General features: G+C 57.9%; 105 protein-coding genes, 1 tRNA gene and 4 pseudogenes (2 of these 110 running past the window's edge). 55 read left to right on the forward strand and 55 right to left on the reverse strand.

Annotated elements, in window-relative coordinates:
• Positions 1-379 carry the 3' end of a winged helix-turn-helix domain-containing protein gene (locus ACR0LZ_RS14180; protein ID WP_480750492.1) on the forward strand. The gene continues 1,253 nt to the left of window position 1, outside the view, so the window shows 379 of its 1,632 coding nt (coding positions 1,254-1,632); its start codon lies beyond the left edge, outside the window; the stop codon is at positions 377-379.
• A gap of 130 nt (positions 380-509) precedes the next feature.
• Here the strand turns inward: ACR0LZ_RS14180 and ACR0LZ_RS14185 are convergent, their stop codons facing one another.
• Positions 510-1,253 carry a methyltransferase domain-containing protein gene (locus ACR0LZ_RS14185; RefSeq protein ID WP_480750493.1) on the reverse strand — a complete coding sequence of 248 codons (744 nt, stop codon included), beginning with the start codon at positions 1,251-1,253 and terminating at the stop codon, positions 510-512.
• A gap of 350 nt (positions 1,254-1,603) precedes the next feature.
• Complete coding sequence (locus tag ACR0LZ_RS14190) at positions 1,604-3,373, reverse strand: adenylate/guanylate cyclase domain-containing protein (protein ID WP_480750494.1); 1,770 nt, start codon at positions 3,371-3,373, stop codon at positions 1,604-1,606.
• Positions 3,374-3,595: 222 nt separating this feature from the next.
• Between ACR0LZ_RS14190 and ACR0LZ_RS14195 the strand changes: the two genes are divergently transcribed.
• Positions 3,596-4,459 (forward strand): proline iminopeptidase-family hydrolase, encoded by an 864-nt coding sequence (locus ACR0LZ_RS14195; protein WP_480750495.1) that lies wholly within the window; start codon positions 3,596-3,598, stop codon positions 4,457-4,459.
• Between the two features lie 202 nt (positions 4,460-4,661).
• Here ACR0LZ_RS14195 and tyrS read toward each other — a convergent pair whose 3' ends face one another.
• Positions 4,662-5,915: a tyrosine--tRNA ligase gene (tyrS, locus tag ACR0LZ_RS14200; protein ID WP_480750496.1), complete on the reverse strand. Its 1,254-nt coding sequence runs from the start codon at positions 5,913-5,915 to the stop codon at positions 4,662-4,664.
• Positions 5,916-6,034: 119 nt separating this feature from the next.
• On the opposite strand from tyrS, the gene ACR0LZ_RS14205 reads away from it, so the two are divergent.
• Entirely contained in the window at positions 6,035-7,144 is a 1,110-nt protein-coding gene (locus ACR0LZ_RS14205) for an anhydro-N-acetylmuramic acid kinase (RefSeq protein ID WP_480750497.1), read from the forward strand.
• On the opposite strand, the gene ACR0LZ_RS14210 is transcribed toward ACR0LZ_RS14205, so the two are convergent.
• Together ACR0LZ_RS14210 and ACR0LZ_RS14215 are read right to left on the reverse strand one after the other, a co-directional pair.
• On the reverse strand, positions 7,125-8,015 hold the full coding sequence (locus ACR0LZ_RS14210) for a fatty acid desaturase (RefSeq protein ID WP_480750498.1): 891 nt from the start codon (positions 8,013-8,015) through the stop codon (positions 7,125-7,127). The genes ACR0LZ_RS14205 and ACR0LZ_RS14210 overlap by 20 nt on opposite strands.
• 146 nt (positions 8,016-8,161) lie before the next feature.
• Complete coding sequence (locus ACR0LZ_RS14215) at positions 8,162-8,581, reverse strand: cupin domain-containing protein (protein ID WP_480750499.1); 420 nt, start codon at positions 8,579-8,581, stop codon at positions 8,162-8,164.
• A gap of 87 nt (positions 8,582-8,668) precedes the next feature.
• Here ACR0LZ_RS14215 and ACR0LZ_RS14220 point away from each other — a divergent pair, with 87 nt between their 5' ends.
• Positions 8,669-10,087 (forward strand): protein adenylyltransferase SelO, encoded by a 1,419-nt coding sequence (locus ACR0LZ_RS14220; RefSeq protein WP_480750500.1) that lies wholly within the window; start codon positions 8,669-8,671, stop codon positions 10,085-10,087.
• Positions 10,088-10,157: 70 nt separating this feature from the next.
• Positions 10,158-10,874, forward strand: a complete 717-nt coding sequence (locus tag ACR0LZ_RS14225; RefSeq protein WP_480750594.1) for an endonuclease/exonuclease/phosphatase family protein — start codon at positions 10,158-10,160, stop codon at positions 10,872-10,874.
• 145 nt (positions 10,875-11,019) lie between these two features.
• Here the strand turns inward: ACR0LZ_RS14225 and ACR0LZ_RS14230 are convergent, their stop codons facing one another.
• Positions 11,020-11,493 (reverse strand): nucleoside deaminase, encoded by a 474-nt coding sequence (locus ACR0LZ_RS14230; RefSeq protein ID WP_480750501.1) that lies wholly within the window; start codon positions 11,491-11,493, stop codon positions 11,020-11,022.
• A 354-nt stretch (positions 11,494-11,847) separates the two neighbouring features.
• On the opposite strand from ACR0LZ_RS14230, the gene ACR0LZ_RS14235 reads away from it, so the two are divergent.
• From ACR0LZ_RS14235 to ACR0LZ_RS14260, 6 genes are all read left to right on the forward strand, one after another.
• On the forward strand, positions 11,848-12,261 hold the full coding sequence (locus tag ACR0LZ_RS14235; RefSeq protein ID WP_480750502.1) for a Fur family transcriptional regulator: 414 nt from the start codon (positions 11,848-11,850) through the stop codon (positions 12,259-12,261).
• A gap of 213 nt (positions 12,262-12,474) precedes the next feature.
• Entirely contained in the window at positions 12,475-13,359 is an 885-nt protein-coding gene (locus tag ACR0LZ_RS14240) for a DMT family transporter (protein WP_480750503.1), read from the forward strand.
• A gap of 173 nt (positions 13,360-13,532) precedes the next feature.
• Positions 13,533-14,807 (forward strand): phosphopyruvate hydratase, encoded by a 1,275-nt coding sequence (eno, locus tag ACR0LZ_RS14245; protein WP_480750504.1) that lies wholly within the window; start codon positions 13,533-13,535, stop codon positions 14,805-14,807.
• An 84-nt stretch (positions 14,808-14,891) separates the two neighbouring features.
• A complete protein-coding gene (locus tag ACR0LZ_RS14250) occupies positions 14,892-15,578 on the forward strand; it encodes a haloacid dehalogenase type II (RefSeq protein WP_480750505.1) in 687 nt (228 codons plus the stop codon).
• Positions 15,571-16,089 (forward strand): GNAT family N-acetyltransferase, encoded by a 519-nt coding sequence (locus tag ACR0LZ_RS14255; protein WP_480750506.1) that lies wholly within the window; start codon positions 15,571-15,573, stop codon positions 16,087-16,089. The genes ACR0LZ_RS14250 and ACR0LZ_RS14255 overlap by 8 nt, the downstream gene beginning before the upstream one ends.
• 312 nt (positions 16,090-16,401) lie before the next feature.
• Positions 16,402-16,557 (forward strand): hypothetical protein, encoded by a 156-nt coding sequence (locus ACR0LZ_RS14260; RefSeq protein ID WP_480750507.1) that lies wholly within the window; start codon positions 16,402-16,404, stop codon positions 16,555-16,557.
• A gap of 11 nt (positions 16,558-16,568) precedes the next feature.
• On the opposite strand, the gene ACR0LZ_RS14265 is transcribed toward ACR0LZ_RS14260, so the two are convergent.
• The 3 genes from ACR0LZ_RS14265 to mazG all read right to left on the reverse strand — a co-directional run bounded on the left by ACR0LZ_RS14265 (position 16,569) and on the right by mazG (position 18,886).
• Positions 16,569-17,018 (reverse strand): GNAT family N-acetyltransferase, encoded by a 450-nt coding sequence (locus ACR0LZ_RS14265; RefSeq protein WP_480750508.1) that lies wholly within the window; start codon positions 17,016-17,018, stop codon positions 16,569-16,571.
• On the reverse strand, positions 17,015-17,956 hold the full coding sequence (locus ACR0LZ_RS14270) for a nucleoside hydrolase (protein ID WP_480750509.1): 942 nt from the start codon (positions 17,954-17,956) through the stop codon (positions 17,015-17,017). Before ACR0LZ_RS14270 ends, ACR0LZ_RS14265 begins: the two co-directional genes overlap by 4 nt.
• A gap of 63 nt (positions 17,957-18,019) precedes the next feature.
• Positions 18,020-18,886: a nucleoside triphosphate pyrophosphohydrolase gene (mazG, locus tag ACR0LZ_RS14275; RefSeq protein WP_480750510.1), complete on the reverse strand. Its 867-nt coding sequence runs from the start codon at positions 18,884-18,886 to the stop codon at positions 18,020-18,022.
• A gap of 66 nt (positions 18,887-18,952) precedes the next feature.
• Between mazG and ACR0LZ_RS14280 the strand changes: the two genes are divergently transcribed.
• From ACR0LZ_RS14280 to ACR0LZ_RS14295, 4 genes are read left to right on the forward strand one after another with little or no spacing between them, the layout of a single operon-like run.
• A complete protein-coding gene (locus tag ACR0LZ_RS14280; RefSeq protein ID WP_480750511.1) occupies positions 18,953-20,116 on the forward strand; it encodes a M20 aminoacylase family protein in 1,164 nt (387 codons plus the stop codon).
• Between the two features lie 52 nt (positions 20,117-20,168).
• Positions 20,169-21,131, forward strand: a complete 963-nt coding sequence (gene speB, locus ACR0LZ_RS14285) for an agmatinase (RefSeq protein WP_480750512.1) — start codon at positions 20,169-20,171, stop codon at positions 21,129-21,131.
• Positions 21,128-22,075 carry an agmatinase gene (gene speB, locus ACR0LZ_RS14290; protein ID WP_480750513.1) on the forward strand — a complete coding sequence of 316 codons (948 nt, stop codon included), beginning with the start codon at positions 21,128-21,130 and terminating at the stop codon, positions 22,073-22,075. The genes speB (ACR0LZ_RS14285) and speB (ACR0LZ_RS14290) overlap by 4 nt, the downstream gene beginning before the upstream one ends.
• Before the next feature lie 14 nt (positions 22,076-22,089).
• On the forward strand, positions 22,090-22,491 hold the full coding sequence (locus tag ACR0LZ_RS14295; protein WP_480750514.1) for a DUF1499 domain-containing protein: 402 nt from the start codon (positions 22,090-22,092) through the stop codon (positions 22,489-22,491).
• Here ACR0LZ_RS14295 and ACR0LZ_RS14300 read toward each other — a convergent pair.
• A complete protein-coding gene (locus tag ACR0LZ_RS14300; RefSeq protein ID WP_480750515.1) occupies positions 22,432-22,719 on the reverse strand; it encodes a hypothetical protein in 288 nt (95 codons plus the stop codon). The two genes, ACR0LZ_RS14295 and ACR0LZ_RS14300, sit on opposite strands and share 60 nt — an antisense overlap.
• A 62-nt stretch (positions 22,720-22,781) precedes the next feature.
• Between ACR0LZ_RS14300 and prfA the strand changes: the two genes are divergently transcribed.
• The 4 genes from prfA (at position 22,782) to ACR0LZ_RS14320 (ending at position 27,298) form a co-directional block, all read left to right on the forward strand.
• Positions 22,782-23,837, forward strand: coding sequence for a peptide chain release factor 1 (gene prfA, locus ACR0LZ_RS14305; protein ID WP_480750595.1), 1,056 nt, complete (start codon positions 22,782-22,784; stop codon positions 23,835-23,837).
• Between the two features lie 26 nt (positions 23,838-23,863).
• Positions 23,864-24,679 (forward strand): peptide chain release factor N(5)-glutamine methyltransferase, encoded by an 816-nt coding sequence (gene prmC / locus ACR0LZ_RS14310; RefSeq protein WP_480750596.1) that lies wholly within the window; start codon positions 23,864-23,866, stop codon positions 24,677-24,679.
• A gap of 240 nt (positions 24,680-24,919) precedes the next feature.
• Positions 24,920-25,531, forward strand: coding sequence for a DUF4167 domain-containing protein (locus ACR0LZ_RS14315; RefSeq protein ID WP_480750597.1), 612 nt, complete (start codon positions 24,920-24,922; stop codon positions 25,529-25,531).
• A 189-nt stretch (positions 25,532-25,720) separates the two neighbouring features.
• Positions 25,721-27,298 carry a trimethylamine methyltransferase family protein gene (locus ACR0LZ_RS14320; protein ID WP_480750516.1) on the forward strand — a complete coding sequence of 526 codons (1,578 nt, stop codon included), beginning with the start codon at positions 25,721-25,723 and terminating at the stop codon, positions 27,296-27,298.
• Between the two features lie 2 nt (positions 27,299-27,300).
• Here the strand turns inward: ACR0LZ_RS14320 and rsmA are convergent, their stop codons facing one another.
• From rsmA to lptG, 5 genes are all read right to left on the reverse strand, one after another.
• The gene (rsmA, locus tag ACR0LZ_RS14325) at positions 27,301-28,140 is read right to left on the reverse strand and encodes a 16S rRNA (adenine(1518)-N(6)/adenine(1519)-N(6))-dimethyltransferase RsmA (protein ID WP_480750517.1); all 840 of its coding nucleotides are present in this window, start codon (positions 28,138-28,140) and stop codon (positions 27,301-27,303) included.
• Between the two features lie 84 nt (positions 28,141-28,224).
• Positions 28,225-29,190 carry a 4-hydroxythreonine-4-phosphate dehydrogenase PdxA gene (gene pdxA / locus ACR0LZ_RS14330; RefSeq protein ID WP_480750518.1) on the reverse strand — a complete coding sequence of 322 codons (966 nt, stop codon included), beginning with the start codon at positions 29,188-29,190 and terminating at the stop codon, positions 28,225-28,227.
• Entirely contained in the window at positions 29,187-30,401 is a 1,215-nt protein-coding gene (locus ACR0LZ_RS14335) for a peptidylprolyl isomerase (RefSeq protein ID WP_480750519.1), read from the reverse strand. The genes pdxA and ACR0LZ_RS14335 overlap by 4 nt, the downstream gene beginning before the upstream one ends.
• Before the next feature lie 26 nt (positions 30,402-30,427).
• A complete protein-coding gene (locus ACR0LZ_RS14340; RefSeq protein ID WP_480750520.1) occupies positions 30,428-32,593 on the reverse strand; it encodes an LPS-assembly protein LptD in 2,166 nt (721 codons plus the stop codon).
• A complete protein-coding gene (gene lptG, locus ACR0LZ_RS14345) occupies positions 32,593-33,693 on the reverse strand; it encodes an LPS export ABC transporter permease LptG (RefSeq protein WP_480750521.1) in 1,101 nt (366 codons plus the stop codon). Before lptG ends, ACR0LZ_RS14340 begins: the two co-directional genes overlap by 1 nt.
• Before the next feature lie 225 nt (positions 33,694-33,918).
• On the opposite strand from lptG, the gene ACR0LZ_RS14350 reads away from it, so the two are divergent.
• The 4 genes from ACR0LZ_RS14350 to ACR0LZ_RS14365 all read left to right on the forward strand — a co-directional run bounded on the left by ACR0LZ_RS14350 (position 33,919) and on the right by ACR0LZ_RS14365 (position 37,444).
• Positions 33,919-35,397, forward strand: a complete 1,479-nt coding sequence (locus ACR0LZ_RS14350; RefSeq protein WP_480750522.1) for a leucyl aminopeptidase — start codon at positions 33,919-33,921, stop codon at positions 35,395-35,397.
• A gap of 2 nt (positions 35,398-35,399) precedes the next feature.
• Complete coding sequence (locus ACR0LZ_RS14355) at positions 35,400-35,858, forward strand: DNA polymerase III subunit chi (RefSeq protein ID WP_480750523.1); 459 nt, start codon at positions 35,400-35,402, stop codon at positions 35,856-35,858.
• 50 nt (positions 35,859-35,908) lie between these two features.
• Entirely contained in the window at positions 35,909-36,697 is a 789-nt protein-coding gene (gene budA / locus ACR0LZ_RS14360) for an acetolactate decarboxylase (RefSeq protein WP_480750524.1), read from the forward strand.
• A 117-nt stretch (positions 36,698-36,814) separates the two neighbouring features.
• Positions 36,815-37,444 (forward strand): hypothetical protein, encoded by a 630-nt coding sequence (locus ACR0LZ_RS14365; protein WP_480750525.1) that lies wholly within the window; start codon positions 36,815-36,817, stop codon positions 37,442-37,444.
• A 337-nt stretch (positions 37,445-37,781) separates the two neighbouring features.
• Here ACR0LZ_RS14365 and ACR0LZ_RS14370 read toward each other — a convergent pair whose 3' ends face one another.
• Genes ACR0LZ_RS14370 through ACR0LZ_RS14385 form a run of 4 tightly spaced genes read right to left on the reverse strand, consistent with a single transcriptional unit; the run spans position 37,782 to position 41,263 of the window.
• Positions 37,782-38,363 (reverse strand): retropepsin-like aspartic protease family protein, encoded by a 582-nt coding sequence (locus ACR0LZ_RS14370; RefSeq protein ID WP_480750526.1) that lies wholly within the window; start codon positions 38,361-38,363, stop codon positions 37,782-37,784.
• Between the two features lie 37 nt (positions 38,364-38,400).
• On the reverse strand, positions 38,401-39,021 hold the full coding sequence (locus ACR0LZ_RS14375; protein WP_480750527.1) for a MarC family protein: 621 nt from the start codon (positions 39,019-39,021) through the stop codon (positions 38,401-38,403).
• Positions 39,018-39,410: an ACT domain-containing protein gene (locus tag ACR0LZ_RS14380; RefSeq protein ID WP_480750528.1), complete on the reverse strand. Its 393-nt coding sequence runs from the start codon at positions 39,408-39,410 to the stop codon at positions 39,018-39,020. Before ACR0LZ_RS14380 ends, ACR0LZ_RS14375 begins: the two co-directional genes overlap by 4 nt.
• On the reverse strand, positions 39,407-41,263 hold the full coding sequence (locus ACR0LZ_RS14385; protein WP_480750529.1) for an ABC-F family ATP-binding cassette domain-containing protein: 1,857 nt from the start codon (positions 41,261-41,263) through the stop codon (positions 39,407-39,409). The genes ACR0LZ_RS14380 and ACR0LZ_RS14385 overlap by 4 nt, the downstream gene beginning before the upstream one ends.
• Positions 41,264-41,369: 106 nt before the next feature.
• Between ACR0LZ_RS14385 and ACR0LZ_RS14390 the strand changes: the two are divergent.
• A pseudogene (locus ACR0LZ_RS14390) lies at positions 41,370-42,785 on the forward strand (multidrug effflux MFS transporter).
• Between the two features lie 276 nt (positions 42,786-43,061).
• Positions 43,062-43,484 (forward strand): nucleoside-diphosphate kinase, encoded by a 423-nt coding sequence (gene ndk / locus ACR0LZ_RS14395; protein ID WP_068334875.1) that lies wholly within the window; start codon positions 43,062-43,064, stop codon positions 43,482-43,484.
• A 74-nt stretch (positions 43,485-43,558) separates the two neighbouring features.
• Here ndk and ACR0LZ_RS14400 read toward each other — a convergent pair.
• Positions 43,559-43,900 (reverse strand): annotated as a pseudogene (locus ACR0LZ_RS14400) (TfoX/Sxy family protein); the annotation flags it as partial.
• A 121-nt stretch (positions 43,901-44,021) separates the two neighbouring features.
• Here ACR0LZ_RS14400 and ACR0LZ_RS14405 point away from each other — a divergent pair.
• Positions 44,022-45,248, forward strand: coding sequence for a cytochrome P450 (locus ACR0LZ_RS14405; RefSeq protein WP_480750530.1), 1,227 nt, complete (start codon positions 44,022-44,024; stop codon positions 45,246-45,248).
• Positions 45,249-45,252: 4 nt separating this feature from the next.
• On the opposite strand, the gene ACR0LZ_RS14410 is transcribed toward ACR0LZ_RS14405, so the two are convergent.
• Complete coding sequence (locus tag ACR0LZ_RS14410) at positions 45,253-45,834, reverse strand: carboxymuconolactone decarboxylase family protein (RefSeq protein WP_480750531.1); 582 nt, start codon at positions 45,832-45,834, stop codon at positions 45,253-45,255.
• Between the two features lie 148 nt (positions 45,835-45,982).
• On the opposite strand from ACR0LZ_RS14410, the gene ACR0LZ_RS14415 reads away from it, so the two are divergent.
• Positions 45,983-47,089 (forward strand): hypothetical protein, encoded by a 1,107-nt coding sequence (locus ACR0LZ_RS14415; RefSeq protein WP_480750532.1) that lies wholly within the window; start codon positions 45,983-45,985, stop codon positions 47,087-47,089.
• Between the two features lie 9 nt (positions 47,090-47,098).
• On the opposite strand, the gene ACR0LZ_RS14420 is transcribed toward ACR0LZ_RS14415, so the two are convergent.
• From ACR0LZ_RS14420 to ACR0LZ_RS14430, 3 genes are read right to left on the reverse strand one after another with little or no spacing between them, the layout of a single operon-like run.
• On the reverse strand, positions 47,099-47,443 hold the full coding sequence (locus ACR0LZ_RS14420; protein ID WP_480750533.1) for a carboxymuconolactone decarboxylase family protein: 345 nt from the start codon (positions 47,441-47,443) through the stop codon (positions 47,099-47,101).
• Between the two features lie 10 nt (positions 47,444-47,453).
• Positions 47,454-48,215, reverse strand: coding sequence for an amino acid ABC transporter permease (locus tag ACR0LZ_RS14425; protein WP_480750534.1), 762 nt, complete (start codon positions 48,213-48,215; stop codon positions 47,454-47,456).
• Positions 48,216-48,229: 14 nt separating this feature from the next.
• On the reverse strand, positions 48,230-48,970 hold the full coding sequence (locus ACR0LZ_RS14430; protein WP_480750535.1) for an amino acid ABC transporter ATP-binding protein: 741 nt from the start codon (positions 48,968-48,970) through the stop codon (positions 48,230-48,232).
• A gap of 128 nt (positions 48,971-49,098) precedes the next feature.
• Between ACR0LZ_RS14430 and ACR0LZ_RS14435 the strand changes: the two genes are divergently transcribed.
• The gene (locus ACR0LZ_RS14435) at positions 49,099-49,869 is read left to right on the forward strand and encodes a transporter substrate-binding domain-containing protein (protein WP_480750536.1); all 771 of its coding nucleotides are present in this window, start codon (positions 49,099-49,101) and stop codon (positions 49,867-49,869) included.
• 59 nt (positions 49,870-49,928) lie between these two features.
• On the opposite strand, the gene ACR0LZ_RS14440 is transcribed toward ACR0LZ_RS14435, so the two are convergent.
• The gene (locus ACR0LZ_RS14440; protein WP_480750537.1) at positions 49,929-50,537 is read right to left on the reverse strand and encodes a helix-turn-helix domain-containing protein; all 609 of its coding nucleotides are present in this window, start codon (positions 50,535-50,537) and stop codon (positions 49,929-49,931) included.
• A 53-nt stretch (positions 50,538-50,590) separates the two neighbouring features.
• Here ACR0LZ_RS14440 and ACR0LZ_RS14445 point away from each other — a divergent pair, with 53 nt between their 5' ends.
• A complete protein-coding gene (locus ACR0LZ_RS14445) occupies positions 50,591-51,358 on the forward strand; it encodes a creatininase family protein (protein ID WP_480750538.1) in 768 nt (255 codons plus the stop codon).
• On the opposite strand, the gene ACR0LZ_RS14450 is transcribed toward ACR0LZ_RS14445, so the two are convergent.
• The 10 genes from ACR0LZ_RS14450 to ACR0LZ_RS14495 all read right to left on the reverse strand — a co-directional run bounded on the left by ACR0LZ_RS14450 (position 51,297) and on the right by ACR0LZ_RS14495 (position 64,476).
• Positions 51,297-52,694 (reverse strand): ATP-binding protein, encoded by a 1,398-nt coding sequence (locus ACR0LZ_RS14450; RefSeq protein WP_480750539.1) that lies wholly within the window; start codon positions 52,692-52,694, stop codon positions 51,297-51,299. The genes ACR0LZ_RS14445 and ACR0LZ_RS14450 overlap by 62 nt on opposite strands.
• Positions 52,687-53,367, reverse strand: coding sequence for a response regulator transcription factor (locus ACR0LZ_RS14455; protein ID WP_480750540.1), 681 nt, complete (start codon positions 53,365-53,367; stop codon positions 52,687-52,689). The genes ACR0LZ_RS14450 and ACR0LZ_RS14455 overlap by 8 nt, the downstream gene beginning before the upstream one ends.
• 163 nt (positions 53,368-53,530) lie before the next feature.
• Positions 53,531-54,964 carry a Do family serine endopeptidase gene (locus ACR0LZ_RS14460; protein ID WP_480750541.1) on the reverse strand — a complete coding sequence of 478 codons (1,434 nt, stop codon included), beginning with the start codon at positions 54,962-54,964 and terminating at the stop codon, positions 53,531-53,533.
• Between the two features lie 766 nt (positions 54,965-55,730).
• Positions 55,731-56,339, reverse strand: coding sequence for a nucleotidyltransferase family protein (locus tag ACR0LZ_RS14465; protein WP_480750542.1), 609 nt, complete (start codon positions 56,337-56,339; stop codon positions 55,731-55,733).
• Between the two features lie 31 nt (positions 56,340-56,370).
• Positions 56,371-58,788 (reverse strand): GcvT family protein, encoded by a 2,418-nt coding sequence (locus ACR0LZ_RS14470; RefSeq protein WP_480750543.1) that lies wholly within the window; start codon positions 58,786-58,788, stop codon positions 56,371-56,373.
• Positions 58,789-58,871: 83 nt separating this feature from the next.
• Entirely contained in the window at positions 58,872-60,503 is a 1,632-nt protein-coding gene (locus ACR0LZ_RS14475) for an MFS transporter (protein ID WP_480750544.1), read from the reverse strand.
• Positions 60,500-61,807 (reverse strand): HlyC/CorC family transporter, encoded by a 1,308-nt coding sequence (locus ACR0LZ_RS14480; protein ID WP_480750545.1) that lies wholly within the window; start codon positions 61,805-61,807, stop codon positions 60,500-60,502. The genes ACR0LZ_RS14475 and ACR0LZ_RS14480 overlap by 4 nt, the downstream gene beginning before the upstream one ends.
• 62 nt (positions 61,808-61,869) lie before the next feature.
• On the reverse strand, positions 61,870-62,814 hold the full coding sequence (locus ACR0LZ_RS14485; protein ID WP_480750546.1) for a site-specific tyrosine recombinase XerD: 945 nt from the start codon (positions 62,812-62,814) through the stop codon (positions 61,870-61,872).
• Positions 62,815-62,816: 2 nt separating this feature from the next.
• Positions 62,817-64,337 (reverse strand): hypothetical protein, encoded by a 1,521-nt coding sequence (locus tag ACR0LZ_RS14490; protein WP_480750547.1) that lies wholly within the window; start codon positions 64,335-64,337, stop codon positions 62,817-62,819.
• The gene (locus ACR0LZ_RS14495; RefSeq protein WP_480750548.1) at positions 64,327-64,476 is read right to left on the reverse strand and encodes a hypothetical protein; all 150 of its coding nucleotides are present in this window, start codon (positions 64,474-64,476) and stop codon (positions 64,327-64,329) included. Before ACR0LZ_RS14495 ends, ACR0LZ_RS14490 begins: the two co-directional genes overlap by 11 nt.
• Positions 64,477-64,555: 79 nt before the next feature.
• On the opposite strand from ACR0LZ_RS14495, the gene ACR0LZ_RS14500 reads away from it, so the two are divergent.
• Both ACR0LZ_RS14500 and aroB read left to right on the forward strand, forming a co-directional pair.
• Positions 64,556-65,143, forward strand: a complete 588-nt coding sequence (locus ACR0LZ_RS14500) for a shikimate kinase (protein ID WP_480750549.1) — start codon at positions 64,556-64,558, stop codon at positions 65,141-65,143.
• Positions 65,143-66,255 carry a 3-dehydroquinate synthase gene (gene aroB, locus ACR0LZ_RS14505; RefSeq protein WP_480750550.1) on the forward strand — a complete coding sequence of 371 codons (1,113 nt, stop codon included), beginning with the start codon at positions 65,143-65,145 and terminating at the stop codon, positions 66,253-66,255. The genes ACR0LZ_RS14500 and aroB overlap by 1 nt, the downstream gene beginning before the upstream one ends.
• Positions 66,256-66,259: 4 nt before the next feature.
• Here aroB and ACR0LZ_RS14510 read toward each other — a convergent pair whose 3' ends face one another.
• Positions 66,260-67,336 (reverse strand): site-2 protease family protein, encoded by a 1,077-nt coding sequence (locus tag ACR0LZ_RS14510; protein ID WP_480750551.1) that lies wholly within the window; start codon positions 67,334-67,336, stop codon positions 66,260-66,262.
• A gap of 15 nt (positions 67,337-67,351) precedes the next feature.
• A complete protein-coding gene (ssb, locus tag ACR0LZ_RS14515) occupies positions 67,352-67,852 on the reverse strand; it encodes a single-stranded DNA-binding protein (protein WP_480750552.1) in 501 nt (166 codons plus the stop codon).
• A gap of 190 nt (positions 67,853-68,042) precedes the next feature.
• Here ssb and ACR0LZ_RS14520 point away from each other — a divergent pair, with 190 nt between their 5' ends.
• The 3 genes from ACR0LZ_RS14520 (at position 68,043) to ACR0LZ_RS14530 (ending at position 70,796) form a co-directional block, all read left to right on the forward strand.
• Complete coding sequence (locus tag ACR0LZ_RS14520) at positions 68,043-68,621, forward strand: lytic transglycosylase domain-containing protein (protein WP_480750553.1); 579 nt, start codon at positions 68,043-68,045, stop codon at positions 68,619-68,621.
• Positions 68,622-68,719: 98 nt separating this feature from the next.
• Positions 68,720-69,682 carry a LuxR C-terminal-related transcriptional regulator gene (locus ACR0LZ_RS14525; protein WP_480750554.1) on the forward strand — a complete coding sequence of 321 codons (963 nt, stop codon included), beginning with the start codon at positions 68,720-68,722 and terminating at the stop codon, positions 69,680-69,682.
• Between the two features lie 127 nt (positions 69,683-69,809).
• Positions 69,810-70,796 (forward strand): MBL fold metallo-hydrolase, encoded by a 987-nt coding sequence (locus ACR0LZ_RS14530; RefSeq protein ID WP_480750555.1) that lies wholly within the window; start codon positions 69,810-69,812, stop codon positions 70,794-70,796.
• Between the two features lie 135 nt (positions 70,797-70,931).
• Here the strand turns inward: ACR0LZ_RS14530 and ACR0LZ_RS14535 are convergent, their stop codons facing one another.
• The 5 genes from ACR0LZ_RS14535 to miaA form a co-directional block, all read right to left on the reverse strand.
• On the reverse strand, positions 70,932-73,019 hold the full coding sequence (locus ACR0LZ_RS14535; RefSeq protein ID WP_480750556.1) for a dipeptide ABC transporter ATP-binding protein: 2,088 nt from the start codon (positions 73,017-73,019) through the stop codon (positions 70,932-70,934).
• A gap of 95 nt (positions 73,020-73,114) precedes the next feature.
• Complete coding sequence (locus ACR0LZ_RS14540) at positions 73,115-74,578, reverse strand: ABC transporter permease (protein WP_480750557.1); 1,464 nt, start codon at positions 74,576-74,578, stop codon at positions 73,115-73,117.
• 12 nt (positions 74,579-74,590) lie between these two features.
• Positions 74,591-75,637, reverse strand: a complete 1,047-nt coding sequence (locus ACR0LZ_RS14545; protein WP_480750558.1) for an ABC transporter permease — start codon at positions 75,635-75,637, stop codon at positions 74,591-74,593.
• Between the two features lie 141 nt (positions 75,638-75,778).
• Entirely contained in the window at positions 75,779-77,449 is a 1,671-nt protein-coding gene (locus ACR0LZ_RS14550; RefSeq protein WP_480750559.1) for an ABC transporter substrate-binding protein, read from the reverse strand.
• A 349-nt stretch (positions 77,450-77,798) separates the two neighbouring features.
• A complete protein-coding gene (gene miaA, locus ACR0LZ_RS14555; protein ID WP_480750560.1) occupies positions 77,799-78,692 on the reverse strand; it encodes a tRNA (adenosine(37)-N6)-dimethylallyltransferase MiaA in 894 nt (297 codons plus the stop codon).
• Between the two features lie 98 nt (positions 78,693-78,790).
• Here miaA and pyrH point away from each other — a divergent pair, with 98 nt between their 5' ends.
• The 11 genes and pseudogenes from pyrH (at position 78,791) to ACR0LZ_RS14610 (ending at position 89,175) form a co-directional block, all read left to right on the forward strand.
• Positions 78,791-79,540, forward strand: a complete 750-nt coding sequence (gene pyrH / locus ACR0LZ_RS14560; RefSeq protein WP_480750561.1) for a UMP kinase — start codon at positions 78,791-78,793, stop codon at positions 79,538-79,540.
• 69 nt (positions 79,541-79,609) lie between these two features.
• Positions 79,610-79,852: pseudogene (locus ACR0LZ_RS14565) on the forward strand (BCCT family transporter); the annotation flags it as partial.
• A 50-nt stretch (positions 79,853-79,902) separates the two neighbouring features.
• A pseudogene (locus ACR0LZ_RS14570) lies at positions 79,903-80,220 on the forward strand (BCCT family transporter).
• Positions 80,221-80,480: 260 nt separating this feature from the next.
• The gene (locus ACR0LZ_RS14575; RefSeq protein ID WP_480750562.1) at positions 80,481-81,707 is read left to right on the forward strand and encodes an aminotransferase class V-fold PLP-dependent enzyme; all 1,227 of its coding nucleotides are present in this window, start codon (positions 80,481-80,483) and stop codon (positions 81,705-81,707) included.
• A gap of 241 nt (positions 81,708-81,948) precedes the next feature.
• Complete coding sequence (locus tag ACR0LZ_RS14580) at positions 81,949-83,157, forward strand: class I SAM-dependent methyltransferase (RefSeq protein WP_480750563.1); 1,209 nt, start codon at positions 81,949-81,951, stop codon at positions 83,155-83,157.
• A 15-nt stretch (positions 83,158-83,172) separates the two neighbouring features.
• Positions 83,173-83,613 carry a TrgA family protein gene (locus ACR0LZ_RS14585; RefSeq protein ID WP_480750564.1) on the forward strand — a complete coding sequence of 147 codons (441 nt, stop codon included), beginning with the start codon at positions 83,173-83,175 and terminating at the stop codon, positions 83,611-83,613.
• 31 nt (positions 83,614-83,644) lie between these two features.
• The gene (locus tag ACR0LZ_RS14590) at positions 83,645-84,766 is read left to right on the forward strand and encodes an NUDIX domain-containing protein (protein WP_480750565.1); all 1,122 of its coding nucleotides are present in this window, start codon (positions 83,645-83,647) and stop codon (positions 84,764-84,766) included.
• 79 nt (positions 84,767-84,845) lie between these two features.
• Complete coding sequence (locus tag ACR0LZ_RS14595) at positions 84,846-85,880, forward strand: cysteine synthase A (protein WP_480750566.1); 1,035 nt, start codon at positions 84,846-84,848, stop codon at positions 85,878-85,880.
• Positions 85,880-88,318 carry a DUF3772 domain-containing protein gene (locus tag ACR0LZ_RS14600; RefSeq protein WP_480750567.1) on the forward strand — a complete coding sequence of 813 codons (2,439 nt, stop codon included), beginning with the start codon at positions 85,880-85,882 and terminating at the stop codon, positions 88,316-88,318. The genes ACR0LZ_RS14595 and ACR0LZ_RS14600 overlap by 1 nt, the downstream gene beginning before the upstream one ends.
• A complete protein-coding gene (locus tag ACR0LZ_RS14605; protein ID WP_480750568.1) occupies positions 88,308-89,030 on the forward strand; it encodes an alanyl-tRNA editing protein in 723 nt (240 codons plus the stop codon). The genes ACR0LZ_RS14600 and ACR0LZ_RS14605 overlap by 11 nt, the downstream gene beginning before the upstream one ends.
• A 55-nt stretch (positions 89,031-89,085) precedes the next feature.
• Positions 89,086-89,175, forward strand: a tRNA-Ser gene (locus tag ACR0LZ_RS14610).
• A gap of 364 nt (positions 89,176-89,539) precedes the next feature.
• On the opposite strand, the gene ACR0LZ_RS14615 is transcribed toward ACR0LZ_RS14610, so the two are convergent.
• The 6 genes from ACR0LZ_RS14615 to ACR0LZ_RS14640 form a co-directional block, all read right to left on the reverse strand.
• Entirely contained in the window at positions 89,540-91,222 is a 1,683-nt protein-coding gene (locus ACR0LZ_RS14615; protein WP_480750569.1) for a recombinase family protein, read from the reverse strand.
• A gap of 2 nt (positions 91,223-91,224) precedes the next feature.
• Positions 91,225-91,629 carry a DUF2924 domain-containing protein gene (locus ACR0LZ_RS14620; protein ID WP_480750570.1) on the reverse strand — a complete coding sequence of 135 codons (405 nt, stop codon included), beginning with the start codon at positions 91,627-91,629 and terminating at the stop codon, positions 91,225-91,227.
• Positions 91,626-91,871, reverse strand: a complete 246-nt coding sequence (locus ACR0LZ_RS14625) for a DUF3489 domain-containing protein (RefSeq protein ID WP_480750571.1) — start codon at positions 91,869-91,871, stop codon at positions 91,626-91,628. The genes ACR0LZ_RS14620 and ACR0LZ_RS14625 overlap by 4 nt, the downstream gene beginning before the upstream one ends.
• A gap of 130 nt (positions 91,872-92,001) precedes the next feature.
• Positions 92,002-92,493, reverse strand: coding sequence for a DUF5681 domain-containing protein (locus tag ACR0LZ_RS14630; protein WP_480750572.1), 492 nt, complete (start codon positions 92,491-92,493; stop codon positions 92,002-92,004).
• Positions 92,375-92,758, reverse strand: a complete 384-nt coding sequence (locus tag ACR0LZ_RS14635; protein ID WP_480750573.1) for a DUF5681 domain-containing protein — start codon at positions 92,756-92,758, stop codon at positions 92,375-92,377. The genes ACR0LZ_RS14630 and ACR0LZ_RS14635 overlap by 119 nt, the downstream gene beginning before the upstream one ends.
• Positions 92,755-94,131 carry a site-specific DNA-methyltransferase gene (locus tag ACR0LZ_RS14640; protein ID WP_480750574.1) on the reverse strand — a complete coding sequence of 459 codons (1,377 nt, stop codon included), beginning with the start codon at positions 94,129-94,131 and terminating at the stop codon, positions 92,755-92,757. The genes ACR0LZ_RS14635 and ACR0LZ_RS14640 overlap by 4 nt, the downstream gene beginning before the upstream one ends.
• A gap of 624 nt (positions 94,132-94,755) precedes the next feature.
• Here ACR0LZ_RS14640 and ACR0LZ_RS14645 point away from each other — a divergent pair.
• The 3 genes from ACR0LZ_RS14645 to ACR0LZ_RS14655 are packed head-to-tail and all read left to right on the forward strand — an operon-like array spanning position 94,756 to position 96,660.
• Positions 94,756-95,148, forward strand: coding sequence for a hypothetical protein (locus tag ACR0LZ_RS14645; RefSeq protein WP_480750575.1), 393 nt, complete (start codon positions 94,756-94,758; stop codon positions 95,146-95,148).
• 58 nt (positions 95,149-95,206) lie between these two features.
• Positions 95,207-96,166: an SMODS domain-containing nucleotidyltransferase gene (locus tag ACR0LZ_RS14650; protein ID WP_480750576.1), complete on the forward strand. Its 960-nt coding sequence runs from the start codon at positions 95,207-95,209 to the stop codon at positions 96,164-96,166.
• Positions 96,121-96,660 (forward strand): hypothetical protein, encoded by a 540-nt coding sequence (locus tag ACR0LZ_RS14655; protein WP_234162501.1) that lies wholly within the window; start codon positions 96,121-96,123, stop codon positions 96,658-96,660. Before ACR0LZ_RS14650 ends, ACR0LZ_RS14655 begins: the two co-directional genes overlap by 46 nt.
• 165 nt (positions 96,661-96,825) lie before the next feature.
• Here the strand turns inward: ACR0LZ_RS14655 and ACR0LZ_RS14660 are convergent, their stop codons facing one another.
• The 7 genes from ACR0LZ_RS14660 to ACR0LZ_RS14690 all read right to left on the reverse strand — a co-directional run bounded on the left by ACR0LZ_RS14660 (position 96,826) and on the right by ACR0LZ_RS14690 (position 107,485).
• Entirely contained in the window at positions 96,826-97,005 is a 180-nt protein-coding gene (locus ACR0LZ_RS14660) for a hypothetical protein (RefSeq protein WP_480750577.1), read from the reverse strand.
• A gap of 13 nt (positions 97,006-97,018) precedes the next feature.
• Entirely contained in the window at positions 97,019-97,951 is a 933-nt protein-coding gene (locus ACR0LZ_RS14665; protein WP_480750578.1) for a hypothetical protein, read from the reverse strand.
• Positions 97,951-99,837 (reverse strand): AAA family ATPase, encoded by a 1,887-nt coding sequence (locus ACR0LZ_RS14670; protein WP_480750579.1) that lies wholly within the window; start codon positions 99,835-99,837, stop codon positions 97,951-97,953. The genes ACR0LZ_RS14665 and ACR0LZ_RS14670 overlap by 1 nt, the downstream gene beginning before the upstream one ends.
• A 9-nt stretch (positions 99,838-99,846) precedes the next feature.
• A complete protein-coding gene (locus tag ACR0LZ_RS14675; RefSeq protein ID WP_480750580.1) occupies positions 99,847-100,998 on the reverse strand; it encodes a restriction endonuclease subunit S in 1,152 nt (383 codons plus the stop codon).
• The gene (locus ACR0LZ_RS14680; RefSeq protein WP_480750581.1) at positions 100,995-102,521 is read right to left on the reverse strand and encodes a type I restriction-modification system subunit M; all 1,527 of its coding nucleotides are present in this window, start codon (positions 102,519-102,521) and stop codon (positions 100,995-100,997) included. The genes ACR0LZ_RS14675 and ACR0LZ_RS14680 overlap by 4 nt, the downstream gene beginning before the upstream one ends.
• Positions 102,518-105,946: a DEAD/DEAH box helicase family protein gene (locus tag ACR0LZ_RS14685; RefSeq protein WP_480750582.1), complete on the reverse strand. Its 3,429-nt coding sequence runs from the start codon at positions 105,944-105,946 to the stop codon at positions 102,518-102,520. The genes ACR0LZ_RS14680 and ACR0LZ_RS14685 overlap by 4 nt, the downstream gene beginning before the upstream one ends.
• Before the next feature lie 78 nt (positions 105,947-106,024).
• A complete protein-coding gene (locus ACR0LZ_RS14690; RefSeq protein WP_480750583.1) occupies positions 106,025-107,485 on the reverse strand; it encodes an RNA repair transcriptional activator RtcR family protein in 1,461 nt (486 codons plus the stop codon).
• A 264-nt stretch (positions 107,486-107,749) separates the two neighbouring features.
• Between ACR0LZ_RS14690 and ACR0LZ_RS14695 the strand changes: the two genes are divergently transcribed.
• The 7 genes in view from ACR0LZ_RS14695 to ACR0LZ_RS14725 are tightly spaced (at most 38 nt apart) and all read left to right on the forward strand, a layout consistent with a single transcriptional unit that may run on beyond the window.
• Positions 107,750-108,028: a hypothetical protein gene (locus tag ACR0LZ_RS14695; RefSeq protein ID WP_480750584.1), complete on the forward strand. Its 279-nt coding sequence runs from the start codon at positions 107,750-107,752 to the stop codon at positions 108,026-108,028.
• Between the two features lie 38 nt (positions 108,029-108,066).
• The gene (locus ACR0LZ_RS14700; protein ID WP_480750585.1) at positions 108,067-108,423 is read left to right on the forward strand and encodes a hypothetical protein; all 357 of its coding nucleotides are present in this window, start codon (positions 108,067-108,069) and stop codon (positions 108,421-108,423) included.
• Complete coding sequence (locus ACR0LZ_RS14705) at positions 108,416-108,682, forward strand: helix-turn-helix domain-containing protein (RefSeq protein WP_480750586.1); 267 nt, start codon at positions 108,416-108,418, stop codon at positions 108,680-108,682. Before ACR0LZ_RS14700 ends, ACR0LZ_RS14705 begins: the two co-directional genes overlap by 8 nt.
• 38 nt (positions 108,683-108,720) lie before the next feature.
• Positions 108,721-108,888 carry an HNH endonuclease gene (locus ACR0LZ_RS14710; protein ID WP_480750598.1) on the forward strand — a complete coding sequence of 56 codons (168 nt, stop codon included), beginning with the start codon at positions 108,721-108,723 and terminating at the stop codon, positions 108,886-108,888.
• The gene (locus ACR0LZ_RS14715) at positions 108,875-110,539 is read left to right on the forward strand and encodes a DEAD/DEAH box helicase (RefSeq protein ID WP_480750587.1); all 1,665 of its coding nucleotides are present in this window, start codon (positions 108,875-108,877) and stop codon (positions 110,537-110,539) included. The genes ACR0LZ_RS14710 and ACR0LZ_RS14715 overlap by 14 nt, the downstream gene beginning before the upstream one ends.
• A 34-nt stretch (positions 110,540-110,573) precedes the next feature.
• Positions 110,574-111,503 carry a 3'-5' exonuclease gene (locus ACR0LZ_RS14720; RefSeq protein WP_480750588.1) on the forward strand — a complete coding sequence of 310 codons (930 nt, stop codon included), beginning with the start codon at positions 110,574-110,576 and terminating at the stop codon, positions 111,501-111,503.
• Positions 111,485-112,090, forward strand: the 5' portion of a protein-coding gene (locus ACR0LZ_RS14725) for a TM0106 family RecB-like putative nuclease (protein WP_480750589.1). It continues 2,865 nt past the right edge of the window; 606 of the gene's 3,471 nt are visible here — the first part of the coding sequence; its start codon is at positions 111,485-111,487; the stop codon falls past the right edge of the window. Before ACR0LZ_RS14720 ends, ACR0LZ_RS14725 begins: the two co-directional genes overlap by 19 nt.

Here is a 112,090-nt window from a genome sequence, read left to right on the forward strand (position 1 = left end):
ATGGCAACTGATCCTTGTCGGTGAATTTTCTCGGGGGCTTGAGCTGTTGCAGAGGGCCAAGAAGGTTAGCCCGATCCATCCGCCCTGGCTGCTTGCTACCGAGGCCTATGGCTACCAGATGGTTGGAGAGTTCGACAAAGCCGTCGAGCTGTTCCGGGAGGCGCTGGATCGGAGTGATTTTCCAGACTGGCACGCGAGGCTGGCGGCGGTTTATGTCGAATTGGATGACATGGAAAACGCGAGGCTGCATGGCAGGACATTTGTCGAAAAAAGCCCAGGCAGGACGGTTTCTGACCTGACGAAAATCCTGACGATTCAGGATGCCGAACGCACAGAACACTATTCCGATCTGCTGAGACGGGCAGGGGTTCCGGATTGACAGGGTCTGTTTGCGCGGAGAAGTGCTGGAAAATCGACGGAAACGTTGAGTTCGCAGCGCATAGGAGCATTGTTTTGTCTGTTGGAGAGCTTCGTCGTCTCCAGGTGCCTGGCAGCATCGTTGGTCGGACCTAACTCGGCTTGAATCCTGTCACAACGAATTGAGGGGACACCAACAGGTAGGTTCCTCTGTCGAGAGCTCTTTCGATCTGTTCGACAACTTGCTTGATTGAGCCGGCGTCCAGAATTCGGCTTTCCATTGCATATTTGGCCATGTTGTGAACCATACCCAACAGACGGCCATTTACGTCTGCGTTCGCGAAAACCGAAATCCTAATATCGTGAAACCCCGCCTCCGCAAATGTCCGGTACAGCTTTCTGCCCATGTCCGAATTCCGGCAGGCATAAGACGCAGACTTGACGAAGGCCCGCCACAGATCGTGCTCGACCGGCTCGGCGACCATCATGTACCAATCGCTGTCGATGGCGTGAGTCAGGCCGCCAGGTCTAAGTGCGCGACGAAACTCCCGCAGGGTTTCAACCGGTTCGTCAACATACATGAGAGTATTGCGGGCGGTTACCCGGTCCAGGGAATTGTCGGCAAGCGGAAGCGTGATCCCGTCGCTATGATGCGTGTGCAGGCGATCGGCGATACCAGCTTGGATGGCGTTTCGTCTAGCAATTTCAAGAAAGTCGGAGTTGATGTCTATGGCGTGGACCTGGCCCTCATCGCCCACCCGTCGGGCCAATTCTACGGCGATTTTGCCCGGGCCACATCCAAAGTCGGCTACGATTTGGCCTGTTGAAATACCTGCCGGCGCGTAGAGTGTTTCGGCTGCGTTGTCCCATTGGAAGCCGGATTTGTATGCCGACATCCGGTCCTGCTCAATGTGGCGCCAATGCGCTTTGTAGAAAGGCTCACTTGTCAATTTGCAGTTCCTGATTGCAGGACAAGACAATGCCTAGCACGATCAGAGAGCAATGTCTGTCTTGACGGCCAATCGAACACAGATCACAGCCCGTCTGGTACCCAGAATTTCGCTACAGCGTGGCGTTTTTCTCCCGACCTCTGTTTGATCGGCCGAAACCCTTTCTTGGGTCACGGGAACTGTGGCAATGAGATCGGTCAAACCTCTCGTGCCGGTAAGGTTGGCAAGGTCGGGAGGCGGCTTTGGAGCCGTGAGCGGGCGTTTCGTTTGTCGAAAACCGCAATTGCCGTACGAGGTTACCGAATTTCCAGCAAATCCGCCTTTGCCAAACCCTGCAAGACCATCTCTTCGTGGGACGAGTCAGATAAAGACAGTCGTGCCAGCCGGGTTTTGATGGAAAATGACGGGTCAATGGCCTGCAGTTCCTTCCAAATCGCACGCGCTTGGTCGAGTTCGCCAAGGTGCCCCAATGCGGAGGCCAACCAGGCGCGTCCGATATCGGTGTCTTTCACGAGGAAAACACGTTCTCGCAACAGCACCGCAGCGGTTTCGAAGTTGCCTTTCAGGAAATGCGCCATGGCCAGAAACTGCAGGTATTGATGGCGAAATGACGGATCAAGCCGGATAGCGCGCTCAAGATGGTCGATCGCGCCTTCTAGCTTGCCCTGAGCCAGCTCAATTTCGCCCCTAGTGAACCAGCCCAAAGAATAATCGGAGCTTTTCGACATCGCCTTGTCAAGCAGTTCACTCGCTAGGTCCAGCTTTCCCTGCCAGCGCGCGATGACCGCAAAAGCGTGATTGGTCCACAGCCCGTCTGGCCTGATTTTCAAACCTTGTTGGGCAAATACCTCGGCCCTACGCATCGCTTCTTCGGAAGAGGTGCCAGACCAGTGGTTATGGAAATCCAACACATGCATTATTGCGAGAATGGCATGTGCGTCTGCATAATCCGGATCACGGGAAATTGCCCGTTCGCCATAAAAGACCGCCTGCTTCCAGCCGTCAGCGTTCATACCGGGAAAGAACAGAAAACCGCGCATGCGCATGAAGTCTTCGTGGGCCTCTATGTTGGCCGTGCCGACATCTGTGATGTTGGCACGCTCGGTGGAGGTCAGCGAAACCTTCAACGCCTTAACGATTTCAAGCGTCACCTCGTCTTGTACCGCAAAAATGTCGGTCAGGTCCCGATCGTAGCGATCTGCCCAGACGTGACTTCCGTCTCTGGCATCAATCAGCTGCGCATTGATGCGGACACGTTGCCCGGCCTTCCTAACGCTGCCTTCCAGAACATGGGTAACACCCAGTTCCTGTCCAATGATGCGCAAATCAACGGGCTTTCCCTTGTAGGCAAAGCTAGAATTGCGTGCGATCACCGTCAAACCGGAGACCTTGGACAGATCGGTGATGATGTCTTCACTGATCCCGTCCGAAAAATACTCCTGTTCTGGGTCGCCGGACATGTTGTCCAGAGGCAAGACGGCGATGGAATGGGGTGCGTCGCGTGAGGATGAAGAATTGCGTTGCTTTGCAGGTTGTGCGTCAGTGGCATTCTGCGGATGCCAATGGAACACCCGCAGAGGACGGTCGATATTCTTTACTGAGACATTTCCGCCGTCCTGAAAGGCCATTCCCAGGCGGTCGCCGACGCTTTCCTGTACGACCGAGGAAATGCATATGCCCCCCGGTCGGGCCAGTTGTTCCAGCCTGCTGGCAACATTCACACCATCGCCGAAAATATCGTCGTCCTGAACGATTATGTCGCCCAGATTGATTCCGATCCTCAGGGTGATGCCCGAGGTGTCATCCAGACCTGCCATCGTTTCCTGAATGTCTTTGCCACATTGCACGGCATCCAGAACGCTCAGGAACTCCACGAGGGCGCCATCACCCATGAGTTTCACCACGCGTCCGTTGTTGCGGGACACAATCGGAGCGAAAACGATCTTCCGGTGCTGATTGAGTGCGCCCAGTGTTTTCGACTCGTCTTCGGCCATCAGCCGAGAATACCCGACTATGTCCGCGGCAAGGATGGCGGAAAGGCGACGAGGCTGCAAAACGTCGGTCATGACAAAGTCGTATGGCAGTTCTCCACCGCGGTCTAGCCGGGTCTTCTTTCAAACCCGCTTTTCCCGGTTGAAAAGCCAAGGCGTTGCCTTGTCTCTCGTGAACAGCGCTGGATTGAGCTCTGCCCTTTCGTCGTGTCGTTTCCCTGACAAGCATGTTTCGAGTAAAATGATGCCCCAAGGCTGTGGATACTAGCCGAGCATTCGACAAGGGGGAGAATTGCTGTGGAGCGCAGGATTGACCTGAATAATGGCCAAAAGGTCTGGACTAAGACGGTAGGCAGCGGCCCCGGCTTGCCGTTATTGCTGCTACATGGCGGGCCCGGGGCCGGGCATGACTATCTCGAACCGCTTGAGGCGCTTGGAGCTGACCGTCCGGTGATTTTCTACGATCAGCTTGGCTGTGGGAAATCGGACAAGCCGAACAACCCCGCGCTATGGACCATTGAACGCTTTTCGGATGAGGTTCAGGAAGTGCGCGATGCCCTTGACTTGGGGCGCTGCCATATACTTGGACAAAGCTGGGGCGGTTGGCTGGGCATTGAATACCTGCTGCGTCACCCGCCGGGTCTGGCCAGTATGGTCCTGGCGTCGACCTCGGCCTCGATTCCGCAGTTTTCGGCGGAATGTGACCGCCTGATTGCGGAACTGCCAGACAAGCACCGAAAGGCACTGCAATACCACGGGCCGCGCGGTGAGTTCGAACATGAGGCCTATGCCGCGGCCGAACAGGTGTTTTATGGCAACCATGTTTGCCGTTTGGAGGAGTGGCCGGACTGCCTTATGCGCTCGGTAGAGAACCTGCACCACAATCAGGTCTACGAGACAATCAACGGCCCGAACGAGTTCACCACCATCGGCAACCTGCGTTACTGGAACCGCATTCCGGATCTCGGTCAGATCAAAATCCCGTGCCTGATCACCTGTGGCCGCCATGACGAACTTGGTCCGAACTGTGCTGAAACCTTGCAAAAAGGCATTCCCAACGCTGAAATGGTGATCTTTGAAGCTTCGGCACATGTGGCGCACATCGAGGAAACGGAAGCCTACATCAGATGCGTGTCGGAGTTTCTGAAACAGCACGATTGATTTGCTGTTTCCCTTAAAAGGAGCGCATGAAAGCCAAAGCGACGATATGAAAAGCGAAGGACCGCGGTCACTGATAGCCATGGCTCGCGGAGAGTATTTTTAGTTTATTGAAGGCTATGCTCGGCCAATGGGCGCATTCCGCCGCTTGGACGCTGCTTTGAATTTTTTTCAAGCAGCGCCAAGCTTGATTCCTGCGGGTCTTCTATCCCAATTGCACCAGCGCATGGCGTTTCTTGCCTGCGCTCAACTTGATCGGCGAGGCTAGGGCGCCTGCGTCGATCATCAGGCCTGCGTCGGTCAGCGGCGTGTCATCGAGGCGGGCGCCGTTTTCGGCGATCAGGCGCTTGGCCTCTTTGCCCGATTTGGCGAGCCCCGATTTGACAATGATCTGCACGATGGACATTCCGTCACCCAACTCTTCGGCGCTGAGGGTGAGGGTTGGCAGGTCGTCGCCCACACCGCCCTTCTCGAACACCTCGCGCGCGGTCGCCTCGGCGGTTGCGGCGGCTTCAGCCCCGTGGCAGAGCGTAGTGACCTCGTTGGCGAGGATGATCTTGGCTTCGTTGATGTCCGAGCCTGCCAGCACACCCAAGCGGGCGCATTCCTCGACCGGCAGCTCGGTGTAAAGCTTGAGAAAGCGGCCTACGTCGGCATCGGTGGTGTTGCGCCAGAACTGCCAGAATTCGTAAGGCGAACGCATGTCGGCGTTGAGCCAGACTGCACCGTCCTGGGATTTGCCCATCTTCTTGCCGTCCGAGGTGGTTAGCAACGGCGAAGTGAGGCCATAGACCTCATGGTCGATCACCCGGCGGGTCAGGTCGATGCCGTTGACGATATTGCCCCACTGATCCGAACCGCCCATTTGCAGGATGCAGCCGTAACGGCGGTTCAACTCCATGAAGTCATAGGCCTGGAGGATCATGTAGTTGAATTCCAGGAAGCTGAGCGATTGTTCGCGGTCGAGGCGGGATTTCACGCTCTCGAAGCTAAGCATCCGGTTTACGCTGAAATGCCGCCCGATATCGCGCAGGAAATCGAGATAGTTCAGGTCGTCCAGCCACTCGGCATTGTTGAGCATCAGCGCGGCGTTTTCGGCGCCGCTGTCATAGTCGATATAGGCGGCAAAGACCTTGCGGATGCCAGCGATATTGCCGTCAATCTGGTCCGGCGTGAGTAGCGGGCGTTCATCGGCGCGAAAGGATGGGTCACCCACCTTGGTGGTGCCGCCGCCCATCAGTGTGATCGGCTTGTGCCCGGTCTTTTGCAGCCAGCGCAGCATCATGATCTGGATCAGGCTGCCCACGTGAAGCGACTTGGCGGTGGCGTCAAAGCCGATATAGCCCGGCTGGCATCCCTTGATCAGCGCCTCGTCGAGACCCTGGTAATCGGTGCAGTCGGCGAGAAAGCCGCGCTCCATCATCACCGCGATGAAATCCGATTTGGGATGGTAGGTCATGTCTTGCCTCGGGTTGGAATTGCGGGGCAACTTATAGAGAGCAATCCGGAAAGTGGAAACCGGTTTTCGGGGCAAAATGCGTGCGTATTCGGGGCGTCGTCAATCGAAAGGAAAAGGCCATGAGCAGGGCCATCAGCAAGACAGGGCCGGTGCGGGCGCTGGGGGCGATGTCGGGAACGTCGATGGACGGGATCGACGTGGCCGTGGTCGAAACCGACGGGCACCAGATCAAAGCGTTCGGGCGAAGCGGATACAGGGCCTATACCCCGGACGAACGCGTCGTTTTGCGCGCTGCGATGGGTCAGTGGAAGGGCGACGATGTCGAGGCGGCGGAAATGCTGGTGACTTTGCTGCATGCCGAGGCGTTGGCCGGGTTCGCAGATGTCGCTCTGGTGGGGTTTCACGGCCAGACACTGGTGCATGATCCGCAGGGTAAGGGCACCTTGCAGGTAGGTGACGGAGCTGCGCTGGCCGAAAGACTGGGAGTGCCGGTGGTGTGGGATTTCCGCTCGGACGATGTGGCGATGGGGGGCGAGGGCGCGCCGCTGGCGCCGTTCTTTCATTTCGCCTGCGCCAAATGGTTCGACGCTGGCCAGCCCTTGTGTTTTCTCAATCTCGGCGGGGTCGGCAACCTGACCTATGTGGACCCGTCCTTTGCCCGACCCGAGGAGAAGGGCGCGCTGTTGGCCTTTGATACCGGGCCCGCAAATGCGCCGGTTGATGACCTGATGCAGGCGCGATTCGGTCTGGCAATGGACCGCGATGGCGCGGTAGCGTGCAAAGGGACGGTCGAAGAAGGCATTCTGGAGCGGGCCCTGGCCGAGCCCTTCTTTGCCCGCATTCCACCCAAGTCGCTTGATCGCAACGATTTCGCTCGGATGGCGGCGCTGGTCGACCCCCTGGCCGACGCTGATGCGGTGGCAACACTGACGGCGTTGTGTGCGGCGAGCGTGGCGCAGGGGATCGACCATTGCCCGAAACCGCCGGCGCGCGTTCTGGTCACCGGCGGCGGGCGGCACAACCCGGTATTGATGCAGATGCTGCGAGTGTCGATAGATTGCCCGGTTGAACCGGTTGAGGCGGTTGGGCTGAATGGCGACATGCTCGAGGCGCAGGCTTTTGCCTATCTGGCGGTGCGTGTGGCGCGGGGGCTGCCGACCTCCTGTCCGGGCACGACCGGTGTCAAGGCGCTGGTGGGGGGCGGGATTGTCAGCGTTCCAGAGCACTGAGGTAGTCGGAAGTGAACTCTCCGTACCCGTGCGAGGTCGAAGTCAGATGTGTCCGCGTGAAGGTGTGAAAGGCGGGCAACTGGTGAAACGGCACATTCGGAAAGGCATGGTGCTCGGCATGATAGGGCATGTTCCAGGCCAGGAACCGAACGATCCGGTTGGTGAAAGTGGTGCGCGAGTTTTCCAGCATGTTGGAGACGGCCGGGCATAGCCCGTGTTCGGCCAGCAGGTAGGCGCGCAAAAACGGTTGACCCACCAGAACCGGCAGAACCCAGAGCCACAGGAGCACAGGAGAGGTCAGAAGGCTGAGCGCTGTCAGCGCATAGAGCACCAGTAGACCCTGCGCCTCGTGCCGCATTGCCGGGTGTCGGCGTTGCGGCAAATAGGGCGCGTCGATCCGGCCGATGGCGTTCTGCACCAGCACTTTGGCCATGCCCGTCCAATAAAACCAGCCGCTGAGATAGACGATTAGGCTGCCGCGGCTACGGGGCCGTGGTCTGCCAGCCAGTTCCGGATCCCGGTCGGGATCGTTGGTCCATTTATGATGGGCCAGATGAAAATAGCGAAACCAGGTGAAGGGCAAGGCGATGAGCAATCCCGCCGCATGCCCAACCGCCTCGTTCATCCAATCGGTGCGAAATGGCGTTTTGTGGGTGCATTCGTGGCTGAGCGTGAAGAGAAACACCAGCAACAGGCCCTGCGGAAGAATCAGCAACGGCCAAAGCGGAACCTGCAAGAATATACCTGCCGTCGTCACAGCCAGAGCCGTAAGATAGAGCGCCAGATGCCTCAACCCGGCCCGGTCCGAGCGTTGCTGCAGCGCCGCTTTGGTTTCGGCGGGAAGGGAAGAGATCAGTTCGCTATGGTCCATGGCTCATAGTCGCAATGCGGAGGGCTCGGTCAAGTACGTCATTTCGCCAAGGGCGCTGCCCCTCTTGCCCTTCGGGTAAAGAACCCCGGGGAGTTTGAGGGACTGCGTCCCTCATAAATATAAGAATAAAAGCGCGCCAAAGGCGCTCAATTTGACGGGATGTCGAAACCGGGTGCGGCGAGTTCGAAGCCGCTGAATTCAAAGCCGGGTGAAACGGTGCAACTGACCAGTGTGAAATCGCCAGTGCTGCGGGCTGCCTGCCAGTGGTTTTCGGGTACGATCAGTTGCGGTGCTCCGTTTGTCAGGTCAGGGGTCAGCAGGTGGTCGGTAGCGGGGCCTGTTTCGGTGGCGCTTACAGACAGGGTCAGCGGTGCACCCGCGTGGTAGAGCCAGATTTCCGTCGCGTCGACCTTGTGCCAGTGGCTGCGTTCGCCGACCTGGAGCAGAAAGTAGATGCAGGTGCCAGTTGCGCGGCCGGGATTTCCGGCGCGCCAGGTTTCGCGGAACCAGCCGCCCTCGGGATGGCGTTGCAGGTTCAGGCGGTCGATGATCTCGTGCGCGGTCATTGAGACTCCGTGGTATTTTGCGCGATTATGCCGGGGGTTGATCGCTGAGGCTATGGCAATTCCGTGCGCGAAGCATATGTTCGGGCCATGACCCTGACGATCCCCTTCGACAACACCTATGCCCGTTTGCCTGGCAGTTTTTATGCGCGGCTGGCGCCGCAACGGGTGCGCGCGCCACGGTTGATTGCTTTCAACGAAGATCTGGCGCGGATCATGGGCATTGTGCCTGGTGAGGTCGACGAAATGGCGCAGGCCTTTGCCGGCAACGTTCTGCCCGAAGGGGCAGAGCCGCTGGCGCAGCTCTATTCCGGGCATCAGTTCGGGCATTACAATCCGCAACTGGGCGACGGGCGCGCCTTGTTGCTGGGTGAGACGGTCGGAGCCGACGGGGTGCGCCGTGACATTCAGCTGAAGGGATCGGGCCGAACGCCGTTTTCGCGGCAGGGCGACGGGCGGGCGTGGCTGGGGCCGGTGCTGCGCGAATACGTAGTGTCCGAGGCGATGCACAACCTGGGCATTGCGACCACGCGGGCGTTGGCTGCGGTCGAGACCGGAGAGGTGGTGCTGCGCGAAGGGCCGATGCCCGGCGCAGTGTTGACGCGGGTGGCACGGAGCCACCTTCGCGTGGGGACGTTTCAGGTGTTTGCCGCGCGTGGCGATATCAACGGTTTGAGGCGGCTAACCGATTATACCATTGCACGGCATTACCCTCAGGTAGAGGGGCCGATGGGATTGCTGCGCGCTGTTCGGGACGCGCAGGCGCGGTTGATCGCACAATGGATGAGCGTAGGGTTCATTCACGGGGTGATGAACACCGATAATTGCTCGATCGCCGGGGAAACCATAGACTATGGTCCCTGCGCGTTCATGGACAGCTATCATCCCAACACGGTTTACAGTTCGATCGATCGGACAGGGCGCTATGCCTATGCCAATCAGCCCGATATCGCCGTATGGAACATGGCGCAACTTGCCACCGCGTTGATCCAGCAGATGGAGGACCGGGAGGTGGCGGTGGAGGAGGCGACGGAGATCGTCCACGATATGCCTGGGGCGATCGAGGGAAACTGGCTGCGGCTGTTCCGTGCCAAGGTTGGGCTTGCGACGGAAGAGGCAGGGGATATGGAACTGATCGGAGATCTGCTGACAAGGATGGCACAGAACCAGGCGGATTTCACAAATACATTTCGGGCGTTGGGGACTACTGTGGCGCGGGACCAGTTCGCCGATCCGACGGCCTATGACACCTGGATCAAGACATGGGGCGCGCGCGTAGAGAGAGAGGAAGGCGTGGCGAATCGGTTGGTGGAGGCCAATCCGGCCTTCATTCCGCGCAACCACCGGATCGAGCAGATGATCGAAGCGGCGGTGCGGGGTGATTGCGCGCCGTTCCATCGCCTGAACGATGTGTTATCGCGCCCTTATCAGGATCAGCCCGAGAACCGGGACCTCACCCGTCCGCCGACCGAGAGCGAAGTAGTGCATGCGACGTTCTGCGGAACCTGACATGCGGGGTGGGGTTGCGCATTGCGGTGACGGCGGCGATGCTCAGGGCATTCTGCCGGTCCGAGAGACAATGACCAAAACCGCGACCCTTCGCATTGCGAGTTACAACATCCAGAAATGTGTGGGCCTCGATCTGCGCCGCCAGCCGCAGCGCATCCTTAAGGTGCTGGACAGGCTGGGGGCCGATATCGTGGTGTTGCAGGAGGCCGACAAGCGCCTACCACCTCGTCCCGCCGCGTTGCCGCATTTCATGCTGGAAGAGGCCGGTTGGCAGGTAGCCGATCTGGGCGGCGCGGGCAGCCTGGGATGGCATGGAAATGCGGTGATCTGGCGCGGCGCGGGTATCACCGTGCATCGGACCGGCCATCACGATCTGCCGGGTCTGGAGCCGCGCGGCGCGGTGCGGGTGGAGTTCGAGACCTCGATTGGCCCTTTGAGGGTGCTTGGCATGCATCTGGGTCTGATGTCGCGATGGCGGCACCGGCAGGTGGTACACATGCGCCAGGACAGCCACAGGCTGGAGGCGATGCCGACTGTCTGGGCGGGCGATTTCAACGAATGGTCGCGCCACCCGGTACTAGATCATCTGGTTCCGGACATGCGCTTTCTGCCACCTATACCAAGCTTCCCGGCCGCGCAGCCGCTGGGGGCGCTGGACCGGATCGCGCTGGGTCCGGGGCTGGAGGCAAGGGCGCACGGGGTCTGTTCCGACCGGCCCGCGCACATCGCTTCGGACCATTTGCCGGTCTGGGCGGATCTGGGTGTTGCGCGCCCAGGGTCGTCTTGAATCCGCCGGTCTCCGGAGATTCTGACGTGATCGTCAAGGCTGAATGCGTGAAGTTCGTCAGCGTTGGATCGTGTGGACCCATCTCTGGTTGGAATGGCCCATTGGTTTCCCGGGTATTCTTGCCGTTTCCGAAGCTCCGCTCATGCTACCAGAAACCCTTGTGCCCTTCGGCAACCTCGTCCTCGATTTCGGAGTAGGGGCCACGGGTTTCCACAAGGCGCTGGCCCGCGGTGAATACCGCCTCGCAGGGCAAGTCCAACGTCAGGTTTTCGGGATTGTTGCCAGTCAATACCGCCAGACGCTTTTCGGTCATGCCATAGACGACTGTGCCAATCCCTGCCCAATAACAGGCCCCGGCGCACATGCAGCAAGGTTCGACCGATGTGTATAATGTGCATTTTTCAAGGAATTCCGGATCGTATTGACGGCTCGCTTTGCGTGCGACATTCAATTCGGCGTGCCCGACCCCCTTGTCATCCCCATAGCTGTTGCCGGAGCGGATGAGGATTTCACCGTGCGGGTCGACCAATGTTGCGCCGAACGGATGATTGCCTGAAGCGCGGCTTTGCTTTGCTATCCGGATTGTCTCGCGCAAATGCCGAAGATCGTGTTCCTTCATGTCGCCCTCCTGACGGTTGAAATCACCAAGTTCAAACAACTCTTCTTGTGACATTATCAGTGTTTGCGCGCATTTGAGCGTGCTTTCATATTCGTTGTGTGGAGACTTTCGAAAGGTTCCTTGTCAAAGTTCAGAATCCTAGTCGACGCAGGCTCGTAATTGGAGTTCGTACTTTTCAATCACGGCGCGACAACCGGTGTGCCGGATCCATCTTGACGGCAGGCCTTGTGGTCAAACTGATCAGGCTAGGCAACCAATGTTGACGTCATCCTGCGCCGGTGTGCCGCAAAACCCGGTGGCAGTACGGGCGCGAACGTATTATGACGGAACTCCAAAGACCGATGGGGACTGGTAATGTCGGACACGATCATCGCCCGATGCGAGGCCAAGGGCCTGCGTATGACCGGCCAGCGCCGGATCATTGCCCGAGTGCTGGAGGACAGCGACGATCATCCGGATGTGGAAGAGCTTTACGCCCGCGCCTCGGCGCTTGACTCGGGGATCTCGATCGCCACGGTCTATCGCACTGTAAAGCTGTTCGAGGAGTCCGGAATTCTGGATCGGCTGGAATTCGGCGATGGACGGGCGAGGTACGAGGATGCCGAGCGTGACCATCATGATCATCTGATCGACCTGAATTCGGGTGAGGTGATCGAGTTCGTCGATCCCGAGATCGAGGTGCTGCAGGAAAAGATCGCGGCCCGGCTGGGGTACAGGCTCAAGGGGCACAAGCTGGAACTATACGGGGTGCCGGTCAAGAAATCCTGACGGCGAAGGGCGCTGCCCCCCCTCTTGCCCTGCGGCAATTCACCCCAGGGTATTTCAAACCAGAAAGAAGCAGGTGCGCATCACGGATTGCGATGGTGTGCGTCACGTCTTTTGATGGCGCGCGCCGGGATTTTGCTTGCCGGGATAGCGATCTTGGGGTTTGGGTGGCGGTGTCACCGGGCAGGTTGGTCGCCCGGCTTTCAGGGAACGCGGATGAACAACGTCAACGGCATCTTGCTGGTCGTGGCCTCGATGGCCTTTTTTACGCTTGAGGACATGTTCATCAAGCAGTTGTCGGGCGCGGTGCCGACTGGGCAGATCATGATCGTGTTGGGTGTCTTTTGTTCGACTGCCTTTCTGGTTATGGCGGTCGTGGGGCGCAAAAGGGTGTTTCTGCGCGAGGCCTGGGCGCCTCTTCCACTTGTTCGGGCGGCCTCGGAAGCGGTGGGGGCATTATTCTTCATCACCGCCTTGTCGCTGGTCGACCTGTCGACGGTGGCGGCAGTTTTCCAGGCCCTGCCACTGACGATTACGATGGGTGCGGCATTATTCATGGGCGAGCAGGTGGGCTGGCGTCGCTGGTCGGCCATTTTTGTCGGACTCATCGGCGTGCTGATGATCATCCGCCCCGGTTTCGAGGGGTTCGAGCCCGAATCCCTGTTTGTCGTGGCCACTGTCGTCGCCATTGCCGCGCGTGATCTGATTACACGGGTGATCGATGCGAAGGTGCCCTCGGTCGTGGTAGCTTCTCAGGCTTATTTGGGGCTGATCTTTGCTGGTGTGGCGCTGATGCTGTTCTCGGGGCAGTCCGTGGCGCCGTTGGAGAGCGTGCAGATCGGGCCGTATTTCGGCGCCGTCGTCTTTGGGGTGCTGGGCTATTATGGCATCGTCAGCGCAATGCGGATCGGAGAGGCCTCGGCAGTCACGCCGTTTCGGTACACCCGGCTGGTATTCTCCATTCTGGCAGGCATGCTGGTATTCGGAGAGCAGCCTGATGCCTGGACGCTGGCCGGGGCGTCTCTGATCATCGTGTCCGGGCTTTACACTTTTTTCCGCGAACGCAAACTGGCACGCGAGATGGCATTGGCGGCGGTCTGAACTGCGGCTTGCTGTCTCAGATTCGGAACGCGCCTGAAGATGTTGGCGCAAACAACCAAATGTTAGCCCTAAACCACGGGGAATTGGCACGTTAGCGATAACGGAAACGGTTTACAATCTTCCCGGCGGTGCTATGACGCTGACAACTCTAGCCATCGTCAGGAACCGATTTCATGAGCACCATCATCGATATTCACGCGCGCGAAATTCTCGACAGCCGGGGCAACCCAACCGTCGAGGTGGACGTGATCCTGGAAGACGGCACCATGGGCCGCGCCGCCGTGCCTTCGGGCGCGTCGACCGGAGCTTATGAAGCGGTGGAAAAGCGTGATGGCGACAAGGCACGTTACCTGGGCAAGGGCGTGCTGGAGGCAGTCGCGGCCGTCAATGGCGAGATTGCCGAGGAACTGGTCGGCTTTGATGCCACCGAACAGGTGGCGATCGACAGTGCGATGATTGAGCTGGACGGGACCGAGAACAAGGGCCGTCTGGGCGCCAATGCGATTTTGGGTGTTTCGCTTGCGGTGGCGAAGGCGGCCGCCGATTTCACCACCCAGCCGCTTTACCGTTATGTGGGCGGCTCATCGGCCCGCGTTCTGCCGGTGCCGATGATGAATATCATCAATGGCGGCGAGCATGCCGACAACCCTATCGACATTCAGGAATTCATGATCATGCCGGTGAGCGCGGGCAATATCCGTGACGCGGTACGCATGGGATCGGAAGTATTCCACACGTTGAAGAAAGAGTTGTCGGCCGCCGGGCTGGCGACTGGCGTAGGCGACGAAGGAGGATTTGCCCCCAATATCGCTTCGACCCGCGAGGCGCTGGATTTCATTCTCAAGTCCATCGAAAAGGCCGGGTACAAGCCCGGCGAGGAAATCTATCTGGCGCTGGATTGTGCCGCGACCGAGTATTTCAAGGATGGAAAATACGTGCTGTCGGGTGAGGGCAAGACCCTGTCGAGCGAGGAGAACGTGGCCTATCTGGCAGCCTTGGTGCAGGACTATCCGATTATTTCGATCGAGGACGGGATGTCGGAGGATGACTGGGATGGCTGGAAGGCACTGACCGACGAATTGGGCGGCAAGGTGCAGCTGGTGGGGGACGATCTGTTCGTGACCAATCCGGCGCGTTTGGCCGAAGGGATCGCAAAGGGCTGCGCCAATTCGATGCTGGTGAAGGTGAATCAGATTGGGTCGCTGACCGAGACGCTGAAAGCGGTCGATATGGCGCATCGCGCACGTTACACCAACGTGATGAGCCACCGTTCGGGCGAGACCGAGGACGCCACCATTGCCGATCTGGCTGTGGCGACCAACTGCGGCCAAATCAAGACCGGTTCGCTGGCGCGATCGGACCGGCTGGCCAAGTACAACCAGCTGATCCGGATTGAGGAAAGCCTGGGCGAGGTGGCTGAATACGCTGGGCGGTCGATCCTGCGTTGAGACGCTTGGGCTGGCTGGAAAGTTTTGGCCAGCCGTTCATTTCAGGGTATTCTGGCCGGGTCGTTCGTTAGAGGTGGCCCGGTCATGATTCAGGCATTGATCTTCGACGTATTCGGCACTTGCGTGGACTGGCACAAGTCGGTCGCACGCGAGGTGGCCGAGCATGCGCCGAAGGTGGACGCCGCAGCGTTCGCGACGGCGTGGCGGGCGGAATATGATCCAGCGATGGCCCGGGTTCGGCAGGGCGCTCGGGGATATGTGCCGCTGGACGATCTGCATCTGGAAAACCTGTTGCGCGTGTGTGGCGCGATGGGGGTCCATTTGGTGGAGCCGTTGGCGCTGAACGCGGCGTGGGAAAGGCTCGACCCCTGGCCGGATGTGGTTGAGGGGCTTCGGCTGTTGCATCGGGACCGGATCATCGCGCCTTGTTCCAATGGCTCGATTGCGCTGATGACGCGGTTGGCACGCCATGCCGGGTTGCCGTGGGATTGTATTCTGGGGGCCGATCTGGCGCGGGACTACAAACCCAAGGCGGCGGTCTATCTGAAGAGTTGCTCCGCGCTGCGACTGCCGCCCGAACGGGTAATGATGGTGGCGGCACATAACAGCGATCTGCATGCGGCCCGGACAGCGGGACTGTTGACCGGGTTCGTGCCGCGCCCGACCGAGCATGGGGTGGGACAGGTCACCGACCTGGAGCCTGACAACGACTGGGACATCGTGGCGGCCGATTTCATCGATCTGGCCGAACAGGTGCGGGTGCATGGATAGGCGGGTTTTGTCGGTATCGCTGGCGGAGGGCGACCGGGATCTGGCCGCGATCCGGCTGCTTTGCCGAGACTATCGTACGCTGCTTGACGAACGCTGGTCGGATGTGCCGGCCTTTCTGGACCGATACTATAACGAACAGACCTTCGAGAACCTGTTGCGGCGGCTGCCTGAACTGCATGCTCGCCCAAAGGGGGCGCTGTTCGTGGCACGGTTGCAGGACCGTGTCGTGGGATGCGCGATGACGCATGCGGTCGGGGCAAGAGTCTGCGAGATAAAGCGGGTGTACGTTTCGGACGTGGCGCGCGGTCACGGTGCGGGTCTGGCCTTGCTCGAAGCGGCGATGAATCAGGCGCGCGAGGATGGCTATGTGCGGATGGTGCTGGACACGACCACGCGGCTGACCGAGGCGATTGCCCTTTATCGTAAGCTGGATTTTGTGGAAGTGGAGCCTTTCTATACCCCGGACGCGGATCTGGAGGAGCACCTGATGTTCTTTGGGCGAGAGCTTTGAGCGGGATGCGACATCAAGGCAGGGTCTATTTCCTTGGAAGTGTTCACGGATTTCTCGCGAAAACTTGAATATGTGTGAACGAGGCTACATCTTTTTCGAACAGGGTCCGCTTTGATGGAGCCAGATCTTGGAAAGGGAAAACGATGTCTTTCAGAAAAGGAACTCTTGTTCTGACAGTGATCTCCCTGGGAGTTCTGGCGGCCTGCACAGGGGAAAGCAGTTACAATACCTGTTGCACCTATTACGGGGGGCGCTGAGCGGGCAGCGCGATTTGACCAGCCCGCAGGGGTTCAGTTTCAGAAGGGGAAGGCAATGACGTTGAACAGGCAGTTTTTGGTTCTTGCGGTGATGGCAATGGCGGTTCTGTCGGCGTGCACCGAACCGGATACATACCCGGTGACCGGTGAAAAGGCGTCGGCGAATGATTGGGTGAGAGAGGACTTTGGCAGCGCTTATTACGGGCGCTGAGGGAGGACCGGTCAGAGCTTGCGGCTCATCAGCATGTAGGTTTCTCGCGGAGTGAAGCCGGTGCGGCGGTAAAGCCCCTGGGCTTTTTCATCGTGACGGTCGACTTCGAGATGCAGGGCTCTGAGGCCACCGGCGGCAAGCGCCTTGGGCAGTTCCAGCAGCACCTCGGTAGCGATGCCGCGTCCACGCACGGCGGGGCGGATATAGATCTCATCGACGAACCCGTCCATGCCGCCAAACGCGACCGACCAGCCGAAGGTGATGATGATGTAGCCCAGTGGCGCGCGCGTCGGGCCGATCAGGTAGACGCAACCGTGCGGTATGCCCTGAAGCAGCGGCATCAGGGCAGTGCGGCGGTCTTTGTCGTCGCCTTGCAGGCCCATTTCGGCGTGGAAGGCAGAGACCAGCCCCATCAGCCGGTCGACGTCATCGGGACGGGCGAGGCGGAGTGCTGCGGTCATAACCGGGCCAGTCGTTCGGTGAGCAGGTGAAAGAAGCCTTCGGCATCGAGATCGCCCATGAAAGTGGCATTGGGCGCGCGGTCGGTTACGCCCCACCAGTCGGCCACGGTCATGCCGCGGGTCAGATCGGATTGGGTTTCAATCTCGACGTTGATATAGCGGCCTGTGAACAGCTCGGGCCGGATCAGCCAGGCGGTAACGCAGGGATCGTGCAGCGGCGCGCCGGAGGAGCCGTATTTTTCCTTGTCGAACCGTTCGAAGAAATCGGTCATCTCGGCCACGGCAATGCCGACCGGGGTGGAGAGCGCGCGGAAGGCGTCGTTGCGTGGTTTGGTGACCAGTGCCTTGTGAGTGACATCGAGTGGCATGACCACGATCGGAGCGCCGGATTTAAACACGATATCAGCTGCTTCGGGATCGACGTAAATGTTGAATTCCGCCGCCGGGGTGATGTTGCCAACCTCGAAATAGGCCCCCCCCATCAGCACGATTTCCTGCACCCGATTCACGATGTCTGGGGCTTTTTCAAAGGCGGTGGCGATGTTTGTCAGCGGACCCAACGGACACAGCGTGACGGTCCCTGGCGCGTGCGCTCTTAAGGTATCGATGATGAAATCGACGGCATGACCTTCGGCCAAGGACATTTTCGGGTCGGGCAGGTCGGGGCCGTCGAGGCCGGTCTTGCCATGCACATGCTCGGCGGTGACCAGCGTGTGTTTCAGTGGCCGGTCACAGCCTGCATAGACCGGAACCCGGGGCCGTCCTGCCAGTTCACAGATGATGCGGGCGTTCTTGGCGGTCAGCGAAAGCGGCACGTTCCCGGCAACGGCGGTGAGGCCAAGCACATCGATCTCGTCTGGGCTGGCCAGCGCCAAGAGGATGGCGACGGCGTCGTCCTGGCCCGGATCGGTGTCGATGATGATCTTGCGCGGGGTCATGGAGCCTCTCTGAGGTTCGGAAAACCGGACAGTCGCAAGCAGGGCCTGCCTTGTCCAGCAGGTTTATGCCTTGCGGCGTTCCTGGGCGGGTTCGGCCCGCGGGAGTTTGCCGTTTTCGGCGTGTTCGGCATGTTTGACCTCGTCCCAGAGCGCGTCCATCTCGATGAGCGTGCTTTGTTGCGGGGTCTTGCCGCGTTCGGCCAGTCGCGCTTCGACCTTCGCGAAGCGGCGGGTGAACTTGGCGTTGGTGCGGCGCAGGGCGGCTTCGGGTTCGATGCCCAGATGACGGCCCAGATTGACCATCACGAACAGCAGATCGCCGAATTCGTCCTCGAGCGCGTCTGCATCCATGCTGTCGCGGGCCTCTTCAAGTTCGGCCGCCTCTTCGGTGATCTTGGCCAGCACGTGGCTGGCGTCGGGCCAGTCGAAACCGACGCGGGCCGCGCGTTTCTGCAGCTTGTAGGCGCGCAAAAGGGCGGGCAGGTTGGAGGCGACGCCGTCCAGCGCGCCTTTCTGTTCCATGCCTGCGCGCTCTGCGGCCTTGATCGCTTCCCAGTCGCGGGTCTGCTGTTCGGCGGACTTGTCACGAGATTCGTCGCCAAAGACATGCGGGTGGCGATCGACCATCTTGTCGGACATGGTGCGCACCACATCCTGAAAGTTGAAATGTCCGGCCTCTTCGGCCATGCGAGCATGAAACACCGACTGGAACAGCAGGTCGCCCAATTCGCCTTTCAACTCGTCCCAGGCTTCGCGCTCGATGGCGTCGGCGACCTCATAGGCTTCTTCGATGGTATAGGGGGCGATGGTGGCGAAATCCTGCTCGATATCCCACGGGCAACCAGTTTTGGGATCGCGCAGGCGGCGCATGATTTCGACCAGCCGTTCGATCCCGGCGTCCGGGTCATGGATCAGCGGATTATCAGCCATTGCGAACCCCTTCGTTCCAGTGTCAGATGCATCCATCTCGCAGCTTGGATCAGGAGTCCACCCTTTATGCCTGTCGTGAACCGTATTGCAGAGTTTGCCGCTGACATGGCCGAATGGCGCAGGTACCTGCACGCCAACCCGGAACTGGGATTGGATTGCCATGAAACGGCGGCGTTCGTGGTCGAGCGTTTGCGCGAGTTTGGAGTGGACGAAATCCATGAAGGCATTGCGCGCACCGGGGTGGTGGCAATCATCAACGGGGCCGAGCCGGGGCCGACCATTGGGCTGCGCGCCGATATGGATGCGCTGCCGATCATCGAGGAGACAGGGCTGGACTATGCCTCGAAAACCTCCGGCAAGATGCATGCCTGTGGTCATGACGGGCACACGGCTATGCTTTTGGGGGCCGCACGTTATCTGGCTGAGACGCGCAGGTTCTCAGGTCGTGCCGCACTGATCTTTCAGCCAGCCGAAGAGGCGGGAGGTGGTGCGGGTGTGATGGTGGATGAGGGCATCATGGACCGGTTCGACATTTCCGAGGTCTATGCTTTGCATAACGCGCCCGGAAACGAGGTCGGGTCATTCTATACCACACCCGGCCCGATCATGGCGGCCGTTGACACTTTTCACATCCATGTCAAGGGCAGGGGCGGGCACGGTGCGATGCCGCACGAGACCCGCGACCCGGTGATGGCGGCCTGCGGCATCGCTCAGGCGATACAGACGATCGTGAGTCGCAACAATTATGCACTGGACGATCTGGTGGTTTCGGTCACACAGATCCACACGGGCACCGTTGATAACGTGATCCCCGAGACCGCCTATATCAACGGCACCGTACGGACTTTTGACCCGAAAGTGCAGAAGATGGTGATGGAGCGAATGGCGCAGATCGTGCAGGGGCAGGCGGTCAGCTATGGGGTCGAGGCCGAGCTGGACTATGAAGTGGGTTACCCCGCGACCATCAACGATGAGGACAAGACATTGTTTGCCGCTGAAATCGCGCGCGAGATTGCCGGTTACGGGCGCGTAGTATCGCATGGCGAGCGTGAGATGGGGGCCGAGGATTTCTCCTATATGCTTCAGGCTCGGCCTGGGGCGTATCTGTTCCTGGGGCAGGGTGACAGCGCAGGCCTGCATCATCCGAAATACAACTTCAACGACGAGATCGCGCCGGTGGGTGCGTCTTTCTTTGCGAGGATCGTGGAGAGGGCGCTGCCGGTGGCTTGACGTTTTCGTGCGTCGCCATCCCGCCGGGAACCAAGGCAAGGACCAGCAATCAATGGCACTGGAAGATTCAAAAACTCAGGTGGATGAAGCGTTCACCAATCCGGAACTCAAGGGGTTGTCCTTTGAAAACACGTTTGGCGGGGCGACATCGTTCCTGCGGCGGCTTTACACCAAGAACCTGAAAGGGGTCGATATTGCCGTCACAGGCATCCCGTTCGACCAGGCGGTGACCAACCGGCCCGGTACACGGCTGGGGCCGCGCGCCATTCGCGAGGCGAGTTCGCTGCAATCGCCCGATGAACCCTATGGCTGGCCGTTCAATGCGCTGAGCGAGCTGGCCATCGTGGACTATGGCGACATGGCTTATGACTATGCCAATATCCCGGCCTTTCCCGACACTCTGACCGATCATATACGAACCATTCTGGCGGCGGATGTGGCCTCGGTCGCGCTTGGGGGGGATCACTATATCAGCTTTCCGATCCTAAATGCATACGCGGAAAAATTTGGCCCGATGTCATTGCTGCAATTCGATGCGCATACCGACACCTGGGCCGACGATGACATGAACCGGGTGGACCATGGCACCATGTTCTACAAGGCGGTGAAATCCGGGATCGTGGACCCCACGCGCTCGGTTCAGGTGGGGATACGCACCACCAACGAGGACACGCTGGGCGTCAATATCATCGATGCCCGCGAGGTCTATGAGGCCGGACCTGCGGCTGTGGCACAGAAGATCAAGGGTATTCTGGGCGACAATCCGGTTTATCTGAGCTTCGATATCGACGGGCTGGACCCGGCCTATGCCCCCGGCACCGGTACGCCGGTCTGGGGCGGGTTGAGTTCGATACAGGCGCAGATCATCCTGCGCGACATTGCCGGGATCAACATCAAGGGCGGGGATGTGGTCGAGGTCTCGCCGCCATATGACACCTCGGGCGCGACGGCGATTGCGGGTGCGCATATCGCGACGCAAATCATCTGCCTGCTGGGGTGGAACAAGTTGAGATGAGCACGTTCAACCAACCGATCAGCGGTAACGATCTGGCGCGGTTTTCCGGGCCAAATACCTTCATGCGATTGCCGCAGGTGGCATCGCCTGAGGGATTGGATGTGGCAGTGCTGGGGGTGCCGATGGATATCGGTACCTCGTGGCGGTCGGGCACTCGGTTCGGACCGAAACAGATCCGGGCCGAAAGCGCGATGATCAGGCCCTATAATATGGCGACCGGGGCTGCGCCCTTTGGCAGTCTGCAGATCGCCGATATCGGGGATCTTGCGATCAACACGTTTTCGCTGGCCGAGAGCCTGAAGATCATCAAGGCAAGCTATGACGGCATCCTTGCCAGCGGCGTGATACCGGTGGCGATGGGGGGTGATCATTCGATCACATTGCCGATCCTGCGCGCGATTGCCGCCAGGCACGGGCCAGTGGCGCTGGTGCATGTGGATGCCCATGCGGATGTGAATGACGAGATGTTCGGCGAGCGCGAGACCCACGGCACTGTGTTCCGCCGCGCATATGAGGAAGGTCTGATCGTGCCCGAGTTGACCTATCAGATAGGCATTCGCGGTTCGGGATATGCAGCCAGCGATTTCACCGAGGTGCAGGGGTGGGGCTTCAACCATTTCCCGGCGTGGGAATTGTGGCACCAGAGCCTTGCGCCCCTTGGCTCGCGGATCCGCGATGAGATCGGTGATCGACCGGTCTATGTCACCTATGACATCGACAGCCTCGATCCGGCCTATGCGCCCGGCACCGGCACACCCGAGATCGGCGGGCTGACGACGCCGCAGGCGCTGGAGCTGATCCATGCGCTGAAGGGGCTGAACATCGTCGGCTGCGACCTGGTTGAGGTGTCGCCGCCCTATGATCCGTCGGGGAATACCGCGTTGACCGGGGCCAACTTGCTGTATGAGCTGATCTGCATCCTGCCCGGTGTGGCCTCGCGCTAGTCATGAGACTGAGGATGGTGGTATTCTGGCTGGTGGCGGCTGTGATGGTTGCAGGATTCGGATATATCCGTCTTGCCCCGTCCGACCCGGCACAGTGGCACGTGGAGCCGGTAGGGGATGTGGACCGGACGTTCAAGGCGGGGGTGTTGCGGGTCGTCGAAACCGGGCCGGATGGACTGTCGCGTCTGGATGCCATTGCGCGGGCGACGCCGCGCACAGGCGTATTGATCGGGTCCGTGGAGGAGGGGATGGTAACTTACATCACTCGCACCCGAGTGTTCGGATTTCCGGATTACACAACCGTGCAGCAGGATGGCGACACTTTGCGCATTCATGCGCGGCTGCGGTTCGGGGGCTCAGATCTTGGGGTAAACCAGAAGCGGGTTGAAGAATGGCTTGGGCGGTTGCAACCCTGACGACAAACACCCCTCCTGCACTTCGCGCCACATTGGTACGTTCAGCGACATCTGGCATTGCGCCATGAACATGCGGCCATCCACCTGCAGGCAAATCATCTCGCCCAGTTCGACCCGGCTGCCCTTGCTGTCGGTGCAATAGCAATCCTGCACCTTGCCGCCGGGTCCGACGACATCGGCCCATGCGGGCGTGGCCAGCAGGCCAATCAGGATCAGCAAACGTTTCATGTCCCGAGTTTAGCACGGCTTGGGCTCTTGACCAGAGGCCTGGGATGATAGACACCGCCGCAATGGTCCCAGAAGAACGCCTTGAACAGATTACGCAGCGATTCCAGTATCTCGAAGCCGCCATGTCGGATGGCGCCTCGGGCGGGAATATCGCTGTTCTCGCCAAGGAGTATTCCGATCTGAAACCGGTGGTAGAGCAGATCATGGCGTGGCGGCAGCTGGTGAATGACTTGGCCGAGGCCGAGTCGATATTGGCGGACCCGGACATGAAGGATCTGGCCGAGGAGGAAATTTCAGTTCTTCAAGCACGTATTCCCGAGGCCGAACATGCGTTGCAATTGGCGCTTTTGCCCAAGGACGAGGCCGATGTTCGGCCCGCGATACTAGAGATCAGGCCAGGAACCGGAGGGGATGAGGCGGCGCTGTTTGCCGGTGATCTGTTGCGAATGTACCAGCGATATGCCGAGGCACGGGGTTGGAGGCTCGAGATTATCGAAGAGCACGTGACCGAACTGGGCGGCATCAAGGAAGTGGTGGCCCATATCAAGGGCGACAACGTCTTTGCGCGGCTCAAGTACGAATCCGGCGTGCATCGGGTGCAGCGGGTGCCCGAGACGGAAAGCGGTGGGCGTATCCATACTTCGGCGGCTACGGTGGCGGTGTTGCCCGAGGCCGAGGATGTGGACATCCAGATCGACGCGAACGACATCCGCATCGACACCATGCGCAGTTCTGGTGCGGGCGGTCAGCATGTGAACACTACCGATTCGGCGGTACGGATCACGCACTTGCCGACCGGCATCGTGGTGACAAGTTCTGAGAAATCGCAACACCGCAACCGCGAGATCGCGATGCAGGTGCTCAAGACGCGACTGTACGATCTGGAGCGTCAGCGCATAGACAGCGAACGCTCAGCCAACCGCGCCAGCCAGGTGGGGTCAGGCGACCGGTCGGAGCGCATCCGGACCTACAACTTTCCGCAGGGTCGGATGACCGATCACCGGATCAACCTGACGCTCTACAAACTGGATCAGGTGATGCAGGGCGATCTGGATGAGGTGATCGACGCGTTGACCGCCGACGATCAGGCGCGGCTTTTGGCGGAGATGGCGCAGTGACCGGCTTACAGACAGCGGCGCAGGCCATGGTGGCTGCTACCGCGCGGTTGCGGGCGGCGGGCGTGGCCGATCCGGCGCGCGACGCGCGGCTTTTGCTGGCCCATGCGGCGCGGATTGAAGCGAGCCGGGTAACGCTGATTGCCCCTGACGAACTGTCGCCGGAAATATCGGACCGCTACGAGCAGTTGATCTCGCTGCGGGCCATCCGGGTACCGGTGTCGCATCTGCTGGGCGAGCGGGATTTCTACGGCCGTCGGTTCAAGGTCAGCCGTGATGTGCTGGACCCGCGTCCGGAAACCGAGACATTGGTCGAGGTGGCTCTCAGCGAGCCGTTCGACCGGGTATTGGATCTGGGGGTCGGGTCGGGCTGCATTTTGGTGACGCTGTTGGCCGAACGGCCAAGCGCCATGGGCGTGGGCGTCGATGTGAGCGAAGCCGCTTGCCTGCAGGCCGGTGCCAACGCAGTGATGCACCGTGTGCAGGATCGGGCGGGCATTATTCAATCCGATTGGTTCGGGCGCGTCGGCGGGACGTTCGACTTGATCGTGTCTAATCCGCCTTATATCGCCCTGGATGAGATGGAAGGCCTGTCGGCAGAAGTGCGCGAGCATGAACCACGCCTTGCCCTGACCGACGAAGGCGACGGGTTGGGCGCCTATCGGCGGATCGCTGCGGGCGCGCCGGATTACCTGTTGCCCGGTGGACGGATTTTAGTAGAGATCGGCCCGACACAAGCGCGGCAGGTGAGCACCCTGTTCGATGCAGCCGGGCTGGCGGATATCCGCGCCATTCCGGATCTCGATGGCCGAGATCGTGTGATTTCGGCCCGTTCGCCGATCTAGATGTGGCAAAAAGGGCCGAAAAACGCTTGTTGGGATAAAAAAGCCGCGAAATTCGCCGATCCCCTCTTGTCTGTGCCGTCAGGACGTGTTTACTCAGGGATGTCGATGAGGTTGACGCTTTCTCAGCTCGCCTCCGACAATAAGCCCAAAAAAGTCGACTTCTCGTCACATCAAAAGGCCTCGGAAAGGCATAAGTTACGGGTTGATCGGCAGCGAAGTACAAGGCTGACGTTAGATAAAATGAGATCTTCCAAATCCCGCTCGCGGGCGAAGAATAACCGCAACCGTCCTACTGGCGGTAATGTTGTCAATCGGGTGTTCGACAGTTCCGGACCCGAAGGAAAAGTGCGTGGTACGCCGCAGCAGATCATCGACAAGTACAACCAGTTGGCCCGTGATGCGCAACTGGGTAATGACCGGGTTGCGGCCGAGAATTTCCAGCAGCACGCCGAGCACTATCTGCGTATGTTGGGCGAAGCCCAGCGCGAGATCGATGCGCGTCGCGAGGAGCAGGAGCGGCAGAACCGCGAGCGGCAGGCCGAGCGCGACCGCGAACGCGCCGAGCGTCAGGAGCGCGAGGCCGCGACACAACAAGCGGATCCGGCACAGACACCGCAGCCAGATGTTCTGGACTTGAGCGAGACCGGCGCGGGTGAGGACCATGGTCTGGTCGAAACGCCGGAGAGCAAGCCGAGGGCGAAAAGAGCCGAGAAAGCGGAAGCGGGGGAAGAACCCAAGCCCAAAAAGGCGCCGCGTCGCCCACGCGCAAAGAAACAGCCTGAAGAGGTCGCAACGTCCGAGTCGGGTCAGCCTTCGCCAAACGATGGTGGGCCGGCTGAAGCCGCAGAATAATTCGATCTGTCAGGATTGGAAGAGCGCCGTTCCGGTTGCGGGGCGGCGCCTTTCTTTTACCGTGATGTCAGCGGGCAATTGACTGATGCGTTCGACATTCCTAATCTCGCGCAGCTCAAGTCGGCAGGCAGTGAGCTTAATCGGTGTGTGCCATAACGCCCTGGAACTTCCATTTTTCGGGATCAAGTTATGGAAACAGATATCAGAACCCCCACCCGTCGTAACCGCCGTCGGTCTACCCCTGCGCCTGAAATCAAGGCACCCGGCGCCTTTCAGCTATCGCCTGCCTCCCTGGCCGGGACGCGATTCGGTTTTCTGAGCGATGCTGAGATCGAGGTGATGCGCGCCCGCAGCCTCGACCTGCTTGCGGACTATGGCGTGGTCGTCATCCACCCCAAAGCGCGCGAGGCACTGTTGGCCGCAGGTGCGACGCAAGGCCGGGATGCCGACCGGTTGCGCTTTCCCCGCGAACTGGTCGAGGAGGCGTTGACCGCCGCGCCTCGCGCGTTCACGCTGGCCGGAAAGACCCGCGAACTGGACCTGCCCATTCCGCGTGCCGATGGCGGGTTCATTATGCGCACTGGCACCGGCGCGCACGGTTATGTCGATCCCCGAGATGCGCGCTATCGCAATCTGGACCTCAAGGCAGTGCGTGAGATGGCTGCTGTGGCAAGCGGCCTTGATCAGGTCGGCTTCATCGCCCATCCTTTTGTGCATGGCGTGCCCGAGGTGACTTCGGACGTACATTCCTTTGCCGAGATGGTGTCGCACACCAACAAACATTGCTGGATGCAACCCTATGGCAAGGAGAACATCGAGTTCCTGCTGAAGGTGGCGGCAATTGCTGCAGGGGGTGAGGACACGCTGCGCAGGTATCCGATCACCTCGGTGATCACCTGTTCCTTTTCGCCACTGGAATTCAAGTACATGGATACCGAAGTGATCCTGCAGGCTGGTGCTTTGGGCTTGCCGCTGCATGCCTGTTCCCTGCCTTCGGCGGGGGGAACGGCACCCCTGACCTCGGCGGGGCTGGTGCTGATGGCGGCTGCCGAGATCCTGTCGATGCTGACGGTGGCGCATGTTTTGGTTCCAGGAACGCCGGTCATCGCGGTGCCGCTGATGTTCACATTGGATATGCGGACCGGCTCGGCGCTGCAATCCTGCCCTGAGTCGATTCAGGCCGCTTCGATGGCGGTTCAGTTGATGCGGTATGGGTTCGACCTGCCGACACATACCTATGGATCGGGGTCGGACACGCCGGATGCGGATCATCAATCGATGGCGGAACGAGCGCTGCTCACGCAAACGGTCGCAACCTCTGGGGCCGATATTCTGGGCGGCGTCGGACAACTGGAGTGTGCTACCGTGTTCAGCCCGGTTCAGGCCGTTCTGGATGACGAGATTGGGGCGATGGTGCGACGGTTCATGCAGCCGGTCGAGATTAACGCGGAAAGCCTGAACTGGGACGAGATGCTGAAGGTGCGCGCAGGTGGCCATTTCCTGGATAGTACCCACACACTGGCGCTGTGCCGGGATCAGCATCAACCGGATGTCTTCTTGCGGCAGGGGCGCGACGATTACGAGAAATCGGGCCGCCGCACCGCGTTCGAGGTGGCCCGCGACAAGGCGCTGGCCGCGATCGGTTCAACCTCAGAAGGCGGCGTGTTGAGCGAGGAGCAGCGACGCGAAATCGCCGAAGTGGTCGAAGCGGCGGACCGGTTCATCGTGGATGCGGTGCATCACGGCGGCGGAACGCAGGTGATCTGAGGCTATTTCGCGATTTCCCGTGCCAGTGCGCAGAACGCCTCAATCGAGACCTGTTCTGCGCGTTCGGTAGGTTGGATGCCCGCCGCCAATAAACGATCTTCGATATCAGGGGCGGCGCCCTTGAGCGAGGCGCGCAGCATCTTGCGGCGCTGGTTAAAGGCTGCGGCGACGACGCGCGACAGTGTGGCGGCATCGGCGGGAAAGCGCGGTTCGGGCAGGGCGGTCAGATGCACCACCGCGCTTGAGACCTTGGGCGGTGGCGTGAAGGCACCGGGGGGTAGGGACATTGCGATGCGCGCCTCGGATCGCCATTGGGCAAGGATGGCCAAGCGGCCATAGGCCTTGCCTCCGGGCTGGGCGACAATGCGCTCGGCCACTTCGCGTTGGAACATCAGGGTCAGGCTCTGCCAGAAGGGCGGCCATTCCGGAGGGGTCAACCAACGCACCAGTAGTTCGGTGCCGATATTGTAGGGCAGGTTGGCAGTGATGCGGATTGGCGGGGTCAGGTGTTGCAGCGGATCGATTTCGAGCGCGTCGCCATTGATGATGTCGAGGCGATCCGGATAAATAGTGGCGATCTCGTTGAGTGCGGCAATGCAGCGGGTGTCTTTTTCGACCGCAACCACCTTGCGCGCGCCCTCAGAAAGCAGCCCGCGGGTCAGGCCACCCGGGCCGGGCCCGATTTCCAGCACGTCGCAGTCGGTCAGGTTTCCAGCCTGACGCGCGATCTTGGCGGTGAGGTTCAGATCAAGCAGAAAGTTTTGGCCCAGCGATTTGCGGGCCGACAGTTGGTGCTTGGCGATAACTTCGCGCAGCGGGGGGAGGGGGTCGATTGCACTCATGATCCGGTTACCGTGGCGCGGAATGGAGGGGATGCGCCAGAGAATTCTTGCCTGCGGCGGGGATATTTCCAGCCACGTGAAGGATCAAGGTTTTTGTGCCATGCGTTGGGCAAGTTTCAGGGCTTCGATCAAGCTGGAGGGGGTGGCAATGCCCTGTCCTGCGATATCGAAGGCGGTACCATGATCGGGAGAGGTGCGGATGAAAGGCAGGCCAAGCGTGACGTTCACACCGCGGTCGAAATCGAGCGTCTTGATCGGGATCAGGGCCTGATCGTGGTACATGGCGATGGCCGCGTCATAGCGCGCCCGCGCGGCGGCGTGGAACATCGTGTCGGCCGGGTGCGGCCCTGTCAGGGTCATATCTTCCGATTGCATTTCGGCAATCAGTGGCGCGATCCAGTCCAGCTCCTCGCGCCCCATGGCACCGCTTTCACCAGCATGGGGGTTGAGACCCGCCACTGCAATACGGGGATGCGCGATTCCGAACTGGGTTCGCAACCCCTGGGCCGTGATAGCGATGGTGTCACGCAGCAGATCGGCGGTCAGGCGAGTAGGAACATCTGCCAGAGCGATGTGGATCGTCGCCGGAACAACACGGAGCTGGTCGCTGGCCAGCATCATCACCACGCGGTCGCGGGCCGCGAGGGCGGCGAGAAATTCGGTATGACCGGGATAGGCAAACCCGGCCCCGTCGATCAGTGCCTTCTTGTGAATTGGCGCCGTGCAGAGAGCAGATGCCGCACCGGATAAAACCAGAGAGACCGCCCTTTCGATGGCGGAAATCACGCCGGAGGCGTTGGCCGGTTCCGGCTGGCCGGGGCGTGCCGGGGCCGCAAAAGGCAGGGTCAGCACCGGCAGCGCCGTGGCGCAGGCGCTTGCGGTCTCGGCGGGATCGGAGATTTCGGCGACCGGTGTGCCGGTGGGTAGGTGCGACGGATCGCCGATCCAGAAGAACGGGCAGGTATCGCGTAACCGGTCCCAGGCCTTGGCGGCAATCTCGGGGCCTATGCCCGAAGGTTCGCCGCAGCTCAGGGCAATCGGCGCGCTCATTGTTCGATGATATGGGCGTCGGCGCGCAACTGCTCCAGCAGGCTGTCGGCAAAGGCTTGCAGACGTTGTTGCGCCAGCGCGTTTGCCACATCCTGACGCGAGACGTCCGCGCCAAAATCCTGCACACGGTTGCACAGCATTAGGAAGATCAGCGTCTGCCCGTTGTTGCGGGTCAGCGCAGTAGAGCTTTCGCCGGGATCGAGACGAGCCAGTTCCAGCGCGATGTCGCGCGGGATTTCGGAGGGACTCGCCGAAACGCGGTCAAGCACCTCGGACGGTTGACCCAGCGCCTTAGCGTAGAGGTCATCGCAGGTATCTATGCTCTCGCGAAGCTCGGCCGCAGTCTGGAGGGTTTCGGGGCTGCGTCCGCCCGCCAGATAGTAGGCGGCATAGTCGATCTTGGCGTAGTTCGGCGTTCCGCTGGCGGCCTCGCGGATGCCGCGCATCTGGAACAGGGCGATGGCGTTGGGTAGCGTAACCGGCTCTGTGATGTCGCCGGGATTGAGCGCCAGAATCACGGGCTGTAACGCCGGCGGAAGGTTGTTGAGAGGCAGCCAGTCGAGCCGCCCGCCATTGTTGCGCGTGTCGGATGCGGAATATTGCGTGGCGGCAGTGGAAAAGGCGTCGTAGTTGTCAAGCTGCGAAATCTGCAGCGCCAGATCCTCGGCTTGGGCGAGGGTCTGCTGATTGACCGGGATGATGATTTCCGACAGCAGGACCTGCAGGCCACCGGTGCTGGAATTTCCCATTGCGCGGTCGATCTCGTCGTCGGAGGGGCGTGCACGGGAGATGTAGCGTGCGCTGATATAGTCGCGCCATTCCAGCTGATTCTTGATAAAATCACGGACGGTTTCAGGAGCGATGCCCTGATCGCCCAGAAGTTTCAAAAATTCCTCGGAGGACAACTGCCCGCGCGAAGCGAACTCGTCGATCCCAACCTGAACATCTTCGGGTGCAATCTCGATCCCGGCGTCCTTGATAGCCTGGCGCCGAAGCCTGTCGTCTATCAGGGTTTTGCGAACCTCCTCCTCGGACGATCCAGGAATACCCAAAAGCTCCATGAACCGCATCCTCTGGTCCAACTCGTACCAGGTCACCACGTCCTGATTGACCTTGATGGCGGGGGCGAACAGGCTTTGCGCGGAGGTGTCTCCAGGTAGCAGCACGGCGGCTGAGACCAGCGCCGGGATCATTGATTTCAGCCAGCGCATCAGTGGTCGTGTCGGAATACTCGTATTCAAGTGCATGTTCGCCTGTATGTCTTGTTCCCGCCTTCAACCGCGTAACCAGTCAGGGCAACGGTAAACCCGAAATCGGTCGTGGGCTCAATACTCGATGTTTCGGTAAAGCGCCGCCTGACGGAGAAGTTAACGGTTACGCATTCGTTCTGATAGGCCAATCCGAACCCGGCGTTGATTGCGCGCGAGTCGTTGATGTCATACCGGATTTCGGCACGGGTGGTCCAGTTCTGGGACAGAATGTAGCGACCATTGAGCCAGACCTCGGAAATTGCCTGATCTCGGTCTTCCTGCGGGTCGCGCCCCAGCCAGACATATGTTCCGGTCAATCCCCCGCGATCCGCCCGCCAGTCGCCCCGCAGTTCCACTTTGTCAAAGTTGAACTGGCCGTTCAGCAGACCACGGGCGGTCAGGGACCAGCCGTTGTCGGATCTGATCTGACCGGCCATGAGTAAATCGGACGTGACGCCATCCAGACCGGAGGTTTTGGAAAAACGAGGATCGGCGGGGTCGCGGAACACGCCGCCGAGTGTTGCGTAGGTCTGCCATCCGCGCGGGTCATACATTGCCCAGTTCAAGCCGAGAACGGCGGTGGTTCCGTCCTCGCGCTGGTCATCTGCGGGAAAACGCGACAGCGACAGCAGGTTGCCCTGGTCGAATTCGACGAACTGGCTTTCGTCGTTTGGCACGTCACTGTCCGTGACGTTGGTCCATCCGATTTGGGCGATTGGTTCGAGGGTCTGAGTTACGCCGGAGGCGGTAACCAGAGACATCGGATAACGCAGGGTCAGAGCCGTGCGTGGGGTGATACGGGTCACCTCGCTGGGGAAGGTGCTGTCGTCCCAAATGCGGAACTTGTCTGCTGCTGCGCCGATTTGCCAGTCGGCGCGCAAGCCATTGCGGAATATCCATGACCGGAACCATTCAGCGTCAAACGTCGCGCTGGCCACATCGCGCCCTACGACATCCTCGGTGCTGGTGCGCTGGTGCCCGTGGCCATCAAATGCCAGACGCACCTCACCGCCGATCGCGGCTGGAAAGAAACGCTGTTCGAAATTCACGTCAAAAATGCGCGAAGGGATGTCGTCCTGATTCTCGCTTTCGCGCAGCGTCTTGTAGTGGATGAAGCTCGTGCGAAAGGCTTTGTCGCGTTTGATCTTTTCCAGTGCGATTTCACTGCGCAGGCGGTCAAGATCGGGAAGGCCGTAATCGACAAGATAGGCGTCATCGGATACCGCCTTGAGATCGAAGGTCAGGCGATAGTCGTTCCAGACTGAAAAGGCGCCGCCTGCGAAGAGGTAACCGCGAGCCTCGCCGGGGTACAGATCGTCGTCTGTTTGTGCGCCTTCAATCACGATCCGACCGTTCTTGAAGGCCTGGCGATAACGGTATCCAAGCGTGCGCGTACGTGGCGACAGATATGGCGTCAGCGTCAGGTCCTTATGATCGCCAAGTTTGAAGAAATAAGGAACCTTGATGCCGGTTTCGAGTTGCGATGTCGTGCGGATAGACGGCACCAGAAACCCGGTCGCGCGCTCCAGCGTAGGGTCGGGCAGGCGCAAGGCAGGAAAGTAAAAAACCGGCACGTCGAGAATGCGCAGTTGGGCGTTTTCGAAATATAGCTGCCGTTCAAGCTGGTCATGCGTGATCTTTTGTGCGCGGATCTGCCACAGGGGCGGTTTGCCGTCGTCGCAGACCTGACACGAGGTGGCCGAGGTTTTGTAGAGCTGGGTATACCGCCCGCCAACGCGGGTCATTTGCTGTGCGGCAAGCTGAATCTGTTGTTCGAAAACCAAACGGGCGCCTTGCAGCAGACCGTTCTGCATGCCCTCATCCAGTTCGGCCGCATCCGCCAGAATCGTGATCGAGCCGCCTTGATCAATGCGTATGGGGCCTTCGATCGAAAGCTGGCCGGTGGTGCGGTCGAAGGTGATCTTACGGGCGCGCAGGCGCACCTCGCCTTGATAGGCCTCGACATTGCCTTCGGCGACAAGCTGGCGGTCAGCGGTGATAAAGACCCGATCGGCCACCAGCAAAGCGGGTTGCACCTTGGGTTGTTCGCTCGTCTGGTCGGAAACCGGCCCGCTGCTGGTCTGCGCCTGCGCGTAGTGATACGGACAGATCAGGGACATGCCGGCAACGAATGCCGGAAAGAAGTACCGCATCAGCCGTCCTCCGCGTGCAGGAGCAGGCCGATGGACAGCAGGATCGAGGCAACCGGCGGAGCCCATGCAGCGAGCAGAACCGGAAGCTGGCCGTTCTGTCCCAGTATCTGGGCAAAGTTGCGCATGAAATAGAGTGCAAAACCCAACAAAACTGCTGTCAGAACCGAAATGCCGGTACCGCCAAAGCGGACATGGCGCATTGTGAAGACCGCACCAACCAGAACCATAGAAATCAGGAATAGCGGACGTGCCAACTGGGCATGCAGCCACACTTCGTATTGCTTTGTCGAGAAACCGGCCTGACGCAGATCGCGGATCAGTTGAGGCAGATCGTACACTGAGATCGTGTCCTGTTGGCCGAGCGTGTCGAGAATGCGGTCTTGCGTCAGCGTGGTTGGGATTTCCAGGCGTTCGTGAACCGCGGCGTTGACCTCGGGGTTGAGTCCCGAAATGAGCGGCCAGGCCTTGGCGTTTTCCAGAACCCATGCCCGGTCGGACAAACGGGCACTATCGGCCACGATCTGGCGAATGGGTATGCCCGCGTTGGAATAGGTCAGAATGGTGACGTCGAGCAGGGTGAATCCGCCCAGCGTCTCGGTTCCCGTAGCGTGAATCACCGATTGCCCTGTTTCTGAACCTTGGCGTAGCCACAGACCTTCGCGGCTGATCGACAGGGCAGAGGCGCCGTCGCTTCGGTACCCTTCGGCGAGGCGCTGATACTTTTCGGCGGTTGCGGCGACGATCGGATTCAGCATGCCCACACTCAGCAGACCGATGACAACGGCGACAAATACCGGTGCGGCCAGGGCTCGAATTCCGGACCTGCCAATGGCACGGGTGACCACCAGTTCCGAGCTGCGTGCCAGTCCGATGAACAGAACGATGGTCGACAGGATCATCAAAAGTGGCAGCATCTCGTTGATGGCGGCTGGTGTGTTCAGAAGGGTGAGCTGTAAAAGCTGTCCGAAGCTCAGCCCGTAATCCTCGAACCGGCGCACCTGCTCGATCATGTCGATCAGCATGATCAGCGTCAGAAACACCATTCCGATAAACAGAAAGCTTTGCACAAAACGGCGTGCGAAATAGCGGTCGAGGATCACTGTGTCTGCTCCGCCGTTCGATTCGACGGAATCGGGGGAAGGAAGCCAGAACAACACATCAAGCGCGACAGCATATGTCTGCTGTATCGAGTCACTGTGATCCCCCGGAACCTGCCAGTCGTTTTCCGGGGACCATAGTCGAATTGAAAGGCGGGGAAAACTGCTATCTGGTCATCCTGCCCGCAGCGCGTTACCTCTGGGCGGAAAGATGTTGAGGAGAGCCAAATGAGCAGTCTGACCCCGATCCGTTTTCAGCCCACTGACCTGGACGCGATGGCCGAAGCAGGCGGGCGGGTGGCGATTATTGTGCCGCCCGAGGGCAAGATGAGCCCTGCAGTGCGGCGTGCTAACCGACTGACCAAGGGCGCGGTGGCGCGGCTGATCGAAAGCGAACGGTTCGAAAAGGCTAAAGCGGGGCAGGTTTTTTCGATGGCTTGGCCCAGTGGCATGAAGGCAGAGGCACTGGACGTGCTGGTGTTGTCGCGCCGACCGGATGCGGATCAGGCGCGTAAGGCTGGGGCCGATCTTGCCAAGGCGGCGAGTGGAAAATCCCTGCTGGTGATGGGGGGCAATCAGGTGCGTATCGAGGATCTGGCAATGGGTCTTGCGCTGCGCAGCTACAGTTTTGACGCGCACAAATCGGACGATCCGGAAAACCCCAGCGAGCAGGGCGAGATCACCATCTGCCATGGCAAACCGGAGGAGGCCGAGGCCGCTTTCGCACCGCTGCGGTCGGTGGCCGAAGGGGTTCTGATGACCCGCGATCTGACCAACGAGCCTGCGAATGTGCTTACAACCACCGAATTCGCCAATCGTCTGAAAGAGATGGAGGCGCTGGGTCTGGAGGTCGAGGTTCTGGACGAGGAACAACTGGCCGAGTTGGGAATGCGCACGCTGTTGAGCGTGGGGCAAGGCTCGGACAGCCCGTCGAAGGTCGTGGTTATGCAATGGAAAGGCGGCGACAATAACGACGCGCCGCTGGCGCTGGTCGGAAAGGGCGTGGTGTTCGACACCGGTGGCATCTCGCTGAAACCTGCCGCGGGCATGGAAGAGATGACCATGGACATGGGGGGCGCGGGCGTTGTGGCGGGCACTATGCGCGCGCTGGCGCTGCGCAAAGCCAAGGCGAACGTCGTGGGACTTGTCGGTCTGGTCGAGAACATGCCCTCGGGCCGTGCAACGCGCCCCGGTGACGTGATCAGATCGATGAAGGGCGACACGGTCGAGATCATCAATACCGATGCCGAGGGTCGCCTGGTTCTGTGTGACGTGATGTGGTACGCGCAGGAGCGCTTCAACCCGGTGGGGATGATTGATCTTGCGACCCTGACAGGGGCGATCATCATCGGATTGGGGCACGAGAATGCGGGCGTGTTTTCCAACAATGACATGCTGTGCAACGCGTTCCTCCGTGCAGCAGAGGCCGAGGATGAGGGCGCGTGGCGGATGCCTTTGGGCAAGGCCTATGACGAGATGCTCAAGTCTCAGATCGCCGACATGAAGAACGTGGGCGGGCGCCCGGCGGGGTCGATCACGGCGGCGCAGTTCCTTCAGCGCTTCGTCAAGGATGAAATGCCTTGGATTCACCTCGATATTGCCGGGGTGGCGTCCGTGTCCAAGGAAACGTCTTATGCCCCCAAGGGCGCAACAGGGTGGGGCGTTCGGGCGCTCAGCCGGTTGATACAGGACCATTTCGAGCAATAATCATGGGGGCCGCCTATTTCTATCACCTGACCAGACGCCCCTTGGAGGAGACCTTGCCGGTGCTCCTCAACAAAGCGCGGCAGGCCGGGTGGCGGATCTCGGTGCGTGGTACCGACAAGGGGCGGCTTGACTGGCTGGACGAGAAACTGTGGCTGGGACCGGAAGAGTCGTTCCTGCCGCATGGTGTGTCCGGCGGGCCGCATGACGCAATGCAACCCGTTTTGCTTACGACCGAGCCAGAAGCTGCAAACAACCCGGACTGTGTGATGGCGATTGACGGAGCGAAGGTAGAGCCAGCCGAGGTTGCGGCGCTTGAACGGGTCTGTATCCTGTTCGATGGCACCGACCCGGAGGCGATTGAATGGGCGCGGAGACAGTGGAAGGCGCTGACCGGCGCGGGATGCGCCGCGCAGTACTGGTCGGAAGAATCGGGCCAGTGGGAGAAAAAGGCGGAAGCCTGAAAGTGGATTTCCTGTTAGGCTGGTAGCTCTGAACGCAAAAGGATGTCCTAATGCCACAGGACGAGGAATTGACGTTTGCAGCCGCCGTTGCGGCCCACAATGCAAAGCACGTCTTTCGGCCGCACGACCATCTGCATGAATACTATCAGGCATCGTTGCTGAGCGCGGTGATGCAGGGGGTCTATGACGGCGAATTAACTGTAGGCGAATTGTTGCGTCATGGCGATTTCGGACTTGGTACCTTCAACGCGCTGGATGGTGAGATGATCGTGCATGCGGGCGTTGCCTATCGCCTGACCGACGATGGCAGGGCGGCCATCGCACCTGATGATGCGGTGACGCCTTATGCGGCGGTCCTGCCATTCGAGCCGGATGTTGAATTGGTTGTCTCGCAACCGGTCGAAAAGGCTGCGTTCGAAGCTGGACTGGACAAAATCGCGCAGTCGCGCAACCTGTTTTACGCGGTCCGGTTCACGGGCCGGATCGGTCGAGTCGGGTATCGCAATGTCTCGCGCCAGGAGCCGCCCTATCCACCGTTGCTGGAGGTGGTCAAAAATCAGGCCGAGTTCGACTTGCGGGATGTAACGGGTACGATCCTGGGTTTTCGCTGTCCGGATTATGCTGTCGGGATCGGTGTGCCGGGTTATCATCTGCACTTTATTTCCGAGGATTTGAAGACTGGCGGTCACGTGCTGGACTATTCGCTGGTATCGGGACGGTTAGAGATCGACCATACCGCCTCGCTGCATCTGGAACTGCCTGAAACCGGATCGTTTCTGGAAACCGATCTGACACCCGGAGCGGAGGTGTCCGCGATAAGGAAGGCCGAAGGCGGTTGATCCGGCGTCGTGGTCGTTTTGAGAAACCGCGTCCCGTGGTTTGAAAAGAGGCCGTGACGGCGCATGCTTTTGAAAGCAAGCCGTTCGGGGAGCGTTGCTTTTTTTTGTGAGGCGGATTTGGAACGCAGGCTGATTGTGCATTTTATCGATCTGGAGCGGCAAAAGCTGAAGAACATCGAAGGCGAGGTTCACGCCTTTGGGATCGATCCTGATCCGGCGCGGCTGACGGCCGAAACCTTTGAGGTTCTGACCGGAGAGCGGCTGGAAATCCCCGAACAGCCGTCGATTGCGGTTCTGCCCTTGGACAACATGTCCGGTGATGCGAAGCAGGATCTTTTCGCCGATGGTCTGACCGAGGATATCATCACCGCGCTGTCCCATATCGGCGGCCTGTTCGTGATGGCCCGCAACTCCACCTTTGTATGCAAGGGGCGGTCAGTTGATGTACGTCAGGTTGGGCTGGACGCTGGCCGCTGGCCGCTGGCCGCTGGGGCACGGTTTGGGTTCATGGCGAATGCAGGGAGCGCTTTTGCTGAAGCACGCGCTTTGAGCGACAAGCTGTTGGAGCAGAACACCAGTATGGCCGACGCCTACGACTTGCGGGGGTACATCTTGACGAACCAGGGGGATTTCGAAGGTGCGATTGCCAGTCTGAAAAAGGCGGTTGAACTACGCCCGACCGTGTCTCTGTTTCACGCGCGCAGGGCATTGCACATAACTATTGCGGTGAATTCGGGGCGGCGCTGAATAGTATGCGCAAGGTGATGCGGTTGTCGCCCTATTGCCCGGACTGGTATCTGACCCATTTGGGGGGCGTTTATCGTGGCATGGGCGATCTGGAATAGGCTAGAGTTGTTTACAAGCATCTCGAAACACGAATACCCGACAGTTTGTTGTCGCAAGTCCGGCTGGCGGTGATTCATGAGGATTTCGGCGGCTTGAAAGAGGTCGCAAAATGCGTTGCAGCGGTTTTGTCTATCAACCCGCAGTTTTCGGCCAGAAAGTTTGCGGCGCTGACTCCGTTCAAGATTGAAGCGTTGGGCGAGGCGTTTCGGTCTTCGATGTTGAAAGCCGGATTGCCGGACTAGCGCTTTAGGTTAAGCGTTCCGTTAGCAAAGCTCATCTGCGAAAAGCGTTGAAGATAATCCATGCCCAGAAGCGACTGGTCCATGTCCCCCTCGTTCACCCATGCCGAAAGGCCGGTGTCGGAGAAGGGACCGAGAGCGATACTGTCCAGACGCACGGGTGCGGTGCGAACCTGTCCGTTGGCGGTCATGGCGCGGCCGAAATAGTTCAGTCCGTCCAGGTCAATTCCGACCCGTTCGGCATCGCGGTGGCTGAGCACCACTTGGCTGGCGCCTGTATCGACAAGGAAGGTAACCGGTTTGCCGTTGATCAGAAGTTGAAGGTAGTAATGCCCGTCAGTGGCGCGCGGCACTTCGATGGCATTGTCCGAGACGACCATCTGCGGGGCGGGGCTGATGGTGGTGCGGACATCTTCCCACAGGCCCACGGCGGCAATAACGCCAACAAAGATCAACACCCAGGCGGTGGCCTGTTGCATGGTGCGGCTGAGGTTTTCGCGGTTGTGGGTGATGAACCACATCAGCACCGCCGATCCCAGCAGGACCAGATAGATCACGCGTGCGATGTTGTCGCCGTCCATGAAGCTCCCCTTTCTTGCCTGTCTCAGATATGGGGACTCAGGCGGCGAAACCAAAGGCCTTGAGGCCATCGAGAATGAACTGTACCGAAAGCGCGGCTAGCAACATGCCCAGAAGGCGGGTCACTACGTTCAGGCCGGTCTTGCCGAGCAATCGGCCCAGCGTGCCCGACGACAGATAAAGCAAAAAGACGAAAGCAAGTACCGACAGCATGACGGCAATGACCACGGCCAGCCCTTCGATCCCTGGTTGCTGGCCTGCGAGCAAGATCATGGTGGCAATCGAACCGGGACCGGCAATAAGGGGGATGCCCAAGGGAAAGACCGACGGGTCATGGTGTTCCTCGGCCTCGGCGCGGTCCTCGCGACGCTTGGTGCGGCGTTCGAACAGCATGTCGAGTGCGGTCAGAAACAATAGCACACCGCCCGCAACGCGGAAGGCGGGCATGGAGATGCCGACAAAGCCCAGAACCGCCTCTCCGAAGGCCGCGAACACGGCGAGGATGGCAGCGGCGGTCAGACAGGCGCGGACGGCGATACCGCGCCGAGTAGCCGCATCCATGCCCTGCGTCAGCGCCATGAAGATCGGGGTCTGCCCAGGTGGGTCGATCACAACGAAAAGTGTGGTGAAAGCAGTGACAAGAAAGGCTGTGTCGATCATTCCTTGGCGTCCTTCTGCAAGCGTGTCAGGATGTCGAGCGCCTGTAGGGCCTGTTCCGACGGCACATAGACGTGGTCGTGGTGATAGCCCGCGACCATATTGGCGGGAATGCCTTCCCTCGCCAGCGCGCTGGAGACGGCAGCGGTCAGCCCGACGCCGTCCAGCGCGGAATACACCTGCAATGTGATGCAGCGCATGGGCAGGGCGGCATCAGGGGCGTCGGCAAGGGGCACGATGAGCGACAGCCCCTCGTCCTCGGAATAGCTGGCCACGGTTCCTGCAGGCCTCTCGATGTCTTGGGGCCAAACAACAAAGGCGAACTCGCCGTCGCGCAGCACCGGCTGCATGCCTGAGATCATGGCGGTGGCGTCCTTGACGGGGTCACTCATGCCTTGGCCTCAGCCGCCTCGAGCCGCTCGGTGGCGGCGACCCACAGCGCCTCGGCGCGCTGCATGGCTTCGCTCACCTCGGCGAATTTGCGATTCCAGGTTTCCAGATCGGACACCTTGTCGCTTTGGTAAAGATCAGGATCAGCCAGCTTGGTGGAAAGCTTATCGTGCATATCGGTCAGCTTCTCGATCCGTTCTTCGCATTTGCGCAGATCGGCGCGTAGGGCAAGGATGACGTCACGCGAGGGGCGTTTGGGTTTGGGCGCTTGCGGCGTTTCTTTGGTTTCAGGCTTGTCCCGGGCCAGTAACAGGTCGCGATACGCCTCCAGATCGCCTTCGAACGATTTCACGGCGCCGTCAGAGACCAGCCACAACCGGTCGGCCACAAGGCTGAGCAAGTGCATGTCGTGGCTGACGAGAATCACCGCTCCGGAATAGGTGGTCAGCGCTTCGACCAGCGCCTCGCGACTTTCGATGTCGAGGTGGTTGGTGGGTTCGTCGAGGATCAGCATGTGTGGCGCGTCGATGGTGGCGAGCAGCAGCGACAGACGTGCCTTTTGGCCGCCCGACAGCCGCCCGACCTCGGTTTCCGCTTGAGCCGCGCCAAGGCCGAAGCCGGCCAGTCTCGAACGGTGCTTCGCAGGGGCCTCGTCGGGGCGCAGGCGGCGCAGGTGGTCGAGAGGGGTTTCGTCGACACGCAACTCGTCGACCTGATGCTGGGCGAAATAGCCGATGCGCAGTTTTGAACTGCGGGTCATCCTGCCCGCCATCAGCGGTAGCCTGTCAGACAGCAGTTTCGAAAGTGTCGACTTGCCCTGACCGTTCTTGCCCAGAAGCGCGATGCGGTCGTCCTGATCGATGCGCAGGTTGAGGCGTTTCAGCACGGGCGTTTCGCCATAGCCGGTCATGCCGCCTTCCAGATGGATAATCGGCGGGGCCATTTCCTCGGGTTCGGGAAAAGTGAATGCGCGCAGGGCGGCCTCTTGCGGCGAGGTGATGGGCTGCATCTTTGCCAAAGCCTTGAGGCGTGATTGCGCCTGCTTTGCCTTGTCGGCCTTGTAGCGGAAGCGATCGACGTAAGATTGCAGGTGGGCGCGCCGGGCTTCCTGCTTTTTGGCCATGGCGCTAGCCTGCGCCAGGTTTTCGGCACGCTGACGGGCGAACTGGTCATAGGGACCTTGATAAAGCGTCAGCTTGCGGTCTTCGAGATGCAGGATTGCACCGACCGCCCGGTTCAACAGACCGCGGTCGTGGCTGATGATGATGACGGTATGGGGGTATTTCGCCAGATAGCTTTCCAGCCACAATGCGCCTTCGAGGTCTAGGTAGTTTGTCGGTTCGTCCAGCAGCAGCAGATCGGGTTGCGAGAACAACACCGCCGCCAAGGCCACGCGCATGCGCCAGCCGCCCGAGAAGTCGGAACAGGGTTTGAGCTGTTCCTCATCGTCGAAGCCCAGACCCTTGAGGATCGAGGCGGCGCGCGCCTCGGCGCTCCACGCGTCGATGTCGGCCAGGCGGGTCTGGATCTCGGCGATGCGGGTCGGGTCGGCCGCGGTATCGGCTTCGCTCATCAGGGCCGTTCGTTCGGCATCAGCGGCGAGAACCGTGTTGATCAGCGAGACGTGTGAGGCAGGGGCCTCTTGCGCAACGCCGCCAATGCGGGCGCGGCGGGGCAGGGCGATGGCGCCAGATTCCAGTGCCAATTCACCTTGAATGAGACGAAAAAGCGTGGTTTTTCCTGTGCCGTTGCGGCCCACCAGGCCAACCTTGTGGCCGGTCGGAATAGTGGCGCAGGCTCCTTCGAACAAGGGGCGGCCTTCGACAGCGTACATGATGTTTTCTATCCTCAACATGGGCCGCTCTTAACAGAGTGGTGCAGCCGCTGCCAGCGGCTTGAGATGGTCAGGGAACGCAAGCTGTGACAACCCGCAAAGGGTTGCATCCTTTCGGATTCTGTTCATGCGTCCTGCTTCCGGCCCACCGCATATCCTGACGTTGATCCTTGCTACGACACTGGCGGTTCTGACGCTGAACACGTTCCTACCGTCGCTGGCCCATATCGGCGCCGATTTCAGTGCCAATTATGCGGTCGTGAACCTGTCTATTTCGGGTTATCTGATCGCCACCGCCGTTCTGCAACTGATCATGGGGCCGCTATCTGATCGTTATGGTCGGCGGCCTGTGCTGCTGGTTTCGATGGTGATCTTCGTGGCTGCTTCGGTCGGGTGCGTTATGGCGCAGTCAATTTGGGTGTTTCTGGGATTTCGATTGTTGCAAGGGGCGGTGATTGCGGGGCAGGTGCTGTCGGGGGCCGCGATCTGAGATATGTTCCCGCCGAGGGAAGCGGCCAGCAAGCTGGGCTATGTTTCCGTGGCGATGGCGCTTGCGCCGATGCTGGGGCCAATGCTGGGCGGGGTGCTGGAGATGGTGATCGGCTGGCGTGCCGGGTTCGTTTTGTATGCAATCCTTGGGTTCGCCATGCTGGTGCTGCTGCGGGCTGACATGGGAGAGACGAATATCGAGCGCTCGGCCACGTTTGGCCAGCAGATGCGGCAGCATCCACAGCTTTTCACAGCCCGCCAGTTCTGGGGCTACAGTTTGTGCGCAGCGATTTCTGTAGGGGGTTTTTATGCCTTCATCACCTGTGCGCCGCTGGTGGCGGCGGCGTGGTTTGATTTGAGTCCGGCGATGCTTGGACTAGGGATCGGGGTGATCACCATGGGCTTCATGGCCGGCAACTTCATCACCGGCAGGATTGCCGCGCGCAGTGATCTGGCAGGTCTGATCGTGTCGGGCGGTTATTGCCAGCGCTGGACCGTTACTGGGGTTGTTCATATTTGTAATCGGGCAAGGGAGTGTTTGGGTGTTCTTTGCCGCTGCCGTACTGGTGGCTTTGGCAATGGGTTGATGCTGGCCAATGCCAATGCCGGGCTTATGTCGGTGCGGTCGCATCTGGTGTGTAGTGCTTCGGGCCTGTCAGGTGCGATGACTGTTGCGTTGGGGGGCCTTGCTGACAACGGTGACAGGTGTGGTTGTCACGACTCAAAATACCCCGTTTGCGGTTCTAGGGATGATGTTCGGGTCGAGTTTTCTTGGCTTGCTGTCGGCGCTGTACGTACGCTGGGTGAACCAGCGCGATCCGTTGCCCTATTTCTGAAAAGGCTGGCTGAAAACGATCAGTTCAGATGTGCGGCCAGTTCTTCGAACGGGAAGGATTCAAATCCGACCAGCAGGTTGTCGCCTTCTTCGCTGAAGGCAAAGACGTGGATTTCGTCATGGCGCATGGTGGCACGGCAAAAGACGCCGTCCTTGGCGAGTGTCTTGGGGCATTGTTCAAGGTCGGCATGCGCGACGGCGGTTTCAAACAGGGCGTAAGTCAAGGGAAGTGCATCGTTATCCGCAAGGGCGGGAACAGCGGTAAGGCACAGAGCGGCGATTGGACCAAGTTTCATGTTAGTTCCTCTTTGAGAATCGTTAGTTATTTCACAATTTGATATCTGACTATAATAGTCGGAAATTGAAACCCTTAAATCGAAACCGCGTCAAAGCTGTGTATTCCCCCCTTTATCCTTTACCAAGCCCATGTTATCGGGGCGGCAATTCACAACAGGCCGGGCCGGATGCCCGGCTTTTCATCACAGGAGCACCCCCATGGCACTGGAACGCACGTTCTCGATCATCAAACCCGACGCAACCCGACGCAACCTCACTGGCAAGATCAACGCCAAGTTCGAGGAAGCGGGCCTGCGCATCGTTGCGCAAAAGCGCATCCACATGACTAAGGAACAGGCCGGCAAGTTCTATGAAGTGCACGCCGAGCGTCCGTTCTATGACGAACTTTGCGAATTCATGTCATCTGCTCCGGTTGTTGTTCAGGTTCTGGAAGGAGAAGGCGCCATTGCAAAGAACCGCGAAGTGATGGGTGCCACCAACCCCGCAGACGCAGCGCCGGGCACCATCCGCGCCGAGTTTGCTGAATCGGTTGGCGAAAATTCAGTCCACGGGTCGGATGCGCCGGAAACCGCAGCCGTCGAAATCGCCTACTTCTTCTCCGGTATCGAACTGGTCGGCTAATCCGCTGCCGGATTGGAAGGAATTGGGCCGTGTCCTGAAAAGGGCGCGGCCTTTTCTGTTTGGAGGTGATTGACTGGCTTCAGATCGGACGGTGAGATGCGCACACCAACTGCGTCCAACTCTGAAACGAGTTTCGAAGCAGAACTCGGTTTTGCGGCCGCCTTGATGGCATCGAACCGGTGTCGCAGCGCCGCTTTCTCGTCACCTTTGCAGTCGTTCCAATGGCGACCTTGCAGGCCCATGACCAGAACGTAATAACCGATGAAATGGGGCCGCGTGCCTGTCTGGATGAGCCGGGTATAGGCCTCGTCAGCGCCCAGATCGCGCAGGTCTTGCGCCGAATGGATACCCGCGCGAGCACAGGCCTGTTCATAAGCCGGGCCGAGGTTTCGGATCGAGGATACGGGATCGGTCATGGCTCTTACTAGCGTTGAGTGGCGGCAGTGTCATCAGGGGACAAGCCGCTTGTGAGAGGTCTCGACCTGAGATACCCAAATGTTTGGGGACGCGCGTGTGAATTCGGTAGGGGAGACCGGCATGAACGCATTGGACATTGCTTGGGCAGCACAGCAATTGGATTTGACTCATCCGCCCGAGGGGTTTGTGGACAATCCGTTTCCCTTTTATGACGCGCTCTTGGCCAACGCCCCGGTATTGCCCCAACCGGACGGGTCGGTGTTGCTGAGCCGCCATGCGGATCTGGATCGGATCTATCGTGATACGATTCTGTATTCCTCGGACAAGAAGGCGATGTTTGGGCCGAAATTCGGAGTCGGCTCTCCTCTGTTCGAACATCACACAACATCGCTGGTGTTTTCCGACCCGCCGCTGCACACGCGGGTGCGCAAGATCATGACATCGGCACTGACACCGCGCGCAATTGCCAAGATGGAGCCGGGACTGATCGAGACGGTTGATCACCTTCTTGGCGCAATGGAAGGCAAGGTGCAGGTCGATCTGATTGAGGATTTCGCCTCGACCATACCGATCCAGATCATCGGCAACTTGCTCGACGTGCCGATGGGGGAACGTGCGCCGCTGCGCGACTGGTCATTGGTCATTCTTGGTGCTCTGGAACCTACGCTGACCGAGGATCAACTGGTTCGGGGTCATAGGGCAGTCGAAGAATTCAAGAGCTATCTCGAAGACCTGGTGGCGCGTCGCCGCGCCAAGCCAGGCGATCCGGAAACCGACGTGCTCACCCGACTGATCCGGGGTGAGGGTGGCGGCGAGAAGCTGAGCGAAATCGAGCTTTTGCAAAACTGCATCTTTATCCTGAATGCCGGGCATGAGACCACCACTAATTTGATCGGCAACGGGCTAGCCCTTTTGAATGACAATCCGGATCAGAAAGTGCGCCTGTTGGATGACCCCGAGCTGATTGCTCCGGCAGTCGAGGAAATCCTTCGATTCCGCTCGCCCAACCAGTTGGGAAATCGGGAGACTACAGCCGTAGTTGAACTGGATGGGTTGGTTCTGCCGAAAGGGACCAATCTGCACCTTTGTATCGGGGCGGCAAACCGTGACCCCGCGGTATTCGATGACCCGACCCGGTTCGACATCGCGCGCAAGCCCAACAGGCATCTGGCGTTTGCTGGTGGTCCGCATATCTGTGTCGGGCTGACACTGGCCCGGATGGAAGGGCGGATCGCCATTGGCCGGTTGCTGCAACGTTATCCGAACTTTCACCTGCTGGATGGGCGGGTGCGCGGCGGGCGCATCCGGTTTCGCGGCTACGCTTCGCTGCCTGCGGCCATGGGTTAGGGCATCAGTCGTCGCCTTTGTAGTAACCGATCACGTCGTTGTCGGTAGTGCAGCCAAGCCCGTTCAGCAAACGGTTGGAATAGTTGAAATAGGCGCAGACCTGATTGACTTCGAGAATCTCTTCGTCGGTCGCACCCGCAATCTTGAGCGCTTCGAAATCCGACTTCACCATCTTACCGACTTCGGCAGTCAGTTTGCCCGCATAGCGCAACAGTGCCAGTTCCTTGCCGTCAAACTCGTCCTCGGGGCGATGCGCCTTGAGCGCCAGAAATATCCGGTCGCTGCGGGGCTGGTCGCGCAAGAGGTTGCGGACGTTCATGAAATGGTGGGTCAGTGAATAGGTGCAGTCATTTAGGATCGAGGTGTACGAGGCCACCACCTCGAGGAACCAGAATGGTAGGGAGTTGTCGTCGGAATGCAGAACTGATCGATAGAGGGTGACGTGACCGTTCATCGTTTCAGGTCGCAATGAATGCACCCGCATCACCGTGTCGACCGTTCCATGTGGTGTACGGGACTTGTCCAGCAAGTCCTTGAGGCGACCGGTTGCCTCGTCATCGTCAATCATTCGAATCCATGCGCTCATCTGTTATTCCTCGCTTTTTGAGATATCTTAGAACATTGCAGTCTGGATGCTTAGGAAATAAATGTACTGGCGGTAAAATTTTGGGATGGGAATGCCGAGCAATCCCAGTAATGTTGTCGGGGTATTCAACTCTGGATTGGGGTTAGCGATGGATAGCGATCTTCAGATCGGTGCAGACAACCTGCTGCGGACCTGTGCAGGTCTTTCCGCGGGCAAGCGTTTGTTGGTTCTGCATGAAGACCGGGAAGAGGAATATTACGACACCGCCATCCTTGATGCAGTTTCGCGCCGGGCGCGTGAATTGGGCATTGAGGCCGAACTTGAACAGGTGCCGCTGTGCCCCGACGGGGCCGAGCCGGACGATGCACTGATTGACCGGATGCGGCGGGCGGACCGGGTGTTGTTTCTGGCTCGATATGGCGACCAGATCAGGTTCAATGCCGACATGGTGGGGATCAACCCGATCATGTGCTATGCCCTGGATGCGGGAATGCTCGGCTCGGGCTTTGGTCAGGGAAATTATCATGGGTTTGTAGCGCTCAAGAATGCCATCAATGCGATGATGGCGGTTGCAGATGATATCCGCGTGACTTGTCCGTTGGGCACGGATTTTGGTGGGGCCGGAGCCAATTATCCCACCTCCGGTGCGGATGTAACCGTGACCCGGTTCCCAATGTCGGTGTTCGCGCCGATCCCGGCAGGCAACTTCAGCGGCAAGGTGGTGCAGAATGGTTTCCTCGTTGGCACGGGGTCGCGGTTCTACGAACCCTATGCCTGCCAGTTGGAATCACCGGTGGCGTTTTGCATCGATCAGGGGAGACTAACCGGGCTGGAGGGCGCGGAAACGGATGTTTGCGCCGCGCGTCAGCATTATGAGCGGGTCGGGGCGCGATTCGGGATCGATCCATGGTTTGTTCATTCATGGCACGCGGGATTGCATCCCGGCTGTAGCTACAACCGGCCTGTTGCTGCGAATTTTGAGCGTTGGAGCGGTGCGGCATTCGGAAATCCACGCTTGCTGCACATTCACACCTGCGGCGCTTATGCCCCTGGTGAAATCTCGCTGAACGTCCTGGACCCAACGATATGGGTCGATGGCGTGGCAGTGTGGAAGGACGGGCGTCTGGACGCGACCAGAATCCGCGGCGGCAAGGACATTTTGGACCTTTATCCCGATATCGCCGAACTATTTTCCAACCCGTCGCGTCAGGTCGGTCAAAGCCCCGAAGAAGCCCTTTCGGGATTTTGGACCTGAGTTCCCCCCTCAACCCGACAAATTCGTAAAGGTGTCGTAAGCCTTGAGTGCCTTGGCGGAGTAGGCCAGCGACGGCCCGCCGCCCATATAGGTTGCCATGGCCAGCGCCTCGCACATCTCTTCGCGGGTTAGGCCAAGTCGAACAAGTGACCGGACATGAAAGCCGATGCAGCTGTCGCAGCGAGTGGCAATAGCGATGCCAAGCGCCATGATTTCTTTGGTCTTTTCATCCAGAGCGCCGCTTTTCTTGGCAGCGGTTCCCATAGTGCCGAACCCCTTCATCGTGTCCGGCACTTCCTTGGCATAGGTGCCGATATCGCCTTCGATCTCGGCCATGAATTCGTTCCAGTTCATCTCGGTCTCCTCAGCTGCGCTCGTCCGATCCCATGCGCCGCTCCAGCCAGCGTACCCCTGCGCTGATGATCAGGACCAGCACCAGATACTCGAAGATTAGCAATGTGTAGATTTCCAGGGGTCGGTATTCGGTGACCACCAGTTCGTTTGCCCTCCGGGTCAGTTCCTGCATGCCGATGACGCTGGCAAAAGCGCTCATCTTGACGATGTAGATGAATTGGTTAGCCAGCGGCGGCAGGATGCGCCTGATGGCCTGTGGGAGGATCACATAACGCATTGTCTGGGCATAGTTCAGGCCGATGGTCTGGGCCGCTTCGCTTTGACCCTTGGGGATCGACTGGATGCCTGCACGGTAGATTTCAGCTGTGAAAGCACTGTCAGAGATCGCCAGGGTGATGATCGCCCCCCAGAACGGGTCGATCGGGATGTTCATACCCATCGACTGGAATACGATTGGCAGCCCGTAGAAGACCCAGAACAGCATCGGTAGCAACGGAATCGAGCGGATGAACTCGACATAGATCCGGTTGATCATGCGGACGGGCCATCGGTTCGATAGCCCCGGCAGGGCGATCAGCAGTCCCAACACGATGGAAATCACCGCGGCAATGAGTGAGATCAGGATGGTATCGCCCATGCCTGAGATCAGGAACCTGACGTTGGTCCATCCGGATGCGGTTCGCGGGTCGATCACGTACCAGCCCCAGGTGGAAGAACTGGAGCATCCGGAAAGCAACAGGAAGGGTGCCAAAATAACAATGTATTTCTTCATAGCGCGGCCCATTCTTAATGTTGCAATATCTGGCTGAGGAACTTTTGGCAGCGTTCGGATCGCGGATTGCCAAAGAAATCCTCGGGCGGGCCTTGTTCGACGATTTCGCCGGCATCCATGAACACCATGTTGTCGGCGACGCGGCGGGCAAATCCCATCTCATGAGTGACCACGACCATCGTCATGCCCTCACCCGCAAGCTGTTCCATCACGTCGAGCACCTCGGAAATCATCTCGGGGTCGAGTGCTGAGGTGGGTTCGTCAAACAATAGCACCTTGGGGCCCATGCACAGGGAACGGGCGATTGCCACGCGTTGTTGTTGTCCACCCGAAAGCTGGTTGGGCTTTTTGAGCGCCTGATCGGGAATGTGCACGCGTTCAAGATAATGGCGGGCACGCTCTTCGGCCTCTTTCCGGCTCAGCCCACGCGCCTTAATGGGGCCAAGAGTGAGGTTCTCAAGAACAGTCAGATGTGGGAACAGGTTAAATTGTTGAAATACCATGCCGACTTCTGACCGGATCGCGGCCACGGATTTGGGATCGTTGGTCAGCTCGATTCCATCGACGCGGATGGTGCCTTTCTGGTGCTCTTCTAAACGATTGATACATCTGACGACAGTGCTCTTGCCCGACCCAGAAGGGCCGCAGATCACCACTTTGTGACCAGCCTTCACCGAAAGGTCGATATTTCGCAGGACGTGAAACGTGCCATACCATTTGTTGACGCCAATAAGCTCGATTGCGGTTTCCGGCACAGTCTTCTCCCTTGGAGCATTTCCTGAAAGGAAATTTTTTTCTTGAGAATAAGAGTTATCTTTGCCTTAAATCAAGCGACAATCAGGTTATCATAAACAGAACACATAGCCACCAACGGGAGACCAAGATGAAACAGGTGTTCAAGGCAGCCGCGATTGCGATGATGGGGCTGGCGTTTGCCGGAGCCGCCCAGGCGCAGTCAGCACTCAACGAAATTCTCGATGGCGGCGTCCTCAAAGTCGGAACGACGGGTGACTGGAATCCGATGACGCTGCGCGACCCGGCGACCAACAGTTACAAGGGGTTCGATATCGACGTGATGACCGAACTTGCCAACGATCTCGGTGTTGAGGTCGAATATGTGCCGACCGATTGGAAAACGCTGGTCAACGGGGTTGTCGCGGGCAAATACCACATCACCGGTTCGGCTTCGATTTCGCCTCCGAGGATGAAGGTGGCAGGGTTCTCGGAAAGTTACATTTCGGTTGAGCTTTATCCCTATACCACCAAAGACAAGGCCGATCGGTTCGATGGCTATGATTCCATCAACCAACCGGGTGTGACAGTGGCCACGACACTGGGCACGACCTTTGAAAAGAACGCCCGCGAATGGTTCCCGAATGCCGAGATCAAGGTTGTCGAAGCGCCTGCGCGAGGGTTTCAGGAGGTGATTGCTGGGCGGGCCGACGTGTTCATTACCTCAAACATCGAAGGAGCGACTCTGGAGGAAAAATTTCCTGTCGTGCGCGTGACTGGTGCCGAAGCCAGATCTCCATCGCCTATTGCGATGCTGTTGCCGCAGGACGATCAGGTCTGGATCAACTACATGAACAACTGGGTCAAGGTAAAGCAGGCGCAGGGTTTCTTTGACGCCACCAGCGCGAAATGGGGGCTTTGAGAGTTCTCGGAGTTGGAGCAATCGCGAGGTCGCGCAGCTATGCGCGGCCTCATGGCATTTCAGAGATCGTTTGTTCCCGCCTTGGCGATGATTGCAATGAACCTGACCCTGCCTGTGGGAAGGCCATCCGTTTGATGCGCACTTTTTCCCTCGAAGGACAGGCTGTCGCCGGGGTGCATGTGATAGTTTTGCTCGCCGCAGCGAAAGATCACTTCGCCCTCCAAGACATGCATAAACTCGATGCCCTGATGCAGATAGATGGGTCGCATTGCCAGAGGTTGCTCGAGTGTGATGTCGAAGCATTCAAAGCTGACGTGTCCGTCGTCTGCCCGGCCAATTAGCTTGTATGTGTGGCCAAAGTCACGGTCCAAGCGTTGCATATCGATGCCCTCGCCTGCGCGAACAAAGGAGACGTCCGTCCGTTCGACTGTTTCTGCAAAGAAGTTGATCAGCGGCACATCTATGGCAGTTGCCAAGGCTTCTAGCGTGGAGAGGGAAGCAGATACCTGACCGCGTTCGATCTTTGAAATCATCGCGGTCGATACGTTGGCCCGCTCGGACAAAGCCGCAAGTGTCAACCTCGCAAGTGAGCGATGGTATTTGACCGCGGTGCCGATTTTCTGGTCAAGTGTCGAGCCAACGGCGGGCTGTGGGGCTGAATCTTCCATGCTGCGAACCTAATACCATCAATCAATCACCGAAATAGCGGAGAATCAGGCAAATGCAACTCACTGACATGACGTGGCGCGACGTCGAGGCTCGGATTGGGCAGGGAAGCTGGGTGCTGTTGCCGGTGGGTTCTACTGAGCAGCACGGCCCAATGGGGCGGATTGGAACAGATACGATCTGTGCCAAAGCAGTGGCTGATCGGGTGGCAAAGCTATGCAATACTATCGTCGCGCCTGAGCTTGCCTATACGCCTGCGCCGTTCAACACGGCGTTTCCGGGAACGGTTTCAGTATCGGAGCCAGTGTTCGAAGCTTTGGCAGGTGAAGTCATCGGCGGGCTTTTGAGCCAAGGGTTCAAGGGCGTGTTTGTGGTCAACGGTCATGGAGCCAATCTGACGCCGCTGCGTCGAATCGCAGGTCGAATGAGGTCAATGGAAATCATGAGTTGGTGGGAGGCGCCCAAAGCGGATTCCTTGCGCAAATCGCTGTACGGCGACTGGGAAGGAATGCATGCAACGCCATCCGAGATCGCAATCACGCAGGCTTTGCTTGGGGTGTTGCCGGTCGGCGATGCCGCCGAACCGCCCGTTGGGCTGTCGCGCGAGTATATTGCAGCGCATGCCGGTGACCGCCACGGACCGCCAGATGAACATCGCGCGATGTTCCCGGATGGCCGTGTGGGTTCGCATTCGGCTTTGGCCACTCCCAAAGACGGAGCACGGCTTTTGGAACTGGCAGCTCATGGGGTTGCAGAACGGTTCAGGGCGTTTTGCCAGTCGGACCCGAAAGCCTCGGGGGTGCCAGCGTCAGGATGGTCCTGAAGCCGGGAGCTGCGTTTTCCGCCAAAAACGTTCCTCCATGCATGCGGGCAATCGCTGCAACCAGTGCCAGTCCCAGCCCCGAATTGCCTTCGCTGCGCGCTGGATCAAGTGTCACGAAGGGCTGCGCCAGTCGGGAAATATCCGTTTCGGGAACGCCCGGCCCCTGATCCGCGACGCTGAGAAAAGGCTGATCGTCTGCCAGTCCCACTACAACCTTGATTGTGGACCCCTTTGGAGCGTAGCGCAGAGCATTTTCCACAAGGTTTGAGAGGGCTTGCGACAGTAAGGGGCGGTGGCCTTGAAATCGCGTTGTATCGCCCGAAGTGGCAAATGAAATATCCTGATCTGCGGCAAGGGGCTCGTAGAGTTCCAGAACGTCTTGCGCCAGTTGTTTCAGGTCCAGTTCTTCGAACTGATCCCGGCCCAGCCCGGCCTCGGCACGCGAGATTTCGGTGAGTTGCGCAAAGACCCTCAGCAGGTGATCGACCTCAGACAGCGCTCGGATCGCGTCGGTTTCCCGGTCCAGCGTCGAACGGTCGGGATCAGACAAACCTTCGACTCGCTGACGCAGGCGCGACAGCGGGGAGCGCAGGTCATGGGCGATGGAATTCGAGGTGGTGCGCAGGTTGCTGATCAGTTCTTCGATCCGATCCAGCATTTCGTTCAGTGTTCCGGCCATCTGGTCGAATTCATCGCCCGTCCCGCGCAGCGGAATGCGACGGGTAAGGTCGCCGGACACGATGTTGTCGGCGGTTCGGGCGATGTCCTTGAGGCGCGAAAATACCAGACGCGTCAGCAACCAGCCGGTGAGAAGGCTTAGCGCAAACGCTGCGGTCAGCGCCAGTATGAACGAGCGCAGCAATACGCGGTCAAACTGTTGTCGGGCCGAGGCATCGCGCCCAACCAACAGGCGGTCGCCACCGGGCAGGCGGATCGAGGCGGCAGAAATCGGGACAGTTTCGCGGGATTCAGCTCGGATGAGATCGAGTTCGACCCAGCCACTGCCCGGTTCGATCCCCGGCGGCCAGGTGCGCATGTTTCCCGCCAACACCTTGCCGCTTGCATCGGTTAACAGGTACAAGGCGTCCCGCTCGGCTGCATTGACGAGGCGACGGTTGATGGTGGTTATGAGGCCAATCATGCCCAGCCGCTCGAATTCGTCGGACAGGCCTGTCAGTTCGGCAGTTACGACTGAGCGGGTCTCGCTGGCGATGGTTCGGTTGGCTGTCACATAGACCAAGGCTAGCACGGCTGCGGTCAGTAGCGTGCTGAGCAACATGCTGGCCAGCATCAACCGTGCCCGAGAGTTCCTGAGCAGAACTAAAGGCTTAGCCATCGGAAACCATGTATCCGGCACCGCGCACGGTTTCGATCATGGGAAGCGCACCGCCTTCGTCGAGCTGCCTGCGTAGTTTGGATATGTGCACATCGACGACGTTTGTGTTGGGGTCAAAGTGATAGTCCCAGACACCTTCGAGTAGCATGGTTCGCGAAACTACCCGGTTCTTGCGGCGCAGGAAAAACTCAAGGATCTGGAATTCGCGCGGCGTCAGGGTGATGTCGCGGCCCGATCGGGTGACGCGGCGGGTCAGAAGATCCATTTCCAGGTCGCGGCAGCTGAGAGTCGAGTTTTCCTCGGTATCCTGCGGCCGGCGCAGCAACGCTTCGATCCGGGCGTGCAATTCCTGAAACGAGAAGGGTTTGACCAGATAGTCGTCGGCTCCGGAGCGCAGGCCCTTGACGCGCTCATCGACCGCGCTCATGGCCGTGAGCATCAGTACCGGTGTTTTAAGACCCGCTGCGCGGACGGATTTGATCAGCGACAGCCCGTCCAGACCTGGTAACATCCGATCGAGAATGATCGCATCAAAGCCGCCGTCGGTGGCGTGATAGAGACCTTCGCGCCCATCTGCTGCGATTTCGATGGTGAAGCCTTCTTCGGAAAACCCCTTGGCAATGAAATCGCGGGTATCGGGATCATCTTCGACGATAAGAATGCGTCGGCTCATGCTCTGAATTCCTTTTTCTTTGGTATACATCCCGATTTTCGGAAATGCACGCGCCGGACGCGGTCACCCGCGCCCGGCGGACCGGCGGCTGGGGGACAATCCGGAACCGCCGGTGGATGCGCGCGCAGGAACTCCCCGGTGGCCACGCGCGCGTGGGCTTCGGTCAGGCGATTTTGATCGCGACGAAGATCTGGTTGCCCTTGCGATTGATCAGCATCAGGGCAGGATCGGTCTTTTCGCTTTTCAGTGCGCCCTTCAGCGCTTGGGGTGTATCGGTTTTTTGGCTGCCAAGTTTGACGATGACGTCACCGCGTTGCAGCCCGGCTTTGGCGGCAGGGCTGTTGGGCACCAGCGATAGAACGACGACGCCGTTCACGTCCTCGCTGATGCCGATTTCGGTCCGAGCGGTTTCGGTCAGTGGCGTCACGGACACGCCCAGTGCGGTTTCAGAGATCGTGTCTTCGGTTTGCTGCATGTCTGCAGAAGCCATTTCATGCGTGCCGATCCTGACAGTAATCTCTAGTTTTTTGCCTCCTCGCAGAATCCCGATCCTGCTGTTCTCGCCAATCTCGGAAGCACCAACCAGACGCGGCAGGTCGCTGCTTGAGGACACGGCTTGTCCGTCATAAGACAGGATAACGTCTCCGGGTTCCAGCGATCCATCCGCGGGGCTTTTGGCGGTGACGTCCGAAACAAGCGCGCCGGTCGCTTCATCCAAGCCCATTGCGGCGGCGATATCCGGGCTGACATTCTGGATCGACACGCCCAACCAGCCGCGATCGACTTCACCGTCGTCCATGAGATCGGCTGCAATGTCCCCGACGATGTTCGAGGTCACCGCAAAACCAAGCCCGACGGAACCACCCGTAGGTGAATATATGGCCGAATTCACGCCAACAACTTCACCCTCCATGTTGAAGAGAGGGCCGCCGGAATTGCCTTTGTTAATGGCCGCGTCAGTTTGGATAAACTCCGCATAAGGGCCTTCTGACAGGTTACGGCCCTTGGCCGAAACGATGCCGGTCGTCACTGTGGAACTCAACCCGAACGGATTACCAATGGCGACAACATCTTCGCCGACACGGATCGCATTGCTGTCGCCCAGTGTCACGGCAGAAAGTGGTTCGCCTGCGTCGATCTTCAGCAGAGCGATGTCGGTCAGGGGGTCGGTTCCTATGACTTCGGCCTCGAATGAACGTTGGTCGCTCAGGCGCACGGTGACAGTGTCGGCCCCTTCGACAACGTGGTTGTTGGTGATGATATATCCGTCTTTGTCCAGAACAAACCCTGATCCAAGGCCTTGTTGTGGGCCTTGCCGAGGCGTTTTGAACTGTTCGGGCATGCCGAACTGGCGGAAGAATTCGCCAAATGGATGGCCCTTGAGATCAGAGTTATCGATGCCGGCAGGTGAAGGTTTGGCTTCCTGCTCGGCCAGAATTGTTACGACAGAGGGTGACACCTCTTCGATCAGGTTGGCCAGGTTTTCGTCCGCCATGGCAGGGAGGGCTGTGGTGGCCATGAGGGTGGCTCCCAGTGCCGATGCTCCGAGCCAGTGGAAGTTCGATGGGATAAGGCGGGGTGTTTTTCGAATGCTCATAGAGGTCTCCTGTGATCGGACCCGGTTTGTCACCGGGCTTGAACAAAGGAATGGCATGGCAAACTGAGGCGTTCATTTCCCCTGAATTAAGATTTGTTCATGGTTTCGGAGAGCGTACAAGGCACCTGTATTGCAGGTGCTTCCGTCCGCGAATGCGCCAATATTGCTCGGATAACGAATCAGCTAACCATTTCCGACAATCACATTGTGTCAAAATTGTGTCATTGTTCACGATCGGCAGGATAATGCCAAGCATTTTGTGGATTGAAGGTGCTGAGAATATTCAAGCCAAGCAAACGGGATGAAGAAGTAACGTTCTATTAGAGGTTGAAGGGCATTGCTGCGAAGTTCAAGACTTTTGTACCGATATCATTGGCGACACTTACAAAACACATTTTTTTATTCAGGAATTTGTATCCATTTTTGTGCAGAGTATTGTGAGAGTTCAATCAATGGTGGAAAAGATTAGGGAAAATGGGGAGTTCCCAATGCCTCAGGAGCTTCAAAATATGTTGTTCGCGGCAAGATTTTCGTTGTTTGAAGCGCTCTGATGCGTAAGCATGAATTTGCCTAGATGAGGGGAACTGTCGACGCAAAGAGCGTTTGGGAGTTTGGAGTTCTGATACTGGGAGCGCACGTCGCCAATGTTAACGAGGGGGTCTTGTGTCGGTTGGCGGTGACGGAAGCAGAATCTGCGGCGTTGTCAGAAATGGGAAAACGAGTGGAAATCATTCTTTAGGCAAGTGACCCGGTCGACATGGCCGGGTCACTTTTTTGTTCCAGTGTTCTTGGCCATCCAGTCTGACCAGTCGCCGGGGGTGTCCAGATCAAAGCGGGCTCGGATGCCCGGCAAAGGAACAAGATGAACTCGGTCAGAATGCCTACGAACCACAGGTGAAGCTCCGTCGTCACCGGTGAGGGAACTCAGCTCCGGCCAGAGTGAGCGGTGGAAAATCACCGGATGACCGGGTTCACCTGTCTGTGTTGCACCGCGCCAGATCAGGTTGCCGGGATAGTCATCAACCGCGCGCATAACCTGCTCCAGATTTTTACTGGTCAGATCCGGCAGATCAGCGAGGAGCACCATTGCTGCGGGCGCGCCTGAAGGTAAGGCGGCCAAGGCGCGGCGCAGACTTGCATTCATTCCTTCATGTGCATCGGGAACACTAACCGCCCGCGCCGGTAATCCCCGCAAAGCTGTATGGCGCGGATGCGGTTCGGGGGGGAGCGCGACGATGACCGGACCAGCAGTCATCGCAATCTGTGCGCTGCGGCGCAACAGCGGGCAACCGTCGATCTCGCGCATTAGCTTATCTTCGCCGCCCATGCGGCTGGATTGACCGGCGGCCAGAAGGATGATGGGTATCTTGTTCACCCCGCCAATTCTACCTGGTATGTGGGGATTGTCATCCACGCATCCGCGCGCCTTCCGCGTCAAACAGTGGGGTCATGATCACCCACGCCTTGCGCATTTCTCCCAGGATTTCGATCTTTACTTCCAACCTCTCGGTTATGCGGTCAACGGGCAAGAAACCCTGCGCAATGGATTTTCGGGAGTAATGCGAATATCCACCCGAAGTACAGAAACCGACAACCTCGCCATCCAGCCAGATTGGTTCATAAGCATTTACGTCCGCGTCGTCGGCATCAACCTCAAACGCCACCAGTTTTCGCGCAATACCCGCGTTGCGTTCCGCCTCGGCGGCCGCGCGACCGATGAAATCGGCATTTTTTCTGAACGAGATGAACCTGTCCAGCCCGGTTTCTGCGGCGGTGTAATCAGGGGAAAATTCGGCCATCCATGAGCCAAAGAACTTGTCCAAGCGCAGACTCATCATCGCGCGCATTCCAAAAGGTGTCATGCCGAGCGGCTCGCCCGCCTGCCACAGCGACCACCAGAGCTGTCGCTGGGCCATCGGATCGCAATAGATCTCGTACCCCAAATCGCCGGTATAGCTGACGCGCTGAACGATGCAGTCGGTCATGCCGACGGTCATTCGACGTACTTCCATGAAACGCATGTCGTTAATGTCGATCCGGGTGCAAGCGGTCAAAACCTCACGCGCCTTGGGGCCCGCAATCTGGAATCCATTCCGTTTGTCGCTGATATTCTCGATAGTTACTCCACTCTGTGCATGTTGTAAGAACCAGCGCATGTGGAAGGCCTGACTGCCATAGGAGGCAGTGAGTTGGAACTCGTTGTCGCTTAGGCAGGAAACCGTGAAATCGCCGATCAACTTGCCCTTGGGGGACAACATGGGGGTCAGACTCAGGCGTCCGGGTTGCGGAATGCGGCCCGCCATAATCCGGTCCAGCCATGTCCGCGCGCCTGCACCCTTGATCAGGTATTTGCCAAAATTGTGGACCTCGTTGATGCCTACGCCCTCGCGCACGCCTCGCACCTCGCGTCCCGTGGCCTCGAACGCGTCCGAGCGTCGAAAGGACGGAGTTTCATATCCCGGCTCGTCGCCTTGAGCGAAGTAATTCACCACCTCAAGCCCGTATTGCTGCCCCCAGACCGCGCCCATGTCGCTGAAGATGTCATACATCGGAGTGGTGCGATTGGGTCGCGCGGCGGGCAGCTCCTCGTTCGGATAGGCGACCGAGAAGCGTTTCTGGTAGTTCTCGATCACTTTGGGCCGCGTATAGCCCGGGCTGATCCAGTCACCGAAGCGGGCAACATCCATGGCCATAACGTCGCGCTCGGGCTCGCCCTCTATCATCCACTGCGCCAGTGTAAGGCCGACACCGCCGCCCTGGCTGAATCCGGCCATGACACCGCAAGCCGACCAGTAGTTGCGCACACCAGGAACCGGACCGACCAAAGGGTTGCCGTCGGGCGCAAAGGTGAATGGGCCGTGGATCACCGATTTCACGCCGGCCTCGGCGAGTACCGGGAAACGGCGGTAGGCAAATTCGATCGCGTCGGTGATCTTGTCGAAATCGTCAGGCAGCAGTTCATGCCCGAACTCCCACGGGGTGCCATCTACTGCCCAGGGCTTGCAGGGCTGTTCGTAAAATCCGATGCACAACCCGCGCCCCTCTTGCCGAAGATAGCTTTCGCCAGCGGGGTCCATAACATGCGGATGCTCGCCGCCCGCATCGATGATCGCCTCGATCTGGGGGATGGTGTCGGTGACCAGATACTGATGCTCCATCGGGTGCAGCGGGAAATAGATGCCCGCCATCGCACCCACCTCGCGCGCCCAGAGGCCGCCCGCATTGACCAAATACTCGGCATGGATGGTGCCCTTGTCGGTGACCACGTCCCAGGTGCCGTCCGAACGCTGATTGGTCTCGCGCACCATGCAATGAGTCTCGATGGTGGCACCGCCCATGCGCGCGGCCTTGGCATAGGCATGGGTGGTGCCGGATGGGTCGAGATGACCGTCGAGCGGATCGTAGAGCGCGCCGATGATGCCGTCGGTATTGGCGATAGGGGCAATCTTCCTGATTTCTTCCGGTCCGATGATTTCGGTTTCAAGCCCCATGAACCGGTGTTTGGCGCGCTCGGCCAGCAACATGTCGAACCGGTCGCGATTGTCCGCCAGCGTGATGCCGCCCACATGGTGCAACCCGCAGGACATGCCTGTGATCTCTTCCAGTTCCTTGTACAACCGAATCGTATAGCCCTGAAGCGCCGCCATGTTGGTGTCACCGTTCAACGTATGAAACCCGCCGGCTGCGTGCCAGGTGGACCCGGACGTCAGTTCGGAGCGTTCAAGCAGCATCACATCCGACCAGCCCAGCTTGGTAAGATGATACAGAACGGAACATCCGATGACACCGCCGCCAATCACGGCCACCTGACATGTGGTTTTCATTTGGAACTCCCTAATTGTGGCCCGACTGTGCAAAGGCTGTTATGGGTCTTCTTTTCAAAATACGACCAGAATTGTCGCCGTCATCAATCGGTGCTGCGCAAGGGGGAGATTTGGACAATCCAGACCGCTATCAAAGGAGCAGCCACGGTTATGACAGCCACCGTGATCATCAGCATCCCAAGCTCTGAATAGTCTGCCGGGGTGGTCACAAGACCACCGTCGTCCTTGACCTCGCGGGTGATGGTGAAAATCTGGTTGAGGTATTTTGTGCCGAGACTGGAGGCGGAAAGCGCCAGATTGGTGAAGGAGGCCATCACCGCAAAGAAGGTGGCCTTGAGTGCGGGTGGGGCATTGCGGGCGATCCATGCCAGCATGGGGATCATCGAGATCTGACCGAGTGGGGATTCGACGGCGGTGTTGACCATGGCGATGAAGCGGGCATCCACGACGCCGCCAGTCATGGCTGATGTCCAGTGGTGGACACCGAAGTACAACCCGATGCCCGGCAGCGACAGAATACCTGCGGCGATGCTGAGCAGAATCACGATATCAGCGATGGTCTTCGAAGCCATTAAAGGGCGGAGAACCACCATACCGACCAATGTCAGAACGGAAGTGATCAGATAGAGGACCGACAGGAACTGCTGGTCGAAACCCAGGACATCGATTTCAAACCAGGTCGAACCCGCTCCGTTCAGGGGAACCGCACGAAAGACGAACACGATAACGGCAGTTCCGACCAGAGCCCGCGCTTTGGCTAACTCCAGATTGCGGATGAGTTGCCGCATCAGAGTCAGCACGATGCCCATGGAACCGGCAAAGACGATTTCCTGCGAATAGGGGACATCCGTCAAACCGACCGCGAGGGTCATGACGATGAAAACTGCACCTCCGGTGAAGTACCAGTGGTTAAGTTTGACGGGTTCGCCACCGGGATCAAAATGCGCGATGGCCCGATGAAGTTCCATGCCACCCGAGATCAGCTTGCGGATCGCTCGACGTTTTTGGGTTGTGGCAAGAAGCACACCGGAGATCGAAATGCACGGGATCAGCTGCGCAAGAAGATAAACCTCGCCATAGACCGTGGCCTTTTCCGCTTCGGGCAAAGTTTCAATCCCGGCAAACAGCCAGATATTCAGCAAGGCCACAGTGCTTGCACCACCGATCAGGGCAAACCGGCCCAGCGTCTGCATCGTGGTATGCAGGGCGCGTTCGGTGTCTTCGTTCAATCGGTTCCCGTCGGCATCGGTGCGCGGCACGGCTTCGACCGACATGGCGTCGGCCACCGCGTCCTGAACCACATAACCGCAGGGGGCAAGGATGACCGACAGCACATACCAGGCGGTGACCGACATGATTTCGGGCATCCAGGCAAGCCGCGTGGCCAATCCGAACATGATCAGGAAACTGGCTGCAATCAGGGTCGCGCCGACGTAGATGAGGAAGGTCTTCCAACGCCAAATCAGATCGACCAGATGACCCAGTGGCATCTTCAACGCCCACGGCAGACCGGCCCAGAAGGCTAGACCCGCAATGAATGCTGCTGAGACATCGAGATATTCCTTGATGAAGAAGGTGCCTACGATCGCTGTCAGCCCCTGCGCCCCGGCTCCGAAATAGATCATCAGCGGGGGTAGGAAGGACCAGCGAAACTGGCGGCCCAAGTCAAGAACAACCGCGTCGAACCACACTGCAAGACGCGCAACGGCAGTCATAGTCGCCGGATCTTTAGACCGGTAATGCGATTGCCTTCTCGTGCGGTCACCTCGAAGCGGAACCCGTGGAAGGCGAAGACCTGTCCCACCGTCGGGATCATCTGGGCCTCGTGGATGACAAGGCCCGCGATGGTGTTGGCTTCCTCATCGGGCAACGCCCAGTCCATGGCGCGGTTGAGGTCGCGGATGGTCATCGAAGCTTCGACAAGGAACTGGCCATCGTCGGTGCGGGTGACCGCCAGATCCTCATCCAGATCGAATTCATCAGTGATTTCGCCCACGATCTCTTCGAGGATGTCTTCTAGAGTAATCAGACCGCGCAGTGAGCCGTATTCGTCCACCACCAGTGCGAAATGGCTGTGTATGCGCAGAAATTCCCGCATTTGGTCGTCAAGCGTAGTAGTTTCGGGAACGAAATAGGGGGCATTGGCGACCTTGGTAATGTCAAAGGACTTGAGCCGTTCGGCGTCGCCCTCGGTCCCACCGACTTGGGCGTACATGGCACGGAACAGATCCTTGGCGTGCACGACGCCGATGATGTTTTCAAGGTCGCCACGATAGACCGGAAGCCGCGTATGCGGGCTTTGCAAGCATTGCTCCAAAATCGCTTCGGGTCCGGCATCGGCGTCGATCATCTGGATGTTGGAACGGTGCAACATGATCTCTTCGACAGTGCGATCGCCGAGATCAAGCGCACCAAGAATGCGGTCGCGGTCTTCCTTTTCGACGACCCCCTCGGAATGGCCCAATTGCAACGCACCGGCAATTTCCTCGCGCACCGCCAGGATGTGGCTGTCGGGGTCGATCTGAACGCCGAACAGGCGCAGCACGCCGCGCACCAACAGGCGGACGGCGGCCACTACCGGGGCAAAAAGCGTCACGATCACACTAATTGCGGGTGCCACCCATGCGGCAGCTTTTTCGGCATTGGTGATAGCGTAGGTCTTGGGCAGCACTTCGGCAAAGACCAGAACCAGCACCGTCATAACCAGAGTCGCCAGCGCCACGCCGCTTTCGCCAAATGCCCTTGTGAACAGGGCCGTCGCCAACGAGGCAGACAGGATGTTGACTAGGTTGTTGCCCAGTAAGACTGATCCGATGAGGCGTTCGTTGTCTTCGGTGATGTCCAGAGCTTTTTGCGCACCACGAGAGCCCTTGTCGGCCTGCGCCCGCAATTTACCGCGCGACGAGGCCGTCAATGCAGTTTCCGACCCCGAGAAAAAGCCCGAAAGCACGAGCAAAAACAGGATGGCGCAAGTGGTTATCCAGAATGCGCCGTCAAAAGCGGAAGTGGTCGCGTCCATCGGTCCTTCGTTTCCTTGGTGTTGCAACCGTTATGGGGCCGGTGCCGTTCCCGATCAAGGGGTTAGCCTTTGTTCCTGGCCAAAGGATGATGCTCCAGCACTAGTTCCTTGAGTCGTTCATCCAGAACATGGGTATATATTTCTGTTGTGGCCACGTCGGCATGACCGAGCAATGTCTGAATCGATCGCAAGTCGGCGCCGTTGGCCAGAAGATGCGTGGCGAATGCGTGGCGCAAGGTATGCGGCGTCACCTTGTTCGGCGGCACCCCTCCGGCAACCGCGAATTCCTTGATCAGCAGATAGAAACGATGCCGTGTCAGGTGACCGGACTTGCCGCGCGATGGAAACAGATACTTTGAAGGTTTGCAGCCGTTCGAGGTTTTTTCGCCTTCGACAGTGTCACGCTCAGTCAGCCAACTTGCCATTGCATCGCGGGCAGGCGGGGAAAGTGGCACCATCCGTTCCTTTCCACCTTTGCCGAGGATCAGTAACATGCGCGGGTCGCCCCGTGCCGAGGACACTGGCAGTGACACCAGTTCGCTCACCCGCATACCGGTGGCATAGAGCAGTTCCATCAGGCAGGTATTGCGCAGACGGTCTGTGATCGAGCGTCCGCTGCAGCGCGCAGCACCAAGCAGACGGTCCACCTCGGTCACTTCAAGGGTCTTGGGAAGACGCTTCTGGCGGCCCGGTCCTCGGATCTGGATGGCTGGATTTGTTTCGCGCCATCCTTCCTCGAACGCAAAACGATAAAGCTGCTTGATTGCCGACAGGCGGCGTGCGCGCGTCGACCGGGCCATTCCTTGTGCGTCACAATCAATCAGATAGGCCTCGACCTGGTTTCGGTCGGCCTCGTCAAAGCTGGAGTTTTGTTGATCAAGCCATCCGGCGAAATCCATGAGGTCACGGCCATAGGCAAGCAGCGTATTGGTGGCAGCACCCAGTTCCGCAGCCTGGGCTTCGAGGAAGGTTGAAATCCAAAGCTCTGACGTGCTTGGCCCCGCCATGGTTAGGCTCCGTTCACGATCAACAACTGCAGGGCGGCTCGGCGAGCGGTATCTTCCAGCCCAACGTGACGAAACGCTGCCAATGCGCCAGTCAGGTCCACCACGTTGCCACGCGCTCCGTGTGCGAATAGGGACATAGAGACAAGTATTGCCTCACCCAGTCTTCCTTCGATCAAAAGTTGTTCGATCTCAGGTGGGATCTGTGTTGTCTGTTTGAACCCTGAGGAGATGGCCGTCGCCCGGACCGAAGGTGCGGTGGCCTGATATGGTCGCCCTTTTGCCAGCATGGCAAGAAAGGTGTTTTCGCTACTTTCGTCTGGCTGTGACTGAGCAGCGGTTTCATAATTTTCTGAGAGCAGAAGGATACGCCAACGCAACGTGTCTACCTTGGGATCGGGCAGGTGCATGACGGACAATTGTTCGGCGAACAGATCGGCAAAGGCAACTTGCAGACCGACTCCTGACATTGCCACCCAAACGACCGGAAGCGTTTTAGTAATCGCCGTCGCGTTTCCGGTCGACAGCGCCGTCTCGAACCGCTGGATGGCAGAAACACGATCCCAAACGCCGCCCGATGCGGCCGGAGCACGTTCAGTGTAGAGTCCCAGCAACTGGTTGGGAGACAGCGAACCGATCCGTGTCAGTCGCTCGGCAGCCTCTATTTGAGCTTTCCACCCCGCCACGTCACGCAGATCCGCCGTTGCATAGGCGCGGGGGAGCGAAGCCGTGGGTAGGCGTTCGCCGATCGACTCAAAAAGACGGAAGGTCAGAGGATTGGGATGCTGTGGCTGAGGTAGTGGCGGTGCGCCCTCGAATAGTTCGGGGCTGAGAAACCGGTCGAGCAGGGCCATTTCATCGGGTGGCAGAAGGTCGAGCGCATGAGCGGCTTCGAGCGTTAGCGCGGCTGAAGACCAGTCACCTCGGCGAACCTTGCAGAAAATCTGAGCGGTATAGTCTTGTGACAGGTAGGGTTGGGCGGTCAGGGCCGAACAACTCCGATCTTCGTCGCCCGTCAGAAGAGTAGCGTCGAACCACCGCGCAAAGCGTCCGACCGTATCCGTCGGGCCGGCCAGTTGTGCCAAGGCCTGGGCCGGGTCGGTCGCGCCAAGCTGCATCAGGCGGTCGAGGCGCGCCAACAACAGCGTTTCGCCAGCACCGGACCCTGCAGGCGCGCGGGATTCGGTCAGCAGCAAGGTAAACAGCAACCGCTGCATCGCTGCATTATCGCGCACTGGCACGCTTGTTAGCATTTCAGCGATATACTCGGGTTCGCTGCCTTGCCACAAATCCGGAGGGAGCCCGGTCACCTTGGATGACACCAGTCCGATCGGACGCGAGATTGCCTGTAGCGAAGTGACCTCAACTTGGGGGTGTATGCCGGTTTGTGTTACTGGAGGTTCCAGCAACACAGTTCCGGGCAGGTTCTGGGGTGGGTCGTTCAGCCAGTCGATGGCCGACAAAGGTTGCTGTGCTGACGCTGTACCACCCAGGAGCAACGCAACAAGCGCGGTCCTAGTCAACATTCAGGATCACCGGTTCGTGAATCTCGCTTTGTTTGGCCGAGAAATCCACGCCAAAAAAAGGCCCCAGATAAGCATAGCCAACAAGGCCTATGAAGACGATACACAGGACGTAGACTACGAATTTGATTAGACGCTTCATTGCCTGACACTGCCCCAATTTACTCTTTTGCCCAAGTTATAACTTCCATTTTCTGCAAGATCACGTCATTCACGGTGAAATGAGCGAAATTAAGCATAATCCGGACCGAACGGGTAAGACTCTGGCCTTTGACCTGCACAAAACAGTGGTTATGGTGGGGATGATGGGGGCTGGTAAGACCGCTGTAGGGCGGGCCTTGGCTGTGCGACTGGGTGTTCCCTTTCTTGACAGCGACGCCGAAATCGAATCGGCGGCCAACATGACCATCCCGGAAATATTCGAACGCGACGGGGAGCCGTTCTTTCGGCAGAAAGAAAGCCAGGTCATCAGCCGTCTGCTGGATGAGGAAAGTGGCATATTGTCGACCGGAGGTGGCGCATTTCTGCGTGAGGACAACCGTCGGATGATCTCGGACCGGGGAGTGTCGGTTTGGTTGCGTGCGGACCTGAACGTGTTGTGGAACAGGGTGCGGCACAAAGATACCCGACCTTTGCTGCGCACTTCTGATCCACGTGCGACGTTGCGCGCGTTGTATGATGCGCGGGTGCCGATTTATGCCAAGGCTGACCTGGTCGCGGATTCGGATGGTGAGACCTCGATCGAACAGATGGTGGATCGGGTGGTGTCAGCCTTGTTGACGCGCCCGGATGTTCTGGAACGGAAATAATGCATCAAACCGTACATGTCGTGTTGGGCGAACGTTCTTATGACGTGGAGATTGGCCCGGACCTTCTGGCACACGCGGGTGCGCGGATCGCACCTTTGCTAACGCGACCGAAGGTTGCGGTTCTGACCGATGAAACGGTTGCAGCGCTACATCTCGAGGCGTTGGGTTCAGGTTTGGCTGCCTCTGGGATCCAGATGACATCACTGGCGTTGCCTGCCGGTGAGGCCACCAAAAGCTGGCCGCATTTCGAACGAGCGGTCGAATGGTTGCTGGCAGAAAAGATCGAACGCCGCGATGTGGTGGTGGCATTTGGTGGTGGTGTCATCGGCGATCTGGCAGGGTTCGCCGCTGCCGTTTTGCGGCGCGGTGTGCGTTTCGTGCAAATCCCGACCACGCTGCTGGCGCAGGTGGACAGTTCGGTGGGTGGAAAGACGGGGATCAATGCGCCTCAGGGCAAGAACCTGATCGGTTCCTTCCACCAACCTTCGCTAGTGCTGGCTGATACCGCGGTTCTGGGAACTTTGACGACACGAGACTTCCTGGCGGGCTATGGCGAGGTCGTGAAATACGGTCTGTTGGGCGACGCGGTTTTTTTTGACTGGCTTGAGATCAATGGTCCAGTCCTGTCCGGTGGCGATATGGCTTCACGTGTGCAGGCAGTGACCCGTTCGGTACAGATGAAGGCCGACATTGTTGCGCGTGACGAGACCGAACAGGGGGACCGCGCTTTGCTCAATCTCGGGCATACGTTCTGTCATGCGCTGGAGGCGGCAACTGGCTATTCTGATCGTCTATTGCATGGCGAAGGTGTTGCCATCGGCTGTGCGTTGGCTTTCGAGCTTTCGGCGCGGCTGGGCCTGTGTTCACAGGAAGATCCGAGCCGCGTGCGGGCGCATCTCAAGGCGATGGGGATGAAGACTGACCTGGCCGACATTCCCGGCGACCTGCCCGGGGCCGAAGCTCTGGTCGATTTGATGGCGCAGGACAAGAAGGTGATCGATGGGCAGCTTCACTTTGTCCTTTCTCGCGGGATTGGAAGCGCTTTCGTGACCTCGGATGTGCCTCGTGACGCGGTTTCGAGATTACTTGAGGATGCGCTGGCGAACTGTTGATATTTCAGTGTTTCCGCCCCGTTATGACCATCAATTCTCCGATGTTCTCACGGGTTATGTAACCAACCATGTGACCATTTTCGGCGCGCACTGCGATGGCGGGTGCACCTTGGTGCAAAGCGTCTAGGACTTCTTCCAGTCCGGCAGTGAGATGGACCGACGGGATCTCTTCATCCATGATCGAGGTCGCAGGATCTGAACGTGGGTGATCCCCGGCAAGAGCAGCAAACAGACGTCCGCGCGTTACGAAACCCATCAGATCGCCAGAAGCGCCGAGAACCGGGAATTCGTGCTGTGTCGTGTGGATGACGGCTTGTGCTGCGGTACCCAACGTATCGGTGGGTGAAAGAGATTCGAAACTTGTGATCATCGCGTCGCGGGCCAGCATTCGCCGCGCCACGGCCCGCAACGCTACGTCCTGACTTTCTGCATTGGCGGCGATGAACACGAAAAGTGCAATTAGAACCAGGATCGGATTGCCCGAACTCAGCCCCGCAAAGCCAAGCATGAAGGCCACCATCTGACCGGCCAACGCCGCGACGCGGGTAGCCTTGACCCGATCCATCGCCATGCACAGAAGCGCGCGAAACACCCTCCCGCCGTCCATCGGGAAGGCTGGGATCATGTTGAACAGCGCCAGAAACAAGTTCACAAAAGCCAGCCGGCTGAGAAAGTCGATCTGCGCGTTGTCGATCTGCGCCAGGGTTTCGACGTCCATACCCGCGCCAAGTAAAACGAGGACCATCCAGATTACGACATTTACAGCCGGTCCTGCGAGTGCGACAAGAACCTCCTGCATCGGCTTTTCGGGCATCCGTTCCAGCCGCGCCAGCCCGCCGATGGGCAGAAGCGTGATGTCCGGTGTCTTGATACCGTATCGCCGAGCCGTCAGGGCATGGCCGAATTCATGCGCTACTACGCAGGCGAAGAGTGCCAGCACAAACGCGATGTTTTCGACGGCGGCGGGCATGCCGCCATTCGAATAGGCCGAAAACCCGACCCATGCGAGAAGAAGGAAAAAGGTAATGTGGACCCTCAGTTCCGAGCCGAACAGGCGACCGAGAGAGAAGGACCACGTCATATTGAACCTCTGTTGTTAGAACGGGATCTCGTCGTCGTCGATCCCGCCCGAGGCCGGGGCAGGACTTCCGGACGGGCCGTCATAGGGATCACCTTGAGGGCCGCTTCCGTAGCCGCCACTATATCCGCCACCAGCCTGACCGCCGCCATAGCCACCGCCTTCGCCGCGGTTATCGAGCATGACTAGGGTGGCGTTGAAGCCTTGCAGAACCACCTCTGTTGAATAGCGATCCTGACCGGATTGATCCTGCCATTTACGCGTCTGCAACTGACCTTCGAGATAAACCTTTGAACCCTTGCGCAAGTACTGTTCGGCAACACGGACCAAACCCTCGTTAAAGATTGCGACCGAATGCCATTCGGTCCGCTCACGGCGTTCGCCGGTATTACGATCTTTCCAGGTTTCGGATGTCGCGATGCGCAGGTTGCAAACCTTGCCGCCGTTTTGGAAGGTGCGAACCTCGGGATCGCGGCCCAGATTTCCGACCAGAATGACTTTATTGACCGAGCCTGCCATGTATTTCCCCGTTCATTTTACGATACTCTGCGAATCTGAACGATCCGTCCACGTGACCCTATACGTCCTGTGACATGGTTAAAACACCGTTGATATGGCACAGGTGATGACAGAGTGATCTGACGCCGCTTTTAATTCAACGCGAATCTCCTATACTGCGGCCCGAGGTTTAACGACCAGGCTAGGTAGAATGCGCAGGCTTTTCAGCGGCATCGCGATTAGTTCATTGTTGTTTGCATCGGCTCCGGTGCACAGCGATGTGTTGTCGACCAAAAATCGCCGTGACATATTTCGCAATCAGGCCAAGGTATTAGATAGCCGAGCGGCAGTTCAATACAAGGACTCCACTCGGCTAAAACCAAAAAGCGAGCATAGTGGCTTCGACAAGCGCTACACCGGGAAATACCGGGGCCTGTATCTGGAAATGGCGAGGTCGGCTGCACGCCTGCACAATGTTCCAGAGGAGTTGTTTCTTCGTCTCGTCCAGCAGGAAAGCGGGTGGAACCCACATGCTAAGTCGCACAAGGGAGCGTTGGGGCTGGCGCAGCTTATGCCGCAGACGGCGCAGCTTTTGGGTGTGAACCCGAATGACCCGAAACAGAATTTGGAAGGCGGTGCACGGTATCTGTCCTGGCAGTTCCGCAAGTTCAAATCCTGGCGCTTGGCACTGGCGGCCTATAATGCCGGGCCGGAAGCGGTCGAGAAACACGGCGGGGTACCGCCATATCAAGAAACTCGCAACTACGTTAAGGCGATTTGGGGCAGCTGACGATTGCATGCTGCAGAGCGGCGTGTCTGCCCCTTGATTGGATTGAACCGTGGCGGTTACAATTTTTCCTGTCTGTAAAAGGGAATTGTTGCCGCCTAATGTCTGTTGATCGCCCAGAAATCCCGTCTGCAACATTGGCCAACTGGCAGAAATTGGTCGATCTTGTTGCCCGGCTTGCAGATGTTCCGGCCAGTCTGATCATGAAAACTGATGCACCCGATCATACCGTGTTGGTGACATCCGATAATCCAGATAATCCTTATCCGGTTGGCATGGGGTTCCGGCTGCATCCCAAGCTTTACTGTCAAGGAGTGTTGGCTCGTGATGGGGAACTGGTCGTCGAAGACGCCGCCTGCGATCCCGACTGGCGGGACAACGAAGATCTGGAACACGGAATGACATTTTATATCGGATTGCCGCTGAAATGGCCCGATGGGGGACTCTTTGGCACCATTTGTGTGCTGGACCGCCAGCGCAACCGCAGGGCGCTTTTGTTTCGTGAAGGGCTGAATCAGTTTGCACGCATGGTCGAGTCGGATTTGGCCTTGCTTCAAGAGGTTTACCTGCGCCGGGAATTGGAGGGCAAGCTGAACGAAACGCTTGTGCATCTGGAAAACCGAGTGCAGAAACGAACGCGTGAGTTGCAGGAAACCAATACTGCACTGCGGGTTCTGCTGAGCAGCGTTGAAGACGAGCGAAAAAAGCGGGATACCGAGATTCTGGAACAGGTCAAAAGCATGGTTTTGCCTTATCTCGACAAACTGCGAAGCCAAACCGGCGTGTCCGAGGCATATGAAATCTATCTCGATCTGGCTGAGCGCAATCTTCGCGAAATCACCTCCTCCATGTCCGACAAGTTGTCGGATGCGTTTTCGGTCATGACTCCAACGGAGATCGAGATCGCCCAGATGGTGATGTCGGGTAAAACGACAAAAGACATCGCCAAGGCTCTGTCGCGCGAGACGTCCACAGTTGATTTCCACCGCAACAACATTCGCCGCAAGCTTGGTCTTGAGGGGCGGGGGCGAAACCTGCGGAGCCACCTGCTCGCGATTTCGTGAACAGGAAATAGGGGGATTTCCCCCGCAATACCCCCCGATTTTTCCGGTCTGAGCATCGGGGTCCCACCTTGTTAACCTGTTTGAGACGACCGCAATTGGTCGTCGAATTCAACAGGGAGACAAGAATATGGATCGCAAGGATCTTAAGCCGACGTTGCTAAGGGGCGATAAGGGTAATCTTGCACCGGGCCTGTCGCGCCGCTCGTTCTTCATGGCAGCTGGTGCAGTCGGAGTCAGTGCCGGTGCGGCTGTGGTAGGGGCAAAACCTGCGCAAGCGCAATCGCAGGCGTGGTTGCAGCCGGGCAACAATAATCGCGTAATCGGGATGCAGGGAGCGACCGGACAGGCCAGTACCGGTGCGGTCGGTATCGACTATTTCGGCCATTGCGCCATCAAGATTACTTCGCCCAGCGGCGCAACGGTGCTGTTTGATCCATGGCGCGATGACCCGTCGGGCGCATGGGGGCTTTGGTTCCGTAATGAGTTTCCGCAGATCCCAGTGGACATCACGATGTCGACCCACGCCCATTTCGACCACGACGCCATTGAACGGCCGAATTCGACGATGGTTCTGGACCGGATGGTCGGCAACTTCGAGTTCGCAGATATCAAGATCACAGGATTTGCCGATAAGCACGCCTGCGTCGCTCCTGGCTGGTATAGCTGGACAGATGCGCTTGCCGAATTCGGTGTCGACGCCTGCCCGCCGAACAATCCGGGTCATATGGATATGGTGGTCTATCTGGTCGAAACCGGCGGAATTCGTACTCTGATCTGGGGCGACAATCGGCACAACCCACCGCAGGAATTCTGGGATGCCGTGGGGCAGGTGGATGTCCTGACCCTTCCGGTCGATGGCTCGCAGCACATACTGAGCTATGGGCAGGGCAATGACATCGTCGCAAAGCTGAAACCCAAGATTATAATCCCGACCCATTACCTGAACGAAGTTACGTCTTATACTCTGACGACGCTGCAATCGGCGGATGAGTGGGTGAAAGGACAACAGAGCTACAAGATGCTCGACAGTGCCAGCCTCTCGCTCGAAGCTGGCGAAATCGCGGGCATGAACCAAGAGTTCATGTATTTCGGCAGCAACGTGGCGACCGGATAAATCAACCACCAGACCCAGCCGGATTTGCTCTCCAATCCGAGCAGGACGACGTTCTCACTCCTTCCTACTCTTGGGCAACGGAAAAGGGCCAGGCTTTGCCTGGCCCTTTGACGTGGCGTCCGTTTTCGGGCGCTATTATTCGGCAGCGATCTTGATGACCGGTTCCATGCGGGCGAGAACATCTTCGGACAGATGGCATTTGATCTGATGTCCAGCTTCCAGCATCTTGACCGGAGGTACGTCTTTTTCACACAAGCCGCCCGGCACTTCCGATTTCCAACGACAGCGGGTTTGGAATGGGCATCCCGGCGGCGGGTTCATGGCCGAGGGAATGTCGCCTTCAAGCACGATGTGCTTTTTCTCGATCGAAGTGTCGGCAATCGGGACCGCTGAAAGCAGCGCTTCGGTATAGGGGTGATAGGGCGGGCTGAAGACCTGATCTGTTGATCCAAGTTCGACCACATGGCCCAGATACATCACCATCACGCGATCACTTAGGTAGCGGACGATTGACAGGTCGTGGCTGATAAACAACAGCGTCGTTTTGTGCTCGCGCTGAATCTCCATCAAAAGATCCGTCACTGCGGCCTGGACCGACACATCCAGTGCCGAGACTGGCTCGTCCGCAACCACGATGCGCGCGTCACCGGCAAAGGCGCGGGCAATACCAACGCGCTGTTTTTGCCCCCCCGAAAGCTGTCGTGGCATCCGGTCGGCAAAGGCGCGGGGCAGTTTTACCAAGTCGAGAAGTTCTAGCATCCGCTTCTTGCGCTCGGCCTCAGAATTTCCAACGCCAAAGATTTCGAGCGCGCGGATTATCTGCCGACCCACCGTCATCGACGGGTTCAGGGTGTCAAACGGGTTCTGGAAAACCATCTGAACTTCACCCACCGTTTTGGCATCGCGTTCTTCGATCGGAACCTGTTCGATATTGCGATTATCCAGAAGGATCTGGCCGTCTGTGGCAGTCTCCAGACCCATCAGGACCTTGGCAAAGGTGGACTTTCCGCAGCCCGACTCGCCAACTATGGCCAGCGTTTCAGATTCGTGGGCCTCGAAACTCAGGGTTTCGTTGGCCTTGACGACCTTGGTTTCGCCGCCGCCGAACAGTGCGTTGGCCGCCACCTCGTAATACTTTTTAAGGTTGTCTATCTTCAGCACCGTCTTGCCGATCGCGGCCTTTTCTTTCTGTTCGCCGACAGTGATCGGGGCATTCCAGTCGATTTCCTGAAACTTCAAACAGCGGGTATGGTGCCTGTCATTGCCAGGAACCACTGACATCACGATATCCCGCGCGTCGCAGCGGCCCTCCTCGAAATAGTCGCAGCGCGGGCCGAAATTGCATCCGGGCGGGCGTTCGTGGGGCAGGGGGAAGTTGCCAGGTATTGCCACCAGCGGGCGCGAATTCTTGTCGGCGCCGGGCAACGGGATCGATCGGAACAGAGCCTGCGTATAGGGATGCTGCATCTCGTCAAAGACATCCTTGATCGAGCCGCGCTCGACTGCCTCGCCAGAATACATCACGCAAAGCCGGTCGCAGGTTTCCAGAACCAGGCCGAGGTTGTGGCTGATAAACAGCATCGAAGTGCCGTATTTCTTGCCCAGATCCTTGACGAGTTCGACCACGGCGGCTTCTACGGTCACGTCAAGTGCGGTCGTCGGCTCGTCGAGGATAAGCAGTGCCGGTTTCGACATTAGTGCCATCGCAATCACGATCCGCTGTTGCTGGCCACCCGACAGCTGGTGCGGAAAGCTGTTCAGCATCCGCTCGGGGTCTGGCAGACGCACGTCTGTCACCACCTCCAGCGCGCGGGCATAGGCTTCTTCGGTGCTGACGCCTTCATGGATCATCGGAACTTCCATCAGCTGCTTGCCGATTTTCATCGCCGGGTTCAGCGAGGCCATCGGCTCCTGATAGATCATTGCGATCTCGTTGCCGCGGATGTCGCGCAGCTCTTCGGCGCTCATCTGACTTAAATCGCGTCCCTTGAACTTGATCGTACCGCCAACGATACGGCCATTCTTGCCCAGGTCCTGCATGACGCCAAGGGCGACAGTAGATTTGCCGCAACCGGATTCACCCACCAGCCCCACAGCCTCACCTGGCTGAACACTGACCGAAAAATCCATCACGGCCGGAATTTCGCGCAAGCGGGTGAAGAAGGAAATCGACAGCTTGTCAATCTCCAGGATCGGGCCGTCATATTCCGCCATTTTGTTCATTTTGTCGTTCTCCCAGATAAAGCTGGATAGATCCTTCTTCATCTTTTCGAAAATACTCCGGGGGTCCGGGGGCAGGGCCCCCGGCCTCGATCACATCAGTCCTTCAGACTTTCTTCACGCAGGCCATCCGCCAGCAGGTTCAATCCAAGAACCAGCGACAACAGAGCCAGTGCCGGCGGCAAAGCCGGGTGGAGGTAGATTGACAGGAGCTTGCGGCCCTCGTTGATCGTCGAGCCCCAGTCTGGGCTTTCCGGTGGAAGGCCCAACCCGAAGAAACCCAAGGTTCCCAGAAGGATGGTCGTGTATCCGATACGCAGGCAGAAATCCACGATCAACGGGCCACGTGCATTGGGGAGAATTTCCCACAGCATGATGTACCAAGGTCCTTCGCCACGAGTCTGGGCGGCAGCTACATAGTCGCGGGTCTTAATGTCCATCGCCAGACCACGTACGATGCGGAACACCGTGGGCGAGTTGACGAAGACGACAGAGACGAACACGACAAGAATTCCGCCTGGAACGTCAAACAGATCGACAAACGTGGGCAGCCCCCAGATCGCATAGTCCTTGGTGTTGATCAGATATCCACCCGTCGAGACAAGGGACAAATACAACCAGATCGCTACGCCGAGGACACCAATCAGTAGAGGTGTTCGGAAGTTGGGGCGCGTATAATATCGCGAATTCAGCAACACCCCAATAAAGATTATGGGGAAGACGAACAGAACGATGGCCATATAGTTCGGAACGCCCGTCGCGACGATTTCTGGCGTCACCAGCAAGTAAAACAGCAGGATCACAGGAAAGGCGAGGATCAGGTTGGCAAGAAACGACAGGAATGTATCCAGTCGACCACCGTAATATCCAGCGGGAAGGCCCAGCGTGATGCCGACCATAAATGCAAACAACGTCGCCAGCGGTGCAATCTGCACAACGACCCAGGCACCCTTTACCATACGGCTGAAAACGTCACGGGCCAGGTTGTCGCCTCCCAGCAGGTACCAGGCGTATTCACCTTCTTCAGCACCCGAAAGAGGTGTTCCTGGCACCTTGTTCTTCATGCCTGAGACCTGCACCAACGGGTCATGCGTCAGTATCAGGTCCAAAGCACCGAAGATCCCGGTAAAAACCCAGAACATCACCAGGCCAAACCCGATCATTCCAATGGGACTGTCGTAAAGTTTACCGTAAAGGCCCAAGCGGCGTTTGAATGCCATAGACATCGCGAACAGGATTATTAAGGCAATCCAAACAGGCATGAACTGTTGCGAGATGGCTCCGATAATACCGGCACCGGTGCCCATCACCACACCCAGAACAAGATAGGCTAGGGCCAATCCGATACTCGCCATAAAGGAATATCTGACAGCCGTTTCCGCAAGCCCGCGAAGACCGCCGGTGGCCTGCAACGTACCGTCTGAGTTGGCGACTACCGGGGCCTCGGTCGTAAAGATACCGGCAAAGATCCAGAGCACGATGGCAAGAGCGAGGAGCACAAGCGCGATTTGGATAAGCGGGTTGAGAAAGGCGATAGAGCCGGTCCAGCTAAGAGGTTCCATGATCTATCTCCCTTACGAAATACGGATGCGCGGATTGAGGTAGACATAGCCGATGTCCGAGATCAGCTGGGTCACCAGCACCACAAAAACCGACACAACCGAAATGGCCAGAAGCAGCTGAATGTCATTGTTTCCCGCCGCCTGAACCAGCGCCCAACCGAAGCCTTTGTAGTTGAACAGGGTTTCCACGATCACCACGCCGTTCAGCAGCCACGGGAACTGCAGCATGATGACAGTAAATGGAGCAATTAATGCGTTGCGCAGAGCGTGCTTCAGAACGATGTTCGAGAACGAGACGCCCTTAAGGCGCGCGGTTCGGATGTATTGCGCCGTCATCACCTCTGTCATCGATGCACGGGTCATCCGAGCAATATATCCCATGCCGTACAGCGAAATTGTCAGCACCGGTAGAAAGAAGTTCTCGAAGGTCGGGTCGTCCATTGCCTGCGTCGCGGTTCCCTTGAACCACTTGAGACCCACGGTGGAAGAGGTGAAAATCGCGATAAAAATCACGCCCGATACATATTCCGGCGTTGCCGTGGTAATGATTGAAAATGTGGAAAGAGATCGGTCGAGAGCCGAGCCTTCGCGCATGCCCGCCAGCACACCGACCAGCAATGCGGAAGGTATCATCAGGATAAGGACCCACATCATCAGGTATCCCGTATTACCCAATCGCTTTCCAACGATCGTCGAAACGTCGTCCTTGAAAACGGTTGAATACCCCCAATCCCCTTGCAGAATACCGCAGAACCGTGGTGTTTCTTCGGGTGTCTGCCCCGGCCGCACGCAGGTTCCGACAAACTGGCCGTCGGCCAGCGTGTTTGTAAATCCAGGTGCTACGCCAAGCCACTGACCGTATTTGATCAAAACCGGCTGGGTATACCCGCGGTTCGTGAGCCAGTTTTCAACCTGTTCGTCCGACATACGCTGGTTGCCCTGCGTCTTGGCGAGCTTCTCGAGGTTTGGATAGAGATTGGTCAAGAAGAAGACCACAAATGTCAGGCATAATGCCGTGAGCAGCATTACCCCGAACCGTCTGAGGAAAAAGAGTCCCATGATGGCCCCTGTTGTTCAGGTGTTCCGCAGATCATTGGACCATTGTCTGGCCTCTCACATTCCGGTTTCATCCGGCTTGTCTGCGGCTGGATGAGACGCGCACCAAACGCGCGCGCCTCAATGTGCAGATTCGGCAATCGATCAGGCTGCCCAACCCCACTTGTAGTGGTGGTGTTCAAAGGCGACATGCATGTCGGTTCCGACAAGGCCGTCCTTCATATGGCGGTAGAGTGCCCGCCAGTACGGTTGAATGGTGACGCCTTCTTCCTGGATGATGGCTGCGGCTCGCGCTGCGACTTCGCGACGCTTGTCCGCATCGGCAATTGCCAACGCCTCTGCCAAGACCGCATCGAAGTCAGCGTTGGCCCAACCGAATTCGTTCCAGGCCTCACCGGACTTATACGCGAGTGCCCATATCTGGACGCCCAGAGGACGGTGGTTCCAGTTGGTCGAGCTGTATGCGTACTTGGTCCAGTCGTTCCAGAAGGTATTACCCGGCAAAACAGTCCGCTTGACGTTGATACCCGCGTCGCGCAATTGAGCTGCGACCGCATCTGTGGTGTTCCGGCGCCAGTCGTCGTCGATCGAGATCAACTCGTGCTCGAAATCGGCCATGCCGGCTTCTTCCATCAGCGCGCGTGCACCTTCGGGATCATGTTTTTGCGGCGGAAGCTCGGGATATTCAGGATGGATCGGGCCCACATGGTGGTTTTCCGCTGTCGTACCACGGCCACCATACCCGAGTTCCAGGCAGACTGAATTATCGACAGCCATTTGCAGGGCCTGACGCACGCGCTTGTCCGCATAGGGTTTCTTACCGTCGACCTCAGCCAACTGGTTCGGGCGGATCACGATCGAACTCATGGTGATCACTTCGGATTTCACATATCCCAGACCATCCATCACGTCGATGAATTCGCCGACCGATTCATACAGCATGTCGACTTCGTCGGATTCCAGCGCGGCCAGCCAAGCCGATGGATCGGTGCCGTAGTCGATGTATTCGATCCGGTCGAGCGCCGGACGCCCAAAGACTTCTTCACCCCACCAGGTGTGGTTTTCGTTGCGGACCAGTACCCCTTTGACGCCGACTTCAAGCTCGCTCATCAGGTAGGGGCCGGTGCCGACGTTGTTCAGCAGGTCTGTTTCACTGAAAGACGGGTGGACGATTGCCGCAGGATAATCCGACATGCCAGCGATCAACGAAATGTCGGATGCAGGCAGGTTCAGTTTTACGGTGTGGGCGTCCACCACTTCGATGCCGCCTTCGATCGCCTTGCCGGTGTCGTTGTCGACCAGCGTCGCAAAGCGGCCCGCCATCGAATTGGTTTCCGAACTCTTGTCACACCAGCGGTCTACATTGAATGCGACGTGTTCTGCGGTAAAGTCCTCGCCGTTGTTCCACTTGACGCCCGGGCGCACCTTGAGGGTGTAAACGGTGGCGTCTTCGTTGATTTCCCAGCCTTCCAGCAGCATGCCGCGGAATGTCCCGTCCGAGTTATACTCGACCAGATATTCCAATGTGCCGCGGCTATAGTTGCCGATCTGTGACCAGTCATAGGTGCGCGGGTCTTTCAGTGCGCGGACTTCGGTCTGAACGCGGATAGTGCCGCCTTCTTTTTTGGCATCCTCACCTGCAGCCAAAGCCGGGGCGGGCAGGCCGATCATACCATAGGCGGCGGCGGCGGTAACACCAAGGCCGGTGGCGCGTGTCAGAAACTCGCGGCGGCTAAGCTTGCCATCGCGATATTCCTGAGCATGCATCTTGGCGGCCCAGTGTACCGGTGCTCCAGTCATTGTTTCTTTTGTCATGAATGTCTCCCTGTGACGTTTATTCCATGGCGGAGGGTTTCGGGATATCAGCGCGACCGACGAGTTTCAGCCGCCAAAATCGTTTCCGTCATGTGGAACCTTCGCATCCCCATGGCCGTATTCGGCAACAGAAATGCCGCGAGGTCAATGATAGGAATCGTCATCAATGGGACAAAAACGACATTGTAAAAAGAAATGTCGTTTTTTGGCGGGGGGTTACCACATGGGCTTGAGCACTGGGTTCGCTTTGGTTTTCTGGGCTGGTTTCGACCCGTCTTAGTGATACGCACAGATCCCGGGATGCAACGAAAAAGATCAGAGTTTCGGCAAGATTCAGCGGCCTGTGGACTCAATGAGCCGAATCAAAACGATACCAGTTATTCATACGTGCCCTGAACCATGTGCGCTGACGTTTGGCAAACTGGCGCGTCGATATTCCAGCTTTTTCCCGTGCTTGATCAAGCGTCAGTGCTCCGGTCAGGTATGCAATCAATTCCGGAACGCCGATGGCCTTACAGGAAGGGAGCACAGGATTGTAACGCTCCTGCATAGCCCGAACTTCATCAAGCGCACCCTGATCCAGCATCTGGTCAAATCGTCTGAAGATGCGATTTTGCAGCCAGGTTTTGTTGACATCAAAAACGATCGGAACGCATTCGCTGAGGGGCAAAACCGGGTCAGGAGTTTCGCTTTGCCAGTCCGCCAGCGAACGGCCCGTGGCCTGCAAAACTTCCCAGGCGCGTTGTACACGCATGCGGTTTTGTCTGTCGATTCGGTTGGCGGTCGTTGTGTCGAGGTCAGCCAGAAGCTGGATCAGACTCATTGCGTCCGCAATATCACGTATCTCGGGCGGAGTGGCCGGGATATCGACCAATCCTTCGGTCAACGCCAGAAAATAGAGCCCCGTCCCCCCTACGATAATCGGGCGTGCGCCGTTCGAAAGCAGGGGGGTCACCTCACGCAACCAGTGGCCGGCGGAATAGGAGACGTCATAAGGCACATGACCATAAAGTCGATGTTGGGCTTGCGCCTCTTCTGCGGCTGAAGGACGGGCAGTGATGACGCGCCAGCAATCATAAACCTGGCTTGCATCGGCATTGACGATCACGCCGCCGTGGCGTTTTGCGATTTCTAGCGCAAGGGCCGATTTTCCTGACGCGGTCGGACCCGCGATGAGAACCGGTTTGTCATCGGGAATCGCAGGCAGGTTTTCGAACAATTTTGCCGCAAAAGCCGCCACCATTTGTTGTACGCCTCATTCCTTGTGATGTTGCATTGAACCTGATCGGCTTTTGCTTCATTTTGCGCCGGAAATAAACCGGTGCCGCAGCGGAGCGCAACATGACCTCTTCCAACATCCAAGCAACTACCCCGCAAACGCAGACCAAGTTCAAGCGGGTCATGCTCAAGATTTCGGGGGAGGCGCTGATGGGGGACCAGGGATTCGGCCTGCATCCACCGACGGTTCAGCGAATTGCCGAGGAAGTGAAATCAGTGCACGATCTGGGTGTCGAAATCTGCATGGTGATCGGCGGCGGTAATATCTTTCGCGGCCTCAGCGGTTCGGCGCAGGGGATGGAGCGCACGACGGCGGATTACATGGGCATGCTGGCCACCGTCATGAATGCGCTGGCCATGCAATCTGCACTGGAAGGGCTGGGTGTGTTCACTCGGGTCATTTCGGCCATTCCGATGGATCAGGTCTGTGAACCTTATATCCGCCGCCGCGCGGTGCGCCACCTGGAGAAAAAGCGGGTTTGCATCTTTGCTGCCGGAACAGGAAACCCCTACTTCACCACAGATACCGCCGCAACGCTGCGTGCGAGCGAGATGAGCTGCGAAGCCATTTTCAAAGGTACCAAGGTTGACGGAGTCTACGACAAGGACCCAGCCAAGTTTGACGATGCCAAGCGGTACGACACCGTGAGTTATGACGATGTGCTGGCTAAGCGATTGGGAGTAATGGACGCATCGGCCATTGCGCTGGCTCGGGACAACAGTTTGCCGATCATCGTCTTTTCGCTGGACGAACCTGGTGGGTTCCGGGGTATTCTGGCGGGTGAGGGGACCTATACCCGGGTTCAGGGCTGATCTGCACCAATCAGCAAGTTGTGAGCCGGAACAATATTGGATTTAGCTCATTTTGTTGCATGACTGCCCGCGAAAAACTTGACGATGGCCGCCACAATCTTCCACTGGGGGCTGCACCCGTGGGCGATCAATGCGGTTGTTGCGCTGGCGTTAGTTTTTTAGCATTTTGCCTTAAATTACAGGCTGCCGCTGACAATGCGTTCGGTGTTTTATCCGTTGTTCGGAGAGGCGACCTGGGGTCCGCTGGGACACATCGTCGACGTACTGGCGGTATTCGCGACCATTTTCGGCCTTGGATCAGGTGGTGTCGGGAACCGGACAGGCACTAGAATGATGCGGCTTTGGAGCTGAAAAAGTTCAAGATGTTCGAAGCTTTCCCGCTAACCGGGTTTTTGTCCTTCGCGGGTATCATTTTGGTGGTCATCTTCTTTGCCACCTCGTCTGACTCGGGTTCATAGGTGATCGACACGTTCACAGCGGGCGAGACCGACGCGCCAACTACACAACGGGTTTTCTGGTGTATTCTAGAAGGGGTAATCGCTGTTGTTCTGCTGTTGGACGGCGGATTGGGGGCATTGGAAGCGGTCGCTATTGCGACCCGCTTTCCGCTTGCCATCGTTTTGGTTTTGATGTGCCTGTCCATCTTCATCGGTTTGATCCGAGAAAAGCACGAACTTTGATCATTCGTTGATATCCTCTGAAAGCTCCGGCAATTCGCCGGGGCTTTTGCGGCTTGGGCGCTTGACCTGCATCGATGTTACGGGCTAGCTATCACCGTCTTTCGGACCACGAATTTTGTCCGAAAGACTGCTAGTGTTCCCTCAACTCAAACATAGGGGCCACAGCTCGGCTGGAAGACCTGCCATGTCGTCGGAGTTGTCCGAAATCATGTGCGGGCAAATCTGCGAGACGTGGAACATGATTGAGGAGAACATTTGCAATGAGCACTCTGGATATCGAATTCGTCAGAGCCCAGTTTCCCGCATTTTCCGAACCGAGCCTTGAGGGGCAGGCGTTCTTCGAGAATGCAGGCGGGTCTTATACATGTAAACCTGTGATCGACCGGTTGACGCGGTATTACACTCAGCGCAAGGTCCAGCCCTATGGTCCATACGAGGCAAGCCGCCTTGCCGGGGTTGAAATGGACGAGGCCCGGACGCGGATGGCGGCTCTGTTGGGGGTTGAGACTGATGAGCTGAGCTTTGGCCCGTCGACTACGCAAAACACCTATGTGCTGGCGCAGGCGTTCCGTCAGTGGATGAATCCAGGTGATGCGATTGTGGTAACAAACCAAGATCATGAGGCCAACTCAGGCCCGTGGCGGCGGCTTGCGGATGACGGCATCGAGATCAGGGAATGGCGGATCGATCCGGATTCGGGATCGCTCGCCCTTGAGGACCTGGAAAGGCTTCTGGATTCAAAAGTTCGTTTGGTGTGTTTTCCGCATTGTTCGAACGTGGTGGGTGAGATCAATCCTGTGGCCGATATCACCGCGGTTTGCCACGCCGCCGGGGCTTACGTATGCGTCGATGGCGTTTCCTATGCGCCTCACGGTTTTGCCAATATCGGAGAGCTTGGCCCCGACATCTATCTGTTCTCGGCTTACAAGACCTATGGGCCGCATCAAGGTTGCATGGTGATCCGTCGAAGGCTGGGCGAGTTACTGCCCAACCAGGCGCATTTTTTCAACGCCGACGTTCTGTACAAACGGTTTACTCCGGCAGGGCCGGATCATGCGCAGATTGCAGCCAGCGCTGGCATGGCAGATTATGTCGATCTGCTGTGCGATCATCACGGAGGCCCTACCTCGAACGCGGCTGACCGAGGGGCGTATGTTCATGACCTGATGCGGGCTCACGAGATTGCGTTGTTGCAGCCGCTTTTGGATGCAGTAAAAAATCGAAATGCAGTTCGCCTGATCGGGCCCGACGCGGCGGAGCGGCGCGCGCCAACCGTCGCAATAGCACTGAACAGTTCGGTACACGCGGCAGCTGAAGGGCTTGCCAAGCTCAACATAATGGCAGGTAGTGGTGATTTTTACGCGGTCCGCCCGCTTCAGGCAATGAACATTGATCCGGATACTGGTGTCTTAAGGCTAAGCTTCACGCACTACACGTCTAAGAACGAAATCGACCGGTTGCTGGAAGCTTTGGATCGCGTTTTGTGATGGCGTTCCGCTGCCGCGCGTTTCGGCAAATCGTAAGATATGAAGCGCGCGCGGATCAGCTTTCAGCTCCACAGCCACCGCGCGAAAACTTCCTGCTGATTCAGTCGTTCTGTTGGCTATTAGAAGGATAAATCCACACTCATCCACTCTCCGTTTGAGGTTAAAAAAAGTAGAAAAGACAAATCTTGCCAGAAATCCAATCTCCTTTTAGCCTGTTAGCACTTCGCAGCGGGGAGAGCGGATGGTCCTGACATCGACTGAAGGGCAGGAAAACCTGCCGCGATATTTCACTCAAGTCATGAAAATGCTGGATGGCATGAAAGCCGGCCGGTTGGACATTGGATTGCCAGATGGGCGCGTGTTTCGGGCCGAAGGAACGAAACCGGGGCCAGTCGCCCGGATCGACATTCATCATCCAGATGTGTTTGCGCGACTGATACGCGAGGGCGATCTTGGATTTTCGGACGCCTATCTTGATGAAGAATGGAGCACGCCTGATCTGAGATCATTCATGGATCTGGTCAATCTCGACAATGAAACTGTTTATGACGGGTTTCCCGGTCATTTCCTGGCGCGGGCCTATGAGCAATTTCGGTTCTGGCTGCAACGCAATCACAAGCAGCAGGCGAGAAAGAACATCTCGTACCATTATGATCTGGGCAATGATTTCTACAGCCTCTGGCTTGATGAAACGATGACGTATTCCAGTGCGATTTTCGAAACCGGGCAGGAAAGTCTGGAAACAGCGCAGACGGCCAAATATGCCAGTCTGGTCGATGAAATGGGGGCCAAACCTGGAGATCATATTCTGGAAATTGGCTGTGGATGGGGGGGGTTCGCGGAATACGCAGCCAAGGAGCGTGGGTTGCGTGTGACGGGACTGACAATTAGTGAAGAGCAGTTCAGCTATGCATCGGAACGTATTGATAATGCTGGACTTTCCGATCTCGTTGATTTTAAGATGCAGGATTATCGTGACGAGAAAGGTTCGTATGACGGTATTGCATCAATCGAAATGTTCGAGGCGGTAGGGCAAAAGTACTGGCCGGTTTATTTCAATGCGTTGCGCGATTGTCTGAAACCCGGAGGATCGGCCACGTTGCAGATCATAACCGTCGCGGACAAACGTTGGGAAATTTATAGGAACAGCATCGATTTCATTCAGAAATACATTTTTCCCGGTGGAATGTTGCCCGCCCCTGCCGTCCTTCGCCAACAAATTGACGGGGCGGGGTTGTGTTTTGTGCGGTCCAAGGAATTCGGCAAAAGCTATGATTTGACCCTTCGCCGCTGGTACGAGACCTTCAATGACAGGTGGGATCAGATTTCCGCCATGGGGTTTGATGAGCGTTTTCGCCGCATGTGGAATTTTTATCTCACCTCTTGCGGCGCAGCCTTTGACACCGGCATTTGCGATGTGACACAGATCACAGTTGCCAGACCGAACTAAAGCCGGATACCGCTCATGCCCACAGCTTCTCGTCTCGTCGCAGCCCTTTGTCTGGCCGTGCTCGCTTTTATCGTGTCCGGACAGATCATTGATCAAGCTCCAGAAGGCACCAATTTCGGGAAGTTCACCTACGTGAATATTGGCTTGGGGATCATTTGTGGTTGGGTCATCATGGGTCGGCGCGCGGGCCGCGGCGCCACCTGGGCTATCAACAATGGTCTGACAGGAATGGCCGCGCTGGTGTTCTGGGGACTGTTCGTTCAGGGAACCAACGAAATGTTCAGGCTGGCCATGCGGCACCGTTTTGACGGCCCGTTCGAAGCTGTATTAGCGATCTTTACACTAGGAGTCGAATTCGGGCAGCAATTGCTCGTGCCGCATATCATCTGGACGTTGCTGATTGGCGGTGTATTGTCTGGAGTGCTTACTGAGGCGGCCTGGAAGCGCTGGCGGTAAACGCGGTCAAAACCACTGAAAGCTCGAATCTGTGACTGAACTGTTTTTTTACGGAACGCTTCGCTTTGCGCCATTGCTAGAACGTGTGCTGGGGCGGGACTTGGCAACCATTGATTTAACACCTGCGTCACTGGGAGGTCACGCGGTATACGAAGTAAAAGACCAAGTCTTTCCCGTCATTATTGAGGAGCCAGAGGCACAGGCTGAGGGAGTGTTGGTTCGGGGGTTGTCAGAAGAAGACATTCAGCGCCTGGTTTTCTACGAGGGCGGCTTTGCCTATGATCTGGAATCCCGCAATTTGCGGCTACCCAACGGCTCGCAGCAGAATGCCCAGATCTTTTTTCCTGAACCAGGTCGCTGGTCGCGTGGAACTCGTTGGTCGTTGCAGCAATGGGTGGATCAATGGGGAGAAATGACCTTATATGCGGCAGAGGAGGTGATGGCCTATTTTGGTCGTGCAACCTCCGAGGAGATCGACAGGAATTTTGGTGCAATCCGAATGCGGGCCTGGGCGCAAGTGGCCGCGAAGAAACGACGCACGGGTGATCTGCGGGATGTCAGTCGGGATGTAGTTCTGCATCGACGGAACTACCCGTATTTCGAGTATTTTGGCATGCAAGAGGTTCTGCTTCAGCACCGGCAGCACGATGGCACCTTGGGACCGGTAATCAGTCGAAACTCCCTGATGACAGGGCAGGCTGCGGTTGTTTTGCCTTACGACCCGATCCGGGATACGGTGCTGCTAATCGAGCAATTCCGTGCACCTGTCTACATGATTGGCGATCCGGAACCCTGGGTATGGGAGCCCGTTGCGGGCATGATTGACCCTGGAGAGACGCCCGAGGAAACTGCACTCCGCGAGGCGCTGGAGGAGGCTCACGTCGCTTTGGATCGTCTCGAATATGCGGGGGGCGCCTATTCCTCAACCGGATCGTCAACCGAGTACGCACATTTGTTTGTAGGATTAACCGACCTGACAAAGACCGCAGACAATGGTGGTCTGGCCTCGGAAGGTGAGGATATCAGAAGCCGCATTCTGCCATTCAAGGAACTAATCGAAATGGTCGATAGCCACCGAGTTAAGAATTTGCAGCTTTTGACATTGGCGCATTGGTTGTTTCGAAACCGAGAGAGATTGCGTGAAGTGAATTAGCAGAGGTCATTTCAGACCGCTTGAGATTGCGCGGGGGCAACGCTACATCTTTTCTCCAAACTGACCGAAAGAGGGACCTATGCGCATTGCACGCGACCTGGCGGATGCCGTCGGAAAAACACCATTGATCCGGCTGCGCCGCGTCAGCGAGGAAACGGGCTGCGAAGTTCTCGGCAAGGCCGAGTTCATGAACCCCGGTCAGTCGGTCAAGGACCGCGCCGCATTGTTCATCATACGTGATGCCATCGCGCGCGGAGATCTGAAACCCGGTGGCACGATCGTCGAGGGAACGGCGGGCAATACTGGCATCGGGCTGGCTTTGGTCGGAGCGTCGATGGGATTCAGGACAGTGATTGTTATTCCCGAGACCCAGTCGGAAGAAAAAAAGGATATGTTGCGACTGGCCGGCGCGCAGTTGGTGCAGGTGCCCGCCGCACCCTATCGCAACCCCAACAACTTTGTGCACTATTCCAGGCGTCTAGCAGAGGAGCTTAACAAAACTGAACCCAATGGTGCGATCTGGGCCAACCAGTTTGACAACCTAGCCAACCGTCAGGCGCATGTGGAAACAACGGGCCCTGAAATATGGGAGCAAACCGACGGCAAGGTTGACGGATTCATCTGTGCCGTGGGATCGGGTGGAACGCTGGCCGGCGTGGCAGAGGCGTTGCAACCAAAGGGCGTCAAGATCGGTCTTGCAGATCCGATGGGTGCAGCACTCTACAGTTATTATACCACCGGCGAATTGGCGATGGAGGGGGGGTCCATCGCCGAAGGTATCGGCCAGGTTCGTATCACGCGGAATCTCGAAGGGTTCAAACCCGATTTTACCTATCAGGTGCCGGATGCCGAGGCGTTGCCATACATCTTCGATCTGTTGCGCGAAGAGGGGCTGGTGATGGGTGGGTCGACAGCGATCAACATCGCGGGTGCTGTCCGCATGGCAAAAGACATGGGGCCGGGCAATACGATTGTGACCGTTTTGTGCGACTATGGAACCCGCTATCAATCGAAACTGTTCAATCCGGAATTCTTGCGTGAAAAGGAGTTGCCGGTTCCTGATTGGATGACTGAAGCGCCCCGCAGTATTCCGGGTGTGTTTGAGGACGTGTGATGTCCTGGCTAGGCCGGAATCTGTTCGGGGCAATTGCAATTCTGGCGTTTGGCTTGTTCAGTCTGGCCGAAGCGCAGCTGTCGGAAACTCAGTCCGAATACTATCGTGGGTGGGTCAAGACGGCGGATCGTGCGGAAGGCGTTGTTAAGGCCGACCGGGCTTCGAACGCAGCGATGGAAAACCTGCGGACTGAAATCAGTACTTACCGGGATGCGTTCAATAAGGCCCGCAGCGCCAATACAGACCGGATTCATACACTTGAAAGCCAGATCAAGGCTCTTGGTCCGAAACCCGAAGACGGGTCTGAAGAACCACCAGATATTGCGCGGCTGCGCACCCACTTGGAAAATCAACTAGACAAGTTACGTGTTCCGAGGATCATTTCAGAAGAGGCTTACAATCGCGCAAACGGGCTAATCAACGAGATTGACCGCATTATTCGCGAGAGACAAACCAAAGAACTGCTGTCTCGCGGCCCGTCGCCGTTAAATCCGAAATACTGGCCGAGTGCCTGGGCCGATATCAGCAAGGCGTCGCATGCTCTGGTCAACGAAATCCTTACCAATATCAGGACCGATGTCGCGCGTGAACGGTTTCAGGAGCGCGCGCCGGCCATTGTAATTCTTGTTCTCATCGCGTTTGTTCTTTTATGGCGCGGTAAACGGTGGGTCGAAACGTTTGGTGCCTATCTGCGCTCTCTCGGCGGAAGCGGCTCAGGTGTTTGGACGTTTGTAGTATCGCTTTTTCGTATCTTTTTGCCATGGGCGGGTGTTTTGTGTTTGACCACAGCTGTGTCATTGAGTGGAATCATGGGGCTGCGTGGCACACTTTTACTTGAAAAAGTTCCATACTGGGCAGCAGCAATCCTCTATTTCGACTGGATCGGACGCCAAATTTTCCTGATGGGATCGTCCAATCATTTCCAAAGACTTTCAGCGGCGCAGATTAGCGAACTTCGGGTGCATATTGGGCTTCTGGCCGTTTTGCTGGTTCTGCATGATCTAGTGAATCTCTTCGAACAGATCGAAAACATTTCTGATGCCACACGCGCTGTCGCCGGTTTTCCAGCCATTGTGGCGACCTCTCTGGTTTTGTTGCGGATGCGGCAGATTCGCCAGAGCGAAGTACTCGACAATGACGAGGGTGTAAAAACATCGGTACGCGCCGCTGGCTTCAGCCAATTGATAGAAACCTTGCGTCGCGGTCTGTTCCTGCTTGGTATTGCCTCACCAATTCTAGCGGCCTTGGGCTATTCCAATGCCGCTGAAGGGATCGTGTTTCCTGCGGTAAAGACATTAGCTTTGATCGCGGCATTCGTTATTCTTCAACGCTTTATGGGAAGCGTATACGGGTGGATAAGCGGGCAAGGCGATTCTGCGAAGGATTCGCTCTTTACAGTGCTAATAGGGTTTTTCCTGTCGATCATGGCGCTTCCGATCCTTGCGCTGTACTGGGGTGCCCGCGAAGCCGATCTGCGAGAACTTTGGTCTCGCATGCTGTTGGGATTGGACATCGGTGGTATCACGATCTCACCCAAAAACTTCCTGACATTCATCGCTATATTCGCAATCGGGTTCGGTCTGACACGACTGCTGCAGGGCGGGTTGCGGAACTCCCTTCTGCCCAAAACCAAGATTGATCCGGGAGGCCAGAACGCCATTGTCGCCGGAACGGGGTATGTCGGAATCTTTCTGGCCGCCCTGGTGGCGATTACTGTTGCGGGTTTCGATCTGTCCAATCTGGCAATTGTTGCCGGTGCGTTGTCCGTTGGTATTGGCTTCGGGCTTCAGACGATTGTCTCGAATTTTGTTTCTGGCATCATTCTTCTGGTCGAACGCCCTATTTCCAAAGGCGACTGGATCGATGTCAATGGAATGATGGGGTATGTGCGTGACATCTCCGTTCGCTCAACGCGGATTGAAACTTTTGATCGTTCCGATGTGATAGTCCCGAATTCGGATCTGATCAGTGGAGTTGTCACAAACTATACGCGTGGAAACACAGTTGGGCGCGTCATCGTTCCGGTTGGCGTTGCCTACGGGACAGATACTCGCAAAGTTGAAAAAATTCTTGGCGAAATCGCCAATGCGCACCCAATGGTTCTGGCCAACCCTGCACCCAGCGTCGTGTTCCAGAGGTTCGGTGCGGACTCGCTGGATTTCGAAATTCGCGCGATTTTGCGTGACGTGAATTGGATGTTGTCGGTGAAATCCGACATGAATCACGAAATAAACCGGCGCTTTGCGGAAGAAGGCATCGAAATCCCGTTTGCGCAGCGCGATGTCTGGCTGCGCAATCCGGAAGTCTTGCAACACCGGGATAGCCCTTCGCCTGATCCGACCAGGGACGAAACTGAACCGGCCAAGGGGACGGCCCAGACCAAACCAGCTCAAATGACAGAGGTCGACATGGAGGCGGGGGAGGGTGATGAACACTGAACTCTTATTCCGCCAGGACGCCTATATGCGTCGGGCCACTGCTCACGTAACTGGTTTGACCGAGACAGGAGGAATTACACTTGATCGAAGTCTGTTCTATGCAACGGGCGGTGGTCAACCAGGAGATGCGGGGCGTCTGATCTGGGGTGATGAATCTGCAGAAATCCGAACAACTGTCAAAGGTGAGGGTGACAGTATCGTTTTGGTTCCGACGGCCGTTAGCCCATTACCGCCGGTTGGGGCTGAGGTCCGGCAGGAATTGGACTGGGAACGACGTTTTGGCCACATGCGGGTTCACACCGCACTACATCTTTTGTCTGTAGTGATTCCACTGGTTGTGTCCGGAGGGGCGATCGCGGCTCAAAAGGGGCGTCTGGATTTCGACATGCCGGAGTCGCCGCAGAACAAAGAAGCGCTCGAATGTATGTTGCAGTCGCTGATCGACAGGGATCTGCCAGTAACCGAGGATTGGATCACGGATCAGGAACTGGATGCCAATCCTGGTTTGGTCAAAACGATGTCCGTTTCTCCCCCCAGAGGAGCCGGGAGGATCAGACTGGTTAGAATCGGTCAGGGAGACCAGCAGATCGATCTGCAGCCCTGTGGTGGCACCCATGTGGCTCGAACTGCCGAAATCGGGCGTATCAGGCTAGGAAAGATAGAGAAAAAAGGCAAACGGAACCGGCGTGTCTACTTGCATCTTGATGAATAAACACTGGAATCTACCCTTGCAAATTCCAATCCAATCGTCCAAATAACCCCGGCATGGAGAGGTGGCCGAGTGGTCGAAGGCGCACGCCTGGAAAGTGTGTAGGCGGGAAACCGTCTCCAGGGTTCGAATCCCTGTCTCTCCGCCACCCACCCCTATCTCTGTCAGCACAGCCTTTCTTTCCCTGTTTTTCCCCGTTTTATCGGGCGCTTGGGTTGTGCCATCTGCCAGGGAGACTACCGCAATCCCCCGAGCTGGCGCGATTTCTGTGTACTGTCTCCGGAGGCACCATCTGGCGCTTCGGTTAGGGCCAAATTTCCCTGCTAACAGGGAATTAACAGGGAAATTCCTCGGATTTCGACCTCTTGAGCAGTTTTTCACCCTGAATCTGTGCGCGTTATCAATGCGTTGCGCAAGAATTCCCTGCGTAAATTAACAGGGAACATTTTCGCGATTATCAGGGAAATTGTTCGGAGTAACAGGGAACGCCACGTCCAGATCAGGGATAGTTACTAGCCGCTTTCGAAGTCGTACAATCGCGCTTGGGCAACCCAATCGAGCGGCACCGGTTTTCGGATGATCCGTTCGAGGGACAGGTTTATCGGTTGTCGCCCCTCGAGGATCGCGCTTTGGATCGCGGGGGACAAGAACGCTAGTTGCGATCGGGTGCGAATGTAGGATTCTACATGACCCGTCGCCGCGGCGATCTCACCAAGGGGCCTGCCGTTGCGCAAGTCGGCTGCCCAGACATGCGCACGGGAAAGAGCGCGAAGCAGCGTGCGATCTGGTTGGGGCTCACTGTCGCCGACGATAATCTTTCCTTCGACACCGCGTCGGCGCAGTTCAAAGGGCGCCTCGATCGAGCAAACCGCGCGGTCAATCTCGTTGGGCTGCATTTCCAACGCCTCGGCTAATCCATTCGTATTCAGCTTCAAGAGAATATGGTGCTTTTCGATCTGCCCGTTGTCCAGGATTGTCTGCAGGAGATCGGGCGCGCCCTCTGAGAGTCGACTGGCGAGTCGTCGTGCTTTTTCTTTGATGGCATCGTTGCGCTGCAGATCGGGTTTTGCGCAAATCTGGTGCCGGCGGGCGACCTCGCCGATGTGCCCTGCAATGGCGTTTGCCAAGGCCTGCTCCAGTGCCGACGCGGGCAATCGCCAGCCTTGGGGATCCGTCCCTCCTGAGACCAGCCGGTTCGAGACGTAGTATCGGATCTGCCGTCCATGACGCCGGGTGTGTGTCGGGGTCAGTCGATCTCCGGTTTCATCACGGAGTTTCCCGGTGAGCGGTGCGATAGGCCTGGCACCGAGTTGCCGAGCAGCAGTCTTCCGACCCCGCGGTCGTGCACTGGCGGCCTGTAGCTTTTCCTGGATCCGCTCCCAAAACGCTTCATCGACAATGGGTTCATGCTGCCCATCCCATACCTGCGTCTTGTGGCGGATCTTGCCGATGTAGATCGGGTTGCGCAGCAATGCGTAGATCTGACCGCGCGAGAACGGATTGCCTCCCTGAACGCGCCCAGACTTGAAGCTGTGCCGCTTGGAGCGCAGGCCCAGACCATTGGCTCGGCGCATGACAGCGTTCAGGCAACCGAGGTCATCGTAGAGGGCGAAGATCTTCCGCACTGTTTCCGCTTCGTCGGCGTTGACGACGAGACCGCGGGTCTTCGGATCAGAATGCGGATCGTACCCAAGCGGAGGCACGCCGCCCATCCAGAGCCCCTTCTTCTTGGAGGCCGCGATCTTGTCCCGGATCCGCTCTGCCGTGACCTCTCGCTCGAACTGCGCGAAGGACAAGAGCACATTCAGGGTCAGCCGCCCCATCGACGAGGCGGTGTTGAAGGCCTGGGTGACCGAGACGAAGGAGCAGCCGGCGGCATCGAAGCGCTCGACCAGCTTGGCGAAGTCGGCAAGCGAGCGGGTCAGGCGGTCGATTTTGTAGACCACGACCATCTGGACGTAGCCCGCGTCGATATCGGCGAGAAGGCGCTGTAGGCCGGGTCGGTCCAATGTTCCGCCGGAGATACCGCCGTCATCGTAGCGGGTCTTGCCCGCAACCCAGCCCTCGTGCCGCTGGCTGGCGATATATGCGGCACAGGCCTCAGCCTGCGCATCAAGCGAGTTGAAGTCCTGGTCGAGTCCCTCGTCGGAGGATTTGCGGGTGTATATGGCACAGCGAATCTGTGATTTGGTCATGCTCAGGTCGTCCGTTTCAGTCCAAAGAACCGCGGTCCTGACCACCGGGCCCCGGTAATGGCCCGGGCGATCGGCGACAGCGACGCATAACGTTGACCATTCCAGACGAAGCCACCGTCGATGACATCGACCACATGGGTCACGCCATTCCATTCCCGGATGAGGCGGCCGCCGGGCTTCAGGGCGGGGCTGGTCGTGCCCCTGTCATCGCGGGTCGCTTTCTGCAGCTTGTCGACAAAGCCCTTTGGCAATCCGCGGCGTTCTTTTGCCTGTATCTCGAATGCCAAATACCGGCGCAGGAACGGGCTGCTCAGGCGTTTCGGGACGGGTGTGCCAAAGAGCTTGTTCCAGGCGGCAATCAGCGCCGCCCGGTCCATGGTTTCGATCTCGGCCAGAGAGAGCCTCATGTCGCGCTCTCCGGGCCGCTGGTGATGCGGTAGACGGCTCTAGCGCCGGGTTTGGCGGGGTCCGTTCGATCGATGCCGTACCCAGCCTTTCTAAGCCCGCTGAGCGCGGCTCGGACCGAATGCGGCTGCCAGCCGGTTGCAGACTGAAGGGCAGCAAGATCCGCACCGGCTTTGCGGCTCAGAAGTTTGCGCAGGATTGCGTTCTTGGTCTCGCGCGAAGGGGTCGATTTGGATTTGGACATTTTTTCCTCGGTTTTCGAGGCCAGCGGGATGCCGGCCCTGGTACCGAGATGCGCCCGGGGTCCGACCGGGCTTGGGAACAGTGGCGCTCGTGTCGCGCACGAAGTCCAGTCCTGAGGTGCGCTAGTCGCTCTATTCAGATTCTTTGGGAAATTTCACTCCCAAGCGCTCCAACATTTCCACCATTTCCTGCCTCTCGTTCTTCTTCTCTTCCTCTTTTGCCTGTACGGCTGGGCCGACTTCCAACATGATGCGGATTGCTTCGAGCAGCGACGGTTTGTGCCCTTTGAGACCTTTCCGACAGAGCGCGAGATAGGCAGCTTCGATGCCGTCCAACCGGACCGTCTTGCCGTCTGGCGCGCGGGCGTCGACGGGCTGGGTCAGGATCTGCGCAGCGTCCACCATGAATTCGGACTTCGTCTTCGGTCGACCCTTGGGATTCCCGGACTGTCCTTTCTGCCAGCGCGTGGACTTTGGCGGGTTGGCATAGCCGACATTACTTTTGTTACTCACGGTCTTTTCCCTTCTGATCCATGTACTCGCTGATCCTTTTGAGGGCGCGGAGCATCTGCTTCTTTTCCTCTTCCGGCGAATAGGCATCGGGATCGGCGATACCGGACTCATCGATGATGCGCCGCTGCAGAGCCATGGCTTGCTTGTCACCGTTCAGTGCCAGATCGCGGAGCTTCCACATCAACGCATCCCGGATCGGCAGTTTCTGGTCGTTGTCTTTCACCCGGACTTTGCGGTTGAGAACCCGGTTCAGCACCGTGTTCAGATCTTCGCGTTTGCGCGGGCGACCACGGGGATTGCCAGACTTACCTTTTTTGAACTGTGCATGTTCAGGCGGGTTCTTGTAGCCGACCTTGGGGGTTTTCGCGTCTGTCATTCGGCGGCCTCCACGGTCGCGGTGTTGGCCTCGTCTTCGCGGTCATGCGCAACCTCGGCAAAGGTCTGATCGGTATCAATCAAACGCGCGGGCCGGCCCGTTTGAGCCTCAAAGCGCCGACAGATCACATCGCAATAGAGCGGGTCGAGTTCGATCATACGGGCCACACGCCCCGTACGTTCGGCCGCGATCAGCGTGGTGCCCGAGCCGCCGAAGCCGTCGAGCACGATGTCGCCGCGGCGGGTTACATCGCGGATGGCATCCGCCACAAGTGCTGTGGGCTTGACGGTCGGATGAAGCGCCAGATCCTCTTGATTGCCTCCGAAGCTGTTGACGCCAGGATAGTCCCAGACATTCGTCCGATAGCGGCCAGTTTCACCAAGACCGAAGGTGTTCAGGTGTTTTGCGGTGCCGACCTTGTAGACGAAGATCAGTTCGTGGCGGGAGCGGTAGAAAGTGCCCATGCCGCCATTGGTTTTGGCCCACACCACCAGATTCTTCAGCTCTGAATAGGCCTCGGCACCGGCTGCGCTCAGTTCGTCCATGTGGCGCCAATCCATACAAACGAAGTGGATGGCGCCATCGAGGCTGACGTCAGCCATTGAGGTAAGCGCATCGCGGAGGAAGCTGGTAAAGCCAGCCTTGTCCATCTCGCCCGTTGCCATGGCGAATTCGCGATGCTTCACCTTTCCGGATCCGCAGACATGGCCATCAATTTTCACATTGTAGGGTGGATCGGTGAAGACAGCGCGGGCGCGCTCGCCGCCCATGAGGCGCCGATAGGTATCTGGATGCAGCGCATCGCCGCAGATCAGCTTATGGCGACCAAGCTGCCAGATGTTGCCGGGCCGGGTGATCGCGGGGCCAACGGCAGGCTCAGGGATATCATCGGCAGGGTCACGCTCGCCCTCACCCTCGTCTTCAAGGAGCAGGTCGATCTCTGCGGTCTCGAACCCGGTGATCTCGAGGTCGAAATCGAGTTCCATCTCCGAGAGCGCCTGCAATTCGATCGCAAGGATTTCCTGATCCCAGCCCGCCAGCTCGGCCAGGCGATTGTCGGCGATAACGTAAGCGCGCCGTTCGGCCTCGCTGAGATGCGCCAGCTCAATGACGGGCACTTCGTTGTATCCGAGCTTGCGCGCTGCAAGGACGCGGCCGTGCCCGGCGACGATGCAGTCGTCACCATCGATCAGAACTGGGTTGACGAAATTGAACTGCCGGACCGACGCTGCGATCTGTTCGATCTGCTTTTCAGAGTGTGTGCGGGCGTTCCCCGCGTAGGGTTTAAGATCCTCCACCTTGCGGTAGGTGATCTTGAGCCGGAGCGTTTCCGGCAGGTTCGGGCTCTTCGCCCCGGTCTTCGCATTCGGCACAGTAGGTCCTCCTCATGCACCATGCCCGCCGGACTGCCCGGAAGGCTCCTTCGAAACTTTCGTGCGGTGCTGAACACCGCGGTTTCTCCGTTGATGCGTAAGCAGGACCCTCAGGGTCGCTCACGAAGGATCAGGGTGACCTGATCTGCGAACGGCTCTTTCGCCGCCGTTCGACCCATCGTTCGGAAGCCATATCTGGCTCTGAACGGTGGATGGAAAAGAGATGGGGTTGTGATCGATCAAACGCAAGGAAAAAACTCCAAACATATAAATGGCTTATGCAGAATCTTCAGTGTTCTCTTTTCGTTTCGCTCTGAGTCAGCCCTGGAACGAAGTCCCAATTTCCAAGGCTGGACGGTTCAATCACTTCCGGAGGTAATCATATCGAAGCGCTGACGATCAAAACGACATTGCCGGTTGACGCATGGCCGAGACCGCCGCCGGCGGGCTCAGTTCACGACAGCCCGTCCGCGAAGCGGTGCGCAAAACACTGTTCAGCAAGAGTTATCTTGGCGACAGGCTTGATCCATCTGTTATGGTCGGCATAAAGCACGTCAGAAGAAGGCCATTAGAAGTAAAGCTATGAATTCCAAGAGAGTGCTATTCGAGACCTTCCATGACAGGATGAACGACGCGATTGAGAAAGGGTTTTACCTAGAAGCGTCTTGGTATGCTTATGCGCTTTTGGAGGATCGATTGATTTCGATGCTCAGGCAAAGCGGTGGAGTTTGCAAAAGCGGCTCAAATAAACCCATTACCATGCTTGGGCCAAAGCTCGGAGAATTAATGAGCCGAGCAGGTACGGACAAGCTGCTTTCGGAAAATCTACCAGCAACGCAGATCAACGACTGGAAAAACGAACGAAACGATCTGATGCACGCGATGGCCGAAGGCACAATGACCCAAGCAGAAATCGACAAAAAGGCCTATTTGCTCGCGCTCCAAGGGCGTGAATTGGTCAAAGAGGTTTCTGCCGCAGCCATGAGGCTGAAGAAGCACAGAGCGAAAGCCCCTTAGAACGCGCGGGGCTATACTACATTTTGCGCCCGCCGCCCTCTTGGCAACGAGATCGGCGATGCTTACATCATCAGAGATGAACGGTCTTGGCCTCGCCCCTTCGCTGATCAGCAACAGCGCCGAGCCGCTGCGATGGCTCTATGTCACGCGGCGCTTCAAGGCACTTCAGGCCAATCTCGCCCTTCGGTCCACAGCCATTGAGGACGCGAACACCAAGGCGCAGGGGGTCATCAAGTCGCTGAACCGCTTCTTTAGGGGTGAGAGCAGCATCGACCATTATGTCGTGGCGGGATCGTGGGGAAAGCACACTGCGATTCATCCGCCGACCGATATTGATCTATGTTTCGCTCTTCCCGTCGAAATCTATCACCGCTTCAACGCCTACAGCGGCAACAAGCAATCACAGCTGCTGAACCATGTGAAGGATGTTCTCACCACGACTTATCCGCAGACCGCTATCCGTCAGGATGGACAGGTCGTCGTGGTCGGCTTCAACAGCATCACGGTCGAGGTAGTCCCTTCGTTCCTCGCAGTGGATCGCGGTCTAATAACCTGCGATACGAACAACGGCGGTCGCTGGAAGCAGGTCGATCCACTAGCCGAGATCGGCATTCTCGACCGATCGGACAAGACGCTGCGGGGCAACCACCGCAAGCTGGTGCGGATATTCAAGCAGTGGAAGCGGCACTGCAACGTGCCAATCAAGTCCTTCCACCTTGAACAGCTGATCGGCGAAGCCCTGCCTAGCCTCAGCTGGGGCAGTCATGACGAGTTCTGGTTCGACTGGATTGTGCGGGATGTCTTCGCACACGTGATCTCGCGCGCGGGCGGCGGCTTCTTCATGCCAGGCGGTATCAATGAATGGATCGATCTCGGCGATGCGTGGAAGTTCAAGGCAGAAAGCGCACATCAGCGTGCGTTCAGGGCTTGCGAGTATGAGCGCGAGAACATGAATCTCTTGGCGGGTAGTGAATGGCAGAAGATATTCGGAACAATGATCCCCGAAATGGTGATCTAGCAGCGGCGCATGCGGCGCTCGTCAAGGAATGCCGTGAACAGGCGCGCAACACGCTTTACACGTCCACGAGCTTCTTCATCTGGCTGCGCGCCCTGAAGATGGCGCGCGCCGTGCTGTGGGTTCTCGCTGCTGCCTCGGGCGCGGCGGCTGCGAGCACAGTGCTATCATCGCGCGAAGATATGGAGCTTGTGATCGCAGGATTGGCCTTGCTTGCCGTGATCCTGCCAGGCGCCGTCAAGGCGCTGAACCTCGATGATGCCATAAAGGCCTATGCCGAAAAAGCGGGTGCGTTCAAAAACGCCGAAGGCGCTCTGCGCCGTGCAGCCAACGTGTGGTCGAACAAGCCTTACGATGAATTCGAGAAGGAAGCCAAGTCAGCGCTGTCCCAACTGGACGAAGCCCGAAAAGGCTCGCTGACCCCGCCCGAGCTTTGCTTCAAGGCTGCGCAGCGCAAAGTGAAATCCGGCGACTACGATCCTGATCCAGAAGAATAGTCACTAAGCGCTTAGAATGGCTAGGGATCTCGAATCCCTTCACCTCTAGTTCAAAACCATCGTCAATCAGCTCGAGCATCTACTCGTTCAAAATCTAGATGTCCCAGCCTGCGTTAAGGGCCGATTTGTTGTCAGCAATGAGCAGTGCCTTTTTCTGGGCCAGGGTCAGGCCATAGAGTCGAACGCAAGGCACCTCACATATCCCAGCCGCTTGAACGCTTGATCAATACCACAGACAGATGCGGTCACGTCATGCGCATCGGCCAAGGCTCCCTGCAACCCCTTTGGCGTGATGTCAGGGTCCTGATGGATTAACTCGATCAGAAATTCCTGATACAAGGCCATCCGACGGCTGAAACTAGTCCTCCAGCGATACGACCGATCCATCCGACGTGATGCAAATAGCTGGCCCGACCAGTTTGTAGACGCTCGCATCTGGGGAAATCGCTGCTAGTCGCCGGTGCACCAGATCACTGTCCATTATTGAGAAGTCTGTCGTCTCTTGACTGCCAACTGGCTCGAAACCTGCATCGACACGGATCCCACCTCTATCCGTCAGCAGATACCTCGCATGGAAGTCTTCACCGCCATCCTTTTCGCACCAACAAAAGAAGGAGATTTTCATCCCGGAAGGGATGATGTCGCTAGATAGAGTTGCTGCTTCACGTCGTAGGATTTCGTTCGAAAGCCCTTTCTTTGTGTCGTTTCGATAATGGAACTCACAAACGGCACTTGGATTGACTTCGCCGACTAAACGCAAGACCTCGCGGAAGAGTTTCCTTTGTCTTTGGTTGAACGGATCAAAATATGGGTCGACGAACACCAGTCTCGACCCAAACTGGAGCAGCCCACGCAATGCATTAGTTATCGACTCAATATCCCTGGGAATATTGCTTTCATGGGGCACCTTCATCAAAGGTGCACTCTCATCCAACATATCGATGGAAAGCGCTTCAGTCTCATCCTTCGGAACTTGGCTGGCGATGATTGCATGAAATGGCTTCTGGTTATGTTGGGCCAAGGCGTTGTCCAGCCACGACCCAAGTGCTGGATCAAAAGTTCGACCATTCCGAACCACTTTGTTCTTTTTCGCCTGATTTAGGGCTTCTTCAACCATCTTTTTTTGAACTGGAGGCAGAGCATTTGCCGCTGCGTAGACCTCTCGAAACCAACTCTTGGGGAATTGAGATATTAGCCGGCCTTTATCGAAGCCGAATTTTTCAATGAGATACCGGAAATTCTCCCAACTCGAACCAATGGCTTGAGGCTCAACAGCATATTCATAGTGCATTAGAAGAGCTCCTCGGCGCGCTCTTCAAAAAAGCCTTTCGGCCAGTTGTCTACAAAATCTCCGCTGTCGCTTACTCGCAACCTACGGAACACGGGTCCGCGCTCGGTGGCTTCGACATACACGACTGAGATATCGCTCGGCTTTAAACCCTGCACGCCAGGCGGCAACTCGTTGTCTCCCAGCTCGCGAACCCTTCTTAGAAGGCGCAACATTATGTGCTCGCTATGAGTTTCCACCAATAGTGTTCGCTCAGGCCCCGTAGAGGGTTTTTCGTTTCTTGTTGCAGTAATGAACAGATCACCTAGCCCCACTTGTATTGCGGGATGGATGTGAAGTTCAGGTTGTTCGATCGCTACAAGCCCGTCGGGTTCCATCAGGCAGGCAACAACCACTGGAACCATCTGAGAAATCCCGACGCCTACGTCGTTGGGCGCGACTGGGATGCCACGTATCACATCCATCAGGCCGATTTCAGACTTGGTTGGTATTGCCTCATAGAGCTCTTGCAGGTCACCGAGGTCGTCTTCGTTGATCCCCCGCTTGAACAATTGATGCAGGCCATCAGTCGTCGAGATTTGTTTGTAGTCCGATTTCACTAGCACATAGCCAGTGCGAAGCCGCTCGTCCGATGACATCCATTCGTTCACACTGTCCAGAAGCTCATCACCGGACTGCGTGTAGAGCACATCCCAAGCGGCGAGCCCCTGTGCCCACCTGGATTCGTCCGGCGAAAGGCGGGGGCGGTAGCCTCTGCTCGGGATCTCACGCAGCGGACCGATGTAGGTCACGGAGGCCAGGTAGTCTCGCACTATGCGCACAGGTCCTAGGATCAGCTCATCCATGATCGCGGCAAGGCCTGCAACTGTGTCGAGCTGCTGCTTGTAGTGTTTCAGAGCATTTTCATAGGCGTCGCTTTCGTCACGCGTCATGCGTGAGGAACGGCCAAATGTTCTGTCCATTATTCTATCGGCTGCGTCTCCACCCGCCATAAACGCGCGCATCGAAAGATCGCGATCCGGATCCACGAGGTCCGAGACCAGCGGCTTATCGATTTCTGGAAGCGCGCCAAGCTCGGTTTCAATGCCAACTCGGACATCTGTATCCCACGCGGAGCCGTCAGCGGCGTCTTCAATCTCTTGCTCGCTCATTTCCTCCATGACCGAGCTCATTTCACGCGAGTGGTGCCATATGGCTTCTAGCAAATCGACTGAAAGGGCCCGTTCTTTGTGGAGCTCGCCATCCTCGCTCAGGACATTCAGGAAACCGAGCCTCTCGTCTTCTTCCGGATAGTCGTGGGGGTATCTAATCGGCTGTAGCAGGGCGTGTTCGAAGTTGAAATCTGTTGCCATGGCCCGACCGACTTGCGCCGGCGACACTATTGAGCAGATGGCCTGCTCGTCCATTTCGACGTCAAGACGGGACACAAAAGGGGCGTTGATCAGATCACTCCAGCGCACTTCAATCCCGATGCCAATCTCCTGGACAACCGCGTAGTCCTGCAACTCGGTATTCTCACCAATCAGATAGCGGATGCCGAGTTCGTTGAAGCGATCGTCACGAAGGCTTGCACCCGAATTTAGAAGGAGCCGTTCGCTGCCCTGATCTTCGGTCATGTCGATCCGGACCTTGATGCGGATCGGGCGTGAGAGGTCGTGGTTGTGCACGAGCGTAGCAAACCCTCCGAGGTCGGTCAGGCCGCCGGCGATGGTCTGGTCGGGGTCGGGGTTGTTGCGTTCGAGGATCTCGCGCAGGTAGTGCAGCGCCTGCAGGATCGTGCTCTTGCCGGCGCTGTTGGGGCCGAAGAGCAGTGTGATCGGCGCGAGGTCGATGCTCTGCTTCGTGCCGATGCCTTTGAAGTTCTCGATTTCGATGTGGCTTAGGCGCATGATGAAATCCTAGAGCTCGCCTCGGAAGGCGCGTTGAGAGAGCGAACCAAAGAGATTCTCTGCCTGCGCCAGATCACTGTTAAACCTTCCCACCAAGATCGAGGCAGTTTCCGTTAGTTTTGAAAACCTCTGTTGAATTTCCATCGGCGGGACCGGAACTTCCATTTCCCTCAAACGCGTTAGAGTGATCTCGCGAAAAGTGGCCCCCTTAATTTGGCGACTTATCCAATCTTGGCATCTTTGGGAGCGCAGGAAATGGAGAAGGTATTCGGTTGTCACCATTTCTCCTGGCGAAATACGAGCAGTGCCTTGTGTCAGGTTCGCGCCATCGAGCTCCTCGGGAACCAGAGCGGTGGTGCCCACAGTTGCGCGAATGCTCATAACGATTTCACCGGCGCGAACAGTTGATCTAGCGAATTTTGCCGCGATTTTTGGGGAAGTGTGCCGAAGGTTTCCGAGAACAATTTCTCCGTTTTTGATGTCCCCTGTCCGAATATACGGCACGCCGCCATCGTACTCCGGACCAGCTTGGACGATGCCATAGGTGACGATAGTGCCTTCGCTTACAACCTCCGATAACGGCCTTGTGGGCCACTCGACATTGCCAAACATCTCCAGAAACACCGACTTCAGAAACTCATCCGCGAGGTCAACGGCCTGCTCACGTTTGCGGCGGATGGCGTCGGCCTTGTCGAGGATGGCAACGATTTTCTTTTGCTGCTCTAAGCTTGGCAGCGGGATTGGCATGCCACGAAATTTGTCGTCTGGCAGAACGCGTCTGCGAGCCGTGCTGCTTCGAAGGTTGGAGACATAGTATGCGATAGCTGCTTCAGAGCGCAGGTATCGCTCTAAGTAAAGCTCATCTGCCAATTCCTTGTCGATTGTCCAAATCTTGTAGGCGGGGCTTACAATTCCGGCATCTGAGACGCGCTGCACTGCCAGAACGGCTTCGTCTATTGGGAAACCAACAACAAGCTCACCGTTCTTAACAACTCTGTAGTTTGCAGTGTCCCGACTGGCCACGCGTTTCTTGAACTTGTCAGATTGAAGGACCAATCCATCGCTCATGGTCATTGAAAGAATAGGGTATTCTTCATTGCCTGCACGCCGCACCGGCGCGGGGGCGAGGATCTCACCTAGAGGAACATGCGACCAATTCATTTTAGCATCGCCTCGAGTTCCGCTATGTCCTGATCGATTTGCTGGTTGAGCGATTTCATTTTTCCCAAGATTTCAAGCGGGTGCTCGGTATCCTCGGGAATAAATTCTACTTCTCGATAACGGCCGAATGTGAGGTCGAAATTTGCGTCCCTGATTTCATCGACATTTACAAAGAAACCCTTGTCCTTTCGGTTTTGATCCGTCTGCACGTCACGATTCTTCCAAGCCTCTATGCAGCCGGGAAGATCGTTCTCTGGAATTGGTTCGCGTTTATCATCAAGTGTGAAACCATCGTTCTTGATTGCATAGAAGAAGACATTGTCAGTCCTGCCTCCCTTCGTGAATACAAGAATTGCTGTTGAAACACCGGCATACGGTTTGAACACCCCGCTGGGCAGCGAAATCATGGCTTCAAGTTGATTGTCCTCTACCAGCTGCCTTCGAAGATCGACGTGCGCCTTGGAAGAACCAAAAAGCACTCCGTCCGGGACAATTGTCGCTGATCGCCCACCGGTCTTCAGCATGCGAAGAATGAGGACAAGAAAGAGAAGCTCTGTTTTCTTTGTTTTGACCTTGCGTAACAAGCCCGGGTGGACGTCTTCAAAATCGAGGCTGCCCGTAAAAGGAGGGTTTGCAAGAATAAGGTCAAAACTCTCGGCGGCAGCACGAGGGTACTTTTCACTGAAGCGAGCACTGAGTGTGTCCTGGTAGTGAATTTTTGGATTGTCCACGCCATGCAGCATCAGATTCATGGCTGCAATCCGAAGCATCGTCGCGTCGAAATCGAACCCGTGGAACATCTTGTTGCGGATGTGCTCGCGGTGATCTTCCAAAAGGTCGCCGGTGTAGATCTTCTCGATCTTGCCGGTTTCTGGATCGATTTCTTCGATAATGCCTTCTTCGGACGTGTACGTCTTCATCAGGTACTGCATCGTCTCGACGAGGAAGCCGCCCGTACCAGCCGATGGGTCGCCAACGACTTCGTCTGGCTTCGGATCGAGTATCTCAACCATCAGCTGGATGATGTGGCGCGGTGTACGGAACTGTCCATTGATGCCGGCCGTGGTCAGTTTGCTGAGTAGGTACTCATAGAGGTCACCCTTTGTGTCGCCTTCGGTGAGCGGCAGCTTGTCGATCATATTGACCGCCTTCACCAGTAGGCTCTCCTTCTGGATCATCAACTGCGCGTCTTTCATGAATTCTGCAAAGGCGGCACCGCTGGCGGAGGATTTTCGGAAATGTGGGAAAACCTCATCGCGCACAAGCGGCAGCATTTCCTCTGCGCCGAGATGCCGAAAATGAGACCAGCGTAAATGCTGTTCGTCCTCTTTGAAACGTGGAGGCGTGTCCCGCTTGCCCGCTCGCTTCAGTCGGTTTTCATCGCGGGTCTCGTTGATGTCGAGAAGGCGCGCGAACATCAGGAAGGTGACCTGCTCGATCACCGTGAGAGGATTCGTTATCCCGCCCTGCCAGAATTCCGTCCAGAGCGCGTCAATGTCGCGTTTGAGGGCACCTGTAATCATTGGTCTTTCGTCCTTTCAGAGGCTTCTTGTTCGTCGCCGCCCCCCGTTGAAGGCGGCGCAAACTGGTCGACGATTTCCATGAGTTCATCGACGTCTTTTTCATTCTCGAATACCCCGTCGGGCCCGTCGGCATCGACGACCGTAAAGGGGTCTTCATAGAGCTTCGCGCGGGTGATCGACCCGTAGCGCGCGATGTGGTTCTTGAGCAGACCGAGGAAGCGTGTCTGTTTGGCTTTCAAACTTGGATGCGTCCGCGCGAAATCCGCAAACTTCGCTTCGACCGCCTCAGGGTCGAGGCCGATGATCGAGCGGATCACGAAGTCCAACGGAGCAGCGGTTTCAGAGAAGAACTCCTCGAGGATCTCCCGATTGACGCCAGGTGTCTGGGCCAGGATTAGCGAGACCAGCTTATCGATGTCCGCTTCTGAAACAGGCTCACCACGGCTGATCTTCTGAAGCGTTGGGTTCTCGTCGAAATGCTTGCGCAGCTCTTCTTCGACGACTTGGCGGTAAGCCTTCATGTTCACCGCATCGAGACTGATCTTACGGCGGCCTGACTGAACCTCGGACGCGGTCTCAGTGACATCGATGATCTTGGGCGGCACTGCCGGGCCCGACGTGCGCTCCCGATATCGCATGATTTCCCGAAGAGGCTTTCTGACCTCCTCGAGCTTCTCGACGGTAAGGTCGTCCCAGAATGTATCCGATTTCACGGCCTTGATAACCTCGGCCTTCTCCCGGACGGGGTTCAGATGCATCTGAAGTGCGCCGAGACGCTCCAGCATGTCGATCTTCAGATCGCCAACCGTGTTTGATTGGTGCAGGACGGCAATCTGAATGCGGGTGATGAGCAGGTCGAGCGCATAGGCGTCACCATGTCCGCGAATGTTCCGCCACTGCATCAGCGGCGCGATCACCTGACGCAAGCCAACGACGGTCGCCGGCGCAAAGGCCTTCAAGGCTTCAGGCGCCCCAAGCGACCGCTTTTCCCGCCATTTTTCGCGGACCGCGATGGTTTCCTCGTCAAGGTCGTTGATGTCCTTGCCGATCAACTCAATGACTGCTTCAAATGCCGGGATTTCGCTCTTTTTCAGGGCTAGCTCGGCCAGGTTGATCCGCTCCTCAAACACGAGCTGCATCAGCGACTTCGTCTGGGTGGGTTCAGCCGGCCGATAGCCCGTCTCGAAGCGTTCGAAGTTCCCCCAATGGTCAAAGATCCGGAACACGGTCTTGTGTTGCCCGGGCCCGAACAGGTCTTCGCAGAGCCGCGTGCCGCGCCCGATCATCTGCCAGAACTTCACGGGCGATTTGACGGGTTTCGCAAACACGAGGTTGAGGATCTCCGGGATGTCGATCCCGGTATCGAGCATGTCGACCGAGATCGCGATGGTGAGCTCGTCGTTCTTGCCGTCATCGTTGCCCTTGAAGTCATCGATCAGCTGCTCAGCACGTGGATCATAGTTATCGATGACCTGGCAGAAGCGCCCGCCATATTGGGGGTACATCTCGTCAAAGAGCTGTCGCAGAAGCACGGCGTGCTGGTGGTTGCGGGCGAAGATAATGCTCTTTCCAGGTGTCTGCCCCGAGGCATCCCGCAGCCCGTTCTCCATCAGGTTCCGCAGGATCGCCCGGTTAGTGTCCTTGTTATAGATCACGTTGTCGATCTGGTCGGCCGCGAAATCATATTGGGATGGGTCTTCGCCCTGATCTTCGAGCTCCTTGATCTGCTCGGCGGTCAGGGTGTCCAGGGTGATCCCCTCGCGCATGAACTGGGTCGTGTGCTCAAACACCTCAAAGGGCGTCAGGAACCCGTCGCGGACGGCTTCCTCGAGATCGTAGTTTGCAGTTGGAAGCTGACCTTCGCACTGGAACAAATCGAAGGTGCTGCGCGTCACGAAGTCGACCGGTGTCGCTGTCAGACCAATTTGCAGGCTGTCGAAGTACGTGAAGATGTCGCCGTAGACGTTGTAGATGCTTCGATGGGATTCATCGGCGATGATGAGATCGAAGTACCCCACATCAAAGGACTGAAACACTTTCTTCATCGCTGGATATGTCGCGATGAAGATGCGTTCCTTTGCGGAGCTGTCGATCCGTCCACTGACCACCCTGATGGGCTCAGAGGCGAGGAAATCACCGAAGGCGTTCTTGGCTTGCTTTCTGAGCTCGCGCCGGTCGCACAGGAAGAGCACGCGCTTGACCCATCCCGCCCGGATAAGGAGCTCGGTCAGGGCGATCGCAACACGGGTTTTCCCGGTGCCTGTGGCCTGCACAACGAGCGATTTGCGGTGGTTCCCAGTGAACCGCTCGGACACGCGCTTGATCGCTTCGATCTGGTAGAGGCGATTGACGATGTCAGACCGCGGCTCGATCGTGTCGAGTGCCTTCCGGCTCTTGCGCTGGAATTTGACGAGATACTGAAGGCTGTCCTTGGAGTAGTACCCATAGACTTTCCTTGGCGGGTACCCTCCAGCGTCGTCCCACATCCAGATGTCGTAACCATTGGTGTAGAAGATTACCGGACGTTGCCCGTGAACCTTCTCCAGACCGTCTGCATAGAGTTTTGCCTGCTGCCGGCCGGTTTCAGGATCGACCGACGTCTTCTTCGCTTCGACGACCGCCAGCGGCGTGCCGTCATCATCCCAGAGCACATAGTCGGCGTATCCAATGCCACTCGCAGTTGGCTGGGAGGGGACTTCGACCTCTTTGCCGACCTCGCTTGTGCTCGCGTCGCCGCCGGCGACATTCCAACCGGCGCTCGCGATCAGGCTGTCGATAATACGGACCCGTGTGGTCGCCTCGTCGAACTTCAGCAGGTTCGCAGATTCCGCGGCAGTTGAGGCCAGGGCTTCGATTTCGGCAGCTTTCCTTTCAGCGGCCGTAGCTGTTTGACGTGCTTCCTCGAGCTCTTGAAGAAGCTTCTCCATCTGAGCTTCCTGGCCCGCCAGCTTTTCGAGTAGCTCACGCTTTTCGCGTTTCAGCTTGCCTTTCGTCTCGTCGACGACTGACTGCGGAATGTCGGTGAACTTGGGCAGTTCATCCGGCGCGCCCTTGCGTGCCTGAACGAAGACCCAGCGCGAAAGGTCGAACGCCTCCTTGATCAGCCACACGGCATTCTTCGTGCTCGCGGGATCGCCATGCGCGGCCTTGTTTCCATGGATGCGAAGCGCGTGCAGTTTGTCTAGCACCACCTTCGGTACGATGGCCGAAAAGGCCTCGTTGCGCAGAAGATCGATGAACGTCGCTTGGTCCGGCTTGGGAAGACGGAGGTCCCGATAGATGTCCTTCGTGAGGTTCTCGGCAAAGAGCCTGAGCTTCACTAGCGCGCTTGCAGGGTCAGCATAGGCGTAGGCCTCAGCGAATGCGCCAAGCTCAGCCAGCTCTTGCCACTCCGGCCGGAGGAATTCGAAGTTGCGCGACTTCATGTTCGCCTCCCCTCGACAATGAGGGAGGGCGGCAAGTCCGGCGTCACACAGACAGTGTCTGTGGGCATATCTGCCAACCTAGGATACGCCATATTTCGTCATCCAGTTTGTCAGCGTCTGATAGCTCGGCAATCCAATCAGTTTTGCCGCGTTTGTCTTGTTTCCTTCAGCATGCGCGATTGCCCGGGTGATATAGTGCCGCGCAACTTCCGCCATGATTTCCTGCAAGTTCACACCTTCGTCGAGCGACTTATCAAGAATGCCATTCTGGGTCCCTGCCGGCGCCGGCGCAGTAAAGACGGCGTCCCAGATGTCGTCTTCTGTGATCTGGGAGCCTTCGCTCCAGATCGCCGCGCGGCGCAGCGAGTTTTCGAGTTCGCGGAGGTTTCCGGGCCAGGTGCGCTGAAGGAGCACATTCTTCGCGCCTGGCGAAAGCGTCTTCTTCTCAAAGCCGGGTTCGTCAGCGCTCTGCTCATTGATCCGGTCAAGCAGCATTTCGATGAGCGGGCCGAGGTCTCCTTTACGCTCCCGGAGGGGAGGGATCTTGAGGACAAGCACAGCCAGCCCGAAAAAGAGTTCCTCGCGGAAGTCGCCGGCGGCCACAACGTCGATCAGCTGTTTGCGTGTTGCAGCAATGATCCGCACGTCTGCTCTGCCAACTTGTGAAGTCGCAGCCTCATCACCTGTCATCTCATCGAGGACAACCTGAAGTCGGACCTGCGCTTGCGGTGGCAAAAGCTCGACTTCATCGAGATAGAGGGTGCCGCCGGATGCTTCTGCAAGCGCACCGGCGCTATCGTCTGATCCGAATATCTCTGCGTCGATCTGGTCAGGCTTGAGGGCGCCACAGTTCAGCGAGACGAAAGGCCCTGCGCGCCGTGGACCGAATTCATGGATGGCTCGCGCCAGAACTTCCTTCTCAGTGCCGGCTTCCCCCTCGATCAGAATAGGCACATTGCGCACGGCGGCCTTCTTCGCCTTGCTCGCCATGCGGTCCATGGCTGGACTTCTGAAGATGAGATCGCCGAATGTCTTGGTGCTCAGGCCGCCGCTCAGCTTTGCCAGCCTCGCATCCGCAGACTCAATGATCTTTGGAAGGAGTTCAGCAGAGACGTCAAAAGGAACCTCAATCGTCTGCACGCCGCCCTCTTTCGACGACTGCAGCAACTCAGCCGGAAAGCGCGTTGCGCCCAGTATGGCCCAGACAAGCGCCATGGCCCATGTGCCCGGGCTCAGATGAAAGGTGAGTTCAGGAATGTCGGGGGCGAAGGCCTGCCGGCAGCGCTCGACGACATCCACCGCAATCGCGTGAATTGCGTCGATATCGGTTGGGTCGCTTAGCTGGACGTGCTCGACGACAATTTCCGCCGGTGTCCGCCGGCTAAGCCAATCCGTGTAAGCCGCAACCCGCTCGCCGTCCTGGTTTACGATCAGAACCAGGCGGTCAAAGCGCCGCTCTTCTGCTGCACTGCAGATCGGGCCCGTCTGCCCCTCAGGGTGGGTCGGGGCATCAAGGTCCTGCGTGCCTGTCCATGCCATTAGAATCTTCATATTTGCCTAAATAGAAGGAATCTTACGTTCATGCAAGAGCTCTTATGCCTTTTTCCCCGGAACAGAGCGGCGCCACCATTTCTTTATAAATAACTGAATACAAACATGTAATTTTGATACTTTCACCTAGGCTGGGCGTGCGACATAAAAAAATTTGTGCGAAAACACAAAAAATATCTTGCAACGGAAGGTAAGGTTTCTTATTTCAAGGTCAGCAGCGGCAAGGGTCGCAAATTTTGGGGATGTCGCAAGATGGCACAGCGAGAGAAAGACGCACTGGAGGAGGTCGCCGCCAAAGTGAGCGCGCTCACCAAAGCCCTCCTCGACGAGGGTAATGATCCCTCAATGGTCGCCTTCGCGCTGACCTCCGTTGCGGCCGACATGGGGCTGCAAGTTTGTGGCGATCCGATGCGGGTCTTTCCGGTGCTGCTCGGCGCGATCTCTCAGCAGGCGCATATGCGCGCAGAGGATACCGCGGAGAATGATGCCGAAGAGCCGGCGCGCGCCCCACTTGGTGCGACGGTTCACTGAGTGGTGCGGGTTTGGATCGAGAGAAAGGGAGAAGAGAGATGAAAGCCAAGCAAAAGCTCCGGGGTTTGTCCCTTCTTTCGGCGGTCTTTGGTGAGCTGTCACAGCAGCTGCCTGAGGGCAGTGTCTCGACCGAGGAGTTGCTCGGGGCGGCTCAGAAGCTGATCGAGCTGTCGAAGCGGGAGTACGTCACCGACGGGAATCCCGACGAACGGCGGCATCAGGGATACTATTCCTATGATCTCTGTACCGCTTTCGACAAATTCCAGGGGCGTATTCTGGAAACGGAGATGGGGTTGCAGAGCGATCCGCTTGCCGGCCGCGGTCGGCGCAATGGTTTGAAAGAGCTGCTGAGTGGCAGCCGCGAAGATATGGTTCTGGAGGAAGTCTATGGCTGAGTACAAAGCAGCATCCGCCTTGCGAGAGCACATGCTCGAGGGGCATCCGGTTACACTTTTGGAGGCCATGCTCCTGTTCGGGGTTCAAAACCCGAACGCAGAGTTTGCTCGCATTAAGAAAGACGGGTTCCTCATCGAGTCGCGACCCGCACCCATGGCGAAGGTCATTCGCCGGATCAACGAATACACGGTCTGCAAGGTCCCTGCGGGTCTTCCTTACAAGGAGATTCAGCTGACCGAGTACTGGATCAAGAAATGAGACGGGCGTTCACCCCTCGGCAAAGGCGCATCCTGCAGATGCTCGCCGGCAACCTCTGCCAAAAATGCGGAGCGGTGCTCGATGCGGGCTTCCATGCGGACCACATGCGCGCCCACTCAAGGGGTGGACCCACGATACTGGAGAACGGCCAGGCACTCTGTGCCAGCTGCAACCTGAAGAAAGGTGCGAGCCATGACGACGATTAATCTGAGACCCTGGCAGGCTGCCTGCGCCAACAAAGCTATGGACTGGCTCGAGGTTGGTGAAGATCGGCATTTCCTGATCAATGCGGCGCCGGGTGCGGGTAAAACCATCTGCGCCTCGGTCATCGCACAGCGTTTGCTCGATGCGGATCTGATCGATCGAGTCATCGTGATCGCGCCGCGAAAAGCGGTCGTCAAACAGTGGGCGGCGGAATTCAAGCTCGTGACTGGGCGCCCGATGCTTCAGATCACCGGGGCTGATGAAGAGCCAGAAGAATACGGTGTTGATCTGTGCGCGACCTGGTCGGCGATCCAGAGCTCCCTGGATGGACTTCAGGCAGTTTGCCGGAAGGACCGCACACTTGTGATCTGCGATGAGCATCATCACGCGGCCGTCGCTGCTGCCTGGGGCGATGGCGCAAACGGTGCCTTCGCAGATGCGAAGTTTGCGCTGATCCTGACCGGGACCCCGATCCGGTCCGACGGAAAGGAGTCTGTCTGGCTGGCTTATGACGACCAAGGTCTGATCGACCACCCCGAAGGCGGGTCCTACACACTCACCTACGGTGAGGCTGTCGACCTCGAATACTGCCGGCCCATTACCTTCCATCGGCATGAGGGGAAGTTCTCTGTCACGCTGGATGACGGCGAGAACATTTCCGTGTCCGGGACAGAGGACACCGACTTTTCGCCGGCGCTGAAGCGGATCCGGGGCCTTCAGCAGGCGCTGGACTACTACAAACTCGCTTGCACCCCGAAATTTCTGGCTTCGGGCGCGGCAGATCCGGACTCCTATCAGGCCAACATGCTGCAGTGGTGCATCGACAAGCTGAACGACCTTCGGCTTCGCATGCCTGAGGCTGGCGGACTTGTGATCGCGCCCAACATTCCAGTTGCGGAGTACATGGCGGAGCTTCTCGAGCTCCTCGATGGCGAGAAGCCCGTGGTGGTCCACAATCAGGTCGCCAACCCGGAAGGCAAGATCACCGCGTTTCGCAATAGCAAGAAGCGCTGGATCGTGTCCGTGGCCATGATTTCCGAGGGCGTCGATATCCAGCGCCTGCGTGTTCTGGCTTATCTGCCCAACGCGCAGACAGAGCTGTCTTTTCGGCAAGCGATGGGCCGGGTCGTGCGGAACTTTGGGCCCCAAGATGACTCCCGTGCATATGTTGTGATGCCCACGCATCGGATTTTCGAGGAGTACGCGCGCCGTGTCGAGGCGGAGATGTCGCCGGCCAAACTGCGCCCGTCGGATGCGCCCGACACCAAAGTCTGTCCCGACTGTGGGGCGGAGTGCCCGAAGGACGCGACGGCCTGCCACGTCTGTGATGCGGAGTTTCCCGTCCGCCAACCGAGAATGAAAACCTGCGACGCGTGCGGGGCTCTCAACCCCCTGAGCGCCAAAGACTGCCAGTCTTGCGGCACAGCGTTCGCCCATGCCTTCGAGATCTCGCTGAATGAGGCCTTGCGTGTTGGGGCCATCATCCGGGGCATGGATCTCGACGAAGAGGAAGTCCAGGAGGGGGAAGCCATCCGTGATGTCTTCCGGAAGGGCGTTCTAAGCAGCGGCGATGACCAGCTGATCAAGATCCTCAAGCTCCTGCCCGAGGAGAGCTATGGACGCCTCGCGCGCATGTTCGAGGAGAACAAGTGATGCGCGTTGCGACTGACAGAATTGAGGTGGTGCGATGAACGATCACAGTCTCTTTGCGATCGGTGCGGAGCACGTCATCCAGAGTGGGGCGCAAGCCCATGTGGATGACTGGCGGCTCCTTCGCCGGCTGGCCCTGCCACGCCGCCTGAACAACTCTTGCAGCGGTGCCGTGAAGCATGCCCTCGTTCTAGATGTGGAGACCACCGGCCTTTCGCTCGAGGGCGACGAGGTCATCCAGCTCGCCATGCTTCCGTTCACCTACGAGCTCGACACTGGCAGGGTCCTTGAAATCACCCACGACCGAGCCTTCGATGGACTTCGTGAGCCTGGTATTCCGATCTCCGAAGAGGCCAGTCTGGTCACCGGGCTTACGGCTGAAATGGTCGCGGGCCGCTCGATCGATGCGTCAGCTGTGGAGGCACTGGTTTCCGATGCCGATCTGATCATTGCGCATAACGCCAGCTTCGATCGGGTCATGGTCGAGAAACATTGGCCCTGCTTTGCCGAGAAACCCTGGGGCTGCACCCTAACGAGCGTTGACTGGCTGCGCGAAGGGTTCTCTGCCGGCAAACTGGATTACCTCGGGATGCAGTTCGGCTGGTTCTACGGCGGTCACAGGGCGCTCGCGGATTGCGAGGCATGCCTCGCATTGCTTTCGCAGGAGTTGCCTCGGTCGGGCCAGCGGATCATGTCCGCCGTTCGCGATGCGGCTCTGCAGGACGAATACCTCGTTCGGGCGGTCGATGCCCCTTACGATGAACGTTTGAAGCTGAAGGAGCGCGGGTATCGCTGGCGGCCGGCAGAACTTTCACTTGGCAAGGTCTGGTGGACGATCACATCCGATCCTGCGGCGGAGATCGACTGGCTCCGGGCTGAAATCTACGGTCGAGACGTAAATGTGCCGATGCACAAGGTCACGGCGCTTAACCGTTTCTCGGAGAGGCTTTGGGAGGCGCAGCCATGAAAAAGCACGTTGATCAGATTGTCCTGAGCGCATCCGACCTCGTCGGCCATCTGAACTGCGCCCATCTGACGGAGCTGGATCTTCAGGTCGCCGAAGGAGCGCTTGCGAAACCGAAGCACTGGGACCCGCTGCTCGAGATCTTGCGCGAGCGGGGTGACCAGCATGAAAAGGCCTTCATCGCGCACCTTGAGACTCAGGGACTGACGTCTGTCCGGATCGAAGGAGTCGACATCACGCCAGCAGCCGTCACGGCAACCCGCACTGCGATGGAGTCTGGTGCGCAGATCATCGTTCAGGCGGCAATCTCACATGACAGGTGGGTTGGGCGGGCCGACATCCTGCGGCGGGTCGAGAAACCCAGCAATCTTGGATCCTGGTCCTACGAGATCATCGATGCGAAACTTGCCCGTGAGACCAAGGCTGGCTCGGTGCTTCAGCTTTGCCTCTACGCGGATCTGTTGGAACAGGTGCAGGGTATCGCGCCTGAATATGTCTACGTCGTAGCACCCTGGTCCGACTTCGAACCGCAAGAATTTCGATATGGGGACTACGCCGCGTATTACCGGAAGGCCAAAGCTGCCGCGGAA

This window comes from Ruegeria sp. CI1 (assembly GCF_056536925.1).

What these genes read in the sequence shown, in the direction of transcription:
- ACR0LZ_RS14620 (WP_480750570.1), bottom strand. Translation starts at nt 91,629, where the DNA reads ATGAGGCTCTCTCTGGCCGAGATCGAAACCATGGACCGGGCGGCGCTG.
- ACR0LZ_RS14455 (WP_480750540.1), bottom strand. Translation starts at nt 53,367, where the DNA reads ATGAGCCGACGCATTCTTATCGTCGAAGATGATCCCGATACCCGCGAT.
- ACR0LZ_RS14350 (WP_480750522.1), top strand. Translation starts at nt 33,919, where the DNA reads ATGAGCAGTCTGACCCCGATCCGTTTTCAGCCCACTGACCTGGACGCG.
- speB (WP_480750512.1), top strand. Translation starts at nt 20,169, where the DNA reads ATGGCACTGGAAGATTCAAAAACTCAGGTGGATGAAGCGTTCACCAAT.
- ACR0LZ_RS14655 (WP_234162501.1), top strand. Translation starts at nt 96,121, where the DNA reads ATGGCAGAAGATATTCGGAACAATGATCCCCGAAATGGTGATCTAGCA.
- ACR0LZ_RS14410 (WP_480750531.1), bottom strand. Translation starts at nt 45,834, where the DNA reads ATGAGCGCATGGATTCGAATGATTGACGATGACGAGGCAACCGGTCGC.
- ACR0LZ_RS14535 (WP_480750556.1), bottom strand. Translation starts at nt 73,019, where the DNA reads ATGAACAAAATGGCGGAATATGACGGCCCGATCCTGGAGATTGACAAG.
- ACR0LZ_RS14665 (WP_480750578.1), bottom strand. Translation starts at nt 97,951, where the DNA reads ATGCACTATGAATATGCTGTTGAGCCTCAAGCCATTGGTTCGAGTTGG.
- ACR0LZ_RS14595 (WP_480750566.1), top strand. Translation starts at nt 84,846, where the DNA reads ATGCGCATTGCACGCGACCTGGCGGATGCCGTCGGAAAAACACCATTG.
- pyrH (WP_480750561.1), top strand. Translation starts at nt 78,791, where the DNA reads ATGACCTCTTCCAACATCCAAGCAACTACCCCGCAAACGCAGACCAAG.
- ACR0LZ_RS14605 (WP_480750568.1), top strand. Translation starts at nt 88,308, where the DNA reads ATGAACACTGAACTCTTATTCCGCCAGGACGCCTATATGCGTCGGGCC.
- ACR0LZ_RS14415 (WP_480750532.1), top strand. Translation starts at nt 45,983, where the DNA reads ATGGATAGCGATCTTCAGATCGGTGCAGACAACCTGCTGCGGACCTGT.
- ACR0LZ_RS14300 (WP_480750515.1), bottom strand. Translation starts at nt 22,719, where the DNA reads ATGAAACGTTTGCTGATCCTGATTGGCCTGCTGGCCACGCCCGCATGG.
- ACR0LZ_RS14295 (WP_480750514.1), top strand. Translation starts at nt 22,090, where the DNA reads ATGGTGGTATTCTGGCTGGTGGCGGCTGTGATGGTTGCAGGATTCGGA.
- ACR0LZ_RS14680 (WP_480750581.1), bottom strand. Translation starts at nt 102,521, where the DNA reads ATGATTACAGGTGCCCTCAAACGCGACATTGACGCGCTCTGGACGGAA.
- ACR0LZ_RS14460 (WP_480750541.1), bottom strand. Translation starts at nt 54,964, where the DNA reads ATGAGCATTCGAAAAACACCCCGCCTTATCCCATCGAACTTCCACTGG.
- ACR0LZ_RS14320 (WP_480750516.1), top strand. Translation starts at nt 25,721, where the DNA reads ATGGAAACAGATATCAGAACCCCCACCCGTCGTAACCGCCGTCGGTCT.
- ACR0LZ_RS14630 (WP_480750572.1), bottom strand. Translation starts at nt 92,493, where the DNA reads ATGAGTCCGGTATCGCCGATCCCGATGCCTATTCGCCGGAAGAGGAAA.
- ACR0LZ_RS14315 (WP_480750597.1), top strand. Translation starts at nt 24,920, where the DNA reads ATGAGATCTTCCAAATCCCGCTCGCGGGCGAAGAATAACCGCAACCGT.
- ACR0LZ_RS14585 (WP_480750564.1), top strand. Translation starts at nt 83,173, where the DNA reads ATGCCCACAGCTTCTCGTCTCGTCGCAGCCCTTTGTCTGGCCGTGCTC.
- ACR0LZ_RS14445 (WP_480750538.1), top strand. Translation starts at nt 50,591, where the DNA reads ATGCAACTCACTGACATGACGTGGCGCGACGTCGAGGCTCGGATTGGG.
- ACR0LZ_RS14435 (WP_480750536.1), top strand. Translation starts at nt 49,099, where the DNA reads ATGAAACAGGTGTTCAAGGCAGCCGCGATTGCGATGATGGGGCTGGCG.
- ACR0LZ_RS14705 (WP_480750586.1), top strand. Translation starts at nt 108,416, where the DNA reads ATGGCTGAGTACAAAGCAGCATCCGCCTTGCGAGAGCACATGCTCGAG.
- ACR0LZ_RS14340 (WP_480750520.1), bottom strand. Translation starts at nt 32,593, where the DNA reads ATGCGGTACTTCTTTCCGGCATTCGTTGCCGGCATGTCCCTGATCTGT.
- ACR0LZ_RS14260 (WP_480750507.1), top strand. Translation starts at nt 16,402, where the DNA reads ATGACGTTGAACAGGCAGTTTTTGGTTCTTGCGGTGATGGCAATGGCG.
- rsmA (WP_480750517.1), bottom strand. Translation starts at nt 28,140, where the DNA reads ATGAGTGCAATCGACCCCCTCCCCCCGCTGCGCGAAGTTATCGCCAAG.
- ACR0LZ_RS14545 (WP_480750558.1), bottom strand. Translation starts at nt 75,637, where the DNA reads ATGGGACTCTTTTTCCTCAGACGGTTCGGGGTAATGCTGCTCACGGCA.
- ACR0LZ_RS14425 (WP_480750534.1), bottom strand. Translation starts at nt 48,215, where the DNA reads ATGAAGAAATACATTGTTATTTTGGCACCCTTCCTGTTGCTTTCCGGA.
- ACR0LZ_RS14625 (WP_480750571.1), bottom strand. Translation starts at nt 91,871, where the DNA reads ATGTCCAAATCCAAATCGACCCCTTCGCGCGAGACCAAGAACGCAATC.
- ACR0LZ_RS14480 (WP_480750545.1), bottom strand. Translation starts at nt 61,807, where the DNA reads ATGGACGCGACCACTTCCGCTTTTGACGGCGCATTCTGGATAACCACT.
- ACR0LZ_RS14540 (WP_480750557.1), bottom strand. Translation starts at nt 74,578, where the DNA reads ATGGAACCTCTTAGCTGGACCGGCTCTATCGCCTTTCTCAACCCGCTT.
- ACR0LZ_RS14205 (WP_480750497.1), top strand. Translation starts at nt 6,035, where the DNA reads ATGAGCAGGGCCATCAGCAAGACAGGGCCGGTGCGGGCGCTGGGGGCG.
- ACR0LZ_RS14470 (WP_480750543.1), bottom strand. Translation starts at nt 58,788, where the DNA reads ATGAAAACCACATGTCAGGTGGCCGTGATTGGCGGCGGTGTCATCGGA.
- ACR0LZ_RS14185 (WP_480750493.1), bottom strand. Translation starts at nt 1,253, where the DNA reads ATGTCGGCATACAAATCCGGCTTCCAATGGGACAACGCAGCCGAAACA.
- eno (WP_480750504.1), top strand. Translation starts at nt 13,533, where the DNA reads ATGAGCACCATCATCGATATTCACGCGCGCGAAATTCTCGACAGCCGG.
- ACR0LZ_RS14370 (WP_480750526.1), bottom strand. Translation starts at nt 38,363, where the DNA reads ATGGACGGCGACAACATCGCACGCGTGATCTATCTGGTCCTGCTGGGA.
- ACR0LZ_RS14420 (WP_480750533.1), bottom strand. Translation starts at nt 47,443, where the DNA reads ATGAACTGGAACGAATTCATGGCCGAGATCGAAGGCGATATCGGCACC.
- ACR0LZ_RS14635 (WP_480750573.1), bottom strand. Translation starts at nt 92,758, where the DNA reads ATGACAGACGCGAAAACCCCCAAGGTCGGCTACAAGAACCCGCCTGAA.
- ACR0LZ_RS14485 (WP_480750546.1), bottom strand. Translation starts at nt 62,814, where the DNA reads ATGGCGGGGCCAAGCACGTCAGAGCTTTGGATTTCAACCTTCCTCGAA.
- ACR0LZ_RS14690 (WP_480750583.1), bottom strand. Translation starts at nt 107,485, where the DNA reads ATGGCATGGACAGGCACGCAGGACCTTGATGCCCCGACCCACCCTGAG.
- ACR0LZ_RS14695 (WP_480750584.1), top strand. Translation starts at nt 107,750, where the DNA reads ATGGCACAGCGAGAGAAAGACGCACTGGAGGAGGTCGCCGCCAAAGTG.
- ACR0LZ_RS14355 (WP_480750523.1), top strand. Translation starts at nt 35,400, where the DNA reads ATGGGGGCCGCCTATTTCTATCACCTGACCAGACGCCCCTTGGAGGAG.
- ACR0LZ_RS14210 (WP_480750498.1), bottom strand. Translation starts at nt 8,015, where the DNA reads ATGGACCATAGCGAACTGATCTCTTCCCTTCCCGCCGAAACCAAAGCG.
- ACR0LZ_RS14475 (WP_480750544.1), bottom strand. Translation starts at nt 60,503, where the DNA reads ATGACTGCCGTTGCGCGTCTTGCAGTGTGGTTCGACGCGGTTGTTCTT.
- ACR0LZ_RS14220 (WP_480750500.1), top strand. Translation starts at nt 8,669, where the DNA reads ATGACCCTGACGATCCCCTTCGACAACACCTATGCCCGTTTGCCTGGC.
- ACR0LZ_RS14615 (WP_480750569.1), bottom strand. Translation starts at nt 91,222, where the DNA reads ATGACCAAATCACAGATTCGCTGTGCCATATACACCCGCAAATCCTCC.
- pdxA (WP_480750518.1), bottom strand. Translation starts at nt 29,190, where the DNA reads ATGAGCGCGCCGATTGCCCTGAGCTGCGGCGAACCTTCGGGCATAGGC.
- aroB (WP_480750550.1), top strand. Translation starts at nt 65,143, where the DNA reads ATGCATCAAACCGTACATGTCGTGTTGGGCGAACGTTCTTATGACGTG.
- ACR0LZ_RS14645 (WP_480750575.1), top strand. Translation starts at nt 94,756, where the DNA reads ATGAACGACGCGATTGAGAAAGGGTTTTACCTAGAAGCGTCTTGGTAT.
- ACR0LZ_RS14385 (WP_480750529.1), bottom strand. Translation starts at nt 41,263, where the DNA reads ATGTTGAGGATAGAAAACATCATGTACGCTGTCGAAGGCCGCCCCTTG.
- ACR0LZ_RS14700 (WP_480750585.1), top strand. Translation starts at nt 108,067, where the DNA reads ATGAAAGCCAAGCAAAAGCTCCGGGGTTTGTCCCTTCTTTCGGCGGTC.
- ACR0LZ_RS14670 (WP_480750579.1), bottom strand. Translation starts at nt 99,837, where the DNA reads ATGCGCCTAAGCCACATCGAAATCGAGAACTTCAAAGGCATCGGCACG.
- ACR0LZ_RS14235 (WP_480750502.1), top strand. Translation starts at nt 11,848, where the DNA reads ATGTCGGACACGATCATCGCCCGATGCGAGGCCAAGGGCCTGCGTATG.
- ACR0LZ_RS14405 (WP_480750530.1), top strand. Translation starts at nt 44,022, where the DNA reads ATGAACGCATTGGACATTGCTTGGGCAGCACAGCAATTGGATTTGACT.
- ACR0LZ_RS14525 (WP_480750554.1), top strand. Translation starts at nt 68,720, where the DNA reads ATGTCTGTTGATCGCCCAGAAATCCCGTCTGCAACATTGGCCAACTGG.
- budA (WP_480750524.1), top strand. Translation starts at nt 35,909, where the DNA reads ATGCCACAGGACGAGGAATTGACGTTTGCAGCCGCCGTTGCGGCCCAC.
- ACR0LZ_RS14530 (WP_480750555.1), top strand. Translation starts at nt 69,810, where the DNA reads ATGGATCGCAAGGATCTTAAGCCGACGTTGCTAAGGGGCGATAAGGGT.
- ACR0LZ_RS14380 (WP_480750528.1), bottom strand. Translation starts at nt 39,410, where the DNA reads ATGAGTGACCCCGTCAAGGACGCCACCGCCATGATCTCAGGCATGCAG.
- tyrS (WP_480750496.1), bottom strand. Translation starts at nt 5,915, where the DNA reads ATGACCTACCATCCCAAATCGGATTTCATCGCGGTGATGATGGAGCGC.
- ACR0LZ_RS14520 (WP_480750553.1), top strand. Translation starts at nt 68,043, where the DNA reads ATGCGCAGGCTTTTCAGCGGCATCGCGATTAGTTCATTGTTGTTTGCA.
- ACR0LZ_RS14230 (WP_480750501.1), bottom strand. Translation starts at nt 11,493, where the DNA reads ATGAAGGAACACGATCTTCGGCATTTGCGCGAGACAATCCGGATAGCA.
- ACR0LZ_RS14450 (WP_480750539.1), bottom strand. Translation starts at nt 52,694, where the DNA reads ATGGCTAAGCCTTTAGTTCTGCTCAGGAACTCTCGGGCACGGTTGATG.
- ACR0LZ_RS14575 (WP_480750562.1), top strand. Translation starts at nt 80,481, where the DNA reads ATGAGCACTCTGGATATCGAATTCGTCAGAGCCCAGTTTCCCGCATTT.
- ACR0LZ_RS14265 (WP_480750508.1), bottom strand. Translation starts at nt 17,018, where the DNA reads ATGACCGCAGCACTCCGCCTCGCCCGTCCCGATGACGTCGACCGGCTG.
- prfA (WP_480750595.1), top strand. Translation starts at nt 22,782, where the DNA reads ATGGTCCCAGAAGAACGCCTTGAACAGATTACGCAGCGATTCCAGTAT.
- ACR0LZ_RS14250 (WP_480750505.1), top strand. Translation starts at nt 14,892, where the DNA reads ATGATTCAGGCATTGATCTTCGACGTATTCGGCACTTGCGTGGACTGG.
- ACR0LZ_RS14500 (WP_480750549.1), top strand. Translation starts at nt 64,556, where the DNA reads ATGAGCGAAATTAAGCATAATCCGGACCGAACGGGTAAGACTCTGGCC.
- ACR0LZ_RS14685 (WP_480750582.1), bottom strand. Translation starts at nt 105,946, where the DNA reads ATGAAGTCGCGCAACTTCGAATTCCTCCGGCCGGAGTGGCAAGAGCTG.
- ssb (WP_480750552.1), bottom strand. Translation starts at nt 67,852, where the DNA reads ATGGCAGGCTCGGTCAATAAAGTCATTCTGGTCGGAAATCTGGGCCGC.
- ACR0LZ_RS14550 (WP_480750559.1), bottom strand. Translation starts at nt 77,449, where the DNA reads ATGACAAAAGAAACAATGACTGGAGCACCGGTACACTGGGCCGCCAAG.
- ACR0LZ_RS14720 (WP_480750588.1), top strand. Translation starts at nt 110,574, where the DNA reads ATGAACGATCACAGTCTCTTTGCGATCGGTGCGGAGCACGTCATCCAG.
- ACR0LZ_RS14710 (WP_480750598.1), top strand. Translation starts at nt 108,721, where the DNA reads ATGCTCGCCGGCAACCTCTGCCAAAAATGCGGAGCGGTGCTCGATGCG.
- ACR0LZ_RS14510 (WP_480750551.1), bottom strand. Translation starts at nt 67,336, where the DNA reads ATGACGTGGTCCTTCTCTCTCGGTCGCCTGTTCGGCTCGGAACTGAGG.
- ndk (WP_068334875.1), top strand. Translation starts at nt 43,062, where the DNA reads ATGGCACTGGAACGCACGTTCTCGATCATCAAACCCGACGCAACCCGA.
- ACR0LZ_RS14375 (WP_480750527.1), bottom strand. Translation starts at nt 39,021, where the DNA reads ATGATCGACACAGCCTTTCTTGTCACTGCTTTCACCACACTTTTCGTT.
- ACR0LZ_RS14190 (WP_480750494.1), bottom strand. Translation starts at nt 3,373, where the DNA reads ATGACCGACGTTTTGCAGCCTCGTCGCCTTTCCGCCATCCTTGCCGCG.
- miaA (WP_480750560.1), bottom strand. Translation starts at nt 78,692, where the DNA reads ATGGTGGCGGCTTTTGCGGCAAAATTGTTCGAAAACCTGCCTGCGATT.
- ACR0LZ_RS14600 (WP_480750567.1), top strand. Translation starts at nt 85,880, where the DNA reads ATGTCCTGGCTAGGCCGGAATCTGTTCGGGGCAATTGCAATTCTGGCG.
- ACR0LZ_RS14715 (WP_480750587.1), top strand. Translation starts at nt 108,875, where the DNA reads ATGACGACGATTAATCTGAGACCCTGGCAGGCTGCCTGCGCCAACAAA.
- ACR0LZ_RS14225 (WP_480750594.1), top strand. Translation starts at nt 10,158, where the DNA reads ATGACCAAAACCGCGACCCTTCGCATTGCGAGTTACAACATCCAGAAA.
- mazG (WP_480750510.1), bottom strand. Translation starts at nt 18,886, where the DNA reads ATGGCTGATAATCCGCTGATCCATGACCCGGACGCCGGGATCGAACGG.
- ACR0LZ_RS14270 (WP_480750509.1), bottom strand. Translation starts at nt 17,956, where the DNA reads ATGACCCCGCGCAAGATCATCATCGACACCGATCCGGGCCAGGACGAC.
- ACR0LZ_RS14675 (WP_480750580.1), bottom strand. Translation starts at nt 100,998, where the DNA reads ATGAATTGGTCGCATGTTCCTCTAGGTGAGATCCTCGCCCCCGCGCCG.
- ACR0LZ_RS14335 (WP_480750519.1), bottom strand. Translation starts at nt 30,401, where the DNA reads ATGCGCTGGCTGAAATCAATGATCCCGGCGCTGGTCTCAGCCGCCGTG.
- ACR0LZ_RS14490 (WP_480750547.1), bottom strand. Translation starts at nt 64,337, where the DNA reads ATGTTGACTAGGACCGCGCTTGTTGCGTTGCTCCTGGGTGGTACAGCG.
- ACR0LZ_RS14495 (WP_480750548.1), bottom strand. Translation starts at nt 64,476, where the DNA reads ATGAAGCGTCTAATCAAATTCGTAGTCTACGTCCTGTGTATCGTCTTC.
- ACR0LZ_RS14215 (WP_480750499.1), bottom strand. Translation starts at nt 8,581, where the DNA reads ATGACCGCGCACGAGATCATCGACCGCCTGAACCTGCAACGCCATCCC.
- ACR0LZ_RS14255 (WP_480750506.1), top strand. Translation starts at nt 15,571, where the DNA reads ATGGATAGGCGGGTTTTGTCGGTATCGCTGGCGGAGGGCGACCGGGAT.
- ACR0LZ_RS14650 (WP_480750576.1), top strand. Translation starts at nt 95,207, where the DNA reads ATGCTTACATCATCAGAGATGAACGGTCTTGGCCTCGCCCCTTCGCTG.
- ACR0LZ_RS14240 (WP_480750503.1), top strand. Translation starts at nt 12,475, where the DNA reads ATGAACAACGTCAACGGCATCTTGCTGGTCGTGGCCTCGATGGCCTTT.
- ACR0LZ_RS14440 (WP_480750537.1), bottom strand. Translation starts at nt 50,537, where the DNA reads ATGGAAGATTCAGCCCCACAGCCCGCCGTTGGCTCGACACTTGACCAG.
- ACR0LZ_RS14660 (WP_480750577.1), bottom strand. Translation starts at nt 97,005, where the DNA reads ATGGCCTTGTATCAGGAATTTCTGATCGAGTTAATCCATCAGGACCCT.
- ACR0LZ_RS14580 (WP_480750563.1), top strand. Translation starts at nt 81,949, where the DNA reads ATGGTCCTGACATCGACTGAAGGGCAGGAAAACCTGCCGCGATATTTC.
- ACR0LZ_RS14280 (WP_480750511.1), top strand. Translation starts at nt 18,953, where the DNA reads ATGCCTGTCGTGAACCGTATTGCAGAGTTTGCCGCTGACATGGCCGAA.
- speB (WP_480750513.1), top strand. Translation starts at nt 21,128, where the DNA reads ATGAGCACGTTCAACCAACCGATCAGCGGTAACGATCTGGCGCGGTTT.
- prmC (WP_480750596.1), top strand. Translation starts at nt 23,864, where the DNA reads ATGGTGGCTGCTACCGCGCGGTTGCGGGCGGCGGGCGTGGCCGATCCG.